Source organism: Candidatus Lokiarchaeota archaeon, from assembly GCA_014730275.1.
In the GTDB taxonomy this organism is placed as follows: domain Archaea; phylum Asgardarchaeota; class Thorarchaeia; order Thorarchaeales; family Thorarchaeaceae; genus WJIL01.
Genome location: WJIL01000014.1, coordinates 1 through 84,782, shown reverse-complemented (window position 1 = coordinate 84,782; position 84,782 = coordinate 1). Strand labels below are relative to the sequence as shown.

Annotated in this window: 73 protein-coding genes and 1 pseudogene; 41 read left to right on the top strand and 33 right to left on the bottom strand. The window is 44.4% G+C overall.

Annotated elements, in window-relative coordinates; translation table 11 throughout:
• The first annotated feature begins 55 nt into the window (after positions 1-55).
• The gene (locus GF309_02170; GenBank protein ID MBD3157571.1) at positions 56-331 is read left to right on the top strand and encodes a hypothetical protein; all 276 of its coding nucleotides are present in this window, start codon (positions 56-58) and stop codon (positions 329-331) included.
• Positions 332-401: 70 nt separating this feature from the next.
• Here GF309_02170 and GF309_02165 read toward each other — a convergent pair whose 3' ends face one another.
• The 4 genes from GF309_02165 to GF309_02150 are packed head-to-tail and all read right to left on the bottom strand — an operon-like array spanning position 402 to position 4,928.
• Positions 402-1,220, bottom strand: coding sequence for a VWA domain-containing protein (locus GF309_02165; GenBank protein ID MBD3157570.1), 819 nt, complete (start codon positions 1,218-1,220; stop codon positions 402-404).
• On the bottom strand, positions 1,201-3,174 hold the full coding sequence (locus GF309_02160; protein MBD3157569.1) for a hypothetical protein: 1,974 nt from the start codon (positions 3,172-3,174) through the stop codon (positions 1,201-1,203). The genes GF309_02165 and GF309_02160 overlap by 20 nt, the downstream gene beginning before the upstream one ends.
• Positions 3,175-3,216: 42 nt before the next feature.
• A complete protein-coding gene (locus tag GF309_02155) occupies positions 3,217-4,164 on the bottom strand; it encodes a hypothetical protein (protein ID MBD3157568.1) in 948 nt (315 codons plus the stop codon).
• A 26-nt stretch (positions 4,165-4,190) separates the two neighbouring features.
• A complete protein-coding gene (locus tag GF309_02150) occupies positions 4,191-4,928 on the bottom strand; it encodes a VWA domain-containing protein (GenBank protein ID MBD3157567.1) in 738 nt (245 codons plus the stop codon).
• Positions 4,929-5,049: 121 nt separating this feature from the next.
• Between GF309_02150 and GF309_02145 the strand changes: the two genes are divergently transcribed.
• A complete protein-coding gene (locus GF309_02145; protein ID MBD3157566.1) occupies positions 5,050-5,631 on the top strand; it encodes a hypothetical protein in 582 nt (193 codons plus the stop codon).
• Positions 5,632-5,638: 7 nt separating this feature from the next.
• On the opposite strand, the gene GF309_02140 is transcribed toward GF309_02145, so the two are convergent.
• The 5 genes from GF309_02140 to GF309_02120 all read right to left on the bottom strand — a co-directional run bounded on the left by GF309_02140 (position 5,639) and on the right by GF309_02120 (position 11,944).
• Positions 5,639-8,266: a hypothetical protein gene (locus GF309_02140; protein MBD3157565.1), complete on the bottom strand. Its 2,628-nt coding sequence runs from the start codon at positions 8,264-8,266 to the stop codon at positions 5,639-5,641.
• A 110-nt stretch (positions 8,267-8,376) separates the two neighbouring features.
• Positions 8,377-9,135, bottom strand: a complete 759-nt coding sequence (locus GF309_02135) for a hypothetical protein (protein ID MBD3157564.1) — start codon at positions 9,133-9,135, stop codon at positions 8,377-8,379.
• 112 nt (positions 9,136-9,247) lie between these two features.
• On the bottom strand, positions 9,248-10,009 hold the full coding sequence (locus GF309_02130) for a hypothetical protein (GenBank protein ID MBD3157563.1): 762 nt from the start codon (positions 10,007-10,009) through the stop codon (positions 9,248-9,250).
• 190 nt (positions 10,010-10,199) lie between these two features.
• Positions 10,200-11,372 (bottom strand): CBS domain-containing protein, encoded by a 1,173-nt coding sequence (locus GF309_02125; protein ID MBD3157562.1) that lies wholly within the window; start codon positions 11,370-11,372, stop codon positions 10,200-10,202.
• Between the two features lie 89 nt (positions 11,373-11,461).
• Complete coding sequence (locus GF309_02120) at positions 11,462-11,944, bottom strand: acyl-CoA thioesterase (protein ID MBD3157561.1); 483 nt, start codon at positions 11,942-11,944, stop codon at positions 11,462-11,464.
• 111 nt (positions 11,945-12,055) lie between these two features.
• On the opposite strand from GF309_02120, the gene GF309_02115 reads away from it, so the two are divergent.
• Positions 12,056-12,631, top strand: coding sequence for a hypothetical protein (locus tag GF309_02115; GenBank protein MBD3157560.1), 576 nt, complete (start codon positions 12,056-12,058; stop codon positions 12,629-12,631).
• Positions 12,632-12,949: 318 nt separating this feature from the next.
• Here GF309_02115 and GF309_02110 read toward each other — a convergent pair whose 3' ends face one another.
• A complete protein-coding gene (locus GF309_02110; protein MBD3157559.1) occupies positions 12,950-14,047 on the bottom strand; it encodes a gfo/Idh/MocA family oxidoreductase in 1,098 nt (365 codons plus the stop codon).
• 57 nt (positions 14,048-14,104) lie between these two features.
• Here GF309_02110 and ilvD point away from each other — a divergent pair, with 57 nt between their 5' ends.
• Positions 14,105-15,781, top strand: coding sequence for a dihydroxy-acid dehydratase (gene ilvD / locus GF309_02105; protein MBD3157558.1), 1,677 nt, complete (start codon positions 14,105-14,107; stop codon positions 15,779-15,781).
• 5 nt (positions 15,782-15,786) lie between these two features.
• Entirely contained in the window at positions 15,787-17,550 is a 1,764-nt protein-coding gene (locus tag GF309_02100) for a thiamine pyrophosphate-binding protein (GenBank protein MBD3157557.1), read from the top strand.
• Positions 17,551-18,160: 610 nt separating this feature from the next.
• On the opposite strand, the gene GF309_02095 is transcribed toward GF309_02100, so the two are convergent.
• Positions 18,161-18,673 carry a hypothetical protein gene (locus GF309_02095; GenBank protein ID MBD3157556.1) on the bottom strand — a complete coding sequence of 171 codons (513 nt, stop codon included), beginning with the start codon at positions 18,671-18,673 and terminating at the stop codon, positions 18,161-18,163.
• A 129-nt stretch (positions 18,674-18,802) separates the two neighbouring features.
• Here GF309_02095 and GF309_02090 point away from each other — a divergent pair, with 129 nt between their 5' ends.
• A complete protein-coding gene (locus GF309_02090; GenBank protein ID MBD3157555.1) occupies positions 18,803-19,486 on the top strand; it encodes a hypothetical protein in 684 nt (227 codons plus the stop codon).
• 179 nt (positions 19,487-19,665) lie between these two features.
• On the opposite strand, the gene GF309_02085 is transcribed toward GF309_02090, so the two are convergent.
• Both GF309_02085 and GF309_02080 read right to left on the bottom strand, forming a co-directional pair.
• Positions 19,666-20,280, bottom strand: a complete 615-nt coding sequence (locus GF309_02085; GenBank protein MBD3157554.1) for a hypothetical protein — start codon at positions 20,278-20,280, stop codon at positions 19,666-19,668.
• A 106-nt stretch (positions 20,281-20,386) separates the two neighbouring features.
• Positions 20,387-21,847: an MFS transporter gene (locus GF309_02080; protein MBD3157553.1), complete on the bottom strand. Its 1,461-nt coding sequence runs from the start codon at positions 21,845-21,847 to the stop codon at positions 20,387-20,389.
• A gap of 139 nt (positions 21,848-21,986) precedes the next feature.
• Between GF309_02080 and GF309_02075 the strand changes: the two genes are divergently transcribed.
• From GF309_02075 to GF309_02060, 4 genes are all read left to right on the top strand, one after another.
• The gene (locus GF309_02075; protein ID MBD3157552.1) at positions 21,987-22,235 is read left to right on the top strand and encodes a hypothetical protein; all 249 of its coding nucleotides are present in this window, start codon (positions 21,987-21,989) and stop codon (positions 22,233-22,235) included.
• A 186-nt stretch (positions 22,236-22,421) separates the two neighbouring features.
• Positions 22,422-22,811 (top strand): hypothetical protein, encoded by a 390-nt coding sequence (locus tag GF309_02070; protein MBD3157551.1) that lies wholly within the window; start codon positions 22,422-22,424, stop codon positions 22,809-22,811.
• Between the two features lie 187 nt (positions 22,812-22,998).
• The gene (locus GF309_02065) at positions 22,999-24,429 is read left to right on the top strand and encodes a PAS domain S-box protein (protein ID MBD3157550.1); all 1,431 of its coding nucleotides are present in this window, start codon (positions 22,999-23,001) and stop codon (positions 24,427-24,429) included.
• 65 nt (positions 24,430-24,494) lie between these two features.
• Positions 24,495-25,016 carry a GTP-binding protein gene (locus GF309_02060; protein MBD3157549.1) on the top strand — a complete coding sequence of 174 codons (522 nt, stop codon included), beginning with the start codon at positions 24,495-24,497 and terminating at the stop codon, positions 25,014-25,016.
• A gap of 26 nt (positions 25,017-25,042) precedes the next feature.
• On the opposite strand, the gene GF309_02055 is transcribed toward GF309_02060, so the two are convergent.
• Entirely contained in the window at positions 25,043-25,726 is a 684-nt protein-coding gene (locus GF309_02055; GenBank protein ID MBD3157548.1) for a response regulator, read from the bottom strand.
• Between the two features lie 299 nt (positions 25,727-26,025).
• On the opposite strand from GF309_02055, the gene GF309_02050 reads away from it, so the two are divergent.
• From GF309_02050 to GF309_02020, 7 genes are all read left to right on the top strand, one after another.
• Entirely contained in the window at positions 26,026-26,991 is a 966-nt protein-coding gene (locus tag GF309_02050) for a CoA transferase subunit A (protein MBD3157547.1), read from the top strand.
• Positions 26,992-27,018: 27 nt separating this feature from the next.
• Entirely contained in the window at positions 27,019-27,762 is a 744-nt protein-coding gene (locus GF309_02045; protein MBD3157546.1) for a ketoacid-CoA transferase, read from the top strand.
• A 170-nt stretch (positions 27,763-27,932) separates the two neighbouring features.
• Positions 27,933-28,463, top strand: a complete 531-nt coding sequence (locus GF309_02040; protein MBD3157545.1) for a hypothetical protein — start codon at positions 27,933-27,935, stop codon at positions 28,461-28,463.
• Positions 28,464-28,651: 188 nt separating this feature from the next.
• Positions 28,652-29,098 (top strand): tRNA (N6-threonylcarbamoyladenosine(37)-N6)-methyltransferase TrmO, encoded by a 447-nt coding sequence (gene tsaA / locus GF309_02035; GenBank protein ID MBD3157544.1) that lies wholly within the window; start codon positions 28,652-28,654, stop codon positions 29,096-29,098.
• Between the two features lie 96 nt (positions 29,099-29,194).
• A complete protein-coding gene (locus GF309_02030; protein ID MBD3157543.1) occupies positions 29,195-30,124 on the top strand; it encodes a mechanosensitive ion channel in 930 nt (309 codons plus the stop codon).
• 36 nt (positions 30,125-30,160) lie between these two features.
• On the top strand, positions 30,161-31,393 hold the full coding sequence (locus GF309_02025) for a hypothetical protein (GenBank protein ID MBD3157542.1): 1,233 nt from the start codon (positions 30,161-30,163) through the stop codon (positions 31,391-31,393).
• 103 nt (positions 31,394-31,496) lie between these two features.
• Complete coding sequence (locus GF309_02020) at positions 31,497-32,729, top strand: hypothetical protein (GenBank protein ID MBD3157541.1); 1,233 nt, start codon at positions 31,497-31,499, stop codon at positions 32,727-32,729.
• Positions 32,730-32,740: 11 nt separating this feature from the next.
• Here GF309_02020 and GF309_02015 read toward each other — a convergent pair whose 3' ends face one another.
• Both GF309_02015 and GF309_02010 read right to left on the bottom strand, forming a co-directional pair.
• Positions 32,741-33,745, bottom strand: coding sequence for a GNAT family N-acetyltransferase (locus GF309_02015; GenBank protein MBD3157540.1), 1,005 nt, complete (start codon positions 33,743-33,745; stop codon positions 32,741-32,743).
• Complete coding sequence (locus GF309_02010) at positions 33,696-35,138, bottom strand: ethanolamine utilization protein EutA (GenBank protein ID MBD3157539.1); 1,443 nt, start codon at positions 35,136-35,138, stop codon at positions 33,696-33,698. The genes GF309_02015 and GF309_02010 overlap by 50 nt, the downstream gene beginning before the upstream one ends.
• A 182-nt stretch (positions 35,139-35,320) precedes the next feature.
• Between GF309_02010 and GF309_02005 the strand changes: the two genes are divergently transcribed.
• Both GF309_02005 and GF309_02000 read left to right on the top strand, forming a co-directional pair.
• On the top strand, positions 35,321-40,075 hold the full coding sequence (locus GF309_02005; GenBank protein ID MBD3157538.1) for a hypothetical protein: 4,755 nt from the start codon (positions 35,321-35,323) through the stop codon (positions 40,073-40,075).
• A 125-nt stretch (positions 40,076-40,200) separates the two neighbouring features.
• Complete coding sequence (locus GF309_02000; protein MBD3157537.1) at positions 40,201-40,707, top strand: nitroreductase; 507 nt, start codon at positions 40,201-40,203, stop codon at positions 40,705-40,707.
• 61 nt (positions 40,708-40,768) lie between these two features.
• Here the strand turns inward: GF309_02000 and GF309_01995 are convergent, their stop codons facing one another.
• Together GF309_01995 and GF309_01990 are read right to left on the bottom strand one after the other, a co-directional pair.
• Positions 40,769-41,149 (bottom strand): hypothetical protein, encoded by a 381-nt coding sequence (locus tag GF309_01995; protein MBD3157536.1) that lies wholly within the window; start codon positions 41,147-41,149, stop codon positions 40,769-40,771.
• A 153-nt stretch (positions 41,150-41,302) separates the two neighbouring features.
• On the bottom strand, positions 41,303-41,797 hold the full coding sequence (locus GF309_01990; protein MBD3157535.1) for a flavin-nucleotide-binding protein: 495 nt from the start codon (positions 41,795-41,797) through the stop codon (positions 41,303-41,305).
• Between the two features lie 486 nt (positions 41,798-42,283).
• On the opposite strand from GF309_01990, the gene GF309_01985 reads away from it, so the two are divergent.
• Together GF309_01985 and GF309_01980 are read left to right on the top strand one after the other, a co-directional pair.
• The gene (locus tag GF309_01985; protein MBD3157534.1) at positions 42,284-45,682 is read left to right on the top strand and encodes a hypothetical protein; all 3,399 of its coding nucleotides are present in this window, start codon (positions 42,284-42,286) and stop codon (positions 45,680-45,682) included.
• 200 nt (positions 45,683-45,882) lie between these two features.
• Entirely contained in the window at positions 45,883-48,027 is a 2,145-nt protein-coding gene (locus GF309_01980) for an aldehyde:ferredoxin oxidoreductase (GenBank protein ID MBD3157533.1), read from the top strand.
• Positions 48,028-48,092: 65 nt separating this feature from the next.
• Here the strand turns inward: GF309_01980 and GF309_01975 are convergent, their stop codons facing one another.
• The 3 genes from GF309_01975 to GF309_01965 all read right to left on the bottom strand — a co-directional run bounded on the left by GF309_01975 (position 48,093) and on the right by GF309_01965 (position 52,085).
• On the bottom strand, positions 48,093-48,527 hold the full coding sequence (locus GF309_01975; GenBank protein MBD3157532.1) for a DUF2267 domain-containing protein: 435 nt from the start codon (positions 48,525-48,527) through the stop codon (positions 48,093-48,095).
• 70 nt (positions 48,528-48,597) lie between these two features.
• The gene (locus GF309_01970) at positions 48,598-50,970 is read right to left on the bottom strand and encodes a hypothetical protein (protein ID MBD3157531.1); all 2,373 of its coding nucleotides are present in this window, start codon (positions 50,968-50,970) and stop codon (positions 48,598-48,600) included.
• Positions 50,971-51,575: 605 nt separating this feature from the next.
• Positions 51,576-52,085: a hypothetical protein gene (locus GF309_01965; protein ID MBD3157530.1), complete on the bottom strand. Its 510-nt coding sequence runs from the start codon at positions 52,083-52,085 to the stop codon at positions 51,576-51,578.
• 1,116 nt (positions 52,086-53,201) lie between these two features.
• Here GF309_01965 and GF309_01960 point away from each other — a divergent pair.
• On the top strand, positions 53,202-53,564 hold the full coding sequence (locus tag GF309_01960; GenBank protein MBD3157529.1) for a response regulator: 363 nt from the start codon (positions 53,202-53,204) through the stop codon (positions 53,562-53,564).
• A gap of 59 nt (positions 53,565-53,623) precedes the next feature.
• Positions 53,624-53,995, top strand: coding sequence for a response regulator (locus tag GF309_01955; GenBank protein MBD3157528.1), 372 nt, complete (start codon positions 53,624-53,626; stop codon positions 53,993-53,995).
• Between the two features lie 8 nt (positions 53,996-54,003).
• On the opposite strand, the gene GF309_01950 is transcribed toward GF309_01955, so the two are convergent.
• Complete coding sequence (locus GF309_01950) at positions 54,004-54,756, bottom strand: hypothetical protein (protein MBD3157527.1); 753 nt, start codon at positions 54,754-54,756, stop codon at positions 54,004-54,006.
• A 259-nt stretch (positions 54,757-55,015) separates the two neighbouring features.
• On the opposite strand from GF309_01950, the gene GF309_01945 reads away from it, so the two are divergent.
• The 4 genes from GF309_01945 to GF309_01930 all read left to right on the top strand — a co-directional run bounded on the left by GF309_01945 (position 55,016) and on the right by GF309_01930 (position 59,197).
• Complete coding sequence (locus GF309_01945; GenBank protein ID MBD3157526.1) at positions 55,016-56,602, top strand: tetratricopeptide repeat protein; 1,587 nt, start codon at positions 55,016-55,018, stop codon at positions 56,600-56,602.
• Positions 56,603-56,724: 122 nt separating this feature from the next.
• Positions 56,725-58,107 (top strand): hypothetical protein, encoded by a 1,383-nt coding sequence (locus GF309_01940; GenBank protein ID MBD3157525.1) that lies wholly within the window; start codon positions 56,725-56,727, stop codon positions 58,105-58,107.
• A gap of 21 nt (positions 58,108-58,128) precedes the next feature.
• On the top strand, positions 58,129-58,506 hold the full coding sequence (locus GF309_01935) for a response regulator (protein ID MBD3157524.1): 378 nt from the start codon (positions 58,129-58,131) through the stop codon (positions 58,504-58,506).
• Positions 58,493-59,197 (top strand): hypothetical protein, encoded by a 705-nt coding sequence (locus GF309_01930; protein MBD3157523.1) that lies wholly within the window; start codon positions 58,493-58,495, stop codon positions 59,195-59,197. The genes GF309_01935 and GF309_01930 overlap by 14 nt, the downstream gene beginning before the upstream one ends.
• A 176-nt stretch (positions 59,198-59,373) precedes the next feature.
• On the opposite strand, the gene GF309_01925 is transcribed toward GF309_01930, so the two are convergent.
• From GF309_01925 to GF309_01905, 5 genes are all read right to left on the bottom strand, one after another.
• A complete protein-coding gene (locus GF309_01925; GenBank protein MBD3157522.1) occupies positions 59,374-60,036 on the bottom strand; it encodes a helix-turn-helix domain-containing protein in 663 nt (220 codons plus the stop codon).
• A 241-nt stretch (positions 60,037-60,277) separates the two neighbouring features.
• On the bottom strand, positions 60,278-60,586 hold the full coding sequence (locus GF309_01920) for a hypothetical protein (protein ID MBD3157521.1): 309 nt from the start codon (positions 60,584-60,586) through the stop codon (positions 60,278-60,280).
• A gap of 194 nt (positions 60,587-60,780) precedes the next feature.
• Positions 60,781-61,224, bottom strand: a complete 444-nt coding sequence (locus GF309_01915) for a hypothetical protein (GenBank protein MBD3157520.1) — start codon at positions 61,222-61,224, stop codon at positions 60,781-60,783.
• A gap of 138 nt (positions 61,225-61,362) precedes the next feature.
• A complete protein-coding gene (locus GF309_01910) occupies positions 61,363-62,088 on the bottom strand; it encodes a hypothetical protein (protein ID MBD3157519.1) in 726 nt (241 codons plus the stop codon).
• Between the two features lie 21 nt (positions 62,089-62,109).
• On the bottom strand, positions 62,110-63,858 hold the full coding sequence (locus GF309_01905; GenBank protein ID MBD3157518.1) for an amino acid permease: 1,749 nt from the start codon (positions 63,856-63,858) through the stop codon (positions 62,110-62,112).
• A gap of 562 nt (positions 63,859-64,420) precedes the next feature.
• Here GF309_01905 and GF309_01900 point away from each other — a divergent pair.
• The 11 genes from GF309_01900 (at position 64,421) to aroC (ending at position 75,220) form a co-directional block, all read left to right on the top strand.
• Positions 64,421-65,101, top strand: a complete 681-nt coding sequence (locus GF309_01900) for a hypothetical protein (protein MBD3157517.1) — start codon at positions 64,421-64,423, stop codon at positions 65,099-65,101.
• A 61-nt stretch (positions 65,102-65,162) separates the two neighbouring features.
• On the top strand, positions 65,163-65,780 hold the full coding sequence (locus tag GF309_01895) for a pyroglutamyl-peptidase I (protein MBD3157516.1): 618 nt from the start codon (positions 65,163-65,165) through the stop codon (positions 65,778-65,780).
• A 576-nt stretch (positions 65,781-66,356) separates the two neighbouring features.
• Entirely contained in the window at positions 66,357-67,754 is a 1,398-nt protein-coding gene (locus GF309_01890; GenBank protein ID MBD3157515.1) for an aminotransferase class I/II-fold pyridoxal phosphate-dependent enzyme, read from the top strand.
• Positions 67,751-68,638, top strand: coding sequence for a prephenate dehydrogenase/arogenate dehydrogenase family protein (locus GF309_01885; protein ID MBD3157514.1), 888 nt, complete (start codon positions 67,751-67,753; stop codon positions 68,636-68,638). Before GF309_01890 ends, GF309_01885 begins: the two co-directional genes overlap by 4 nt.
• On the top strand, positions 68,638-69,690 hold the full coding sequence (gene aroB / locus GF309_01880; GenBank protein MBD3157513.1) for a 3-dehydroquinate synthase: 1,053 nt from the start codon (positions 68,638-68,640) through the stop codon (positions 69,688-69,690). Before GF309_01885 ends, aroB begins: the two co-directional genes overlap by 1 nt.
• Positions 69,691-69,712: 22 nt before the next feature.
• Entirely contained in the window at positions 69,713-70,792 is a 1,080-nt protein-coding gene (gene aroF / locus GF309_01875; GenBank protein MBD3157512.1) for a 3-deoxy-7-phosphoheptulonate synthase, read from the top strand.
• 13 nt (positions 70,793-70,805) lie between these two features.
• Entirely contained in the window at positions 70,806-71,483 is a 678-nt protein-coding gene (locus GF309_01870; protein ID MBD3157511.1) for a type I 3-dehydroquinate dehydratase, read from the top strand.
• On the top strand, positions 71,480-72,331 hold the full coding sequence (gene aroE, locus GF309_01865; GenBank protein MBD3157510.1) for a shikimate dehydrogenase: 852 nt from the start codon (positions 71,480-71,482) through the stop codon (positions 72,329-72,331). Before GF309_01870 ends, aroE begins: the two co-directional genes overlap by 4 nt.
• The gene (locus GF309_01860) at positions 72,328-72,852 is read left to right on the top strand and encodes a shikimate kinase (GenBank protein MBD3157509.1); all 525 of its coding nucleotides are present in this window, start codon (positions 72,328-72,330) and stop codon (positions 72,850-72,852) included. The genes aroE and GF309_01860 overlap by 4 nt, the downstream gene beginning before the upstream one ends.
• Positions 72,849-74,144, top strand: a complete 1,296-nt coding sequence (gene aroA / locus GF309_01855) for a 3-phosphoshikimate 1-carboxyvinyltransferase (GenBank protein ID MBD3157508.1) — start codon at positions 72,849-72,851, stop codon at positions 74,142-74,144. Before GF309_01860 ends, aroA begins: the two co-directional genes overlap by 4 nt.
• Positions 74,144-75,220 (top strand): chorismate synthase, encoded by a 1,077-nt coding sequence (gene aroC / locus GF309_01850; GenBank protein ID MBD3157507.1) that lies wholly within the window; start codon positions 74,144-74,146, stop codon positions 75,218-75,220. Before aroA ends, aroC begins: the two co-directional genes overlap by 1 nt.
• 335 nt (positions 75,221-75,555) lie before the next feature.
• On the opposite strand, the gene GF309_01845 is transcribed toward aroC, so the two are convergent.
• Positions 75,556-76,638, bottom strand: a complete 1,083-nt coding sequence (locus GF309_01845) for a hypothetical protein (protein MBD3157506.1) — start codon at positions 76,636-76,638, stop codon at positions 75,556-75,558.
• A gap of 106 nt (positions 76,639-76,744) precedes the next feature.
• Between GF309_01845 and GF309_01840 the strand changes: the two genes are divergently transcribed.
• The gene (locus GF309_01840) at positions 76,745-78,721 is read left to right on the top strand and encodes a prolyl oligopeptidase family serine peptidase (protein ID MBD3157505.1); all 1,977 of its coding nucleotides are present in this window, start codon (positions 76,745-76,747) and stop codon (positions 78,719-78,721) included.
• Positions 78,722-78,909: 188 nt separating this feature from the next.
• On the opposite strand, the gene GF309_01835 is transcribed toward GF309_01840, so the two are convergent.
• The 4 genes and pseudogenes from GF309_01835 to GF309_01820 all read right to left on the bottom strand — a co-directional run bounded on the left by GF309_01835 (position 78,910) and on the right by GF309_01820 (position 82,421).
• On the bottom strand, positions 78,910-79,686 hold the full coding sequence (locus tag GF309_01835) for a hypothetical protein (GenBank protein ID MBD3157504.1): 777 nt from the start codon (positions 79,684-79,686) through the stop codon (positions 78,910-78,912).
• 83 nt (positions 79,687-79,769) lie between these two features.
• A complete protein-coding gene (locus GF309_01830) occupies positions 79,770-80,912 on the bottom strand; it encodes a hypothetical protein (protein MBD3157503.1) in 1,143 nt (380 codons plus the stop codon).
• A 98-nt stretch (positions 80,913-81,010) separates the two neighbouring features.
• Positions 81,011-81,640, bottom strand: coding sequence for a hypothetical protein (locus tag GF309_01825; protein ID MBD3157502.1), 630 nt, complete (start codon positions 81,638-81,640; stop codon positions 81,011-81,013).
• A gap of 121 nt (positions 81,641-81,761) precedes the next feature.
• Positions 81,762-82,421: pseudogene (locus GF309_01820) on the bottom strand (peroxiredoxin).
• 277 nt (positions 82,422-82,698) lie between these two features.
• Between GF309_01820 and GF309_01815 the strand changes: the two are divergent.
• Together GF309_01815 and fetB are read left to right on the top strand one after the other, a co-directional pair.
• Positions 82,699-83,397 carry an ATP-binding cassette domain-containing protein gene (locus GF309_01815; protein ID MBD3157501.1) on the top strand — a complete coding sequence of 233 codons (699 nt, stop codon included), beginning with the start codon at positions 82,699-82,701 and terminating at the stop codon, positions 83,395-83,397.
• A gap of 2 nt (positions 83,398-83,399) precedes the next feature.
• Positions 83,400-84,221: an iron export ABC transporter permease subunit FetB gene (gene fetB, locus GF309_01810; protein MBD3157500.1), complete on the top strand. Its 822-nt coding sequence runs from the start codon at positions 83,400-83,402 to the stop codon at positions 84,219-84,221.
• A 127-nt stretch (positions 84,222-84,348) separates the two neighbouring features.
• Here the strand turns inward: fetB and GF309_01805 are convergent, their stop codons facing one another.
• The gene (locus GF309_01805; protein MBD3157499.1) at positions 84,349-84,675 is read right to left on the bottom strand and encodes a DUF2769 domain-containing protein; all 327 of its coding nucleotides are present in this window, start codon (positions 84,673-84,675) and stop codon (positions 84,349-84,351) included.
• Positions 84,676-84,782: the final 107 nt, after the last annotated feature.

Below are 84,782 nucleotides of genomic sequence, written 5' to 3'. Positions count from 1 at the left end.
GATATGTGCCATCATTGCAAGAGAATCGCCTTTCTTCTTTCTTAGAGATTCTACTGTGGAGAGTCTGCAGGAAATGCAATATCTCGCTGCAGAGGGATTTCATAAGAGCTCAGAGCTCAGGTGGCCTCCCTACGGAATCAAAAATCACTCCAAGCTACATCCTGAATATCGCAAAGAGGGATATCTGGAGTACTATCGAGGTTATTGGGATTCAATTGACCCAGGTGGTCGTTTGATAGGAATAATGTTCAATACTTACATACGCGGTCTTGAGAGGCGACAGCTTAGGGCCAGTTTCAGCAGAATAAGAACAATGCTCGGTTTGCTTTAGTCTCATAGTTCACGCAAGAACAGGGTTGATTACCTTTCGTGCAACCTGTGGAACCAGCTTTTTTGCCCCTCTACTGTTTTGCAGTCTGTGACAAGACCCAAACAAACTGCTTTAGTGCTTCAGCTGTTTCTTCAGTAATCATCCCCTCTGAATGCCCTTCTATGAACATTTTATCTTTGTTTGGTAAGTACTTCAGAACACGCTTGTTACTGAGGTGTCTTTTCTGTCGTTTCGATAATCGCGATGATATCTCCTCAAGCAACTTCCTATCTGCCTTGTCTCCAAAAGCAATAGTTGCCAAATTGGGTTGTTGTGCTCTATCTGCTAAGAATCTCTTGAGGTTGTTTGCCTCTTCTCGGACTGCCGATTTCCCATCGACATGATCTTTCCCATCTGTGAACAGATATACTGTGCAGTATTTGATATTTGGTAGAGTTTCATCATTGAGAAAGTCTTCGTATATTTCTTGGCATTTGTTGAGTGCCTTTGCAATGGCAGTCTTGCCATAATTCGCCACTTTCACCGGATTCTCTATCTCCGTATTTCTTGGATTGCTATATACTGGGTCTGACGGAACCACATCAGTCGCGAAATAGACTGGTGCCACTCGGTATCTATCACATTGGGAGCTTTCCTTTAGACGAATAATGAGGTCTTCTGCAATATCCATAAGATGCTCCACCTTCGATTTCTCATCTACAGTCGTCTTTTTCCAAGACATGCTCCTTGACCCATCGAAAACAAGTATCAGTAATTCAGCCTCCTCAATTGGAAGCGATACTTCTACCGGTTCGATTTCCAGTTCCATGCATTTGCACTCCATTTCGCTTTGGGATAGCAATCTATTGCAGACCAATCCGATAGTGGTCTCATTCCTGTAATGCGTCACTTGTTTCTTTGAGCTTCTCAGCTATGATTTTTGATGTAGTCTTTTCAACATCTAACAGGATATCTTCTTTGACTTGGCCACCGGCCTCACGTAGTTGCTTCTTTGCAGTTTCTCTTATTTCATCCTGCAGTGGTTCTATCAAGTCTTTGAAGAACTCTGTTGCTTCCTGTTCTATTCCTGTTCGTATACTCACTACCTCTTGTGAAATACGTGTCTTCTGTTTGTCATATGCCTCACTAATGGCCTGTTCTGCTTGTTTCTCAAGATTTTCCGTAACTGACTCGGTATATTCCTTCAAATTTGCCTTATTCTTGTTGAAGATTTCTGTAATTGATTTCTCAGATTTTTCTGCAAAATCATCGAACGCCAACTTGGCTTGTTTCTTCATGTCTCGGCGTAATCTCTGCACTTGGTTATCGAGTTTCGTCTTGTTCTGATCGCTGGCTTTCTCAATAGCGTCTTGAGCTGCTTTTTCCAGATTCGAACGGAAGTCATTTGCCAATGGTTGAAGTTGTTTGTCGAACTGTTTTGATATTTCCTCCTTAGAGAGTTCCTCCTCAAGGATTTTCGGGATTTCCGCCGTGAATTCATCCACTTTAGAATGGATCATTCGAACCATAATATTCTCCACGGGGTCTTTCAGATCTGCACCAATTTTCGGAATTTCTTCCTGGAATGCTTCACGAACACTTTTCCGTGAATGTTCTTCAATTCGTTCAACAAACTCCGTGAGAATTGGATCAATTTCCTTCTCGATTGATTCGAGGAAAGGCTTACTTTCTGTGATTTCCTCTTTGAGAAGACTTCTTGGCAACTGGTACGATAAGACCTTGATTCTCTTTTGAATCTCTTCTGTCATTTGATCGGCAGCTATCTGTGCTGCCTTTTTTGTTTCCCTTTCAATAGATTCCTGAATTCTCCTGGGTAGTTGCGATTCGATTTCCTCTTGTTTTTCATTAAAAGCTGTTTCGGCTTGTTCAGATATTTCCTTGTATACCCGTTCAGCAATCGCCTTGCCCATGTTTCTATATATCGATTCAATTTCCTCAACAGATTTATCAATCACATTTTCCATTTCCAATCCACCTTCACCAATTGAATCACTACTAGGCGGTGTTTCTACTAAGTGCAACGCAATTAACGAAAAATCATCATCAAGTATCTTCACGTTTCGCTTCTTTTCTTGTTTTTTCAACTGTTCGTAATATCTTTCAGCGAAACTATCGAATCCCCCTTCTTCCAATGAACGACGAAAAGTATTCTGGAATAAGGCATATGGTGCACCATGCTCACCACTATACCTGATTTGACATCCGTCTGACCCCAAAACAAAGGTTCCGCCTTTTGGAAGGCGGATGTGTAGTTTCCTAGCCGGGCCTTGATAGCCATCTTTTGAAGAGAGAAACGTGTTAAGGCTGCCTCTGCTTTGTGGATATGGATACATTGTACCATCTCGCATCTCAAGCATGGAACCGTCTCCCACAAGAGCCACATATATCTTTGAACCAACGAAATATGCAATTATGGCCGTAGATTCAAAATCAGGGATATTTCCTTTCTTTCTTTTTTCCTCAACCTTTGGGCGGATCTTCTCGACGAATTTTTCGCGAATTTCTGGGGGATCAATCTCTTTGAGAATATTCCGAATACCGTCAAGACCGGCATCAAATACTCGTTTTCCTACATCGAGTAGCTCAGCACCAGCTTCTTCTAAAGCTGCTTCTATCAGCGCAAAAGGATCAGAGTAAATCACATCATTACGGTTGTTTTGAATGAATTCGGGAATAACTAAACATGCAACTAACGCGGCTATGCGCCCTCCCGCGGAATTACTTACCCCATCTGCGATGACAGCTACACCTGTGCTATGCTCATCATCAAAAAATCTTACTGCTAAGTGGTCGTCATAATGCGCATCACTGTGAAGAGATTTTGAGACATCCCAGTAGGTCATGATTATTCGCCATTCACGTTTCTATTCCACTGTTTAGATTGATTATACAAATCCTAACATAGTTCGCATCTTTCTGAAAGATGCTCTGTTTTCAGGTTCACTAGCACCCCGGACAAACGTATTGAATAGCATAGGTACTAAGCTACCAGTAGCTAGGTCATCCCATTTCTCACGCAATTCCTCAAGAGCTCCTTGTTTCTTAAAGGGGTCATGAAGATGCGTGTGGTTTTCAATGCCTAATGGCGGCCATTTTACTACTTTGCCCTTTTCATAGCCGTCTTCTCCCAATCTTTCCATTTCCTTGAGGCTCTCGTAATCGCATCTACGCAAGAAGAAGAAAGGTGTTATGCCCGTGGCGACTGCTGTTACCAATGCTAGTCCAAACCAACGTTCGGTATAGTCATTCACAATTCTAGGATTCTTTTGTTTCTCTGGGGGCCACGGAAATCCAGGGATTTTTGTGCCTAGAACAGCTGGCTTGTAATCCCATTGTCCAGAGCTACGGCTTGGAATACCTGCCCCCTCTATGTCGATCATATGAGGTATGCCATCTTTGTCCACTAGATAGTTGTCAGGTGTCAAATCTGCATGTACAATCTCTATATCTTCAAGAAAAAGCAATCCTTTTAGGATATAGTCAGCCACTTCGAATCTGCTGCGACTAAGCTTCTTGTAGTTGAGACCAGACCCTTCCAACCACCGGAAGACTAGAACATAGAGATGATTAGCCAACGACAAGCCGAGATCTGAACCCTTGGCATTCCCGGTTCCAATCATGAATGTTCGTTTCTCAAGGCATTTTGGTATGTGTTTCTTGCCCGATATCCTTCTATTGACCTCCCGCATCTTTCGAAGAATTGAGTCATTCTCGTGGAATTTGAGGGTGTAGTTCCTCCACTTGTAGACCGACCCTTGACCTCCAGCGTCAATAAAGTCCAACTCCGAGGGATTAACAGTGTATTTCTTGTCCTTGATGCTAATCTCTATCAATTGCACACACACACTCGGGGAGGAAACTACTCTTCCTTCTTTGCTGTCTTGCTGAGTACGTACACAAATCTCCTGAGAGCTTCAGCAGTCTTCTTCGTAATCTGACCCTCTTCATGAGCTCTAAGGTATAGCTTGTCTTGGTTAGGCATATACTGCAGAAGATGATGTTGATCAAGATGTCTTATCTGACGCGGAGTGGGTTCACTAGCAATTTTCAAGAGAAGATCCTCGTCTGCGTCTTTTCCAACACCTACGGTTGCCAATAAGGGGCCAACCGAATGACCCTTCAGCATAGATGCGGATCCTTCTACATCACCTTGACTTGTTTCTCTGCCATCAGTAATCAAGAACACAGTTGCGTACTTGTCATTCGGAAGTGTGTCATCCCCGTTAAACTCATCAATCAAATCCCGTGATTTGAGTAACGTATCTGCAATTGCAGTTCTTCCGCCACCAGCTTTCTCCACAGGATTATCGATTTCGAAATCTCCGATGGTTTGGTATTGGGCTTGAGGATAAGGCTTGTCAGAGAAGTACACATTTTGCACTCTGAATCGAGGTGCAGCGCTACTGCTCTTTATTCTTGGAATGAAATCAGTCATAACATCCATCAGATGTTCTACTTTCTTCCTCTTGTCATGAGTATTAGTTTGAGTCATGCTTCCCGATCCATCAAGTAGAAAGAGCAGGAGTTCTACCTCTTCAATTGCTTCTTGATATTCGATATCTTCCATAACATCTTCCATTGGTTCTTCTTCCGACAATTCAGTACCTCCTCCCTTCAGATAAGGGCATCAATAGTATTTCCTGTTCATATAATAAGTACCTTTTCCGTGTAAATGCATATCATACAGAGTCGCGAGAGAATCCGCAGGATTTGAGAGAATGGCTAATGAAAACAAAACCGCACTATCACTGGCTGCTCTACTTCTGATAATCCTTGCTTTCTGGTATGGTAGGAACCACGTACTTCATGTGATTGAAATTTCCGCGATTGTTTTCTCCTGCATATACTCTTTTTTCGGAGGAAAGGGTATAGTAAAACTCCTTTCCGGGCTCAAACTCGACAAATTCACCCTCTTGTTCGTGGCACTGTCAAGTTGGCTTCTAATTTTTCTAGCCCCAATCCTATTCTCTGCACTAGGGCCGCCTTCAGATGACGGATATACAACTAACCTTCTGTTTGTGGCAGTGAAAGCAGTATTGTTCTTTCTTGGATTTGGTCAGCTCATGCTCGATGCTGTTCGCCGTTCAGCAAGAAGATATTCGAACACCAGTGGATTGATAGATTTCCGTGTGTTCAAGGGTCTTGCTGTTACTATCGGGGCGATAATGATTCTATTGACATTTCTCCTCGTTTCTCGCCTCTGGCATCCTCTTTGGGTGAATCTAACTACTCTGAATGTCTTTTGGGAAATCAGTACAATTCTTGGAATGGTGTACGGTTCACGAATTCCTCATAATTGAGCTTTCATTAGGTTTGGGGGTGGAATATGATCCTCCTCTCTATCAAGGTGCCCTCGGTATTGGCCGCTTCGAAGGAGGTCACATTGGAGTAGTAGTAGATGTCCTGATACCGGTAGTGACCAGATTCTTCATCAAATTCATACCACAGTTGGAACAAATCGTCGAAGTGGTTACTGAACGGATTGCCGCTTTGACCGCCGGGAATCACATTTCGTGAATTACCCGGGTTTTCGAGATCTATGACATGGCGAAGAACGGGGCCTGAACTCATCTCCCAGCCGTATGCAGGGAATACAGTATGCTGACCTCGAATAGGGCCGCCTTCAATCCTCGTCAACCCTGCAAGATGCTCAACGTTAACTGTATGATGAATTCCATAGGTCCAATTCGAAGTATCTAATCCGTAGAGCAAATGCATCTCATCTACTGCTAGCTCCAATGCTCTGACAAGAATGTGGTTTCTTGTTTCCTTGAGATCAACTGTTCTTGAATCATCGAAGTAAGCTGAATTGTTCTCAAGGATGAGCTGTTCCAAAATCGGAGCCCTTGGATATACCTTGGAGGGTAGTGACACGGATTTTCGATTCGAACTGTCTAGCTGATCTTCTAGGTGTTGAAGTTCCTCGAATGTCTCAGTCCTGATGACATCATAGAGATGCATCCAGATTGTAGGGGCTTTGAGGTCGGTATCCATCTCATAATCCCAGTCTCTGAGCCAATCTACGACCATCTCCACCGTTGTGTTTTGAGTTCCGAGATTCTCCCATGCTGATAGAACTTCAGGCACTATCCTTCGGGCGCGAATCTCGATTACATCAGCCTGAAGCCGCATAAGGTCTTCCATGGTGATTTCATCATCTAGCTCCAAAAATTCGTTTATTCGTCTACCTCGATAGCCATCAACATATGGCCCTACCAATGGATATCCGTACTGATTAGGATCTATCGAGCGCTGGTTCGCTGATGATACGTAACCTCTAGATGGATTGACTTCTCTTGGGAGAAATGCATAAGGAACATTGCTCACCATTCCCACAGAATCATTGAGGGCAGTCACTGGATACATTCCATTGTATCCGTTACGTATTGGAATCCTGCCACATACTGTCATGGCGATGTTCCCTAGTTCATCTGCGTATGCGAAGTTGAAAACGGGATTATCCCACCAGTAGATGCTATCATAGTAGTCATTGATGTTCTGAGCTTTGTTCAGTTTTGTTGCTGCAATAATCAGGTGACTGACACTATTGCCCGTCCAATTCATTGCTAGACACATAGGACTACTAGGTTCCTCGCTGATGATGCTATCAATGAGAGGTCCGTGAACGGATTTTTTCACCTCAAAATGGATTTCAGTTCCTCCGTTGGTTCGAATGGTCTCATCGATGATCTCGAAGGGACGGTACTCTCCATTGTAGAAGTACTCGCTGGAGTTATCAGGATTTACTTGTTCCACGAATATATCTAGTACATCCAATCCTCCATTTGTGAATCCCCATGCGATGTGGTCATTGAAGCCGGCCTCCACAGACGGCATTCCGGGTAAGGTAACGCCCATCACGTTCATGACTCCAGGAACCGACAGGTGTGCTTCATATACAAGGTTCGGTGCGACAATAGGCATGTGGGCATCATTACAGAGCATCGGACTGCCCGTTACCGTCCTGCTTCCAGAAACCGCCCAATTGTTGGATCCGAATGTCTTCTTGAGTCCCAATGGATCTACAACAGGAAGGAGTTGTTCGAGCAGGTTCTCGAGTTTCTTTTTCTCGACATTTGCTATGTTCTCAGAAACCGATTGAGGACTAAGAGAAAGGTTTACAGGATAGCCTCCTGGAGCGTCGGGATAATCTGATAGGCTGAGATTGGTCTGCTCCTTGACTATGTAGCTCTGGTATGGCATAACATCTGGATAGAGTTGTTGAAGCATTGTTTCGTTGTCGATATTCTCCTTAAGCCAAAGGCGCTCCAAGTCATCAAAGTCACCTGTTAACGACCACGTAATGAATGACGCGCCAAGGAACATATCGAGCTTGCTCCAAGGTTCTGGGTTGATACCCAAAAGGTGGAGCTCCACGGGCCTAGTCTCGCTTGTTATGGATTTCATAAACGCGTTTATTCCCTCAACCTGTGCATCCATGACCCGTAGAGCGTAATCAACATCAGGATCCGTATCGGCGTTAGCAAGAAACCAGTCTAGTGTCCTTTGGGCAGTACGCTCAAGGCCTATGGTTCGGTAGATTTTGTCAGAATTACTACCAGCTGGCCCGACAAACTCGCTTAGTCTTCCTGCAGCCAGATGCTTTTGCATGACCATCTGGAAGAGTCTGTCCTTTGCGTGCATATATCCAAGCGCGAAATATGCGTCTTCGCTGGATTGCGCATAGATGTGAGGCACGCCATAATGATCAATAAGAACTGTAATCTCTTCTCTGGGTCCTTCTAGTCTGATTGTTTCTACAGGGGCTTCATTCAATCCACGTCCAACATCAAATATGCCTCCGACAGGTTGCAGGATTCCAAGACCTCCTGCAAGTGGCCCAATTGGCATTATCAATAGAACAATCATAGTTACTGGCCCAATTAGTGAGAGGGCCAGATTCATTCCTTTCTTCCTCCTCATGGCTGAAACCATCCTAGACTAATTATATCCGAGATGCAGCATCCCACTTAAGCATTGAGAGGAAGAATCTCTAGTGTTTGCTTTTTTGAATACGTGTCAAATTCCATTAAGACTAGACTGCATTACTTCTTTCGGCTTGCTTTCAGATATTCTTCATAGGTATCATCAAGGTCTTTCTCTTTCTCTGGCTTTGGTGACGCCTCTGGTTTTCTGATGGACCCAAGATCAATTGCATACCCTCCCAGGAGAAACACGCCACCACCGAGAACAACTAAGAATAACTGTGTGCTCCACTTGAATCGTTCTTCAAGATGGTCTGGAGTTAATGCCTGGGATATCTCGAAGACAAGCGGATCTGTCCCTGTTGGAACTCCATCTCGATAATGTGTTTCCGTTATGTTGACAGTGTATGTGCCGCTTGGAACCTGTAGTCTTGAAATTCGGGACATACTACCCATATACACATCAGTATAATTGACTAAGACTTCCTGAAGAATTACTTCTCCACTCTCATTGTAGAACAAGATTTCTACCAAATCGGTTTCATTCATCTGAAGCAAACCCATTGCCTTAACACTGACGCTGTTGGTGTAACCCGGCCCTGAATAGACTGTGAATTGATATGATTGGTCAATCGCGTCTTGAGTCTGCACTGCGTTTGGACCATGATAGTGTGAAATTGGAAGAACGCCTGAGGCGAGCACCCCACCCCACACCACAAAGTAGCCTATTGCTGCAACGAACAATGGCTTCCTTCTTGTAAGTTGAACGCTTGGAACTGATTCTTTCTTTCTTCCGATATACGATAGGGCTATGATAACCGCGCACACAATGGCCGCTGCACTCATACCCATTAAGAAACTAGTACTTGATGCTCCCATTGAATCCTGACCTCATGAATTAGAACAATTATTCCTATTAGCCGTTGTATTCACAAAAATGAAGAAAAACCTTTCCCCCAAATCTCAGTTATTGATATATCCCTTACCCAAACTAGTCTTCTTTCTGCTCCTCGTATGATCGATACTCTTCATAGGTTCGATCATATCTTTCTCGTTTTCCTTCCTTCAATTCTGGTTTCTGAAGAGAGAAGTCGTTAACGTAGGCATATAGCAGATAGCCTATACCAACAGCAACGGCTACTAGCAATTCAACATTCCAAGCCAGTAACTCATTCATATGCCCAGCGGCCAGTCTTTGTGACGTCTCGTATGTAAGCATAGCTGTCGTTCCCGGCGTTGGAATTCCATTCTGGTAGAACATCGCTGTGACACTGACTTCATAGGTGCCTGATGGAACTTCAAAGCTGAAGACCTCATCCATGCTTCCCCACATCACATCTGAGGAACTAATCACTATCTCTTCGTGTGCAGCTTGCCCGCTTTGATTTGAAAATACGATTTCCAATGTTACCGAGTCATCGCTATTCAGTTGCCCCATCGCAGAAAGGACAACCTCATTCACGTAAGCCGGGGGTGGATAGACTGCAAACTGATACGTATCTTCTGTCTCAAGGCCGAACCTATGATTGTTGGATCCATGGTATTGTGCAATCGGCAACACTCCCGAAGCGACAACTACGATCCATACCAATGCGTAGGTAAAGGCACCCGTTAGAATTGGCCTTCTCTGTATGAAGCTGTTGTTTCGAAATGGCCCCTCTTCTCTCGTGCTGTATGCGAAGAAAACGACAATAGCGGATAACACACCTGCCGTAATCATCCCTATCAGGAAACTCGTGACTGCTGCTACCATTATCCCCTACTCCCTATATGGATAACATTTCTTGATACTAAGATTCTCAGATATGAAGAAAAAAGTTCTGTTTTGATTTCTATATAGTCGCAAGGATTGTCCCAAAACTACTTCTTATTGGTCGAAGAGAGTGAGAGAAGACTTTCATAAAATAAAAAAGAAAGGAGGCGACTCTAGGTCAGCAACTACCCTAGAGCTCGCTTTCGAGATACTCCTCTATCTGCCTTCTACTGTGTTCTTCACTGAGCTCAGTCTCTTTGCTTTGGATGATTTGCCTTTCAAGCCTAGTTAAAGCCAGCCTGAATGCCTCTTCTGGACTCCATCCTTCAGCTGTTCCATAGTAGGGTCCTCGTGACGTTCTGAATTGAAGCCGACAATGAATAAGCTGATCCCCTTTGGAGACTGCTCCATATTTCTTCATGTAGACAAACAGATTGCCCAAACCCAGAGCTTCTTGGTATCTACGAGCAAATGAATCGAATTCCTTTCTCATGATGGCTTTTTCTTCTTCAGTCATTCGAATGCCTGGTTTGACCGAAAACTGAATCTGCATTGGTGGTCTTTTCTGGCCTGCTTGAGATATCGGTTCGAGGAAGTCCTTCTTGGTCACAATTCCAGTGACTCTTTCATCTTCGATGACCACTAGACTGGAGATATCATGATCTCGCATCTTCTGAGCTGCTTCTTGGAGGGTTTCATCAGGTCTAGCTGCATAGACTGGTGCTGACATGACCGTTCTGATTTCCATGTTGCTAAGCGGCTCTTTGTTTCCTGCTCTGTCTCCTCGAGTCGAGCGATCCTCAGCGTGGTATACAATGTCCATGATATCTTGAATGCTTACTATTCCCTGCAAGTCACCTCTCTCTACAACAGGAGCATGTGAGAATCCTTGCATGCGGAACAGACTGAGGACTTGAGATATTGTCTCTTCAGGAGAAACAGTAAACGGATCTGATGTCATGACGCTTTGCACCTCCTTTTCTCCCCATTCGCTTCCTGCAGCAGCGTCAATTACGTCTTCATAGGAAATCACGCCAACGAGCTTCTCTCCTGCGTAAACTGGAAGCTGGAGCACCTGATTCTCAAGCATCAGTCTTGCAGTTTCACTGACAGAGTCATGAATCCGCAAGTATGGAGCCGGCTGCTTAAGCTTCTTGATTTTGGTTGATGTTGGATCTAGCTTCGATCTTCTAATTCTTCTTCTGGTCAACACACCGCTTATCTCACCGTCATCATTCTCTACAATCACGACTGGAGGTTCACTGTTTTCGAGAATTGGGAGGGTTTTTGATACTGGTTCGTTTTCGTTAAGTGCCTCAAAACCCTTGGAATACACATCTTTGACCTTCGTATCTTCGACCATCAATCAACCTTCCTACATAACTATAGATAAGTTGAACTTAAGAAAGCTGTCCTATGGGACAATGAAACAATCCATGGAATGCTTCTTATCTACCACATTCCAGGTTCCAAATCCCTTCTACGCAAACGCTCCTCTCGACGCTGTTTGGCGGCGTGATAGCGTTCTTTTTCTTCTTCGGTTCTCAATTCTAGGTCTGGCGCTTCCATAGGATCTCCGTCTTCATTCATGGCAACATATGTGAGAAACGCCCTGCATGTCTTGCTCTTCTTACCTGTGATTGGATTCTCACTCGTTACTCGCACCTCAATTTCCATGGAGCTGCGTCCGACGTAGTTTATCCAACCCTCAAGAATCACTATGTCTCGCTGCTTTATCGGATTGAGGAAACTCAGGGAATCTATGGATGCGGTTACAACCGCACTGCGACTGTGTCTTTTCGCAACAATACCGGCAATGCTATCTATCCAATCAAGCAGGACTCCCCCGTACAGCGTTCCGTTGTTGTTGACATGATTCGGAAAAACAGTCTGTGTCATTACCGTGCGTGATTGTTCTACTGTTTTCTTCGGCAATACCTGCACCAATCTTGTGAAGACGGTTGGTTGCTATAACGATTATGTAGTAGCTAAGGTTTGCTTGGGTCCTCTAAGGGCTTATTAGAGCCGGCAGCCACTGGAGATAGTATGGATGTCTTGAAAGAGATTAAGCACCGATACAGTCCTAATACTATGGCTGAGACCGATATCTCCGAAAATCAACTACATACACTAATCGAAGCGGCAAGGCTAGCACCTTCCTGCTACAACAATCAAGAGTGGCACTATATCTTTGTGCATAGGAGTGACGACACTCGGCCAGACTTGGAGGATGCGCTTAGTCTAGGAAACGGTTGGGCAAAGAAAGCGCCGTATCTGATTGCACTCGGAGCTAACCCCGATGAGGATTGCAAGACAAACGACATCCCATACTATGCGTTTGATGCAGGTCTTAGTGTCATGAGTCTGATTATCCAGGCTGAGCATCAGGGTCTACGAGTTCATGCGATGGCTGGTTATGATGAGAAGAAGGTCAGGCAGAGTCTCGGATTCAAATCGGATCAGCGAATCGTAGTTTTGCTGGCTCTTGGTCACGAAGCAGAAGCCTCCACAATCAAAGAGAAGGTAGTTAGCAAAGGGAAGGAATTCATAACGAAAAGTAGGGAGCGGAAGCCCGCTTCAGAGAATTTCTTTCTTGGAGAATACGGTATGGCTGTATCATAGTCCGATATATCTAACAGGATATTGGTTACTGGTGGACTAGTAGCCCTCTAGTATGCGTTGGCGGTTATGATTCTAGGGTTTGTTTCCGCTTAAGAAGCACCGCTAGAAATCAAATATACCATGTAGAAGACAATTATATCCCTCTGAGGCCCATTTAAGCTCATATACGAAAAACTCGATAGTGACGAGTTTTCTCTTCAAATTGTACTGTTCATCGGCCTCAAGTCGGCTTTTTCGGTTGTCTATATCCGGTTTTCAATCCGCAGTACCAGGCACTGCATTTGTTCTCTATTCTCTACAGACATTCTGAATTTCTTTCTAGCATTCCACGTCCTCGAGATTGATCTCTTTACCCTTTTGGGCTGAGAAATGTGCTGCGTGAGCGAATCTTTGAATGTACATTCCTTCTTCTCCTGTCAAAGACGGAGTCTCGTCTTCAAGGATTGCTTCAACAAACTGATCAACGGCATTATCAAAGCTTCTCTGCCAATCTGCTTCAACATCGGGATAACTATGTAGGTCGCCTTGCACGAATGTCATGATTGCTGGTTCGTCTTTCACTGAATGTGCCGTGCATTGGTTAATCCAGATGTATCCTTTCTCACCAGTTATTTCTACCCGTTCATCAGCAGCATAGTAATCCGAATCAAAGTTCCCCTTTCTGCTGTATGTTACATCCATGGACCCGTAGCATCGCGGCTTCTTGTATTTCCACATGATTGCCGCTGGAGCATCTAAGACAGTAGGGGGTTCTTGCTCATCTTCAAAGACGCCGGTGCAGTCAATCCATGCTTTTACCTTCTCGATTTCACCAAGGAAGTAGTTGGCAATGGAAAACTTGTGATAACCATCATCCCATACCAGCGGACCACCTCCACACCGCTCATCATCAAAGCGCCACTCCCACGCATCTAGAGGAACATTCCAGCCCCCGCTCATGCTTGAACACAGCTTGATGTGAATGAATGAGGGGCGTCCTATAACACCTTCATCAAGAAGCTCTTTTGCTTTCATATAGGGCGGATAGAATTGGAAATTCTCAAAGACTCGTAGCTTGACGCCAGCTTCAGCGCACACATCGATCATATGCTGACATTCTGTTAGATTCAGTGCCATAGGTTTCTGGACTGACACATGCTTACCTGCCTTGGCTGCTTTCTCGGTCATTTTCGCGTGCAGATGATGTGGAAGGAGGAGATCAACCGCGTCAATGCTCTCTTTTTTGAGCATGGCATCTACACTTTGAAACACCATCTTGGCGGGAACACCCCAGTCATGTCCTTTCTCATCTGCCTTATGTTCATCAATGTCGCAAATCGCTGCAAGATTCGCATTTGGATTTTTGAGGTAGGCCTTTGCATGCAAGTCGGATATTCTTCCGCACCCTACAATCGCGAAATTTACTTGATCAGTCATGACTCGTCAAAACAGTCAAATGAGCCACTACCTAAGTTTGTTTTGGCTGTTATCACGATGAGATCCGATGAGATGAAACTTGGAATGCAACGGGCGGCAGCACGTTCACTGTTAAAATCAACAGGATTGAGCCAATCCGATATTGAAAGACCTTGGATTGGGGTTGTCAACTTCTTTACTGAAGTAGTGCCTGGTCATGTTCACCTTCAGTCAATAGCCAGAGCCGCGAAGGAAGGAGTTTTTCTGGGTGGTGGGCAACCTTTCGAATTCAACACAATAGCAGTTTGTGACGGGATAGCTCAAGGTACAGACGGCATGAAGTATTCACTTCCAAGCAGGGACCTAGCTGTAGAGACGATTGAGATCATGGTGCAAGCCCACAAGTTTGATGGCATGGTTCTCATTCCAGCGTGCGATAAAACGGTACCAGCTGCACTCATGGCATGTGCAAGACTAAACATTCCCTCAATCATAGTAACTGGCGGTCCAATGCTTCCGGGAATATATGGTGACCGTGAATTGAGTCTTGTCGAAATGCGGGAATTCATCGGTAAAGCCCATGATGGAAAAATCTCGGAAGAAGAACTCCATCGGATCGAAAGCATAGCCTGTCCTTCTGCTGGTTCTTGCAGTATGATGGCAACCGCCAATACGATGGGTGCCATCACCGAGGCTCTTGGTATGTCAATGCCGGGCTGTGCTACTACTCATGCTGTTGTGGCTGAGAAAAGGCGGATTGCGAGGCGAAGCGGCGAGGTTGTGATGCGGCTTCTGGAAGACGAGATATCTCCTCGTGACATAATGACAGCTCAGTCTCTCCGTAACGCAGTTCGGGTCGATATGGCTCTGGGAGGCAGTCTCAATTCAGTTCTGCATTCGATGGCTATAGCTGAAGAATTAGAGATTGATGAGTTTGATCTTAGGAGCCTGGATGAGGCAGCCAAGGAGACTCCTCAACTCTGCTCTCTCAAACCTGCGGGCGATGATTCCGTGTTGAAGCTTGACCAAGCAGGAGGGATTCCAGCTGTGATGAACAAGCTTGCAAGAGCCAAACTGATTGACACAAATGCAATTACTGTGACAGGAAAAACGGTTGGTGAGAATCTGGAATCATTCCACTATCCGAAAACCGGTGATGAAATCATCCGGTCGTTTGAGAACCCGGTCCGTAAGGAAGGCAGCATAGCTGTATTGTTTGGCAGTCTTGCTCCCAATGGAGCTGTGATAAAACAGGCCGCTTTGCCCAAGGACATGATGGAATACGAAGGACCTGCGCAGGTCTTCGGCTGTCTGGAAGATGCACTGAATTCCCTCTGGGATGGTGAAGTCGAATCAGGTACTATCATGGTGGTGCGATACGAGGGGCCCAAAGGAGGACCCGGCATGAGAGAACAGCACTCGATAGCTTCTTTGATTTCAGGTCTTGAGAAGGAAATTGTTCTCGTTACGGATGGTCGCTTCTCCGGGAGCTCTCGCGGTGCAGCAATTGGACACGTTGCACCAGAGGCGGCTGATGGAGGCCCAATTGGAATTGTGGAAGACGGAGATATGATTTCCTATTCTGTTCCTGAGAGACGCCTGACCCTAGAACTCGATAATGACCAGATTGAAGAACGGTTTGACGAGTTTTCACCGCAACCACAAGAGATTAGGTCAAGAAGGAGCGTGCTTAACAGGTACCGTGAACTAGTATCATCTGCAGATAGAGGAGCTATCTACGGAGGCGAGAGGTGAAGCCAATGGCAAAAGAACGACTAACAGGCGGAGAAATGATCGCTAAGTACATGAAATCACAGGGCACCCCCTTTGCAGTGGGAATCCCTGGACACGGCTGTCTTGGACTCGTAGATGCGTTCTACGAGCATGGAATTGATGTTGTGCAGGTTCGACATGAGCAGAGTGCAGCACATTTGGCCGATGCTTATTTCCGTGTAACAGGGAAGCCAATGGTTGCATTTACGAGCATTGGTCCTGGAGGCTGCAACACAACTATCGGAGTGGCAACAGCCTATGTTGATTCAAGCGCATTGATTGTGATTACAGGCTCAACACATGTCCGCTGGAGAGGCCATGGAGTTCTGCAGGAAATCGAGCGTTCACACTGGAACGACTTCGCGTCCATTCTCGAACCCGTGGTGAAGCAAAGTTACGAGATTTCAAGTCTGGAGCAGATTCCTTGGGTTCTGCATAACGCTTGGAAAGCAGCTACAAGTGGAAGGCCTGGACCGGTTCACATCGACTTGCCCATGGATATGCAATCGGAGAGCATGGAAGTTGAGCTATTTGACGACCCTGTCGCGAAGCGTGGTGATTATCGTCCCTATGCGAATCCTGAGAAAATAGATGAGGCAGTTGATATACTGTTGGCAGCCGAGAATCCTGCAATCCTAGCAGGTGGTGGGGTCCTTCACTCTGGTGCGATAAAGGAGCTCCAGTCTCTTGCTGAGGGAATGGCGATTCCTGTTGTAACCACCATGGCTGGTAAAGGAGCATTCCCTGAGGACCACGATCTATTTGGATACTATCCTGGTACAAAAGGCTCTCCAGTAGGTAATGAGCTGACAAGCAATGCAGATGTTCTCCTAGCACTGGGTTGCAGGTTTGCTGATGAAACGACAAGCAGCTATAAGCCTGGTGTGAGCTTCGAGGGTTCGAAAACAAAATTCATCCAAGTTGATATCGATGCTTATGAAGTCGGAAAAAACTACGAAGTTGCTATCCCCTTGGTCGCAGATGTGAAAGCCGCTCTTTCTCAGATGTTGAACAAATTAGATGAGAAAGGGGCTAGGCATCCCGATTTCAAGACTTCGGATACTGTCCAGGAACTGCGAAAAAAGAAACAGGAATGGTTCACTCAACTGAAGAAACAGCGAGAATACGAACCAATGACCATTTCCCGTTTACTGGCTGAAATCCGAGCTGTTCTTCCACGAGATGCGTATGTCGTCACAAGTGCTGGACATACCCAAGCTGCGCTATTCCAGGAATTCCCGATTTATGAACCCGGAACTCATATCACATCAGGAGGATTCTCCACGATGGGTTTCGGACTTCCAGCAGCGATGGGTGTGAAATTGGCTGAACCTGAAAGAACGGTTGTCGCTGTTGAAGGCGATGGCTCTTTTCTTATGACCTCGCAAGAACTGGCAACAGCAGTCCAGTACAATATCCCGATTCGAGTTGTCTTAGCAGATAATCAGGGTTGGATTAGCATCAGAGATCTTCAGAAGAATGCTTACGGGAAGGAAAGAGGCTACGCAACTGAATTCCTGTCTAAGAAGGATGGAAAACCCACTTCGCCAGATTGGGTGAAAATGGCCGAAGCATATGGATGTTGGGCCAAATTTGCTGATTCTTCAGATGCGGTTGGGAATACCCTCAAGGAGGCTTTGTCCATCGATGGACCTGCACTTGTCGTTACGGAGGTCAATCGCGAACATCCAACGTCAGAATCACCCGTCTATGGTTGGTGGGATGTGCCCAAGCCCACATATCTGGAGTGAACAGAATCTCACATGATTGTAACTAATTCAAGTTACCAAAATATTACACAACCACAAAATTCAGTCCAAGTAATCGCTTATTCAAGAGAAGGGAATCTACAGGCCTAGCGCCAAGCTCGCCTTTGCTGGGACTTGAGTAATCTAGCGAACGATTGTAACCCACGCACTTGAAAGATGTGAGGTGTAATTATCCCATCAAGCAGAGTGGCTTGTTTCCACACAAGAAAGATGAACAAATCTTGGAATTCCGTGGCTGTTAATTACATATGTAATAGACTCTCTTTGGGAAATCGTAAAAGATGAGTTGGTTGATTATGACCATTCGGTGACAAAGACTATGGAAGAGCTCACTATCGTCCGAATGTTCGATTGGACCAACGACAGAGGCAGCCAACCAAGACGGTTGGAGAAATCCTCTTCCGATTAATACGGACACCGTACATGCTGATCCACTGGCTTTCTAATAGCGTGTCAGCAGTGATCCTAGCGGGGAAGAGATAGAACAGCGTGGGTTCATGCAGTTCAAAAATAGAGAAAACACGTTGACTAGCAATAACTAGCAACCTAAGGATTTGTAATCCAATGAATAGGTGTGTTTTTGGTTTCATCTCTATTGGAGCCATTCCGGAACGGTTTCAGGCGGAGGATATTTTTTTACAAGAGCATAACCCAGGAAGAGAGTCAAGGGTATTGGGATGATTGGATATATGTATGGATAACCCGGAGTTACTAGGGCTATGAAGAGGCCCGGAATAGTAAGGAAGATTGGCGGAATGACACCGAGGCCGCCAATTGCAAATGCTTTCTTGGCTGAAGTCTTCCCAGAATATAGTCGATACATGAAATAGGCGAATATCAGCTGGGGGCCTGCAATGGTCGAAAGAAGACCTAGGACGTTTAAGCTGGAATCAATGAAGATGACGCTAAAATAAACATGCCAGGTCCCTGCGCTTTCGTAAATTTTGAATATCCATGTACCCGCCCACATAACAAATGAGGGATTATATCCGAGCTCGATTAGCATCCAGTACGGAAGAATAAGTGCAAAAATCGCCAGTATGATTGCTACACATTTTGGCAACCGATTATCAGTTTCGTCTTCTACCCTCGTTTCAGATTTCATGCTGATACGCCCACAATCAGATATGAGGGATTAGTGGTTCAATATAAATCTCATGTCCATAAAACTTATAAAAAAAACATTATAATAAATGTGCTTTTGTCCTAGTTGGACAAGCAGGGAGTAAGAGAATTGAGACGACGTAAATCAATCATAAGTTTAGCTGTAATCTTAGGTATAGTTTTCCTGATGGTTAGACCAATTTCTGCATCAGAACCACCAGGATTCACAGCTGACCAAGGAACTGTTTATCCAGGTGACTATTATGCTTGGATCAAAAGTAGCTACGACGACGGAATTTGGAGTCATGTTGATGTTAGTGAGTCCTATGGAGAGTTCTTTCTTAAGGGTGAATCGGATTGGTGGGACGGCGACAGCATAGAATACATAGTCATCATAAGAATCAAACCCCAAGATACATCGCTGACACATGTTAAATTGAAAGTCGAGTCTGACTTCTATTATGGCATCAGTGCAGAATTGTGGTGCTCCGCTTCATGGCATCTCGAGTATGTTGTCATGGATATGAGCACTTCCACTCCATACTACATAGGTTGGAGTGCGTATGAAGCACAAGACTCGGTAAGCGGCGGTATCAAGAATAATCAACACTGTTCCACTCCAGACAGCTGGAAAATCCTCTATGATGAAGAGTTCATACATGTGACCCCAGAAGAAATAGATCCCTACGACTGGAACTACGTTGGCGTCAAGATAAAATGTCAATTGTCGGGATACTCAGACTTCTACAGGTATTCTGGGCAAACGGGTAACGCATGGTTCGACCCCGATGCAATACACTTCAGGTTCTACTAGAACCAACGAACAGGGGGATTTTCCCCCTTCTTTTTCTTTTTTGGGAATAAGAAACAAGAAAGGAATGGTCGGGATGTAAGCACCAAGAAATGAGGACGCGAAACCAAGCCCACGTATTTGGACTAACCAAGGGCATCAGGTCACGCCTAAGCCATACTCTGGCTTGTGTTCCTATCTGTTCATCTTCTCCTCTTCCACGCGATATACCGCTTATAGAAAAGGACGAGAAAGCTAATCGCCAACATTGCTGTGAAAAGCCCTGCCACGAACGGATCGGCAAGGTCGGTGCCTATCCAGATACCGTGAATATATGCAAGAACCAAGGCCACATACACGAGCCCATGTACGAATCGCCAGTAGCTAACAATATTCCTTCTTAAGAAAACGGCAATGACAGCGACATAAACCAAAAGAAGGGCGGGACGACCACCGAGTGCTAGAAAGCTCCCCAGTGAAGAGATATCCGGCAAGAATATGCTCACATCCATACTTACGATTGCCAATACGGCTGGATGGATCGTGATTAGGATTAGGCCTATTGCTGCGAATACATGGTGGATTTTCATAAACGGCCGCGAAAAAATCTGGTAGATTTGCCGCGTGAATGCTGAGGTCAAGGTTGCAAGAAACAAAGATACGAATCCGGTAAGCGCAGCAAAGCGAACAATTGATGACGTCCATTTCAGAGATGGGTTGAATATCACCGGCAATGAAACGGCCGCATAAAGCATCAGAAATGAGATAATGATTAAGGGTCTCTGTATCGCCTTGTTGGATTTGGCTGGGACTGTCATTCATTCTCCTCCATTGGTGGTCTGATTAGTATCCTACTAAGAGCTTTGACAGTATTGAGACTTTCGAAAAGGTGGCTATAACCACCGAGAGGAGATACTTCGGCGGTCATTCTGCGCTTTCTAGTTCATCTGGCTCGTCAGGAACTTCGGTGGGTTTGGGTGCCCTTTCTACTGCCCCTGCTTTCTCCTTGTGTAGACCGTCACGCTCCTGTTTCACTCTCTTGAGCCGTTCACCAACCAAGGGATACCGTGAGAATCCGATGATACCAAAGAACAGAGCAATACACGGAAATACTGACATCAGCAGTCTGAGACCGAATAGAACATCAGGAGTAGCTTGATCAGGTGTGAAGACTTTCCAGCCAACACTATTGAACACCATGTTGATGCTCAGGAATACCATGATTACGGAGAATCGCATAATCAAAGCGTTCATTCCAAAAAATGCCCCTTCCCTTCGCACTCCAGTTTTCAGTTCATCCTCATCCACGATATCTGAAATGACCAGGTCTTTGAGATAGAGGCTGCCAGACAATCCAAACCCGTTCAGCACGAAGCAAATGAGTGCTACTATTACGTTCTCTATGAGTATGAATGGAATGAGTGCTGCAATCCAAAGGACCATACTGGCTATCCATGCCTTCCTCAGATCTTCCCAGCGATTAACCACGTACTTCCAAAGGCTGACACAGGCGCCTCCCGATAGGAAAGCTGCAGCGAGGAGAACGCCCAGCAATATAGATTGTCCTGCTCCTATTCCGAGAACGAACTGCCCATATAACGGAACTATTGTTGGTATTAACCCGAAGACATACCAGTTGGCAGTTATTGCTACAAGAAAACATTGGAAGCTCCTGTTGCCCAGCGTGTGCTTGAAAGCGTCGGTTACATTTGGCACGGAAAGGAAATCCTTTGAGAATTCCTCGCGTTCCGAAATCCCCCATTTGACAGTGATGAGGGCTCCAATGAGCACGATAATTGCAATTACCACCCCTGCGAATCGATACTCTGCTAAAACAACATCAACAGCAGTATCTTTTGCGGACAAGTCAGAGATCAACAGAGTCGGAACAATGAACGCGACTATCAGCCCGAAAATATTGAAAATCTGTCTGATGTTATTTGCAGAAGCTCGCTCTTCCTTATTCAGATACATTTCAGGGAATAGAGCTGTAAGGTTAAGGCTATAGACAGTGTAGATTCCATCGAATAGACAAATCGCTATGAGGAAGTAGGTAAAAGACCAGATAACATTGCCAGTAGGAGGCGTCCACATGAAGAACATCAGCAGGCTAAGAGGTATGGCTCCAGCCGCGATGAACGGAACTCTCCGTCCCCATCTTGTATTTGTCCGATCCGATATGAGTCCTGATAGTGGATCATTTATGGCATTCCACACACTCCACAGCACAAATCCAAGCGTAACCAGGTCGATGTCAATCCCGACAACAGCGTAATAGAATGTAAAAACAAGGAACGTAAAGACTTGATATGCGACTATATCCGCAAATGCGCCAAAACCATATGCAACCTTGTTACCTGGTTCATACTCCTCATTCTCAGTCATATGATGTTCTCCTCTGGTATTAGAACTCCTAGAAGCTCAAAGGCCGATAAAACGTCTTTGGTGGTATAATTGGGATTAATACGATTTGATGCTATGTTTATATATTCTCATGAGAAATAGAAAATGAGGGTTTATTGTAATGCCTGAGAAAGTGTACATAACCGGCAAAGTAGAAGGCGTAACAAAGAGTGAACTTAAGGAACTTATTCAACCGGAGTATAAAATGGCGAGCGGCGTCATCAAGAGCATGAAATACTTGGTCCTAGCTGAGGACCCAGGTGAAAAACGAATGGAAAAAGCACGCAAATACGGTATCGATATGATATCTTGGGAAAAGTTTGTAGAGCTTGCAAGTCTCGAAGACAAACTCAATGAAGCCCGTAGCTAGAATCCATGACTTCAATGAAGCATGGCTCTTATGATATTCAATGTTTCGTTTGGATTCCTATTCGCTCAACCAAGAGAAGCTGAAATACTGGCTGGAGATTCGTAGGATTCTTCCTTGAAGAAGGCAGGTCCACCCGAATTATCCTAATATGCTGGGGGGTTATGCAGCTGTTTAAGGTGCTGCCTATTGGATATATTGCATAACATCTTAGGACTACTCGATGAACTCGGCATCAAATACACTTACGATAATGATAGAATACTTACCCGTTGGGAAACAGATAACTTTGATGATCTCAAAGTGAGTATTTTCACTAATCGCGATGAGAGCTGGGTTTACTTCCTAGCACCATTTTCCAATTTCTATGAATTCGCTGTTGAAGACCGAAATGAACTAGCTGTGCAGATGCTCAAGGCGTCTTGGAAGGTTGATGGTGTGCAATTTGTGATTGATGATGACGATGATATCATGGTAATGGCAGAAAGCAACAATCTGAATATGTCTGCACAAGAAGCTGTAACTCTGCTCAGGAATGTAGTGGGTGGTTGCGAGGTTCTGTATGATATTCATCCGTAATACAGAAGAAGGAACCCTGCAAAAAACTGAGTTACCAATGTGAGCTGGATTACGTATATTATATCCATTTTAGCATTGCAACTGAGTAACCTTATTTACCGTTGTTTCCACTTCATTCTTAGCTCGTTCGAACTTTCCTCATAGTGGATTCAATATCGATACTCTTGGCAAGACGGATGTTCCCATAATGGTAGAGCGAACTTATAGAAGCTTATTCAAAAATGTGGAAGAAGCTATCATTCTGGAGAATCAAAACCAAGAGATTATTGATAGCAATCCTGCAGCTGTAGAGATTTTCGGATATTCTCGTGAAGAGCTTCTACAGATGAAAACCACTGAGCTCAAGGCTCTAGAATCTAGACGGGAATCTTCTCAGGAGATATACAACAATCCTTCAACTCAAAGCAATGCGGTCTTTAGAACTCATGCCAAGTCTAGCAGTGGCAGAGTCTTTCCCATCGAAGTTACTCTTGTATCGATAAACCAAAGTGAAGAAGTTTTTTTTCTTTCCATAATCCGAGACCTTTCAAATTTGGAGAGCACCAAGGCTCAAAATGGATGGGATGAAACACAGGTAAAGCAGGCTGCGAAACAAATCAAGTATGAATCTCTTTTCGAAGTATCATTGCAGGGTATTATCTTGATTGAGGGTCCTCCAAATCAGATATCTCTCGTAAATCCTGCAGCTGCAGATATTCTTGGATATGAAGAAGAGGAACTGAAGTCGTTAGCCCCGGAAGAACTGGAATCGAGCATTCACTGGACAGATCGAGATGAGATCTTGAGCCAAATGGGCTCTCTGCTTAGGGGAGAAACAGATTCAGTACGTACTCAAGGACGTTTCATTCGCAAGGATGGCGAGATTGTTTGGCTTGACCTCTCGATGGCCACTCTTGGCAGTTCTGGTTCCCTTTCTATTCTTGCCACATTTCTTGATATTACGGAATGGCGAGAAGCAATGGCCGATATTGTTGCTACGAATCAAGACTTGGATCTCTATGGGTCGCTTCTACGACATGATTTCAGAAATGATCTCTTGGTGATATCTGGCAACACAGAAATCATTGGAATGTTAGCATCTCATAATGAAGAGATTAAGCAGTATGTTGAGGCGAATCTTGCGGGTGTTGACCGTATGCTTCAGTTGCTGGACCTTTTCGGCAGTCCTGAGAAATCCCGTTCAAGGCAAATTGCCCCCATTCTCGAAGACATTTGGTCATATGCTACGCGAACATATGTAGAATTGGAATGCAAATTGCATATTGACCCAGATGTTTTTATGACAACAGTTGTTAGCGGAAGGCTGCTTCCCATGGTATTCAATAATCTGATTCGAAACACTGTGAAGTATGCAGGTCCAAATCCAGAGATGAGAATTGAAGCGAGTCGAACGAATAACCACATCAAAATTCGAGTGGCGGATGATGGTCCCGGTATTCCCCAGGAAATCAAAGAGGAACTTTTCGAACGGGGTACAACGACAGAAGGTACTGGTCTAGGCTTGTATCTCAGCCGTCGGGTGATTGAAGCATACGGGGGAACTATCGAACTCGCAGATCAAAAGAATGAGAACGAGGGTGCCGTATTCGTTATCAAGCTCCGAATCAAGGAAGAATAGAACATGGTGAAACAAGAAATGACGCTATTTCATGATGATAAAAATACCCGCAAGGTGAACAAAGCATGACAGTCTCCTCTTTCAAGGTCTTGCTTGTAGGAGAAGCAAGTGTAGGCAAATCATCTCTTATTCGCAGACTTCTTTTGGATGAATTCGACGAACAGTATCAAGCTACGGTTGGCGTGGATCTCAGCGCAGCAGTTATTGATATTAACGAAGATGAACAAGTTATTCTCACTCTTGTAGATCTTGGGGGCCAAAAGGATTTCACGGACTTGCGAACATATTACTACAAAGATGCTCATTATTCTGTCCTGGTATATGATATAGCAAACCACCAGAGCTATGATTCTCTTCAATCGTGGTATGAAGGTATGCAGATGGCTTTGCAAAGACATGAGCATGATGCGTTACCTGGTATTCTCGTTGGTAACAAAGCGGACTTGGATTCACAAAGAGAGGTGTCTCCTGACAAAGCAAGGGAATATGCCAAATCGCTGGGATGGGATTACATGGAAACAAGTGCCAAGACAGGGAAGAATGTGCAAGACACCTTTACCAGAATCGCGAATGAACTCATTGGTTAGGCGTCCTGATTAGTCTCACGCCTCTATTATCCCATGATTGATTGTACCAGCTGTTTCAAGCGCTCTGCAGTCATGGGCTTTTCTAACCAGCCCGCAAGACCAAAATCATCTGGATCGATTTCCAAATCCTCTCTGAGGTATCCTGTCATCACGACTACTTTCTCATCGGGATTCTTCGACAGGATTTCCTCCGCCAGGTCCATGCCTCCCATCTTTGGCATAACCATGTCGGAAATCACCATTCCAATCCGATTGATGTTTTCGTTATACAACTCAAATGCCTCTTCGCCGTTCTTAGCTTCAAGTGTTGTATATCCCAAATGTTTCAACATTCCTGTAACTACATTAAGCACCATCGGATCATCTTCAGCAACAAGTACAGCCAATCTCTCCTCTTCTGGTGGTTCCTTCTCTCCTAGAGATTCAGCAGCATCAATGTCTTCCTTTTCTCTTGGAGCAGATGGACGTGGTTTGCCAGGAACCCCGAAATCCTGAATCAGTGATGTGGCATTTTGACCTAATCGTCTTATTGCTTTAATTCCAATTTTGGATTTCTCAGGAAGAGCTTCATCTGTTTCCAGCATCTCTGCTAATCCAATAATCCCCTGAAGGAGATTTCTGAATTCATGCAGCACACCTGCGGTGAGTTTGCCCACAACAGCTTCATCCCTATCACGTGGTGTCATCTTTGGCGTCTCTTTGGTCATCATCGGAACCTCAATGGAAGGCCAATAGCCTGACCATAAACAGCCTAGGCGTCCTGTCTGACTATTTCGACCTTCAATTCAAGATTTGTATCGGTGGTACATTTCTTATAGTTATTGTGTCAGTATTGAATGGCTATCATTATGAGCAAATCGTTTAGGCATAACTTGAATTCTGTACTCAAGTGGGCTTTGGGCCTCCTTAATAGCTAAACCGCGTGGGTGTGTACGTTCTTCGAATGTTTTGTTGATACCGAAACTGATGTATTGGAGCATATTTCTTAACCCTATGGTGCCCTTCAATAATGTCATCCTCTGACAAAGTCCTTTCAGCTTCAGAAGCGGTTTCCAACTTCGTTCACTCGGGCAATTGTATTTCCTTTGGTGGATTCACCATCAATAGGAATCCCATGGCTCTCACCCATGAAATTGTTCGCCAAGAAATCGAAAACCTCCATGTAATGATGCATTCAGGCAGTCAGGCTCTTGATCTTCTCATTGGGTCAAAGGCTGTTAGTATGGTAGAAATCGCATATGGAGCGAATGGGCGACTCGCTTCGACATGTGTTAGATTCCGCCAGGCCGTAGAAAATGGCGATATTGAGATTGAGGATTATTCCAACTATCATATGACTCTTAGATTCATGTCTGGAGCAATGGGGGTCCCTTTTCTGCCAACGTATTCGGGCATCTCAACCGATATTGTAGAGAAATGGGGTTTCTCTCAAGAGCTACGCAACTCAAATCCTTCCCTTCCACTCAAAAAGTGTGTTTCATCAGATAACCCCTTTTCAGAGCAGGCAGAAAAAGTACTACTAGTCCCAGCTGCCAATCCTGATATTTCGTTGATTCACGTACAGAGCGCTTCAAAAGACGGAACAGCCAGAATTTCAGGGTTGTCCTTTGCTGATATCGAACAAGCAAGAGCCTCAGAAGCAGTGATACTTAGCTGCGAAGAACTGGTGCCCTCAGAAATTCTCAGAAATGAGCCCTGCAGGAACTTCTTGCCACATGTTTTGGTTGATGCTGTTGTCGTGCAGCCGTTCGGGGCCTATCCGACAGCCTGCCATCGATACTATGATTATGACATGAAATATTTGGAGAAATATACTGAGATTGCGAAAGATGATTCTTCTTTCCAGGACTATCTTCATTCTTCTATTTTATCTGTGTCTGATTTCGATGAATACCTTGAGAACATTGGGAAGAAAACCCTCGAGCGATTACGAGCAGACCCCGAAATTGGATACCCACACAGGAGGCATGAGTAATTGGATGATTCATATTCTTCAATAGCCATGATGGCAATAGCGGCTTCACGCCGCATTAGCAACGACGATACAGTATTCTGTGGTACAGGTTTACCGCTTCTAGCGGCTATGACCGCGAAGAAAACAAGTGCATGCGATTGTGTGGTATTCTTTGAGACAGGTTCTTTGGATCCTAATCTTCTTGAAATCCCTCTTAGTGTTGCAGATCCTAGAGTCATGTATGGCTCTTCATGCAACGGTGGATTGGCTGATGCCTTCGCTTTTATGCAGAATAGGCGAACAGGCCCAAACGTGGTGGGGATTCTATCAGGGGCTCAGATTGATCCATATGGTAACCTGAATAGCACATGTATCGGTGATTATGAGAGCCCTAGTGTTCGTCTTCCAGGAAGTGGTGGTGCCTGTGATGTAGCAAGTCTCGTGGGGAGAACAATCATTTTCATGAAGCATGAACGGAGACGTTTCGTAAAGGAACTTGACTATCTCACCAGTCCTGGATGGCTTAGAGGCGGCAAAAGCCGTGAGAATACAGGATATATTCGCGGTGGACCCGAACATGTGATTACGAGTCTTGGGGTGTTCGCCTTTGATGAATCAACCAAGCACATGTATCTTGAAGCAAGGTATCAAGGGGTGGAGATTGGGGAGATTGAGAAGAGAACAGGTTTTGATATGCCCCTCAACGCAAGACGAGTGGAGCCATTGCCAACCGAATCAGAACTGGAAGTGCTGTATTCAGAAGTGGATCCGAATAGATTGTATCTGCAATGAGTTTTTGTTCTGTTTAGATTCTTTGGAACCTTGAAGTCAAGAATCATAATATTCATTATAAACTAATTATATTCAATAATATTGAATAATTATGATTATCTGTACAGGATATTCTTAATATTCCTTAGGCGAGGGCGAAATTACAGTGCATTTTTGGGACGTGCAAAAGAATGAGTGAAGCGAAATTTCGGAAATTCATATCGGAACTCGAGTTTGATGAAGGTGCTATATATCACAATGGTCAGAGACTCTGGCTTGCTTCAACAGACTGGATTGCTAACCTCCAGAAGCGAATGGAAGAAACGTTGGGAACGAACGGCGCATACGCGATTATTTACGAAGCGTCTTCGGAAGGAGGCAGACAGCTTGGCAAGGGCCTTGCGAAGAGATTCGAGGGACTACCGATCGAAAAGCAGATTCAAGCGTATTTCGACTTTGCCACTATGCGAGGTTTAGGGAGAATCACTGTTGAAGAATTCCAGCTTGAACCATTCAGACTAGTTGTCAAAGGAGAGAAGAGCTACATCAAAGGCATCATAACCGATGCTGATGAAGGCCACTGTTATATGACTGCAGGTTTTTCAACCATTATTGAAGGACTTTTGGCAGCACAAGGTATTCAGAAAGAACTGAAGCAAGATGAAACCAAGTGCGTCTCTATGGGTCATAACCACTGTGAATTCCTCATAACGGAGAAGTAACAACAACGAAGGCCCAATTCGGGCCTTCCATACTATTTTGTACTCTACATTTCTTTTTCTTTATTTCATTAGACGTTGTATTCTTATATGGAGAACTAGTCCCATAGCTGGATGTCCGCCATCAATTGCTGGATTCCATACCCCCTCAGCAATAGCATCTCACGCACTACGAGGGAGAGAAAACCCTGATGACCATCGAAATACGCCCCATTGGTGAAGTTGCAAAGGAAGAGTCGAGAGTATGCATTTGGATCTATGACTCGTTCTGGGACGCAACACTAAACGTAGACAGATTCTCCCATCTTATTGTGTTGTGGTGGATTTCAGGCCGGGATAATCCGGAAAGCAGGCGCACACTTCGTGTTGTTCCAAAAGGTGACGAGGAAACTGTAGAAGAATCGGGCGTCTTCGCATGCAGATCTCCGGCAAGACCGAATCCGATAGGCCATACAGTTGTGGCGCTTCGGGACATAGATCAAGAGGCTAAACGGCTAGTTATCGACCAAATAGACGCATTTCATGGAACTCCGGTACTTGATATCAAGCCATATATGCCAACTTCTGACCGGGTGGATGGTGCGGAAGTTCCCATTTGGTTCAGGGGTCTGTTACCGAGGTATACGAATTCGCTTTGAGCCATGAAGGACCGACGAAAGCCTTTTGACACCCTTATTGGCATAGTACGTGTCCGTGGTTAGCATACAATCTGATTAGAACGACCCGACGAAATCATGAATATATCATTCACTGGAGAGATTGAATTGCAGGGCATTGCTTTGTGGGATCAACTAGTAGAAATCGTTCGCAACTTATTGCCACCTTTTCTTCAGAATTATGCAGCGCTGTTAGCCGCCGTTCCTTTCTTCGTATTGTTGTATGTCTTGTATTTGATTGTTATCAGAAGCATCAAATCATCTCTCAACAGAATTGGGGTACCGAGGGAGGCGACTTCTTCGATAGTTTTCATCATTAGACTGATCTTCTTTGGAGTCGTTGTGGCTGTTATTCTTTCCATTACTAGGGTATTTCGTCTGGAGGGGGTCATCGCGGCTTCGACTCTTATTGGTACTGCCGTTGGTTTAGCTTTCTCTAGGTCATTATCAAATCTTGTCAGTGGAATATATGTACTCGCAACTCGCCCCTTCAGGGTTGGAGATTATGTTAAGATTGGTGATATTGAGGGGCTAGTGCAAGAGATTACATTGAATTACACCCGATTGCTAACCCCTGATTTTACCAGGCGTGGGGTTCCGAATAGCAATGTCGTTGATTCAGATGTCACGAATTATCGCGTACGCATCGACGATTTATCCGATCTCCTCGGAATCGAATATGGGGACCAAGAGGTTTCTAGTTCTCGTCTAGACTCGCTCCGGCAGAAGTTCAAATACTTGACAACTGGTGAGGAAGTGTATCGCTATACCTTTGATATATATCAGCACCTCTCCTATTCAAATACCAAGGTGAAGGATGCATTCAATGATCTCTGTAGCAAGTGGGCAGATAAGTTCCTCATGAAACCAGAGTTCTTCTATTGGAGTAGTCACAATTTCGGCATGATTTACCGATTTGCTATTATCGTGAAGAATGCGAGGAGTATCCTGTTCGAAGGAGCTGATTTCATGACAGCGGCCGCAGAGACCTTGCATCAAGTACAGTAGATTTGACGTGCGAATGGAGGACATGGGGGGATAGTATTGCCTTCAATGGACGAATCAAGCGGAGAGGGTATAGAATCGGAGACTTGGCCATATGATCCTTTGTTGGATTCCAACGGCCGCAGTTTCTGGAATGTTTTGATTCAGAAGTATGAAGCTTTGAATCCTCATTTCAAGACGTTGATTCAGTTTCTGCTCATTTTACTTATTCCAATTCAATTTGGACGTAATGGCCCAAATGTGAACATGCTTTTCGTATTTGGCTCTATTCACTTGGAAGTTATAGCAATTAGGACGTCTGGTATGCTTCACTTGAGCCCTTTCTTATTCGGATCGTTGTTGCTCGTGTCATCTCCGGTCCTCTGGATTGCAAATTTCCGGCATCGGAACCCGGAAAAAAATGTATCAGGAAGATATGCGGGACTGGTTACAACTCTAACATTGGTATTAAGCAACTTTGTGCCAGCCATTTTTTCCATGTTTCTCCCAATTCCTATTATTTGCATATGGATGCCCGTTCAGCAACTTATGTGGGTGCTGCTACCTAGATTCGGTTTGATTCTGGTTTTCCTATTGGTTGGTCTTCCTCAATTACTTCAGTGGACAAAAAGCAAGTATACTCAAATTGGTTCGCGTGGATTCAAACAGGGGAGATTTGTCAACACACAACGTTTGGCGTATTCAGTTTTCATATTGCTATTTGTTATACCACATCTTGGTGTATTCCTACTATCACCTCAAGATTTCCATATTCACTATAGAAGCTACTATTCCGGATTGGCAACTATGGTCTTATTCAATGGATATGTGGGATGCATAATTGGGGATATCATTGGTATTGGATTTGCTTTGTTGTTTGGATTTCCCCGATTGCTTTTTGCTTATCGGCTGATTGGAAATGTGGTTGGTTTGGAGAAAAAGACGCGAGCTATAAGAATTGGCATTTTGAGCATTGCGTGGATTCCTTTTTGTTCTAGCGTGTTTCGCTTTCTTTCGCCATCAAGCTACACCATCATGATTTTCTTCCCAATACCGGTTTTGCTTATCTATGGAGTAATTGCAATGTATCGTCCATGGTACTTGAGCTACTTGTTTACACAAGATACTGAGAGAGAAAAAACTATCCAACTTAGTGTTAGGCCTGCAGAACCTGTCCCTAAGGCTCAAGATGAGATCAAGGTGCCTTTAACATATCTAGTCAAATCAAGGATTGTCACGAGCAGATTGAACATCTGGCGAGATGAGGCTATTAACCAAGAGAAAGATACCTAGATACAATCCACACAGAATGATTGTTCATAATGAAGGGGTATCTAGGAAAATCCATCAGATTCAATAGGCTTCTCTTTGGTGGTTCATAGTGGAGGGATAGCTATTGCTAGCTGAAGATGAAACAAACTCTGATACGAAGGAAGACAGATGGCTTCAACATGACCCTTTAGTGGATTCCTACACAGAGGGCTTCCGAACTCTCATTGCTCAGAAATACCATAGATTGCACCCTGCGTTGAAAACCTTGCTCAAGTTCGTTTTGCTTGTTGCTATTCCTGTCCATTTTGGATTTCAAGACAATACCTTTAGCTTCGAGCTGATTTTTGCAAGCTTCAACATCAGCATTTCCCCCTTAAGCTTGCAGGCGCATTTCGATCCTATCTACTGGGTTCTTGTGTTAGCAGTAATCCTGTCATTACCGTCATTAGCAATTTCATATCTGCGCGACAAGAATCCGGAACGCCACATTCCTTTGAAGTATACATTTTTGGCCATATTGCTAACCACTATCGTTGGTATTGTGGTTCCTTTTGTACTCTGGCTGTTGAGACCCCCTTGGCAGGAGATGCGGATTATTGGATCTCCATCCATCGGTCTAATCAGCGGTACATCATTTGGCCTCTTACCTTTGCTTTTCCTTGTTATCCTGCCTCAAATCATGCAGTGGGTTGACAGTCTTCCTACGAGTAAACTCGGTCTTGAGCAACCCGATGATAAATCGCTCAACACTCATCGACTCAGCTATTTGATATTCATGCTCCTATTCTTTGTTCCTTTCATGGGAATTTTTAGGGCAGGACCATACATCGAATCTCCAGGAATTTCTCTTGTGTCTCTTTTTTTGACGATTTCTCTGGATTCCTTGGTCTCACTGGAAATTTGGATTCCTCCCTTTTTGACAATGTTCTATTCTTCCTTGCTGGGTATCCCCCGTTTGTTTTTCGCCTATAGATTGATCAAATTCATCTATGGATTGGACACAAGAAAACGAGCATTGCGAATGGGGATTCTCAGTGTTGCATGGTCTCTCCTTGTCTTTAGCATGATGGATTTGTTCATGTATTTTCCACCCTTCCTTGTGGTACCGATTCCAACTCCAATCCTATTTGTTCTTGGCGCAATTACATTGTATTATCCTGAGAAGGTGTCCTTCCTTTTCACGGAGAAGACTTCGGATGAACGAAAAATCAAGCCTGTTGTGAAACCTAGAGAAGAACCCCCAAAAAGGCCTGAAGAAATTACGATTCCGCTTACATATGTACTCAAATCAAGGCTGACCACAAGCAGACTCAATATTTGGAGCGACAGAGAAGAACAAGAAACTGCTACGGCGTAAGACTGAGAGCATTAGTCCGAGTGGTCCCGCAACTTCCGTTCCATGAGTACTACTTCCCTGAACCTCTCGGTTTCTTCCAACCAGCTCAACTCTTCTACGAGCTGCTGGAATTTCCTGTTCAAGATAACCACGACGGTTGTCAATCCCTTTGATTTAGCGATACGCAAATGATGAAGCATGTGAGCTTCTGCTAGATCCTCATCATTAGAGTAGACGGTGCAGCTCCATGCGTCCTCACTTTCCTCATACCTGTGTCCGCCAAATGATAGCGCCCTTCCTGTATCAATCTTAGTTTCCCAGAAACTGCGGTCCTCTCCGAGTTCTCTTAGAGATTCAGCTGTCAAATCCTTGGCTTTCCAATCATAGACAATTATTGGGGCAGGCATGATTCCTGCATATTCATCCATGGATTCTATGATCTCCTCAGCAGATACTTGGTCAATAGCTATAGATTGCCTTTCATCAATCGAACCAGGAATTTCCGCCCAGAACACAATCATTCGAAAAACTTCTTCTAGACCCGCCCGCGAAGCCAGTGCCATTGACGCTTTGTTTTCGACTACCGTTGTGTATCTGAGACGCGGAACTCCTACTGAAATCGCATGTTCAACTAGCCCATCTGTTAGAAGATTCGCATAGCCCTGACCCCTGTAATCCGGATGGACTCTGAGCCCTTCCATCCACCCTGTCTTACCGTTTTCAATCAAGCGGAGGTTGCTGATTCCGATCAAAGTCCCATCGACTACAACGCCTATAGTATACGAATTTGGATCCTTCAGCCAATCTTCTATGACACCTGGCACATAATCATGGCCATGCCAAATCTGTTTGGATATAGCTAACACATCGTCTATGTCATCCTTACGTAGAGGCCTAACACGAGCTTCCATACTTGGAATCGTTTTCCAGTCCCGTATTAGATTTTCCATTGTTTGGAATCGATAGCCTAGGTTCCTGAGACCTGATTCAAGCAAACACAAGCTTCTTGATGATAACGGGTACAACCGCATTCTCAATGACCGGCTCCCCGATGTCTATGAAATCTCCTTCCTGAACAGATATTTCATCTATCGAGAGGATCTGATTTTCTATATCCGTCTCCCTTTTCATAACATTGCCAACAGAGTTGCCCACATCATTGCTGAATATCATAAGGATTGGATCACGTTTCTCCACCGTCTTTTCAAGAGCGGAGACAACTCCCTTGGAAAAGGTTGCGAGGTGGTCATAAGATGGTTTGACTGTGCCGTTGAACGCCAGTGCCACTTGCTGTTTCCCTTCCTCAATGTCAAACCTTGCTAACGAGTCTGTAATGGCGGCTGCAATTTGCTTCTCCGTTGGGTAGCCTGAGGGAATCTGGGGTACCACAATTGGCAAGTTACGTATTGGATACTCTATGTCCGCAGATAGGAACGTACTTGAACCAGAAACCTCAAGGCTGGCCTGACCAGCTCCAATGACAGTGGCTCTGATTGTTTGTGTTGGCTTCGTAAAATTGGCTGCTAGTTGAGATACCCGTTTCTTAATCGCCGTGCCCAGGTATGTACCGAGATCATTGTACGTTTTGTCATGGATATCATAAATATACTCAGCGACCCCGCCCGAGAACGAAACTTCATCGATTCCAGTTGTGACCTCAAGCGCTTCAGTCATGAGAAGCTGCTGTGTAAGCGGTTTCTCCAGTCTCCCTGTAAGACAGTCAAAGAGTGTATCAGCGAGCTCATTGGCCATAGTCATTTTGTGGTCTTCACTGATTCTCTTGGAGAGTTCAAGTTCAAGCCCCAGATGTTTTCCCAGCTCTTTGCCTGTGTCCTCTAAGCGAGCAATGAATCCAGATGAATCGGTGGCTAAAAGGCGACCTCCAACATTGATTGCTGCGGTATCAACTACTCGTCCATTTCTGCAGACAGCAATATTCGATGACCCCCCACCAATATCTACGTTCATCACCGTGCCCTCAATAACCTCACTTCTGGAGACTGCTCCTGATCCATGTGCAGCTAACACCGATTCGAAGTTTGGTCCAGCCGTAGCAGCCACAAATGCTCCGGCTTCTCCAGCGATTTCTTCAACAATGGTTTCTGCGTTCTGTTTCTTCGCAGTTTCCCCCGTTATGATTACAGCTCCTGTGTCGATATCATATGTGTTGATGCCTGCTGATTCGTAATCAACTGCAAGTATATCTGTCAGTTTCTCCAAATCTACCGTCTCTGGATCGGAAAAAGGTGTTAGATGAATCGGTCCAGAATAGGTTATTTCGCGCTCGGTAACTCTGAATTTCTCAGTGCTACTAGCTGGGTCTTTCTCAAGAAGCAGCTTGCTGAAGACGATGTGCGAAGTACTTGACCCGATGTCAATACCTACACTGGTGAGCCATTTCTTGTTTGTCTTAACGAACAATCGGGTCACATCCGCTGTTGATTTTCCGAACTACTGGCTTTAGGCTAAGAGCTTTTTGGAATATCACCAGTTTTCTCTCGATTTAAGGACAAGTCTCTCGTTTTTTCATTGTTATTTGCTCGCGAAACTCTCTCCTCAACGGATATATAGTCGAATATCTATTAGGTTTTAAGCCGCGTGATGCTATGAGAGTGAAATTATACTCTTCACTGCTTATTCTATCACTGTTGAGCAATCCGATTGTAGCCTTTTTTAACTTCGAAACAAGTGTTCGACCGGATTTCAACCCATTTTTTTCTGAGATAGAATCTAGTCCTAGAGATGATGAATACCTGGTCAGAGTTCTATTCAATCCGTCAGATGCAACCAATAGAAAAGCTGCAAGGAGAATTGAAAGGCAATTATCACCCTCACAACTATCAATAGAACTAGTTCCTGTAGAAACCACGATTGCATTGGCCAAAGAACAACTCATTGATTCCTGGCTAAATGTCTATTTCTTTCATGGGACTGAAGGTGGAATGCATATCAATTCGGATATTCTTTCATGGCAACAGCTTAGTTATCTATTGAATGATTCATCTGTTGAGAATCATGTCTTCCAAGTCTGCTATTCCAATGTTCTTGAAGAAATGGTGAATCATTGCAGGGTTGTTGGATTGAAGGGCTCTATAGATGCTGAAATAGCTCTTCTGGGAGCTTTGTGTTCAATCTATCAAATCTTAAAAGATTCAGCAAATCCAGTACCGGAATCTCTTGTTCAAGACCTTTTCGACATCACCTCGCTGTATCTTCTAACAAATCTGAATACAATCATCCAGCGTTCTATGAACCCTCAAGAGCCCTTAGACGGTTTCTATATAGACTATGGGCAAAACGAAACTGACTCGCGTGGACCTTGGGGCTGGATTGTGGATGTTTTCATGTCGCTTTTGCTTCTTACTGGTTTCAAATACAATGATTGGTTCACAACGAATTCAACCCATATCGAAGTTGATGAAGCGAAGGTGAATGGCGGAACAACAGATCGTGGAGAACTTGAAATGGAAGAAATGGGCAAGGGGAACAAGAACACAGGTGAATTTCCCTTTGATATTCCCCTGGATTTCGATGTAACCCCCCGAATCGGCTCTGGACCCTGGTACATGCCTGATTATGTTGATTTGGTATTCGCGGTGCAAGCTGAGGATGGTGCTCTTGACCTTGCAGAAGTTACAGGTCTGAAGAAGGTCATGGAAGCTTCAGGATACTCTGTTGAACTCAAACTTACTCCGAAACTAAGTGCAACACTGCGAATTGGTAATTTTCTTCAACAAATAGCTGATGCCAATCCAACCATTGCTGGTAATCCATTCAACTTCATGGGTGGTTCGCTTTCAATAGAGATTGGATTTGAGCTTGGAATCCCTCTAGCCACATTTCTGGATTATCTGATTCCGGGAACGGGCAGAACGGTTACCGCAATTATGAATGTCCTGAATATGAAGGTCAATCTCGTTAATTACCTCTCTCTTGCACTAGGTATGAACTACAACGCAACAACTGAGGCCTCAGGCCAGGATGTGACTCTGAAAGTTGGATTTGGTCTTGATATATCACTGAGCCTTCCATCACCAGCTTCGTATATCAAAAATGCGATTGGCGTCAGTCTTCCCTTGGATTTCATCAAGCTTGGTGTGAAATTGAAAGCAAAGACAGGAATTCTAGCCCAGGCGGCTTTTGGTCACAAGGGGAGCTCCTTCAAGGTTGGTTTGTTCTACAATCTATTCTTCAAGTTCTACGCATCGCTTTTCTGGATTTTCAAGTTCGATGTGACAAAAAGCTGGAAGGAAACAATCCCGTTTCTTGAAATCCAAGGCTCAGGTGGTAGCAAACCAGCAAACCAGAATCATGCCAATTTAGATCTTGATGATGATGGGCTTTGGGACGACTTGGAGATTTCTATGGGCCTTGATCCAACGCTGGCGGACACTGACAATGATCTCCTGTACGACGGTAATGAGTTGTTGAACTACTTCACTAATCCGCTTGATAATGACACAGATGACGATGGCTTAAATGACTACGAAGAACTGGCCCTCTTCTATGCAGCTGGACTTGACCCATTGGCTGATTATGACAACGATGGTGAGCCTTGTATCATGGATACCGATAGCGATAACGATGGACTCAATGATAAGCAAGAGCTCAAAGGAATGAATAGCGTGCATTGGGCTGGCATCATAAAGACTGACCCTTCGCTGAAAGATACTGACTTCGATGGTTTCACAGATTTGGAAGAATGGATATTTGGAGGCCCCGACATTGAGAGCCCACATCCACATCCATGCAAGAATGATTCAGATTCCGATGGCCTAATGGACAAATTCGAGTACGATTGGTGGGTCAACGAGTATCCTATCCCTGATGCGGTTCTGAGCATACTGAACCCTGACGTTGACGGAGAAGGACTACTGGACGGCGAGGAATTTCTTTATGGCACAGATCCAACGGATATAGATACGGATGGGGACTTTGACATTAACGATGATGGAGTAATCAGTACTACTGAACAGAATGCTGTAATGAACAACGGCAACCCGGGCGACTTCACTGATTATGGAGAGATACAGGGTAACACTTGGGTACAATGGCCATTTGGTCTATCAGACTGCAAACCACTCAATCCCACTCCAACTAGTCCATTAAATAATGACTCTGATAGTGATGGTCTAACTGATGCTACTGAATACAATGAAGGCACAAATCCAGTATCGGAAGATTCCGATGGTGACGGTATAGAAAATACTAGAGATGCCCTCTTCTTCCATGCCAATTGCTCAGAACCCGACACAGACAATGACTACTTGCCGGACGGGCGAGAAGTCCAGTACTTCAACCTGACGCGAGGAATTTCAAATGATACCATTGCGTCTCTCCACTATCTCAATAACTCGGATATCGATAATGATGGTTTGTTGGATGGTTTTGAGCTGAGGATAGGAACTGACCCGCTGAATAACGATACCGATGAGGACGGGCTTCTTGACGGGCATGAGGTCGAAATAGGCAGTTTTCCATTGGTGAAAGACTCCGATGAGGACTCGCTGTGGGACGGTCCCGAGGTCCATGATTATTCGACGAACCCTCTTCGGCGAGATACTGACAATGATGGTTTGGCTGATCCAACAGAAGTAGAAGAAGGGTCACTCTATATCTTGTATCAAGGCAATGTAACCTATTTCACAGATCCAAATGATCCAGACAGCGACGATGACGGCCTTACGGACGGCGAGGAATACTTTGGCTGGAACTGGGCCTTGGACAGGAGGGTTGCTCCCGGCTCGACTGAAATAGACGAACCAATCCAAGAAGAAGACGATGATTATATCCCCAAGATTTTGTATTCCGCACCGGACCCATATCGTGCTCGCTTTCAGACACATCCGGCAGAAGCCGACACAGATTCTGATGGGCTTGATGATGGTCTGGAAAAGGATATTGTATTGTCTCCACTTACAGATGATACCGATGCAGATAACTGGCCTGACGTCGATGAGATTGACTACATGGAGAACAGGTTCACTGATACCTGGGAAAACGTCCCCGATATCTGGCATTACCTAGACTACGACAGAGACGGCGTCAGTGATTGGGAGGAAGTACAATCCAGTACCGACATGCTCGTGCAAGATACTGATATGGACGGCCTCGATGATTGGACAGAGCTGTTTGTCCCGGTGTCTGTCGCAAACGAAACCTTCGAGACCTTTGATGCAGATGCGAACTTCACTATAACAACCAATACATCGATGCCAGAGAACAAGAGATTCACCGACGCAACAGAGATAGATAGTGATTTCGATGGTCTAAATGATTACTATGAGCTCATGAATGGGACGAATCCGCTTCACCCAGATAGCGATCTTGATGGTCTCACGGATTACGAGGAACTGGTTGATTACATAGCCTATGAAGGCCCAATAAAGGTCTCTTTGGATCCGCTCAACAATGATACGGATGCTGACGGTATCACTGACCACGAGGAAGTAGTACTTTGTAGCGAACGGATGAGTGAAAGCGGTAATCCTAGTCATGGCCCGCTTGGTGACTATGATTTGGATGGAATCGTAAATGTGTTGGATTATGATTCCGATGATGATGGCATTTACGACGGCTTTGAAGTCCATGAGTACCAAGACCCCGCATGGCCATGGCATCCTCTCGGTACTGACATGTTTAACGCAGACCAAAATAGCGATGCCTATCTTGATGGCATCGATACGGACTTTGATAATGATTCATTGTCTGATGCCTACGAAGTACACTGGGTAGTACCTGGTTACACATCGTCAACGTTAGGTGACGCTAATACCACCTATCGGGGGTACAGCCACTTGATTAACCATACACTCTGTGTTCTGGAAGACACGGATGGCGATGGATACAACGATGGCTGGGAAATTGATTTTCGTTCAGACCCACTGGACCCAAACATCTTCCCGAACATTTTCCAATGGACTATCCCAGACTTAGAATACAGTATTGGATTCCGGAGTACCTCTGAAGTAACCAATCCAACTTTCATCGAAGACGAAGGGGCTATAGAGTTCGACATTGTTGGGCCTGACGGCACTCAGGGTTTCTGCAATATCACAATACCCCGGGACCTGCTATATGCTGAACCAAGTCAATGGGAGGTACTTATCGATGAAGAAGAAACCGTATATGAGGTTGAAATCAATGAAAGCGCATCGATACTTCATTTCTCTTACGTTCACAGCGAGCATCATGTCGTGATTCGTGGAACCGAAGTGATGAACGGAGAGATTACCACAACCACATCACAAACAACAACTATACCACCCCCAACCGCTTTTGACCCCCTGTTGATGATTTTGGTTGGTGGTGCCGCTGCGGTAGTTGTAGTTATCATGGTGGTCATTATGAAAAGGAGGAGGTCCTGAGTTAGAGTGTTTTTAGTTGAGCTGGCATTTTCTATTATGCCAGCTCTTACATTCTTTCTTAGAAGATTGGAATTCTTCGGTATAGGAATGATTTCATTAGGCCGCGGTTAGCAATAGTGAATGTGATGAAAATGGATACACTGGAAGCGATTCGCCATAGGCGGAGCATCAGAAGCTACAAATCCAAAGAGGTTGAACAAGAGAAAATCGAGAAGGTTTTGGAGGCGGGGCGTTGGGCGCCTTCAGCGTCAAACAAACAACCTTGGCATTTCATTGTGGTAACGGATGAAGATACTCGCAAGAAATTAGCAGATATTCACAGTTACGGAGGATTCATGGCAGAATCTCCGGTTGTTATCGTTGCTCTTGGAGATCCTGACAGACATCAGAAGTATCATCTCTGCGATCCTCATAATGCCATAATGAACATGCTTCTAGCTGCGTACGACCAGGGTCTCGGTACCTGTTGGATGGGCGTGCGAGACACTCCTTACGAAGACAAGTTTAAGGAAGTCCTCGAAATTCCAGATAAATTCCGAGTAGTATGTTCGGTTTCGATGGGTTATCCCGATGAGGAGAAAACGAGCAACAGAAGACCCCTTGACGAAATTGTGTCTTATGACATGTTTTAGTGACTAATCCACTCCGGGGGTGGTCTGATACTACTTGAGAATCACCCCTGGATCTGCTCCACTACTCGAGCAATTCTTTCATGGCTTTTCCCTTATTTGTGAAGATACCAATACTTTCGACGCCGTGTTTCCGCAGACAGGAATTGATTCTCGATCTTGTGGCTGAATTGTCGACTACGAATGCACATCGTCCGAGTTTGTGCTTTGTTTTCCCGCTAAATGTAGTCTCGTATAGCACATCAAGAACATCCTCTGTTACGATTTGGGACTCAAGGATCTCACAGAGAAGATGAAAGCCCTGGGATTCGTCGATCTCAGCCTCAGTTGATGCAAATTTTGCTGCAATCGGTTTGATATCCTCGATAGTGAACAAACCTTTGACGGTTATTATGATGAGGATGTCATCATTGAACATCTTACTACTGACTTCGTAATCGACCATAACTCTGTCCTCTAAGAGGTATGATATCCTAATCTAATAGGCTTTTCCTGAATGCACAATCTAAGTTTTTGATGATTTATTGGTTTCGCGAGGATGGATTAGCATTGAGTGAGGATATGAGATTAATTGATGTGATTCCGTGAGATGTCCTTGCTATAATGAGATGATCACTTCTTCTGCGGCTTTGCCAGAAATATATTCGATGTCAATTCTGCCTATTGTGACATTTCTAATAGATTCCTCTTTGAGTTGTTCAGACATGATTTTCTTCGGGTTATCATCGAGTTGACGAATCATCACTCTGAGAGCTTTGTCCTTCTCTTCAATAGAGTCAAGGAAGTGAACTTCTCCACGGAAGTGGACAGTAACGTACAGATGATCGCATGCGCCTTTGACGTACCCCTTGTCAATCAGAGCTTGGCCCCAAACAATGGGATTTGAGTTGAGATAATCAATTTTCTTACCTTCCGATGCACAATGGAAATAGATACAGTTCTTGTCCCTGTCGTAGCCATGACTCAGTGTAACTAAGTACGGTTCGTTATCCCTGCACATGCCAATTGTTACGTACTTCGTTTTCAAGAGAATTTCTTGGATTTCCTGCTTGTTTTCCATCTGCTTGTCTTTGCGTCTCATTTGTCTTGTCATTGGATGCGTCTCCTGGAAGGTCGAAATAGCCGCAATGATTCCGCCAAGGCGGATGATTATTGCTAATGCAGCCTTTGTATGCTTTTTAGGTCTATTGACATCGCTCCCAGTCCCTCAAATGTTTTCTGATGCTTTCTGATCCTCTCAAGCCAATAGCTCTAGTTTTTTCTGCATGCTTTCTGTTGGAAACCATCAGCCTTGGTCCAAATTCAGACCGAATATCCGATATTCATCAACGTTCTCGGAGGTCAATGCTCAGAGAAAAACCAATAAAGAGAAGATAGAACCAAGATTGCTATTGGTGGCTTCGGAGAAAACAATCTTCCAGCAGTATGATTGTTTACGTTGACCGAAAACCATGAAATCTCCATGAAATGTAATAATCCTAAATTATTCGTATTGGAAATCCAAATATCGGCCCTCTAGGAAAACTTATGACGATTTGTGGTATTGTAGATTATCAATTTGCACACAGGACGGGATCATATGAGATCACGATTCATCTTATTTTGCACACTTCTGATTCTTCTACCCCTCTCTACGGCTGAAAGCAACATACCCTATTCTTCTCCAAATAATCCAAAAAAATATGCTGGGGAATTTTCAGGTTCACAGATTGAACACGATCCGATTGTGATTACCAGCAATGCTGATTTCGAAACGCAGGGCTGGCCGGGAAATGGAAGTCCAAGTAATCCGTATATGATTGAGAATCTAGAAATACCGGCGACCGAGACTTGTATAAACATTTCAAATACCGATGTACATTTTGAAATTCGGAATTGTATCCTTTCCCCGCCCAGTCTCACCTATGCCAAGGGAATCTTATTAGAAAATGTCGGAAATGCTACAGTCAGTGACTGTTTCATTGAGAAACGTGGATGGGGAACGATGCTCGACAACTGCGAGAATTGCACTCTACGCAGCAATTTCGCAAGAGACATGTATGTCTTTGGTTTCAGTTTGCATAGTTCAACCAATTGCACTGTAGAGAATAATACTGCCGAAGGTCCTATTGCGTATGGGTTTGTTGTTTATGCTTCAGAAGGCTGCGTTATTCGGAACAATACCGCTTTTGGCATGGACGTGATGGCAGGATTCGAGATCCAATCCTCAACTAATTGCAATTTCTCTGAAAATATTGCATATGGAAATGTTGGCCCTGGATTTCGATTACACGAAATAGATTACTGCAATTTTGAGAACAATACGGCTTATGAGAATAGTCTGCATGGTTTTTACTCCTTGAATTCGAATAATTGCAAGATATCAAACAACACCTGCTACAGCAACTTTCAAGCTGGTTTTCACGTAGCTAGTTCCAACTATCTTAAAATCACCAACAACAGCGCAAATGATAACCGGATAGGACTGGGACTTGATAGATCTGCCAACTGTATTGTAGAAGATAACATATTCACCGGAAACGGTCTCGTTATCAAGGGAAACACAAGTCACTGGGCACATGACATTTCGAATAATATGGTGAATAATCGACCCATTCTATACATGGTTTCAGGTAGCAATATGACGATAGACTGCAGCGGCTATGCCGAAGTACTCCTGGGGAATTGCACCAATGTTACTGCTGTAGATGGGGTGTTCTGGGATACTTCTATCGGTATTCAACTTGGATACTGCGTCAATTGCAGTGCTAGAAATAATACTGCCATAAGCAATACCGTTAATGGTTTCTCGCTTGCAAACTCAAACAACTGCACTCTTGAAAACAATACTGCCAATGAACACAAATTCGATGGTTTTGCAATATCAAACTCTTGGAATTGTACGCTGCGAAATAATACACTTACGGCCAATCTGAATGATGGACTGGAGCTGAGAAATTCCGAGAATTGCACGGTGAATAATAACATCCTCAGCGATAATGGCATGGTTATTTATGGTCCAAGTCTTTCACATTGGTTGCACATAGTCTTCGAGAATTCTGTTAACGGAAAAGAACTTGGCTATTTCAGGAATCTAACCGGCTATGAAATCGATGTTAGCGTCTACAGCCAAGCCATAGTCGTCAATTGCTCTGATATGACCTTCAGGGATGGGACTTTTTCGAATGCGTCTAGAAGCTTTCAAATTGCGTTTTGTATGGATTGCTCTTTTGAGAACAATAGCGTTCGTTTTGACAGCGATACCGGATTCAGAATATACAACTCCAATGGCACCATTTTTAGAAAAAACACTGCAACATCACTGGGCGAATATGGTCTGTGGCTGGAAGAATCAGAAGACTGTATTTTGGTTAACAATACTATCTCCGATAGCCTGAGAGGATTCTATGTCAAGAATGCATACAATTGCATGCTAACAGAAAACACTGCAACTGATAATGCAGAGCATGGTTTCGTTTTGGGCAATGCGGATTTGTGCAACCTAACAGGCAACAATGCCTCAAGTAATGTTGGTTATGGTTTCTATGTATTCTCCTCAGGGGACTTCATTCTATTAAATAACACTGCAATAGAAAATGACGAAGGATTCTATATTGAAAATTGCTTCAATAGCACGGTAAGAAACAATACTGCAAGCGAATCGGGAATTCACTGGTCAGATGCTGGATTCCGTGCCTCTTTTTCCGAGAATATAACATTCGCTGAAAACGCGGCTATTGGCAATCAACGTGGCTTCGTTCTAACAGAGGTATATGGTAGCACATTCACGAAGAACATGATTCTGAATAACTCGGGCTATGGTATCTTGTTAGCAGATTACTCTAGTGGCAATAGTCTCTATTATAATGTGTTTTCAGGGAACACGTTCAACGCATACGACAGTGGTTCGGTTAATACATGGGATGATGGAATCGATCTCGGGAATTACTGGAGTGACCATGAAGGCGGTGGAACCTATGAAATCGGAGGTTCTGCAGGAAGCGTTGACAGGTATCCCTACTCCCTTGATGCGTACTATTCAGTTGCAATCGATCACCCGGACGATTTTCAATATGAAGAAGGCACTACTGGACACTGGATCTACTGGCACCCAGCTGATCCGTATCCATCTGAATTCGTTGTCTTGCTTAATGGAAGTCCAGCATTCTCAGGAGGCTGGCCTGGTGGAGAGATTCATCTCAATGTAGATGGCCATGCTCTAGGTACATTCAACTATACACTAATTGTCTCCGATGAGGATGGAAATTCCGTCAATGATTCCGTGTTAGTGACAGTGGTTGATACGACTCCACCCTCCATTGATAGTCCCGGTGATTTAGAGTACGAACTGGGGAATGCCACTCATTCCATAACGTGGCATCCTTCCGATGCTCATTTAGCATCATGTGAAGTACTGAGAAACGAAAGCTTGGTCTACTCCAGTACCGGCGTCAGCTCAGAAATCACGATAGACTTGGATGGTCTCAACCCTGGTATATACAACTACACTTTGATTGTCTACGATACAAGTGGAAATGCTGGCTCTGACAGTGTTATTGTTACGGTAACGGATACGACATCACCGACTATCGATCACCCTGATGACATTGAATATGTCGTTGAAACGACAGGGCACGAAATAGTATGGCATCCATCAGACCTGAATCCATCTTACTATGAAGTCTATCAGGAAGGCGAATTCTCTTACAACAGCACATGGGACGGTTCGGATGTGGTAGTTTCCATTGATGGTTTGGATGCAGGAGACTACAATTTCACATTAGTAGTCTACGACGGAAGTGGAAATAATGCAACTGATACGGTAATTGTGTCAGTACGCTTCACCTCTGGTGAAACAACGACTCAAACAACTACTGAAACAACAACTACAACAACCACCCCCCCTGCTCTAGATCCTATGCTTGTAGCATCTGCGATAGGCATTGCAGCCGCCGTGGTGGTCATCATTGTTATTGTCTATATGAAAAAGCGAAGGTAGCTTTTCAAAGTACAAGATACAATCCTTCCACGTAAAGAGGCCGAGGGTGGAGAGTCACATCTGTAGCCTTGATACAGAGTTACATCTATTGACAGAAGATAAGACTAAAATGACTGTGGATGTCCTCTTGATACGTGCTTGCAGCAGCATGATGGTGGTTTTCATTGGCGATAAAACGTTTTGAGTACGATGTTCCCGAAATCGAGAAAGGGTATTCTAACCAGACCCTCTATATCAACCTAGACGACAACACAATCGAAAGTAAACCTGTAGATGAGAAAATGAAAGACACATTTACAGGTGGGAAAGGCTTCGATCTGTGGCTAATGTGGAACAATCTACCTGATCGAATTGTCGAATGGGATGACCCTGAGAACACTCTTTGTATCGCATGCGGTCCTCTTGGCGGTGTACCTATCTATCCAGGGGCCGGCAAATCAATTGTGACCGCAATCAGCCCGGAGACTGGCATACCCATCGATAGCAATGTAGGCGGATATTTTGGTCCGTATCTCAAGTTTGCAGGCTGGGATGCAATGGCAGTCCAAGGCAAGGCTGAGAAAGACATTTACATCTTCATTGATGGCGATGAAGGGGTCATTGAAATCCATGACGCAGAAGAATTGCCTGATTTGGCGCACGAAATCACTGCTGAATTGACTGAAAGACATAGTGACAAGGAAGGCAGAGATATCTCTGTTGTCGCTACTGGGCCAGCTGCAGAACATGCCTATATGGGCTGTTTGAACTTCTCTTGGTATGACCGCCGAAGAAACACAACCAGATACAAGCAAGCTGGTCGAGGCGGGACCGGCACTGTATTCAGAGACAAGAGAATCAGGGCAATTGCTGCAAAGAAAGAACGGATTTCGCTGAGATCCAATAACCCTCACGATTTGGACGAGCTGAGAGAGGTTGGCCGGAAGCATACCCGTGAAATCATTGAACAAGATCCCAAACAGAATAGAATGCGTACAGTTGGTACTGGCCATCTTCCTGAAATCATGAATGAATTCGACCTTTTGCCGACTCGCAACTTCAGAGCCGGGAGTGATCCTGAAGCAAATGTCTATGATGATGAAAAATGGGAAGAGAAGTTTACCAACACCGGCAAGGGCTGGGATGGTTGCTGGACAGCCTGTGCCATCAATTGCTCTCACTGCATTGAAGGATTTGAGCTCAAAACCGGTCCATATGCAGGTCAGAAAGCCCTCGTGGACGGTCCTGAATACGAGACCATAGCTGGCTGCGGTTCGAATATCGGTGTCTTCGACACAGACTGGGTAGCAGAGTTCAACTTCTATTGTGACACATATGGCATCGATACAATCAGTTTCGGTACTACCATGGCCTTCGTGATGGAGCTATACGAGGAAGGTCATATTGATGAGGAAGCAACCGGTGGCCACAAGCTGAACTGGGGCGCAGCGGAGGAAGCTCTTGAAGTATTGCACGAGATGGCAAAGGGCAAAGGATTCGGAGGCAAGCATTTCGGCAAAGGTATAGCATATCTCAAGGAATACTTCGCAGAGGAATTCGATGTTGACGAGGAATTCATGCAAGATGTCGGTATGGAACACAAGGGCTTGGAATTCAGTGAATATGTGACAAAAGAAAGCCTAGCTCAGCAGGGCGGTTACGGACTTACCCTGAAAGGCCCTCAGCATGACGAGGCTTGGCTTATCTTCCTTGACATGGTGCACAACTACATGCCAACCTTTGAGGACAAGGCAGAAGCATTGCACTGGTTCCCAATGTGGCGGACTTGGTTCAGCCTCAATGGCCTTTGTAAACTGCCGTGGAACGATGTTGTGCCACCTGACAACGATGAAACCGACGAACCAGCGAAAGTACCCGAACACTTGGAGATGTATGCTACATTCTTCCATTCAGTTACCGGCAAGGAGATTACTCCTGATGGTTTGATTGAGCAATCTGAACGGGTGTACAATTTCCAGAGGCTGTTCAACATCCGACAGGGTAAGGGTTTGCGAATCCACGACTCTTTCATCCCTTACCGATCTATGGGCCCCGTCACTGACTGGGAATATGAGAGCCGCCAGGAACGATACGACGAACAGCTCGAGGAACTTGGATTCGATATCTCCGAGATGACTACGGCAGAGAAAAAGAAGAAGCTGCGCGAACATCGGGAAGAAGAGTACAAGCTACTGACAGATGCAGCATACAAGAGACGGGGTTGGACTAGAAATGGTGTTCCAACAATCGAGAAGCTGAAGAAGTTGGGTGTTAATTATCCGTCTATTCTGGAGCTAGCAAAGGAATACCAAGATAGTGAGCCACCAGAAGATACTCTTCCCAGCAGCGATAAGGCTTGGAAATAGAAGAAACTAGAATACGGGAGCTGCTGAAAAAGGCCAGCTCCCTCTTGTTTTCTATTCTATATTGACTAGGCTTTCTCAGCAGCTTCGAAGAGACCTCGAAGCTCTTCCGGCATCACTCTCTTGATATCCTCGAATTCCCCGGTTCCGGTTTTTCTTAGGTATACCTTGAGAAATGCAATCATCGGTTCTCTGGGATTCAGAGCTTCCCTACCGAAGTTGTCTCTGATTAAGTCGAAGAACTCCTCTCGGTCGCGAATTTTTAGTGGCTTGCCGCCAAGATCATAGGAATCATAATAGATACCTTTGAGAAGCATTGGTAACTGTGCTGCAAATTCTACAGCTTCGCCTACTGGCAACCGATCTCTAAGAGCGTTAAGTACAGCTTTTGTAGCATCATACACTCGCTCCTCATCAGGCCAGCCAAGCTCTTCGCCCACTTCGTTTAACCATTTCATGCTGAGCTGGATAGATCTATCAAGAGAACTAACACCGACACTCATTTTCTTTTCTATAGTTAATACTATCGTGGAGGCTTATTAAATCTGGGTTCTACATGTTGGCTAAGTCTGTTCATATATGACAAGGCCTCCAGCCGATTTCGGTTCGGTTGTATTGATGTAGGAGGTGTTCTTCCTTTTTGGATTCTGATGCTGAACGATACTCGTAGACCTCTTTTCCCACAATAGCTGCAACGATGCCAGCTGTGGCTACAAGAGCAACAACCCTGAGTACTGAAGCTACTTCGAACGGAAATGTATCCGGGCCTGATGAGAAACCTTCCGGATATACGTCGATGGACCCAGCAGAACCTGGAATGTAGTAGTATCCCTCGCCATCATAATCTCCCCATTTATTGCCAACACCTGATTCATACCAGCTGTTATCTGTGCCGTTGTCTTCAGCATTTTGAGAATTGCCATGAATGTCATTAGCAAAGATAACATTGTTGTCTGATCCCATCCAAATCTGTACCCCCATTCTATCGTTGTTCATTATCGTATTATCTTGCAAGATACATTGAGTACAATCATACAGATTGAAACCGTTGAGATTGTTATTGGCTGAAGTATTGTTTCGGAATAGGGTCCACATCGTTGATGAGAGGCCGAATCCATGGCCGGAATTCTGATACACATGATTATCTGTCACTTCGCAAGACGTGGACGTTGCGAATTCAATTCCATTATCTCCGTTTCCCCATGCTCTATTGCGCTCAAGGACACAGTTCGTAGATGCGTATACATCAAAGCCGGCATCTGAATTCCTCGTCGCTTGACAACCTGAAAATCTCGCTCCATCACCATTTCGAATATAGAAGCCTGACCAGCCATTATCGTCCGCTTCACAATTTTGAAATTGGGTTCCGATATTATCACGGAGGTAGAATCCTTCATACGAATTGAAAACGGAGTTAACATCTTGAAATGAGCAATTGGTAGAATCATGAAGGAAAAACCCATGATGTGTGTTATTGCGGGCTTCTGTGTGCATAATGTCACACAGCGAAGAGAAGGCAACAGTGCAACCCTGTGATGTATTGATAAACTCACCACCGCTAATTGTAACCCCAGTACAGTTTGCCAGAATCAGCTGACCATATGATTCTGCATAGATAGTTGTATCCTCGGTATTTGCTATGTATCCGAGACTCTTGCTATTTACAGTGTTGTTATGAACGTCATGCAAACTATGTGATATTTGGTTGGCTGATATTCGTAGACCTGACCCAAGGATGGTATTGTCATAGATTTCGGCTTGCTCGGATCTGTACAAGCCGATTCCATTGATGATAAACTTGCTGCCAGTTATGGTACAGTAGGGTGACCTTTCTACATAGACGCCATCCCAGACATTGGTTCTCACGTAGATATTCTGGATTGTACAATTTGTTGATTCGTAAAGATGCATTCCTGTATACTCATTGTTCTTCAAGGAACTTCCTGCTACTGTGATTGCTTCGCAGTATTCGATCATCATACCGTCCCCTTCGTTTTCCAAAACATCGGTATCGTTGATCCAAATGCTGCTAGAATCATACATAGATATGCCATTGCCACGATTGTCAATTTGCGTGTTTTCTGACACTTCAATATTGGAAGAACTCGATATGGATATCCCCGCATAATTGTTGAACGTGGCTGTACAATTCGTGATAGTTACGTTATCGCACTCCGAAAGCATAACCCCTTCATCACTGTTACTCGAAATCGTCTCGTTAATGAGTACGGAGTTTGAGACGTCTTGAAGTGTATATCCCGTCCTCACATTTCGATACGCTGAATTGTTCGCGAGGGTGAATCGATCCCCTCTGGCAATTGATATGCCGTCGTATAGGTTTCTTGACACGAGGTTATTGGCAATCGTGCATTGAGTTGAATTTTCAAAATGCATTCCATATGCGTTGGCGCTCAAAACAGTATTCTCAAGAAGGTAGCAATGCGTGGAGTTGTTAATGAGTATGCCGGATTGATTGGTTAATCGGAGATCGTTTTTCTCAATGCTACACTTATGACAGCTCTGAAGAACAATTCCTCTATTCTTGAGGCTTCCCGTACAACCTTTGATTGTGGCATATGATACATTCTGCAAATGTATGGCATGTTTCGCTTTTTCTGGAGTTCCACTCAAGTAACAGGAATTGACTAGGAAGTGGACATTTGTGTTGCTGATATTGATGCAGTTTCCAGTATCCGTTATGTTGAGATTCTCGATCCGATATGGATTCATCTCAGTTCCTTCTCCCGGCCAACCTTGGTCTTTCCAATCCGATTTTGAGTCAATGATGATTGGTGCGTGTTGCGTGTACGCTTCAGAATGATCTTCTCGAATGTTTGTTTGCGTTATGCTGGATTCTTGCGAAAGCGGCATTGGTGTGACTGATTGAAATAAAGGAAGAATCAGAAAGGTAACTACCACTATTGCCTGCCATCTACTGAACTCCACTTATCGAGCCTCCTGTTTCATAGAAAGAATATTACTCTTAAACATATCACCAGATGCTTAGTAGTCGTGCACTTCAGCATTCACCATGGTTCTTCAGATCCTCCCGGAACGAATCTTCTACCTAGAATGATTGCAGCAACTGAGACTATTGGTAAGGGAATGTATAGTCTTTGTGCGGATCCATGAGTCATGTTAATGTATGATATCCATACAACCTGAAGAATGACAATGAATGTAGATACCAGTACTCTGAACCTAAATCTCGATCAGCTATCTTCTTCATCATATGCTAGCCTTCTGAATTCGTACCCTACGTATACATAGGGAATCCAGTAAGTGAACCCCACTATTAGTACATACAGGATTGGGCCGGGCTGAGAATTCCATCTTGGATTCCCAGAAACCATATCGGAGCCATCAATCCTCCGCCGGGGTGAGTTTCGCTAAATGATATCCCAAACATATACGGACACAAAAAGGAAAGCACAAGCAGGCTGTTGTTCTTGAGAACCGTTTGAATATCCCCTTCCATGAGACCACCATACTATACTTCTCATACAATAGAGATAAGCTTTCTTGCCTGATTCCATTTCCGATTGCATGGTTCAAGCCAAGGGCGAATCTGTTTCATCGGCTTCACTTTCAGATTCTTCTTCCTCCCATGGCTCTTCTCCTGTCTCCGGTTTGAATTTCCAGCCTATTATCAATGCGAGAACAGGCAAGATTGGAAGTGGAATGTACTGTGAGTATACAGGCCCTTCGGGGCCAGATCCACTCTGAACAAAGGAATTTGGTATGACAAAAACTACTGCAAGAACAGAAGCAATGAGCGTTCGCAAGGAAAAATCAAACCAGCTTTCCAAACGCCCTTCTGCAAGCCTCTTGAATTCCCAACCCACGTATACGTATGGAAGCCAGAAGAAAAACAGTAACATTGGCATGGGGGTTGGTCCTCCATACCAAACGCCTTCTTGTACCCCCAGTATCCACACAGGAGCATATACCAACCAATACGGAAAACGCTCGCTCATTGATACTACTATCATAAACGGAACGAGGAACGAGAGAATCAGTATGCTGTTTGATAGAATACCCTGCTTCTGAATATTCTCCATTGCTAGCTCCCTATAACTAGCTTGGAATTACAAATATAACTCTTTGCGGGTTTCTTTGCAGTTTTCACATTCCCCTCCTGCACGCATTCATTCCTACCTCATGTGAGATCTTCGTGTCTTTCGTGCTTCTAGCTAGGGTAGAGGGGCCTTTCTGCACTAAAAAAGCAGATGTCTTTGCTCTCAATGTATTTACTACTGCTCTGAACCATGAATCTGTCTATCTGGAAATCTTCTCTACTTGCTTTTCGTTCTTCTATCCTCTGTCCAGTTGTTTAGACTTATGGGCCTTTTCCGCCATTATTTCCACTGTTTTTCTCTACCAAAATACCCTATCTATCACTCACTAGCTGTCGATTTTTCGAAATATTATCCCGCTCCCTTCCGATTTACATTATTACCTAACTAATTATTAGTAATAAATATAATGCCGGAATTTGGTACAAAATCTTCCGTAAAAAGGAATTATAATATGTATTATGTTAATTCTATTATATATTATATATATACGCTGCCTTTTTGTTTATCTAATATATCTGCGATTTTTTGTGGGATGATACTTTGTAATTTTCATGACTGTAGATCTTTCATATACTCGAAAAGTGTATTATAGTGTTGATGTACCCAAACTTGGACTAAATACCCGTGGGTATTTGCAAAAAATAGTAGGAGTACACACTTTTTGAGTATGACTTAGGGCGGTATTGGGGATTGGAATGAGTAGGTGTATTTGATAATTGAATACAGATTTTTTGGCTTGGGGTGGAATTGATAAAGACTGTGTGGTGAATTAAGAGGAATTAAGAATAGGTGAAGATGTAAGAAAGAACAACTGTACTGTGCGGGGTTGTTTTCCAATTGCCTCTGTTTTTTGCCGGTCATTCAGAGACAGCGGCAATCCGGCTAAGAACAACTAAACATTAACATAAATGAAAATTCGAAGGATAATCTTTTCGAAAAATCGAAAGGATGTAAGCGAAAAGGCAATTCAAAAAAATCGAAAAGCTGGAATTGAGGAGACGAAGGGAAGAGGGGACAAGCACATAGAACATTTATATCACAGGGACTAATGATACCTAGTGCGAAGTATGTAATCCAGCAACGCGAGGGTGCTACTCTGTGGCTAAAATCTTCATAGTTGATGACGAAGCAATTCTGCATCGCCTTTACAAGGATGTCTTTGCCATTAAAGGACATGAGGTAGTGGCTGATGCATACGATGGAGAAGAGGCCGTAGAGATGTTCAAAGAGATGGATCCAAAGCCAGAAGTAGTAATCTTAGATCATAGAATGCCCAATAAGGATGGCCTACAGGCTATGAAAGAGATGCGGAGCATCGACGACAGTACGAAGATTGTTTTCATAAGTGCTGATGCTAACGTTCGAAATCAGGCTATGAATCAAGGTGCTGCAAGCTTTGGATTGAAGCCTGTTACGATTCGCCATATGCTAGACTTGGTAGAAAGTGCGGTCGAATCCTAATACACATTAAGTAAACAAGTTCACATATCGGGAGAAAGATACGAAAAAGAGGCATATGCATGGATACAAAGGTCATCGTTGCCGGGGATATATCCTTTCTTTGTGTACTTCTGAAGATGGAAATTGAGAACGCTGGGATGGAAGTCCTTGCAGAAGTATCAAACAAAGCAGACCTTCTCGATCAGTGTATTAGAAAAGAACCTGATATCGTGATTGTTGACTTTCAGATACCCGAAATTGAGAGTCTGAGACTTATTCAGGACCTTCTAGATATAGATCCCCTCATGTCTATTGTGACGATTTCGGACGCAATAGGCGGCTACTCGGAGAAGGTTCTCGCTGCTGGAGCCCGAGCATTCTTGCAGAAACCATTCAGCACCTACGATTTGATTGATACCGTCAAGAAGGTAACTCCAGTTCTTCGCTACTAGGGATACACCTACTCCGGAAGGCGAGCTTCTGGAAATGCAACAATGCCATCATCAGAGATTTTGAACATGACCGGTTTCATGACGTGTTTGATTCCTCGAACCTTGACAATTCGCATCGTTCTGACATAGTCGCCAGAACTGTATAACATGTCCAATTCTATCACACCATCGCTGAGGAAGTAGGGCAGATCATTGTTTGCCTGATTGGATTTCCGGAGTTCATGAGTCAGCAGTATCGTGTTGTTTCTAGAATTCAAATCCTGAATGAATCCATAGACCAGTTGTCTAACGCGGAACTCGTCTCCTGCGAGCTCAACAAGCGGGCCAAGGCCATCTATGGCAATACGTGAAGCGTCGGTTTCTTTCGCCTTCTTGTTGATTAGCTCTGCCAATCTAGGTACGGTCAGAGGTTGTTCTCGTAGAAATGGTTCCTCGAAGCTGATTACGTACTCATAATGGTCGTCTGTTGGGACTATGTCGAGTTTCCCGCTAAGTATGGTAAGATTGCCTGATTTTACTGCACGGTCTGGGCGCCATCCAAATTCCGAGATGTCAGTGACTATTGTTTCTTGACCCTGATCCAGCGAGACAAGTACGACATTCTCATCATTAGCAATCCCCTCAAAAAGAAAATGCCACGTTAGAATTGTTTTGCCGGTTCCAGGTCCGCCTGCTACGAGCATAGTCCGCCCGGTGACATATCCTCCTCCAAGCATGGTATCTAAACCTGCTACTCCTGAACTGACTCTCTCCTTAGTCATGGGTATACACCCAATCTTGCATGTAGATACGTGCGTTTTAACCTTTGTTTGGCTGACTTTTTGTTAGTAGGTCTACGAAAGTATCATAAGTAAGATGAAAGGTATGACAACAGCGCTTGAGAGGTTGCGGCTGCTAAAAAGGAATTATTGCCTTGCAACCAAGCCCATAAAAGAGGAGAAAGACACTAGAATCCTTTTCATTAAGCAAGGGCAGATGACGCTGTGAAATAATTAGTCGACTAATGGAAGGCTCGTAACTTTGACAGAAGGCTCTATCATTCCCGAATTCAGAATGTACGAGAATCGACTCACTCCTACCGAAATACAAGAAATAGAGCAAAGATTCTCTGTCGAAACCAAAGCTGGCAAGGACCGCTTCAGATCTTTTACTGATGTTTTGACCGAATATGTTGGAAGTGGGGAATGCACTAACAGAAGCTCGGGCCTCGTCGCCATGTGTGCAAAGGCTAGTTTCCTAAGGGGGAAGTATGGCTTCAACCAGATCCTTGCAAAGGAGTCAAACAATCTTACAGCGAAAGGCTACGCTGCGGCTGCCTATTGCAGACAGAGTCTGGATCCTCGATGGCTGAACAACTTGCGGAACTACGTTAATCAGCTCTGGCAAGAGAAAGACTACATAGCCTACGCTGAGCTTTCAGGTGAGCTCGCATCTGTTCTTGTCGATTTGGGATACTATGGAAGAGCTAGGGAGGTGGCCAGTGAAAGCATTGACAAAGTAACAAAGGCAACCTCAACTGATGCCAAAGTCCGAGAAGGTGTGCAGGCCGCTTTGCTGCGTCCAAGGATTATTCTAGCAGCTCTCCTAGCCCAGTCCAAATCTAGAGAAGAAGGTTTGATTCGTCTCGATTCAGCCCATAGTACTGCAAAACACTTGAATCATCAACTTGCATTGACCGACATTAGGTATTATAGAGCACACGCGCTCTGGATTTCCAATGAGTATGATCGTGCACTCAGTTTGACCAACTCAGCCCTAAGAAAGTATGACCGTATGGGCTACATTCAGGGGCTAGCAAATGCTAGGAATCTCAAGGGCGTACTCTTGCTGGATAAAGGACAGTTGCAAGATGCCCGTGATAACTTCGAGGAGTTACTTGTTCTTCAACAGCGTCTAAATGATCAAATTGGGCTTGCCAAGACTCTGATTAATGTTGGTGAAATCGACAAATCGTTAGGTCAAATCAATCAGATGCAAACATACAATCAGAGAGCCCTAGAAATCAGTGAAGAAGCAGAGTACCTCATAGGAATTGCAACTGCAACGATCAATCTTGGAGACGTCGCCCTAAGAAAGGGAAATACCGAGAATGCTTTGAAGAGATATGAAGAAGGTATTCGAATTGCAGAGAAATCTCAGATGAAGCAGATTATGCGATTAGGTCTATTCCTAGCTGCTGATGCTCATTTCATGGCTCAGGATTTCGATACAGCTATCGAATTGTATCGAGAAGCGGCAGAGATTTCAGCTGAAACTGACCATCCACTTTTTGTGTTCAATGCCAAAGTAAGCGAAATCATGACAGAATGGGAGCGGGATTCTTCTCCAGATGAAGAGTTGCTAGAAGAGATCCATGAACTGCTGGGATCGGCGGAATCCTGGCTCCATTCGGAGAATGCGTCTCTTATGCGTGATGTTCGCAGGAACATCTATCAAGACTCATCGATCGAAAGCGATACGTGTATCTTCTTTGATCCTGAGAAAAACTTCGAATGTAGAGTCGAACGAACATCCTTGGGTAAGGAATGCTTTGGTAATCTTTTCTGGATGAGACAAATATGTCCATATTTCAAAACCTTCATCACACGCTTAGAAGAGTCTCTTTGAACTAAAACCTGCTATTTGTTGTTTTAATTTCAGACAAATATACTGCTAAATGCCGTTATATTAGACGTAGCTATATATACTCTATTTTGAAAGAAGTGTATTAAGCAAGGGGAAAACTACATATGAGCACTAATGGGGCTATGCCCTCCAGTTTCTTGGAGGCCCTGGATACCAGTCGAGGCTATATAGTGGCCGTTTTAGGACTTCCTGGTACAGGGAAAAGTCTCTTCGCCTCAGAACTGTTCAGATCCAGAGAAGACACATGCCTTCTAATAACTACGAGCGAGAACATCGAATTTACAAGGAATTCGGTTTCAGGATTCTCAGACTCTTGGGAAGACAGATTCATTCCCGTGAGCCCTAATATCGTCTCGGTTGAGGACTGTGCTGGCTCAACGCTCTCAGATGTTCTGTCACCTTTTGTTGAGAGTCCTAAAGGCCTAGAAACGGCCGACGTTGTGATAATCGATTCGTGGAGCAATCTACTTCATTATCTGCGCGAATCTGATAGAGCGAGAATGCAGCGTTTGGTAACACGGCAAGCTCGTGGATCAAAGAAGCGTCTTGTGCTGGTTGCAGAAGGAGATCTAGCTCGCCCTCTGAATGTATCGCTTCGGCATCTCTCCGATCTTGTTGTCAACCTCAGAAAGATACACAAACATGAGAGAATGTACCGTGAGTTGGTAATAGAGAAGATGCGCTGTCATGCCTTGGAGCAAGAGGCGTTTCTTTTCACACTCCATAATGGAAGATTTACATCTATACCATGGTATCAGCATCAGTATCCAGCAATCACCGTTGAGAAGGAACCCATCGAAGATTTATCTGATCGAACCGTATCCACCGGAAACGAGAGCCTTGATGATTTGCTTGGCGGAGGTCTCAAGAAAGGTTCTATGAATCTACTGGAAGTAGAGAATCTGGCAGCTCCATATTTGGAAACAATCTACATTCCGTTCCTTTCGAACCATTTGAATCTTGGTCGGCCCGCTATTGTACTCTTACCGGAAGGCTGGTCACCCGATCGGTTCATTGATGGATTAAGGCGTTTTGTAGGGACGGAGAAAATCTCTCACCAAGTTGTCTTCTTCGGCCGACAGACATCCAGAGATCTTCCAAATTGTAGAGAATTGGACGATGACCCATGGAAAACATTGCAGGAAATTCGATATGAGAGTACTCAACTAGAACGAGAATTCAACCAGACTGCCACAGCTCTGTTATCTTTGGATTCATTGGAAAACCGCTATGGTGTTCGAGCTGTTCGAAGCCTTGTGGGGGCGGTGACTGCATCCCTATCTCAAACCGGAAGAGTGATAATGGGTATTCTTGGCATGAATCAAGATGTGAAGAGCGAATCACTCTCTCCAAATACACACCTCAGAATCGAAGATATTGATGGTGTGCTAAGCTTGCATGGTATGATTCCCCGAAGCAACTACTTGGCTGTCAAACCAATCCGAACAACGGGCTTCATGGACTACAGCCTAATACCTATAGAATGAAAACTGACGGATAGATTAACCATGGATACAACGATTTTGGTCGTCGACGATGAAACCGTTACCACTCAGCTAGCAGAGACATTCCTAGGACGACATGGATTCAACGTGGAATGTGCCTTTGATGGCGAAGAAGCGTTGGAAATAGCAGAAGCAACCGAACCTGATCTTATCCTTCTTGACGTTATGCTTCCGAAAATGGATGGCTACGAGGTTTGTAGTATTTTGAAATCAAAAGAGAAATTCAAGGACACTCCTATTCTGTTCTTCACTGCAAAGGGCCTGAAGCGAGATATTGCACGGGGAAAGGACGCTGGCGGTGATGACTATATCATCAAACCTTTTTCAGGAAAAGAGCTGGTGGAACTGATTAGAGAACATCTGGGAATTGAAGAAACCTGAGTTGGTCACAAACATGGACGACACCCGTGATCGTGCGTATGGCGGAAGAATAATTGAAGATCTTCTCATTAAGCCACCACCGGGTTATGTTTTTCTTGTAAGTGCAGCACAGGATAGTCACTATGATCTTTTCATGCTCACTCTCATCCGAAAAGCCCTTGAGATTGGCATGAATACTCTTGAAGTAGTTACCGAGGCGAGGAATCGGAAGCTCATGGAAGAGCTCTCATCTATGCAAAGCGATTTGTTCCACATTCTTGAAACGTCATATGGTCAGGACTCGCTCGGGAAGCATAGCTGTCAGCCTCATCTCCATGAAATCAACATCATGCTGAGAGAGCTGAGGAATGTATTAGGGCCAGAAATCGTAATTTTTGAGGGTTTGACCCCCTTGCTCATCGATTTCCTCCCACGGGATGTCGTGCAGTTTTTCAAAGAGAGCGTAGAGGAAAGCACCAAGAGAGGATCAAAAGAATTCTACCTGATACATATGGATACGGCTGACGAAATCATCATGAATCAGCTATTTTCCTTGGCTCAGGGTATTCTAAGCCTATCGACTTCTAGAGGAAAACACTACTTGACAATACGCAAATCCTCTGCTGTGGACTTGCCTTCAAATCCAATTGAATATGTACCTATCATGTCAGATTCAAAGATATCCCAATGGCATGTGAATATGAACTGGTAGCTGCATAATGAATCAGTCGTTGATTCTCAAACAGAGCAACTTCAAAGAAAAAGAAAAGTCCCGCATCTCGCGGGACAATTCATACACTATTTCTTTCTACGGGCAAGAAACACTATTACGAATGAATTGCATTCGCAGAAATAATTCATAACACATTCTGAAGACAAATGGACTTATCATTGTGCATCTTGTTCGTCAGGAAACATACTTCGAAACATCTTCATGGCTTCTTCAAATACCTCAGACCATGACTGAGCGCGTCGTGCTCTTCCATATTCTTTTGCGATTACCGGGTCAATGAGACTTCTTAGATGTCTGCAATCTTCCCGACTCAATCTACATTGTTCCATGATTGCATCAATCTTTCGTACGATTTTGCCACGTTCCTTGACCAGTTCCATTTTCCTCTTTTCAAGGTCATCTAGCTTCTGCTTAATAGATCCCAACTCAGAAAGAAGCCTTTCTATTTCTTCTATATCTGCTTCTTTGGATTCACGCTTTGGTTCTTCTTCAAGGGGATAGATTTCCTTGCTGGAACGTTTGAGTTCTACGAGAAATGAATCAGGAAGTACTGTTGTCGATAGACCAAACCCCATTTTCAGATGATAGTATATCCTGTCAGGTCCAAGATCGCTCTCGCCCGGCTGTTGTTCAACGAGTCCTGCGTTCTCTAGCGATTCGAGATGCTTGAGGACAACGCGGCGATTTACATCTAGTAACTTGCTTAGTTCGTATGGATATCGTGGTCCTCGGGCAAGAAGTCGTAGGATTCTACGTCTTGTAATGTGGCCCAATGCTTTGAATAACGTATCGAGCTCACCAGCATCCTTCCTGGGCATCACTCATCACCTGCGTTTATGTTGTCTTTGAAGGGTCTTTACTCAACTCAGATTCTGTTTTTGTCCTTACCTAAGCTCATCTACTGCGTTTGGTTTCTAGGTGGGAATAAGTAAGGTCGCTATCAGAACTGAGAAATGCTCGTACCCGTCAATTGTTCTGCCTTCAGTTCTTCCATCCATTTCTTATCAGATTTCACTTATAAAGGTTGCGACCAAATGGTCCCTAGTCTCGGTCGGGAGCTCAGGACCCCTTCTTGCTTTCCTGTGGTGCTGATGTGTTCTCAAACTCATCTGAATGGGTACTGTATGGTCGTAACAGCTCCTTCTTCTTATCATAAATCGGCCCTTCACCCGTAAGTGACTTCGAGCTGACGCCCTCCTTTGAGGAAATAACTGGCCGTGATGAGGACATTAACAAGTACCTGAAGAATTCAAGATCAGTAACTTTTCGACCCATCCTCTTCTGATATTTCATCTTTTCTTCTTCCCAGGTTAGTACATCGTGTTCAGTCAAACCCTTGATGAGCTTGTTCTTGTTTCCTTTCTTCATCGGTTACTGCCATCCTCTCTGATTAGATTAACTTGTTAACCCTTCTTAACAGCGAGAGGAATTTAGAATGTCGTGATATCGGGGCAATACTCGATTGGCACCGTGAAAATATCGGCTTGTATGATTCTCACCGAGAATGACTGCAACGCTATTCATTATGACTGTCTAATGAGATGGTAACCGAGCTGTGGGTGCTAATGAAGAGCAATATCTCCTTCAACAGCTTTCTTGTGAAGCAGCTCTGCTAGATTTGCTAACGCTTTGAATCCAACCATTCGGGTTCCTGGCTCCAGCTCTGCAAACTCTGATTGGTCATACTCCTCTTGGCTTTGCTTCTTGCCACCGACGTAAAGTGCGATCATGACTGACCTGAGGGTATTGTATATCATCCTCTTCGTAGGCCTATTCATGTCCAAAGCTTGCTCAATTTTGGATGGCGTGGAACGTATTTGGAAGAATTGAGCGGATTCCCTTGGATATGAATCGGTAATCGCCTCGATATCATCTTGAAGAATCTGCATGATCATCTTGAATTCTTCAATGGATTCTTCCGATATTGAACCGGCATGCTTCTTGCAATAAATATGAATGAGCTCAGTTATACGGGGTAGAAAGATCTCAGAAGATTCTTCGCTCATAGTATCAGCTCTACTAGATATTGTCGTGATTTGCTCTGAGCCTTTTTTGTTTGTTTTCCGTATACTGTCCTACTTTAAGATATTTGACAAAGCCCTAGCCGTCTAATGAACCAAGGGGGTTCGACATGGTCCCTTGGTTTATGCTTGTTGCAGAAATCCGGAAAGGACCATAACGATGCCCATGAAGACAAGCATGGGATTGAAGAAATCATCGAACATCGAATATAGGAACGGGAATTCCTCGGTGGAAAGGGTCAGAAGGAGGCCGGCTGTTATGACCATTCCGCCAATGAAAATCATGAAACCCCCAAACCAGACACGTATAGACTTGACCAGTCTCCGAGATTCGAGAATTTCGAGTTTTGTGGATAGCTCTCTATCTATCCTGTCAAATTGCTTTATTCTATCCTCTAAGGTCTTTTGCATACTCATTGCTTTCTCGCATTTCTGATCAATTAGTGCCGCTCTTTCGTCTGAGCTTATGGCTTCTTCTTCCTTTTCTGTATCTTCTTCAGCTTGCCCCTCTTGAGAATCCTCAGTTTCTTCGGCTTCCTTTTCTTTGTCTTGCTCTTCTTGCTTCACCATGTCTTTCATTTCGGTCACTAACTTTTCAAGTTCCATTCTGAGATTATCTACACGATCTCTGATCTTTTGACCTGACTCGGGAGCTTTGCGAAGGTCTTGCAAGTGTATTTTTAGGCTTGCTTCTTCTTCTCCCATATCTCTTAGCTGGTCAGCGATTCGTTCTCTGGTCTCTTTTTCAATTTCGGACTCTTTGCTTTCTAATTCGCGTTCGAGCTTCTTGGTTTTATTCTGTAAACGCTTAAGCTCATCTTCTGTTTGTTTGATTTCATTATTGTTCATACTCATCTCTCCTCGCTTCTGTTATTCCTCCATAGTTGCATATTTCCTCTGCCAAAGGACTATTCCTGCAATAATAGCACTAAAGGCATATCCCACTAACGATAGGATTAGAAGGAGTCTATATCCAACTGCCATTTCGCCCATTGCTGGAAAAGTGACGCCTCCGTGGAACACGATGTAGAAGGCACCAAGAGCAAATACTCCAAAGATAATCGTTATTGCTGCAATGATGTCTTCGAATATTTTCACTCGATGAAGGGTTGGAGATGCTGGATCAATGGATTCATCACCTACAAATAATCTGCCTAGGGGAATTGCGCACAGCAAGCTGGTGAAAAGCAGAGCCACAGAGCCAACTGTAAGAAACGGTGCTAGCTCTAGTTCGAGGGTTCCAGTATTCCACACTAGACTCCAATCTCCGATCCACATTACAAATAACAGCGCATAGCCAGCAGCTCCTGAGATTCCTCCAAGCGTGAGCGCTCTATTTGCTCTAGGCGTGATTTTCATGAGGTAGATGATTATACCTACAAATACGATTGCTACTCCTGTAGCAATGGCTACATTGTTGAGAAAGAGTAGGAAAAATCCAAGAGCTATTGCGGACAGAGGGGCTGTGATTCGTGGGCTCTTGAAGGGTCTTTCCAAAACTGCTCTTTTCCGTCTTAAAAAGAGGAGACTAATCGTAACGAGAATAAGCGCCACAAATAGATTGAAGTCTGCAACATGTGCAACGTATTCTACAACGCCTGTGGAAACGAAAACCGCCATGAGTGCAGCGGCAAGAATTAAAGCGGCTACTGGCACCCCATTCTCGTTTGTTTTTGAGACCCGATCTGGCATGAATCCATCTCTTGCCAGGGCAAATACAATCCGTGATGAGGCCAGTAGGGATGTATTCAAACTTGATAGCGTAGCGATTGCTCCAACAACTCCAACTAGAGCGATTCCTCCAAGGCCAAATGCTTCTTCACCTACAAGCATCAATGGAGAGACTGCTGCTGCTAACGCATCTCCGCCAACAACTCCGATTGCAACCCATGCAATGGAAACGAAAATAACAGTGCATATCAGGACTGAAGCCATTGTGGCAACTGCAATATCCTTACCCGGTTCACTTGCCTCTCCACTTACTGTTGCAATTGTCTCAAAACCGAAATAGGAAACGAATGTGAACGATGTTGCTTCGATTATACCTGGCCAGCCAGCTGGCATAAATGGTTGCAAGTTTGCTTCAGACACGAAAAACGCACTTATGCCGGTGAATATAGCAAAACCAATAATTAAGACTACAACAAGGATAATTTGCGTTCGCCCCGATTCTTCAATCCCTCGGAAATTCAGGACGGTGAATAGGAGCAACAATGCAAGTGCTATTGGAATCTGCATGATATAGGGTATCCCAGCGACGAAACCAATGATCTGGGCAAAACCAAGTGCGCTAAGTGCACCAAATACGATATTGGAGAAGGCCATAAGCCAACCTGTTAGAAATGCCGGTAATCCGCCATACGCTTTCTTGGCAAAAGTGTAACCCCCGCCGGACTCTGGAAAGGTGGATGAAAGCTCGGAGTAGGTTAGTCCTACCAAAACGGTGAGGAGACCGCCAATAAGAAATGAAAGCACCACAGAAGGGCCTGCCATTCCAGCAGCATATCCAAGTATTGCAAAAATTGAGGCGCCTAACGTCCCGCCTACGCCTATGGCGATCAGAGTATAAACGCCTACCTCTCGCTTGACTTCTGAATTTTCTTGTTCTTCCTGTTCCATTCAGCTCATACCTCTAGGTAGCCCGTACGCCTTGTTTTTCATCGTGTCTGCGTGGTCGCTTAAAGCACTTTTCCATTTGAAATAAATGCGCAAAAGGAGGCTTATGAGGCTTTATTTTGCTTCACTTTCCTATGTGTGAGGGTCAACTTTTTGTTCCTTTTCAGGTTTTTGCTTTGCCATATTTTCTCCTTTTTCCTCTTTGTGATAGAGACTTGCTCTCTCTGGTTGCTTGAAAGTGGTTACATACCTCCAAGTTTCCGATTTATCCGAGATTCTTGTCAGTTTCTTGATCCGAAACATGATGGTGGTCGCTACATCTATCACAACTATGTTCATGACCAGTAGGGGAATTCTACCAAACAGTTGCAGACTTCCACGGTCTTATCAAAGGGCAGGAAGACTTGTACCTGTTTCATAGCCAAACCACTCTTGAGCGAATGCGTTTGGCTCACCCAGAAATCCATTAGGAGTTCTAGAGGGTCTGAGACACCGTGTTGTATGATTTGTAATACAACTATGGCGCATCCATATCGTCAGAGTTTTCTATTTAAACAGGGGAGGTATGACAGGAGTTGCCACTGTGAGCATATTTCAAATTCTTCTGGCTTGGTTCTTGCTCTCGCTTACAGGGGCACTGGCGCCAGGCCCCCTCTCCGCAGCTGTGATTATGCAGGCAACGAAGAAGGGTAAGATCTACGGCATACTTCCAATGGTTGGGCATGCGCTGGTCGAGCTGGGTATTGTATTCGCACTAGCTATCAGTGTCGAGATGATTTCCCTAACGCCCTTCGCTATTGATATGCTGCTCTTCTTCGGTGGGATTGTGATTGTAGCATACGGGGGTTTAGCACTACGTGACTATCGGGCAAAAGAGGAGAATCCAGGCAAAACCGAAGAGAATAACGATACTGCTTCTACTGCCATCGAGGCAACAGCTCAGGGGATTGTAGTTAGCATCTTTTCACCATATTTCTTGCTCTGGTGGTTTGCTGTGGGTGTAGCTAACGTATCTATGCTTATTTCCGAGCTCAGTGTCGGTCTTGGCACCATCCTGTTGGCTGGTACATTGATCTACCTAACACACATTTCTACTGATTTCATATTCGGAGGATTTCTGGCTGTAACAACGGATGCAGCTGCTCAAAAAGCGACTTGGCGTGGAATCAATCTCATAAATGTGATAATCGGCCTCTTTCAGATAGGTCTGGGCAGCTGGTTTGTGATTCGTGCGATTACAATCTGAAAGTGATATACAGGTCAGAAGAGAGTAACCGTTTAATGCTTGATTTAAATCATAGATTAGTATGTCTCCTGATTCACCAATTGCTCTAGTCACAGGATATGAGCCATTTGACGAATATTCAGTCAATCCATCGGCAGAGATTGCCAAAGAATTAGACGGGCAGGATACTGGAAGCTACGTCGTCAAAGGTGTTGAATTGCCGCTGGATTACAAATTCGTGCCGGAGAGAATCAAGTCTCTAGTAACCTCGATAAAACCTGACGTGATTCTCTGTATGGGGCAAGCAAGTCGAGCTGCCATCTCGCTTGAGCGACTTGCAAAAAATGCAGTGAACACCAAGCGGGAAGATAACTATGGGAATAAGCCTTCAACTGACGTAATCGATTCCGACGCGCCTGCAGCCTATTTTTCGAATCTTGATTTGGCTCAGCTTGTTTCATTACTTCGAAAAAACGGGATTCCCGCATACATCAGTTATGATGCTGGAATCTATGGCTGTAATCTTGTTCTATTCCATGTTCTCCAGATGATTGACAGAGGATTGCACGATTCCAAAGCCGGCTTCATTCATGTTCCATGTATGCCTGAACAGGCAATTGAGAATGACAAAATGAGTCTACCCACGATGCCGTTTGAAATGTCTCTCCGCGCTGTTCGGCTTGTTTTGATGCATCTGTAAATGGAACCAAGATTGTTTGATAATGCGGTATTCTTGGATTATGCTGAAAATGTATGCAAAAGGACTGATGAAGGTTTTCTAGAGGCTCTGTGGAAAAAGTAGGCGGAATTGTTGTGAGAAGCTCAAATGAGCTGTCAATTCGCTATTCAAACGCACGTATCCTGACAACAGGAACAACAATATGAATCACTCCGATACGTTGGTATGACTTTTTACACAGGGCCTTTCTAGGGAGAAAGTATAAAAGATACAAGTATGGGAAATTGAATTAGTGAATCTCTCAATGCATCTAATTGGAACCATCTGGCTATACTCGACGGGACAGCCCGTTCTGTATAGTGGTTCTTATAGCTATGGTGCATAACACCGAGAGATCACGACCAGCCATTTCATTTGGTTGTAAGGTAGATTCTTTCTGGTGCTTTCCGATGATATCAAAAGTCAACTCCATAACTCTCCAACAAACAAGGGTCACACATCGACTACATTCTAGGTCAGGCGCACTTGACTATCTCAGCTATACTGTCTATACCAGCCGTATTCTGGATAATAGACAGGGAGCTGAGATACTAACCCATGAGAAGTAATTCACGACTTTCTTCCCTTAGAAAGGAAATAGAGCGAACAACGCATGAGATTTTTTCCCTAATTGATAAACGCCTTTCACTGGTTCGGAAGGTTTCTGAAGAGAAGGAAAGAGAGGGTATCTCCGTAATTAACAGGGATGTAGAGCGGCACCTTCAGAATAACGTCATTGAAATGTGCAGTGGGCGAAATCTCGATGCCAGATTTGCCCTGAGAATACTCAATCAGCTAATCCAAGAGTCTGTCCAAGTCCAATTGGAAAGAAACCCAGTTAATTCTCCCCCAAGTGTTGCTGAGATTTTTTCTAAGGCAAGGCGTATGAACAATGCTGGAAAGCATATTCTCCATCTTGAGGTTGGGGAGCCTGATTTTGCCCCTCCAAATCAAGCAAGAAGAAAACTCATGAAGGCCTTGAGCAGAGGTGATGTGGGTTATACAGAATCCCAAGGAATCCTTCTACTCAGAAGGAAGATTGCTGATGTATTCAATCAGAGATATTCTAGACAGATTTCAGCTGACGAGGTCATAGTAACAGCTGGAGGCAGGCTAGCACTCTTTCTAGCAGTATCTTCAGTTGTACAAGCTGGTGATGAAGTCATAATTCTGGAGCCATCCTATCCCGCATACTCCCGATTCGTTACCGAGGTAGGTGGCCGTCCTGTTTCCCTTTCAACTGAGCTTGAGGACTTTTGGGAACCAGAGATAAGTGAACTCGAACAACAGATTAATCCTACAACTAAGGCTATTATCTTGAACAGTCCTTCCAATCCAACTGGAAAAGTACTGGATGAGTCGGTATTTAGGAGAATTGTGGGTCTTGCCAATGATCATGATATCTTTGTACTTAGCGATGAAGTATACTCAAGGTTCACTCAATCTCATTACACAAGTATTCTAGAGCACCCAAAGTGCAGCTATGTCTGTGTGCAGTCATTTTCCAAGACGTATGGAATGACTGGTTTCAGACTGGGATTCGCTATTTCAAATACTAAGACAATCAATATGATGGCAAAGCTGCAAGGGTTACTACTAACTAGCGTGCCAGAGTTTGTACAGTATTCTGGTCTCGGTGCGTTAGATAGCAAGGATGAAGTGAAACACAACGTGGGGGTAATTGAATCACGATCCAAAGCGATGAATGGATTGCTCAAAGAACTGCCTGTTTCCTTCTATCCTCCAGACGGAGGATTCTACTTCTTCCCACAATTTCAGAATAAAGAACTTGATAGTGTGGATTTTGCCGAGCATTTGCTTGAAGAAAAGGGGGTGTGTATTGTACCAGGGACAATCTATGGGCGCCGCTATTCTTCGTTTTTCAGAATCGCTCTGTGCCAAGAGAAGCAAGTATTGATTGAAGCTGTTCGTAGAATTGGAGAGATGTTAGAATGACAATAGCGATACTTGGCGGAGCCGGAAATATGGGTTGTTGGCTAACCAGACATTTTGCAGGACAAAACCGTTCTTTGGTCATATCTGATCCGCAAACTCCGGAACTGGGAAAGCTTCCCCAGTCATGTGATATCAGGGTAACGTCTGACAACAAAACGGCAGTGAATAACGCAGAACTGGTTGTTGTGTCAGTACCCATGAATAAAACTGCGGGTGTCATTCGGGAAGTAATCCCGCACATGAAAAGAAAATCTACCCTGTGTGAGATATCTTCTCTAAAGATGAATTTAGTCGATGCTCTCGAAGAATTGACCAACCATGACATTCGTCCATTAAGTATTCATCCGATGTTTGGACCTGGAGCTCAGTCATTGCGTAAGAAAATCCTATTGATTCCAATAATTGACTCCGAGAACGAACAAGAAGTAGTGGAAAGCTTGTTCCCAAACACTGCAATCATCACTGTCGAGGCAGACCGCCATGACCAAATAATGGCTCTTACCCTCTCACTGCCATATTTCATGAACATGGTTCTGGCTTCAGTACTGGCGAAAGAAGATGTCCAAGTGTTGAAACAGATTGGTGGAACAACCTTCGAAATTCAGACTGTATTGACTGGAAGTATTATGGCCCAATCTACTGACTTGCATTATCATCTTCACAGATTGAATAAGTATGCGATGGATATCCTGACCAGCCTCTCCTCCAGAATTGAAAGCTTGCTGGAGCCCCTCATACAGTGGGATCAAGCTGGATTTCAGGAATCCTATGAGAGCATCAAAGCTGCTCTCGAAAGGAGTATGGATTCAGCTAGAGCATATCACGATATGTATCATATCCTGGATTTCATGGAACAACACAAGGCTCCGGAGGGGAAGAGATAATGGAAACCTCTTTTCACGTAAGAACGAAGTCTAGGGAGTATCCAGTTCACGTAGGACACGCGCTTTTGCCCATACTGGATCAAATTCTAGATCAAGAAACGGATAGAGTATTCATAGTGACAGATGACATCGTATCCAATATTCATCTGAAACCTGTATTGGAAGCTCTTCAAAATTCAGAGATTGAAATTAGTACCAAGATTCTCCCGTCCGGTGAATCCACTAAATCGTTGGATAGAGCTCAAAATCTGTATTGTTTTCTAGGAGAGAATTTGGGATCTAGATCAGATGCAATTCTTGCTCTCGGTGGTGGAGTCATTGGAGACCTTGCTGGATTTGTAGCTTCTACATTCAAGAGGGGTATGAAGCTACTACAGGTACCAACTACTCTTCTAGCACAGGTTGACGCTTCTCTAGGGGGGAAAACGGCGGTGAACTTAGAGTGGGGTAAGAATCTGGTAGGTACGTTCTACCAACCTCATAGAATCATTGCAGATGTGGCTACTCTAAGAACCCTGTCTGATGATCACTATGCTACTGGGCTTGCAGAAGTAATCAAGTACAGCATCATTATGGATCCCAAGTTGCTACAGATGCTGAAAGAAAAAAGGAATGAAATTATTCAGAGAAACCTGGAAACAATTACGACCATTGTGGAACGGTGTTTGAGAAACAAGGCTCGGATCGTGGAGAAAGACGAAACTGAACATGGCACGAGACAGATTTTGAATTTCGGTCACACCGTTGGTCATGCCATCGAAACCTGTTCAGAACACAGTATCTCACATGGCGAAGCAGTCGCCATCGGAATGTTAGAAGAAGCACGCTACGCTGTAAGAATTGATGCTCTAGATAACCAATTTCTAGAGGAGCTAGAATCTTTGTTGTGCTCATTTGATTTACCTACCGTCATTCCTTCTTCATTGTCCAAAGAGGATCTCAAGGATGTAATGAAGCAGGACAAAAAGGTCAGGCATGGAGGGCTCTCACTCCCCATACTTGTTGAATTAGGGCGAGTGGAGATGAAAGTGGTGGATGGGATATCTATCTAGAATCTAATGGTGGAGAATAGAATTGCTAATAGTGATGCATAGAAACGCAACGGAACTACAAGTGAATGAAGCAATTGATGCTATTGAGAAATTGGGTTACAAAGGACACACAAATCCTGGAGTACATCGTACCGTAATCAATGTTACAGGAAAGGTAGAAACAGCTGATGCTCAAAGGCTAGAAGGACTACCGGGTGTAATGGAAGTCATTTTGGTAACCAAGCCGTATAAGCTCGCTGATATTGAATCCAACCCAAAAGGTACCTCTATTGCTGTCGGAGACATAGAAATTGGGGTAGATCGCCCAATAATCATCGCTGGACCCTGCGCAGTAGAATCTAGAGAGCAGATTATTGGTGCCGCGGAAGCCGTGAAAGGTATGGGGGCCAATATACTCCGGGGTGGCGCATTTAAGCCGCGTACATCACCCTATTCGTTCCAGGGCTTAGGGGTTGAAGGCCTGCGGATACTTGAGGAGGCTAGACATCAAACCGGTCTACCAATCATATCAGAGGCTCTTGATACAGAAAGTTTTCCTGCAGTGGAAACGGTTGTTGACATTATCCAAATAGGGGCTAGGAATATGCAGAATTATGCACTTCTCAAAAGAGCAGGAAGATCACGAAAGCCTGTGATGCTGAAGCGTGGTATGTGGGCAACGCTTACTGAACTTCTTGCTGCCGCAGAATACATAATGTCGGAAGGTAACCACAAGGTTATCCTCTGTGAACGAGGCATCAGAACACATAGTAACCACACACGATATACACTCGATTTGAGTAGCATACCGGTTCTGAGGACCATGACACATCTTCCACTAATTGTTGATCCTAGCCATGCCGCTGGGAATCGAGACTTAGTGATTCCTTTGGCTCTAGGTGGACTAGCCGTGGGGGCTGATGGGATCATGGTGGAGGTGCATCCCAATCCGCAAGAGGCTCTTGTTGATGGTGCACAGTCCCTGACGCTTGACATGTTTAAGGAACTCATGGGAACTATCGAAACAGGAGATATCCTTCAAAGACAATTCAATATCAGACAAGGGGAAACTGATGATGGCGTTCCTGTGGAGAGCAAGGCACTACATAGTGTGAATACATAGGGTGAGATAACAAATGAACAAGAATCTATGTGTTTCCATCACGGGGGGAACTCCAGAGGAGTGCATGAACATGATGTCTTCTTGCAAAGGGGATCTGATTGAACATCGGATGGACTATATGGACCAAATCAAAGAGCTAGAGAACATCTATGATGTTTCTTCAAAGCCTATTATCGCGACATGTAGACCCTTGAAATTTGGTGGGCTGTTTGATGGACAGGAAGAAGATCGAATTGACTATCTGGCTAAGGCCCTTTCTGCTGGAGCTTCCTATATCGATGTAGAACTAGAAACCTCGAAGCTATTACTCGAAGCAGTCAAGAAAAACACAAGGGATACAGATTCTTGCCTTATCATATCGAAACATTATTGGAACTCAACACCCTCAGAATTGGTATTTCAGGAAATCCTCAGAGAGATTGAACAGGCACAACCAGATATCATAAAGATAGTTGCCGCACCGACCTCTTTGAGCGATTGCCTTCGTACGCTGGAATTGTATCATCCAACTGTAAAACCAGAGATACCCTTGATTGCATTTGCTATGGACCGTCTTGGCAAGTTCACGCGGGTGTTTTCTCTGTTCTTGGGCGCTCCTTTCGCCTATGTTTCACATGATTATGGTAGCGAGGCTGCTCCAGGGCAGATTCCACAAACAATAATGAGAGATGTACTGGAGGTTCTCACTTGAAAAGTATTGTACTTGCAGGAAATCCAGTGAAGCACTCTTACAGCCCTCTCATGCACAATGCAGCCTTCAGGGCTCTTGGTTTGCAACAGGAATATGAATACAGTCTTCTGGCACTCAGGAGTGATGAATTGGCTGGTTTCGTAGACTCTATTGAGGTGGGAGATTTTGAAGGTGCGAATATAACGATACCACATAAGCAGCGTATCATGGTTCACTTGTCAGAAGTGACCAAGCAGGCAGAGTCTATTGGATCTGTAAATACACTATATCGTGAAGATGAAAGGGTTGTAGGATGCAACACAGATATGCTTGGTCTCCTCGGTGTCTTTAGAGAATCTGAAATTAAAATTGAAGGCGCTTCCGCTGTGGTCCTAGGCGCAGGCGGAGCTGCAAGATCCGTAGTTTATGCACTTTCCAGTCTTAAGGCAGGGAACATCCTCATTTACAATCGCACACTCAGAAAAGCAAGGGAATTAGTACAGGACTTAGAAGAATTTTTTTCTACTTCTCTTGCAGCAGCCATTTTTCCCGTCAGAGAAGATTCCCTTCGCGAGTACGACCTACTTCTGAATTGCACACCAGTCGGTATGAAAGGTCATTCAGTTGGTGAAACACCCATCAAGAAAGAGCTACTTCGTGATGACTTGGTGGTTATGGATTTGATCTATAACCCCGTAGAGACCAGGTTACTAAAAGAAGCCAACAACGTAGGTTGCAGGACAGTAGATGGTATTGCTCTTTTGATTCAACAAGGAGCTATATCCTTTGAGAAGTGGACCGGATTGAAACCACCTGTTGATGTGATGAGAAATAAACTACTCAAGAAATTGGAAGCTGAATCCCAATGAATCCGAAGCAGATGAATATCGGGCTGATTGGCTTCATGGCCACAGGCAAAACAACGATTGGCAGACACTTGGCTGATGTTCTGAGTTGGCGATTTTGTGATACGGATGAAATTATTGAAAGTCGTGCTGGAAAAGAAATCTCTCAAATATTCTCAGAAGAAGGTGAAGACACTTTTCGTCTGCTGGAATCGGATGTTATCAAAGAAGTTTGCGGTCTCAAAACAACGGTAATCAGTTTTGGAGGTGGAGCACCCTTTACACCCGAAAATCGTCGGCTAATAGAGGAGAATGTGTCTGTTGTATTGCTAAGGGCATCAGCTGACACTATTGTTGCAAGAACTTCTGAATCGGCAACAAGACCACTACTCAACGTGGAGGAAGGCGACCTTGAAAGAAGAGTCCAGTCGATTTTGAATAAGAGAAATGAAATCTACACAGAAATGATGGACGTTGAAGTATGGACTGATGAATTGAATGTGGAAGAAGCTGTATACATAATCGTTGAGAGGTTGAAACTATGAGAGTTGTTGTTCATCCATCGGTGATTGCTGGAGAAGCTGCTGCACCACCATCCAAGAGCTACACTCATCGTGCGATTGTATGTGGACTTCTGTCTAATGGGTCTAGCACTATTTCGAACCCGCTCTATTGCGATGATACAAAAGCAACAATGAGAATCTGTGAAATGATGGGGGCTGACATTCAGCAAGATACGACGATTAGAATCAAAGGACCCAATCAACTCAAGGCTCCTGCTTCAGAAATGGATTGCAAAGGTTCAGGTACCACACTTAGGATTTTCTGCGCACTATCAGCATTAGTAGACGGAAAATGTGTTTTGACCGGTGATATAACCCTACGACAAAGACCCATTGGCCCCCTAGTCAGTGCGCTACGTCAGTTAGGCGTTAATACACGATTCCTTGGTAAGGCCGGAAGACCGCCAGTCCAGATTCTGGGTAGGGGATTCATCAAAGGTGGTAAGGTAACTGTTCCGGGCAATATTTCTTCGCAATACATAACCGCTCTCCTCTTTGCCTGCTCCAAAGCAAGAGAATCCACCACCATTCGAATAGAAGGAAACCTAGAATCTCAGCCTTATGTGAGAATGAGTCTTGCAATCATGGATCAGTTCGGGGTGAAAACAAGAGTTTCTAACGACTGGAACCAGATTCTGGTTCCAGGCAACCAGAGCTACCAATCCAGGCATTACGAAGTGGAAGGAGATTATTCATCAGCCTCCTTCTTGTTGGCAGCCGGAGCTCTAGCAGGAGATGTTGCTGTCTCTGGTCTAAGAAGACGCACCCTCCAAGGAGATGCGAAATTCCTACGAATCATTCAGAAAATGGGAGCATGTGTCAGATTCGCCAGTGATGTTTCTGTTAAGAAAGACGACATGAATGGGGTAATTGTTGATGTTTCGAATGTACCTGATTTGGTTCCAATTCTAGCCGTCATAGCAACTCAAGCTAATGGAACCACTCGAATAGTTAATGCAGCACGCTTGCGGCTAAAGGAGAGCGATAGACTTGCATCGATTAGTCAAGAGCTGAGAAAGATGGGCGGTGATATCGAGCAAGTCGAAGATGGTATGACAATTCGTGGACCCAGTAGATTGCGGGGCAGAATACTGGATTCACACAGGGACCATCGAATTGCCATGGCAGGCATAGTTGCTGGACTAGTTGCAGATGATACAACCGTTGTAAGGGATGTAGAGTGCATTAAGAAGAGCTATCCTAGCTTTATCTCTGATATCCGGTCAATTGGTGGGAGAGTAGAATTGATACATGATAATGGAATCGGTGGTTAATTGTGACTTTTTCATTCGGAGAAAGATATAGAATCCAGCTATTTGGTGAGAGTCATGGAGAATGCGTTGGTGTTGTGGTTGATGGATGCCCACCAGGGCTGGATATAATTGAGAATGACATACAGACGGAACTAGACCGTCGTCGTCCCGGAAAGAGCAAGCTGGCTTCATCTAGAAAGGAAAGTGACCGAATCCGCATTCATAGCGGTGTATTGGATGGCAGGACAACCGGAGCCCCCATAACCATGACAATCGCCAATCGAGATGTGGATAGTTCGTGGTATGACAGGACCAAGCACATTATGAGGCCGGGCCATGCAGATTACACAGCTAGAGTCAAGTATAACGGCCATAATGACCATAGAGGAGGAGGTACTTTTTCTGGAAGAATGACAGCTGGTTTGGTTATGGCAGGAAGCATTGCCAAAATCATCTTGGAGGAAGAAGGGATTGAGCTACTAGCCCACACAGTACGAATTGGGAAGGTAGCAGTAGACTCGGTGATTCCTAATGAAATGATTCGGAAACATGTCTACTCGAATTCTGTAAGGTGTGCTGACATCAACCTTGTGTCGGAAATGGAAGAACAGGTTATGAAGGCGAGTCAAAATGGGGATTCTGTTGGAGGGCTCGTAGAATGCAGAATAAGTGGAGTTCCCATTGGATTGGGAGAACCCTTCTTTGATTCCATTGAGAGTGTTATGAGTCACGCAATGTTCAGCATTCCAGGAGTCAAAGGAATCGAATTTGGTTCGGGTTTCGATTCAGCATCAATGAAAGGTTCAGAGCACAATGATCCAGCTGAGATTATCAACGGCGAAGTAGCTTGGACCAAGAATGACGCAGGGGGTATCATAGGAGGTATCACCAACGGGGCAGAAGTGGAATTCAAAGTGGCGTTTAAGCCAACTCCTACTATTTCAAAACCTCAAAATACGATAGATATGCAACAGATGCAGGAAATCGAGTTGAGCGCAAGGGGTCGACACGATCCGTGTATTGTTCCCCGAGCTGTTCCTGTTGTGGAATGCTTGGCTGCAATTGTCATGGTTGATTTCCTCCGAAGATGTAACTGATTGTGTCATTTTTTCTTTGATTGACGCCGAATTTATCAAACAGATGATGAGGAATTTATATTCCTTCTTTGGCAGGTCACTTTTCATGGGAGGAGAAATATCTGCCTAGAGACCCGAGTGCCAATTGAACTGCTAGATAGGGCTGCTGATTTCTATAGCACCGAAATCCTTCCATCTGAGTGACCATGGCTATCACTCATAACATCGACTTGCGACGAGCAAAAAGACGCAGAGATAACCATGGTCAATAGTACCTGCTGACGGTGATATATTAACTGCAACAAACCAAACCGTGGATTCAGAGACGGTAAAGCAGGTGGATGCATTCGTTCCCATTACTTGTAGCTTGGAACAAATGGAAAACAATCCTGAATTATATGTGTAGCATCCGGCAGTCTATTTTGGTTCTGTATTGGGTCTTCTAGGAACTGCTCATTCTGATCCACGTATTTTCTGTGAAAGCATTCAAGTCCATGTCTGAGCTGTGCAGTCGACTTGTCTGCGGCAATCACAAAGGAAATCGGGTAATCATCGCTCCTACTGTAAATCAATAGTCCTTCATCCAAGACAATTTCTCGAATCGTGCCTCGATGTAGAGTTTCGTTCAAACCTTGACTGATGGCGCTTAGAAAACCTGAAAGCAGCATTTCATCGCCTAGTTCTTCTTCCGGTACCCAGAAATGAGAGAAGAGGGGTATACCCGCACTGGATTCAACCAAGCTTAGTTTCAACGCCTTGAACGGTAGGACATACGCAAGCTTAGGTTCTCTGACGATCGATACTGAACACAATAGGGTACCGAGAGCAACGAATAGAGCATCACTCGCAGGAATCAACATATTGAGTCCAAGTCCAACAGATATTGGAGCAATGATTCCTAAGGTAAAAGCCCCAAAGAAGAACAGCCTTGAAGAAAATCTCAGCTGAGAAGGTGCTTTCAGCATGATTTTCAGAGTATAGTAGACCGCTAATCCTCCTTCCACCAAATACAGAAGAACCTGTGCTATCAGGAATTCTCCCGTTGCAACCATTCCTTGTTCGCCATTTGGAAATATTATGGTGCCCACTGAATTTGCTTCAAAGGAGGTGATGAGAACCGCCGCAGACAATGCGGAGATAATCCCTATCTTGATCGGGTCAATGGAAACCCTCGTGAGTGAATCTAGTAGAATAACCAGAGCGAAGCCCAGTGGCAAATATGCGTAGCAGCAAAGAAGCCATAGTATCTCAGAGGAGAATAGCTCGGACAATCCTTGAAGGACATAACATACCATTATGTTCCCCCAGGCAATTGACATATAGAGAGCATGAGAATAGTGGTTTTGCAGGTAATGATTGAAAGTAATGAAAAAGGCAATTCCCGTAATAGCTGCCGCGATGAAGCAGATAGTAGCTGCTGTTGTCAAAATTGCCGCCATAGTGACCATCTTGAGACCAGTGATTCAATCTGAATGTCTCCCCCAGGCAGATGGTGATATATTAATTCTAGTTGTCTCAGTCCCAGACCCAAAGTAAGGAGTATATATGCGGTTCAAGAGATATAACCTCGGGAATAGTATGAACAAAGAAACACGTCAGTATGGCCTATGGGACCCTCTTCTGACCCCTGAAGAAATCTACATGGATATCATCCAGTTCGCGGACATATTCACAGATGACAGAGGGCAGAAATATTGGGCTGAGGTTCGCCCGGCCGAAGATGGTCGAATTGTAGTTGTACAACAAACAGAGGATGGGGCCACGGATGTCACCCCATCTGATTTCAATGTGAGGACGAGAGTTCACGAGTATGGAGGAAGAGCATTTACCATACATGATGATGTGGTTTTCTTCTCGAATTTCAAGGATCAACGATTGTACAGATATGAATTCGACAGCGATTCGGCGCCTGTTGCTCTGACACCTGAACGACTTGAAGACGGCTCGTTGGGAAAATATGCAGTACCAACCTTGTCTCCAGATGGAAAGACCCTCATTTTCGTCTTTGAAAAGGAATTTGAGGACAAAGAGAATGAAAACTATCTTGCAGCAATTAGTCTTGAAGAATCGTTTCCGCAGGAGCCAGTCATACTAGTTTCGGGGAGTGATTTCTATGGCGAGCCTATACTTTCCTCTGACGGAAAACAGCTTGCTTGGATTCAGTGGGATCACCCTCGTATGCCTTGGGAGGGAACCGAGCTCTGGAAAGCGGAATTCAATGGTGATGAATTATCTGTAGAGTCAGAAGAGAAGGTCGCTGGAGATGAAAAAACAGCAATCTGTTATCCCAAGTTTGGGCCCACCGACCAATTGTTCTTCATCATGGACGAGACCGGTCACGCTGAAGATAGCCCTAAGAACTGGTGGAACATCTACGTCCAAAGAAAGGGAAGCATCGAGCCAATCACACAGGAATTGGCAGAATTTGGAACTGCTATGTGGGGTCTTGGGTACAGCAGGTATGCTTTTTCTAGGGATGAAATGTACGCCATTTGCCACAAAAAGAGCGGAGATTTTTTGACACGAATTTCCCTTGATACCAAGGAAATAGAGTATATCGAGCTGTCGTATGATTCAATGTCGATTATACGGAAGGCCGATGATTCCAATTTCCTGTTGCTGGCGGCTTCGGGGGACCATCCCCCAGCTGTGACTGTATTTGATGCGAATTCTGAGCAAGTCAGTGTGCTGAAAGAAAGCTACAAAATGCCGTTGAAGCCAGAGCATGTGTCTGAGTCTAAACCCATTGAGTATCCGACAAAAGACGGTGAACATGCATACGGGATGTTCTATCAACCACGGAACCCCAATTTCAGTCCTCCACCCGACTCCAAACCTCCCTTGATAGTCCAAGTCCATGGAGGTCCTACTTCCAGAGCATCGACTTCACTTTCATTGGAGAAGCAGTTCTGGACATCGATGGGATATGCCATTTTTGATGTTGATCACAGAGGAAGTACCGGCTACGGGAGAAAGTTCAGAGATAAACTACTAGGCAAATGGGGCATAATCGATGCCAAAGACGTTCGCGATGGGATTAACTATCTACAGCAAGAAGATATGATATCATCAAAAATCGCAATACGAGGGGGCAGCGCCGGTGGATATGCTGTACAACGGTGTTTGACCATGTTCCCTGATTTATTCAGCGTTGGAGCTAGCTACTACGGCATCGGTAATCTAGTCACGCTTGTCAAGCTAACACACAAATTCGAATCAAGATATCTGGATTCCCTGCTGGGAGCTTCGCTTGAGGAAGATGAAAGCGTGTATAAAGAGAGATCGCCCATTAACAACATTGAGAATCTCAAAGCACCCATGATCCTGTTCCAAGGCCTGGATGATAAGATAGTCACGCCAGAGGTCAGCCAGGAAATCGTCAAGTTGCTGGACGAAAAGGGTATCAAACATGAATATGTAGAATACAAGGACGAATCACATGGCTTTCGAAAGAAAGAAACTCGCATCGATGCATTGAACAAGGAATCTCAGTTCTACAGGGCAGTGCTATTCGAAGTGTAATCCGTATTGGATAGAAAAGTGGGTCATTTGAGATAGTAATGTGAAGTGACGAGTATGAAGGCCAGTTTCGGTATTTTCGTAATAGGTCTGATTGCCCTGATATTTGGGCTTGTAGCAGGGAGTATCAGACTCGTACTAGGAGGAATTGTGCTCTTTATCATAGCTGTCTATGTACGAAACAAATGAGATCAATTGCTAGTTTCTTTGCCGAAAAGCAGCTCCTGACCAAAGATGCTGAATACGGTAATCAGCAAAATAGAGCTTATCACAGTGGCTACAGACCTCTCAAGAAGCATGAGTGGAAAAATAACAAACCCAAATACGTCGGCCGGAATAGCAAGGATATAAACCGCACCGATGGTCATCATTGAGAAATCCGTCATGGTGCCAATAAAGGCGAGAAGAGCTATTGCCCATGGATTCGGCTTTTCATCGGATCCTCTAACTATATCTTTGTTATAGAATTGAAATGCTATCGATACAGCCGCGGCAAGCATGTATGGCAGAACAAACCACCACGCGCTCAGATTCTTTATTTCGTAAAGCAACACCACGATGAGCAAATAAGCGGCTGTGATAATCGGGCCTGGAATCTTCACTCCTTTTGCTTCGGTCCACGTTTGTCTTGCCAGCCCGGTGAAAAATCCTGATGCTGCAGGACCCAGAATGGTTGTTGGTACGGCCAAATAGATGCCACCTCCAATCGGCAGAGACACAAACGTGGCAAGCACACCTGCTATGAGTCCAAATGCACCTCCGCGATAGGGTCCCAAAATCACTCCAATGAGAGGTGCCACGATGATTGCAAAGCTGATGGTTGTAGTGAAACCTGCAGCCGCAAAGAATCCACTGAGAGGAAGCAGTGCAGAGACAGCATAGAGAGTTGCTAGAATCATTCCCACAGCAGTTGGTTTACTGCCAGCATAGCTATCAAAAAACTCGGTGTCTTCAGCTACATCGCTCACAACTTTTGTCTCCCATGTAATGCAAAGGAAATCCAATATCTCTGTCTTATGACAGTTTCGTTGACTGAACACTCAGCACCACACTATCTAGGGTTACTCTCTAGCACATCTTCGGTCCCAATATGGTTCTTCAGAGTGTCCTCTATTCTCCACGCTCTATATGTGGCTAATGTCAACATAAATAGCCCACAGATAGCCAAAATGGAAGGAACAGTAGGATCAGTTTCGGGAACCATTTCAGTGCCTATTATGTCAATCACAAAAGAATACTGCACATCACTTTCAATTCTTTCAAAATACAAAATGGAAGGTTCAATTTCAAAGTCTGGTTCAAACCAAAAGATGGGAGAATTAACTGTTGATTCTATTACGAAATCTATCGATTCGTCTTCAAATTCTCCGCGCATGAAGATTGGTGAATCATCGACTTCGAAAGAATGTATTCGTAGTCTTTGAATAGAGCTGTTGTAGGAATCGGCTATCGAATAGAGAGAGTAGTTCTTCATAGGGTCTGTTTCAGTTAGCGTATCTGTTATGCTCCGCTGGTCCAAAACAGTTTCTCTTTCTATCAGTTGATACTGGTTCCCTGTAATATCACTGAGAAACGGACTAACCATTGCTCCACCAACCAACGGCACCACTATCAATGCCAACGGTACAATCTGGTCCAGCTTCGAAGGTGAATCCTTCTGCATGAGAAATGGATTCCAGCAATCTTTCCGGAAACGAATCAAATTGTAGCCCAATACAAACGTTCCGATAATGACTATTGATGGTATGATGGGAATCATTGTAGCCCTAGCAGCTGGAGGTGGCACTAGTTGAAGAATCAGAATTTCAAGCCGCACGCTTGCTGTCTGACTCTTCCGTGAAACAGTAACAGTGATTACTTCTGGAGGCCGGGGGTTCATTTTCACGGAAAGCCCTCTCAACCGAGTTACATTATCCATGGACAGTTTCGTGTTCGTTTCATTCATGATTACAAGCGATATGGGTGTGTTATTTGTTGTAATTGATGCGATTTCTATATTCGTTATTCTCGTCGCAACATATTCACAGCTGAAGGAGGAATTGCTTTCGGTTAGAATGAAGTCTGATTGGTCTTCTCTCAGCAGCTCACTCCACTCAGAATCATGCTGAATTGATAATTGGGTAATGCCGATTGCTGTGAATGCGATGAAAAGAATCAATGTTGAAGCTTTGAGATGAGGACTATGACAATCCATTTTGACCCCCCGCTTTCTTAACTATATTTGCTAACCATCACTTAAATGATTTATGCCTTTTTTGAAGAAAACGAATTACTCCTCATCTCCTTGGATAATCAGCTGGGCTGAAGAAAACATGTGTAGCTGTTCTGAGACGTTTCTTCTTGCTCCTCAACGAAGACTAGGTATTTGCTGTCTTCAACCATTGACACCTGATATCCATAAAGGGTGCTGTTGAAGAAACCCTCTTTTGATAGAACAAACTCTGTCCTGTACTTCCTGCCGTCATAACGAGCTTCTCTATTGTCCTTTCCATGTCGTTCTATGAAGGTCCTCACTGCGTTAATCAGGGATCCTTTGATATCATCTGTAAGAAGTTCCCCCTTTGCAATTGAACGTAGCTCAGTGAGTCTCTCAGATTCAACAAGCCATCTCAGGCGCTTGGGCGCAACATCATAGAGCCCATCCCCCTTGTAAACAGAGTAATTCCTCCAGATAACGACAGGCGTCATGTGAGCTTTGGTGCCCGGTTTCATCTCCTCGAGAATCCTCTGTGCTCTGGTTCTCGTGAATCCCTGGATTGCCTTGACTTCGATTTTGAAACCTTGCTCATCATCCCAGGCAAGAAGATCGGGATCTCCACCTCTTCCGCCACTCCCAGCTACTCTAACAACTTCGAACCCCTTGGCCTCAAGGATGTCCCTTACCTTTCGCTCATGTTGAGCACCCTTAGTATACCTAGTCAAGGTGTATCCTCGCTTTCACTGAAAATGTTGTCCTGATAAAATATGGGGCCAGACAGAGAATCTCTGCCTGGTTTCTAATCCTGTTACCTCTTAGGCCTTCGTTCCTGATAGACTGTTCAAATCATTCGGGAACTTTGACAGCTCGTTCCAAGTATTTCCTTGCTTCTTCAGCTTCTTTCTTGGGGACTTCTTTGTGGCATAGCCACCAGTCGAAGCAGTCATACTCCTTCATCCGCTCTTTGGCCTCTTTCATGGAACCTGGCGGCGGAACAATCACGTGTTCACCTACGATTTCGTTGTTGGGCCAGTTCGCCGGTATAGCGGCCTTGTATTCGCCACCTACCTGGAAGGCCTTCACCATTCTCAGAAATTCGTCCATGTTCCTTCCCAGTTCAAGCGGGTAAAAGAGAATTGCACGGATGGTCTATTCTGGATCCACAATATAGACTGCACGGACCGTCTCTGTGCTTGATTGAGCGTGAATCAAACCAAGCGTGTCAGATACAGTGCCCATTGGGTCGCCTATAACTGGGTATTCGATTTTCTCTCCTAGATTGTCTTCAATCCATTCGACCCACTTCATATGGCTGATTGTGCTATCAACGCTTAAGCCAATGAGTTCTGTGTTGAGTTTTCTGAACTCATCGTGCCTTTTGGCAAAAGCCGCGAACTCTGTTCTGCACACAGGTGTAAAATCATCTGGGTGGCCAAAGAGTATGAACCACTTCCCTTTGTAATGATGCGGTAGCTTCACCTCGCCATGAGTCGTATCGAGTTGCATTTCCGGGAATTTCTCTCCAATTGTTAACATCCTTTTTTTCCTCCTTCGGAGCAGCAAATGCTCTACTAGCTACTGTATTTTCTGCCTAAGCTTCGCATAAACTACAATCAGAGTGCTCTTCGACCGCGTAAACCTGTCCGTGGTTCGTCTTCGAGATAAAAAATCGAAGCTTGTCACTAGGATTAGTATATCTAGGTATGTGTAGATTTCGAAGTTCTGGCTATGTCGATTTGATTATTATCCTGCACTATCAGAATGGGCTTTCTCGACATATTGTATGAATAGGAATAAGTACTGGTTGGAATTGTCCTTGTATGTGGCGATAGGCGAAATGTCATCAGATGTGGTTCTAGAATTCATCGACGTATCAATGAGATACGATGACAATATTCTCTTTGAGGATTTGAGTTTCGTATTACACGAAAACGAAACTATAGGAATAACTGGACCCAGTGGCTCGGGGAAGAGTACTCTTCTCCGCATTGCCAACAATCTAGAAGATCCTGTTACAGGAAGAATCCTCTTTCAGGGCAAGGATGTAACTGAGTGGAATCCCACTGAGCTGCGAACATGCATGATTCTTGTTCCACAGCAGGCCAGCATGTTTCCTGGCACTGTACGAAAGAACCTGCTATGGGGGTTGAAGATACATAATCGCTCTGCTCCCGAAGAAGAACTTGAGGATGTTCTCAAAGAGGTCAATCTGGATCCTGACATGATGGACCGAACAGGGGAGAATCTTTCTGGAGGCGAAAAGCAACGCATTGCTATTGCACGAGCCCTGTTATTGGAACCCTGTGTGCTTCTACTTGATGAGCCAACTTCTGCTCTGGATGAGAAATCAACTCTTGCTGTTGAGGCAAGTATAAACAGCATCATTGAGGAACGCCAGATTGGTGTTCTTATCGTCACCCACAACCGTGAACAATCGGAACGATTCACGGAGCGCGTCATTGAATTGGAGATGAGGGAGTAAAGATGCAATTCAATTTCAACCTGATACTGGATTTCCTCAATTCAATTCCACCGGAGATTGTCGATGCGGCTCAGCGTTACCTCATAGCACTAGTCCTTCTTGCCCTCCTCGTGATTATCAGCAGGTGGCAGGGGCTTGGTATCGAAGAGAAGCTACTGATTGGCACTGTGCGAGGTACGATACAAATCATTATCATGGGTTTCATACTGCTCGAGCTCTTTGCATTGCAGAATCTCTGGTTGATTTTTGGTGTACTGACTATCATGTGTATTGCGGCCGGTCACACTGCGAGTACCAATCTCGATGAAATTCCTGGTGTGCTTAAGGTTGCTGTACCGAGCATCACCATCCCCACCCTTCTCGTAATGTTGATTTCAGTCGCTATTGGGGTTATCAAACCGATAGGCGAGTTCATTATCCCAATGGGAGGTATGCTGGGGGGCAACGCTATGGGTACAACAAGTCTAGTGATTGAACGGATGTGGTCCAACGCACAGAAGGAACGAAATCTGCTCGAAACGGCTCTATCCTTGGGTGCTTCACCTAAGCAGGCAATCGATGCGACTGTTACAGAAGCAATTCGAGCGAGCTTCTTGCCCAATCTCAATAGATACGCGGCACTCGGTTTGGCTAGTATTCCTGGCCTGATGAGTGGATTGATTGCGGGAGGCATGAACCCTGTAGCCGCGGCTTTCTACCAAGTCATTATTTTCATCATGATATTCCTCTGTCTGGTTATCTGTGGTTTCTTCGTTGCTCGGTTGTTCATGAATCGGATTTTCAACGAACGGTACCAAATCGAGGTTCCTGCACCCAAGGGGTGAACGAATTAAACAAGTGTCTTGAATACCCCCCAGAAGAATCATAAGATGAGAGATTTTTTCTGCTATTTGTCGGATTCACTTCGCAGCCATATGAAAAAAGGGAGCTGACGATTTCACCTGGCACCCGTCATCTGTTGCCAGATCTGATAGCTGGACTGCTGAACCACGAATGGAGTAGTATTCTCAGCGTAAACTCATCGTTTTTTGTGATTGGGCAGTCTTCGCAAAGGCATCCCTTTTCCTCACGAGTTTCCTTACCCTTTCTAAGAGTGCAATATACTGCATCTAGTTCCTCTTTATCGGTATTTGTTGGACATCTATCACATCGACAGAGATGAAGTACGTCCTCTGCACGTTTCCTCTGTTGTTCCTCGGACATACCTTCCATCATTGCGCCGTATTTCTCTTCGAACGAAGACTCCTTCCAGGTCTCAATATCCGCCATTACCATCATTAGTCTGTCCACTTGATTCTCTCTTAACGTTATTGCTGATTCTGTTTATTGAGAAATGTCATGATTCTCTTGAGCAGATAGCAGGGCGTCTTACCCAAGGAGCTGCT

Coding starts and splice junctions, on each gene's coding strand:
- GF309_02160 (MBD3157569.1), bottom strand. CDS start 3,174: ATGACCTACTGGGATGTCTCAAAATCTCTTCACAGTGATGCGCATTAT.
- GF309_02145 (MBD3157566.1), top strand. CDS start 5,050: ATGGCTAATGAAAACAAAACCGCACTATCACTGGCTGCTCTACTTCTG.
- GF309_02140 (MBD3157565.1), bottom strand. CDS start 8,266: ATGGTTTCAGCCATGAGGAGGAAGAAAGGAATGAATCTGGCCCTCTCA.
- GF309_02135 (MBD3157564.1), bottom strand. CDS start 9,135: ATGGGAGCATCAAGTACTAGTTTCTTAATGGGTATGAGTGCAGCGGCC.
- GF309_02130 (MBD3157563.1), bottom strand. CDS start 10,009: ATGGTAGCAGCAGTCACGAGTTTCCTGATAGGGATGATTACGGCAGGT.
- GF309_02125 (MBD3157562.1), bottom strand. CDS start 11,372: ATGGTCGAAGATACGAAGGTCAAAGATGTGTATTCCAAGGGTTTTGAG.
- GF309_02115 (MBD3157560.1), top strand. CDS start 12,056: ATGGATGTCTTGAAAGAGATTAAGCACCGATACAGTCCTAATACTATG.
- GF309_02110 (MBD3157559.1), bottom strand. CDS start 14,047: ATGACTGATCAAGTAAATTTCGCGATTGTAGGGTGCGGAAGAATATCC.
- ilvD (MBD3157558.1), top strand. CDS start 14,105: ATGAGATCCGATGAGATGAAACTTGGAATGCAACGGGCGGCAGCACGT.
- GF309_02100 (MBD3157557.1), top strand. CDS start 15,787: ATGGCAAAAGAACGACTAACAGGCGGAGAAATGATCGCTAAGTACATG.
- GF309_02095 (MBD3157556.1), bottom strand. CDS start 18,673: ATGAAATCTGAAACGAGGGTAGAAGACGAAACTGATAATCGGTTGCCA.
- GF309_02085 (MBD3157554.1), bottom strand. CDS start 20,280: ATGACAGTCCCAGCCAAATCCAACAAGGCGATACAGAGACCCTTAATC.
- GF309_02080 (MBD3157553.1), bottom strand. CDS start 21,847: ATGACTGAGAATGAGGAGTATGAACCAGGTAACAAGGTTGCATATGGT.
- GF309_02075 (MBD3157552.1), top strand. CDS start 21,987: ATGCCTGAGAAAGTGTACATAACCGGCAAAGTAGAAGGCGTAACAAAG.
- GF309_02065 (MBD3157550.1), top strand. CDS start 22,999: ATGGTAGAGCGAACTTATAGAAGCTTATTCAAAAATGTGGAAGAAGCT.
- GF309_02060 (MBD3157549.1), top strand. CDS start 24,495: ATGACAGTCTCCTCTTTCAAGGTCTTGCTTGTAGGAGAAGCAAGTGTA.
- GF309_02055 (MBD3157548.1), bottom strand. CDS start 25,726: ATGATGACCAAAGAGACGCCAAAGATGACACCACGTGATAGGGATGAA.
- GF309_02050 (MBD3157547.1), top strand. CDS start 26,026: ATGTCATCCTCTGACAAAGTCCTTTCAGCTTCAGAAGCGGTTTCCAAC.
- GF309_02045 (MBD3157546.1), top strand. CDS start 27,019: ATGATGGCAATAGCGGCTTCACGCCGCATTAGCAACGACGATACAGTA.
- GF309_02040 (MBD3157545.1), top strand. CDS start 27,933: ATGAGTGAAGCGAAATTTCGGAAATTCATATCGGAACTCGAGTTTGAT.
- tsaA (MBD3157544.1), top strand. CDS start 28,652: ATGACCATCGAAATACGCCCCATTGGTGAAGTTGCAAAGGAAGAGTCG.
- GF309_02030 (MBD3157543.1), top strand. CDS start 29,195: ATGAATATATCATTCACTGGAGAGATTGAATTGCAGGGCATTGCTTTG.
- GF309_02000 (MBD3157537.1), top strand. CDS start 40,201: ATGAAAATGGATACACTGGAAGCGATTCGCCATAGGCGGAGCATCAGA.
- GF309_01995 (MBD3157536.1), bottom strand. CDS start 41,149: ATGGTCGATTACGAAGTCAGTAGTAAGATGTTCAATGATGACATCCTC.
- GF309_01990 (MBD3157535.1), bottom strand. CDS start 41,797: ATGACAAGACAAATGAGACGCAAAGACAAGCAGATGGAAAACAAGCAG.
- GF309_01985 (MBD3157534.1), top strand. CDS start 42,284: ATGAGATCACGATTCATCTTATTTTGCACACTTCTGATTCTTCTACCC.
- GF309_01975 (MBD3157532.1), bottom strand. CDS start 48,527: ATGAGTGTCGGTGTTAGTTCTCTTGATAGATCTATCCAGCTCAGCATG.
- GF309_01965 (MBD3157530.1), bottom strand. CDS start 52,085: ATGGAGAATATTCAGAAGCAGGGTATTCTATCAAACAGCATACTGATT.
- GF309_01955 (MBD3157528.1), top strand. CDS start 53,624: ATGGATACAAAGGTCATCGTTGCCGGGGATATATCCTTTCTTTGTGTA.
- GF309_01950 (MBD3157527.1), bottom strand. CDS start 54,756: ATGACTAAGGAGAGAGTCAGTTCAGGAGTAGCAGGTTTAGATACCATG.
- GF309_01940 (MBD3157525.1), top strand. CDS start 56,725: ATGAGCACTAATGGGGCTATGCCCTCCAGTTTCTTGGAGGCCCTGGAT.
- GF309_01935 (MBD3157524.1), top strand. CDS start 58,129: ATGGATACAACGATTTTGGTCGTCGACGATGAAACCGTTACCACTCAG.
- GF309_01925 (MBD3157522.1), bottom strand. CDS start 60,036: ATGCCCAGGAAGGATGCTGGTGAGCTCGATACGTTATTCAAAGCATTG.
- GF309_01920 (MBD3157521.1), bottom strand. CDS start 60,586: ATGAAGAAAGGAAACAAGAACAAGCTCATCAAGGGTTTGACTGAACAC.
- GF309_01915 (MBD3157520.1), bottom strand. CDS start 61,224: ATGAGCGAAGAATCTTCTGAGATCTTTCTACCCCGTATAACTGAGCTC.
- GF309_01910 (MBD3157519.1), bottom strand. CDS start 62,088: ATGAACAATAATGAAATCAAACAAACAGAAGATGAGCTTAAGCGTTTA.
- GF309_01905 (MBD3157518.1), bottom strand. CDS start 63,858: ATGGAACAGGAAGAACAAGAAAATTCAGAAGTCAAGCGAGAGGTAGGC.
- GF309_01900 (MBD3157517.1), top strand. CDS start 64,421: ATGACAGGAGTTGCCACTGTGAGCATATTTCAAATTCTTCTGGCTTGG.
- GF309_01895 (MBD3157516.1), top strand. CDS start 65,163: ATGTCTCCTGATTCACCAATTGCTCTAGTCACAGGATATGAGCCATTT.
- GF309_01890 (MBD3157515.1), top strand. CDS start 66,357: ATGAGAAGTAATTCACGACTTTCTTCCCTTAGAAAGGAAATAGAGCGA.
- GF309_01885 (MBD3157514.1), top strand. CDS start 67,751: ATGACAATAGCGATACTTGGCGGAGCCGGAAATATGGGTTGTTGGCTA.
- aroB (MBD3157513.1), top strand. CDS start 68,638: ATGGAAACCTCTTTTCACGTAAGAACGAAGTCTAGGGAGTATCCAGTT.
- GF309_01870 (MBD3157511.1), top strand. CDS start 70,806: ATGAACAAGAATCTATGTGTTTCCATCACGGGGGGAACTCCAGAGGAG.
- GF309_01860 (MBD3157509.1), top strand. CDS start 72,328: ATGAATCCGAAGCAGATGAATATCGGGCTGATTGGCTTCATGGCCACA.
- aroA (MBD3157508.1), top strand. CDS start 72,849: ATGAGAGTTGTTGTTCATCCATCGGTGATTGCTGGAGAAGCTGCTGCA.
- GF309_01845 (MBD3157506.1), bottom strand. CDS start 76,638: ATGGCGGCAATTTTGACAACAGCAGCTACTATCTGCTTCATCGCGGCA.
- GF309_01840 (MBD3157505.1), top strand. CDS start 76,745: ATGCGGTTCAAGAGATATAACCTCGGGAATAGTATGAACAAAGAAACA.
- GF309_01830 (MBD3157503.1), bottom strand. CDS start 80,912: ATGGATTGTCATAGTCCTCATCTCAAAGCTTCAACATTGATTCTTTTC.
- GF309_01815 (MBD3157501.1), top strand. CDS start 82,699: ATGAATAGGAATAAGTACTGGTTGGAATTGTCCTTGTATGTGGCGATA.
- fetB (MBD3157500.1), top strand. CDS start 83,400: ATGCAATTCAATTTCAACCTGATACTGGATTTCCTCAATTCAATTCCA.
- GF309_01805 (MBD3157499.1), bottom strand. CDS start 84,675: ATGATGGTAATGGCGGATATTGAGACCTGGAAGGAGTCTTCGTTCGAA.